The sequence below is a fragment of the Lentzea alba genome (assembly GCF_047445655.1).
GTDB lineage: Bacteria > Actinomycetota > Actinomycetes > Mycobacteriales > Pseudonocardiaceae > Lentzea > Lentzea alba_A.
In genome coordinates, this window is the sequence record NZ_JAJAEG010000001.1 from 1 (window position 1) to 114997 (window position 114997).

Here is a 114997-nt window from a genome sequence, read left to right on the forward strand (position 1 = left end):
CGTGCTGGTGCTCGACAAGGACAACATCCAGCCCGGCGAGGACCTCACCGCGACCGGTTCCGGATGTCCCAAGGGCGCTGCGGTGACGCTGAAGTCGCTCGGTCAGGACGTCGGCAAGGCGGTAGCGGACGACGACGGCAAGTTCACGTCGCCGGTGAAGTTCGCGAGCATCGAGCCCGGCCGGCACAAGGTGCGCGCCGAATGCGGCATCACCCTCGTCGGCAACGTCGACGTGACGCTCTCCAGCTCGTCCGGAGGCACCACCAGCACGCTCGTCGTGCTGCTGTTCTTCCTGCTGATCGGTGCCGCGATGCTGCGCCGCCAGTTCACCGGGCTGCGCCGCTAGTCCTCAGTGCTCGATCAGGCCGCCGACCGGGACGGGAGCCACGTGACCGGTCGGCGGGAGGGTGCGAGCCAGCGCGAGACCGATGTCGACCAGCGATGACCGGCGAAGGCGAGCGACGTCGGGGATCGGCGTCCAGGCCGGCTCGCCGGTCTTGCCGTTCGGCTCGGGCTGCGGCGTGCCGCTCGTGATCCGGACCTGGTAGAAGACGCCGACGTTCTGGTGCGGGGGCGAGCCGGGCACACGGCGTTCGGCGGCCGGGATCACCCTGGAGTCCACCCCCAGCAGACGCTCGGCCACCGCGTCGCAGCCGGTCTCCTCCGCGAACTCGCGGATCACCGCGTCGAACGGGTCCTCGCGTTCGTCGCCGCCGAACTCAACGACCGCCCACGCAAAACGCTCGGCTGGGACACCCCAGCCGAGCGCTTGATCAAGCTCCTGGCCCAAGCCAGTTGATCAGTTGTGTTGCGACGACCCCTGGAATTCGCCCAGTAGAGGGGGCCTTTCGCGGTTGATCCTATTGAGCCAAGACTTACGGCTCTTCACGCTGACGGCGCAGCTTGGCGAGAGCCTCTTCGAGGATCGCCTCACCGTCCGCGTCGGAGCGCCGCTCCTTCACATACGCAAGGTGCGTCTTGTACGGCTCGTTGCGCGGAGGCGCGGGTGGCGTCTGCTCGTCCCGCCCTGCAGGCAGGCCGCAACGCGGGCAGTCCCAGTTCTCCGGCACCTCCGCGTCGACCGCGAAAGAAGGCCGGGACTCGTGACCGTTCGCGCACCAGTACGACACCCGACGGCGGGGCGCGGACTCGCCGCGCTCCGATTCGCCCATCGGGCCTGCGCCGACGCGGGTACCGCGAATCGCGTTACCACCGGACATCGACCGTTACACCCCCACCAAGTGGTTACCCCAAGCCCCGAAGGGCTTCTGCCGCTGAACGGTTGATCAGGCTCCGGGGAGCTTGATCAGCAGCCCGATACCCACGATGGCGATGACCCAGACCGCGCCGACGAAGAGCGTCAGGCGGTCGAGGTTCTTCTCGACGACGGAGGAACCGGACAGACTCGACTGCATACCGCCGCCGAACAGCGAGGACAGGCCGCCACCACGGCCGCGGTGCAGCAGCACGAGCAGCACCAGCAGCACGCTGGAGACGATCAACAGGATCTGCAGGAACAGGATCATTTCTTCCTCGCTGTCAGGCAGCCGACGCCATAGAGTACCTGTTCGACTGCCGAACGTGTGCACCAGTTGGGGTTTGGAGTAGGTGCGGTGGCCACCAACCTTAGCCGTCTCTTTCGGCGCTCAGCAGGGCACCTCGCGGCACCGGCCCCGCGCCCCCATGTGCCCGATATGAGGACGCGGGGCCGGCACCACGATGCACCCGTCTGCCCGTCGAAAGAGCGGGCCAAGGTTGGTGGCCACCACACCTGAGATCGACTTAGGGTAGAGGCCCGCCTGCGGCAAGCGCACACAGCTTGGTGAATTCGTCCGCCTGCAGGCTCGCACCGCCGACCAATGCGCCGTCGATGTCCTTCTGCGCGATCAGCTCACCGATGTTCGACGACTTCACGGAACCGCCGTAAAGCACGCGAACAACAGCCGCGGTCTCCTCGCCGTACTTCTCCGCCACGAAGGAACGGACCAGCGAGCAGACCTCTTGCGCGTCGGCGGAAGATGCCGTGCGACCGGTGCCGATCGCCCAGACCGGCTCGTACGCGAACACGATCTTCGCGACCTGCTCGGCGGTGAAACCGGCCAGCCCGTCCTCCAGCTGCTGGCGGACCAGCTCCAGGTGGCCCTTGGCCTCGCGGACGTCGAGCTTCTCGCCGAAGCAGAAGATCGGGGTGACCTCGTGCTTGAGCGCCGCCTTGACCTTCGCGTTGACGATCGCGTCCGTCTCGCCGTGGTACTCACGGCGCTCGGAGTGCCCGACGACGACGTAGTGGCAGGCCAGCTTCTTCAGCATCGGGCCGGACACCTCACCGGTGTACGCACCGGAGTCGTGCTGCGAGATGTCCTGCGCGCCGTACTTGATGAGGAGCTTGTCGCCGTCGACCAGCGTCTGGATGCTGCGGATGTCGACGAACGGCGGGAGAACGGCCACCTCGACCTTGGCGAAGTACTTCTCCGGCAGGGAGAAGGCGATCTTCTGCACGAGGCCGATCGCTTCGAGGTGGTTGAGGTTCATCTTCCAGTTGCCCGCGATGAGCGGGAGCCGGGCTGCCATCACGCCTCCAAAACGCTGATGCCGGGGAGTTCCTTGCCCTCGAGGAACTCCAGGGACGCACCACCGCCGGTGGAGATGTGCGAGAAACCGTCCTCGGGCAGACCCAGGGCACGCACGGCCGCGGCGGAGTCGCCACCGCCGACGACGGTGAAGGCGTCCGAGTCGACCAACGCCTGGGCGACCGCGCGGGTTCCGCCGGCGTACTCGTCGATCTCGAACACGCCCATCGGACCGTTCCAGAAGACGGTGCGAGCGTCAGCCAGCTTCGACGCGAACAGCTCCTGCGACTTCGGGCCGATGTCCAGGCCCATCTTGTCCGCCGGGATGGCGTCGGAGCCCACGACGTCGTGCTCCGGCTTGCCGAACTCCGACGTGACCAGCACGTCGACCGGCAGCACGAGCTCGACACCGCGCTTCTCGGCCTCGGCGAGGAAGCCGCTGACCTGGTCGAGCTGGTCTTCCTGCAGCAGCGACGTGCCGACCTCGTGGCCCTGGGCCTTGAGGAACGTGTACGCCATGCCGCCGCCGATGAGCAGCCGGTCGACCTTGGTCAGCAGGTTCGCGATGACGCCGAGCTTGTCGGACACCTTCGCGCCGCCGAGCACCACGACGTACGGGCGCTCCAGGTCGTCGGTGAGCTTGCGCAGCACACCGAGCTCGGCGTCGACGAGACCGCCGACGTACGCGGGCAGCTTCTTCGCCACGTCGTAGACCGAGGCCTGCTTGCGGTGCACGACACCGAAACCGTCGGACACGAACGCGTCCGCGAACGAGGCCAGCTCCTCGGCCAGTTCGGCGCGCTCCGCGTCGTCCTTCGAGGTCTCACGGGCGTCGAAGCGCACGTTCTCCAGCATCACGACGCCACCGTCGGTCAGCGCGCCGACCACGGAGGTGGCGGACGGGCCGACGAGGTCAGCGGCCAGCGCGACCTCGGCACCGAGCAGCTCGCCGAGGCGAGCGGCGGCCGGAGCCAGGGAGAACTTGGGGTCCGGCTCGCCCTTGGGGCGGCCGAGGTGAGCGGTGACGATCACGCGGGCGCCCGCGTCGGCGAGCGCCTTGATCGTCGGCACCGACGCGCGCACGCGGCCGTCGTCGGTGATCTTGTCTCCGTCGAGGGGGACGTTCAGGTCGGCGCGCACCAGGACGCGCCGACCCGCGACACCCTCGGCGAGCAGGTCGCTGAGAGTCTTCACTGACTTTTCGCCCCTGCTCAGATCTTCGAGGCGACGAGCTTGACCAGGTCCGCGAGGCGGTTGGAGTAGCCCCACTCGTTGTCGTACCAGCCGACGACCTTGACCTGGTTGCCGATGACCTTGGTCAGCGGCGCGTCGTAGATGCACGAGTGCGGGTCGGTGACGATGTCGGCCGACACGATCGGGTCCGTCGAGTACTTCAGGATGCCGGCCAGCGGGCCCTCGGCGGCGGCCTTGTACGCGGCGTTGACCTCGTCGATCGTGACCTCGCGCTTGAGCGTGACGGTCAGGTCGGTGGCCGAGCCGGTGGGGATCGGCACGCGCAGCGCGTAGCCGTCGAGCTTGCCCTGCAGCTCCGGCAGCACGAGGCCGATGGCCTTCGCGGCGCCCGTGGAGGTCGGGACGATGTTCAGCGCGGCGGCGCGGGCGCGGCGGAGGTCGCCGTGCGGCGCGTCCTGCAGGTTCTGGTCCTGCGTGTACGCGTGGATCGTGGTCATGAGGCCCTGCTCGATGCCGAAGCTGTCGTGCAGCACCTTGGCCAGCGGCGCGAGGCAGTTCGTGGTGCAGGACGCGTTCGAGATGATCGTCTGCGAACCGTCGAACTTGTCCTCGTTCGCGCCGATGACGACGGTGAGGTCCTCGTTCTTGGCCGGCGCGGAGATGATGACCTTCTTGGCGCCGCCCTCGTCCACGTGCGAGCGGGCCTTGGTGGCGTCGGTGAAGAAGCCGGTCGACTCGACGACGACGTCGACGCCGAGGTCCTTCCACGGCAGCTTGCCGGGGTCGCGCTCGGCCAGCGCCTTGATGACCTTGCCGTCTACGGAGATGCCCTCGTCGGTGACCTGCACGTCAGCGTCCAGACGACCGAGAATGCTGTCGTACTTGAGCAGGTGCGCCATGGTGGCGACGTCACCGAGGTCGTTGAACGCGACGATCTCGATGTCGTGGCCGCCGGCACGCACCGCGCGGAAGAAGTTGCGGCCGATCCGGCCGAAACCATTGACACCTACACGAACCGTCACGACGGACTCCTTGCGTTCGACTGGCAGGAACGAGCCCACCCTATCTGTCGAACTGCGCCGCTGGTCACGCGGATAACGAGCATCTCTTGATCGAGCCAGTAAAACTCGCTCTGATTAGGCCGTTCGGCGGCGCAGCGCCCGGAGCATCCAGAGGTACGCGCTCAGCTCCTCCGCAGCCTCGGCGGCGGTCCGGCACGCCTCGGGGCTGTCCTCCTTCGCGTCCCGGCCGACGACGGCCGCGATGCGCGTGAGCCACTCGTCCACCACCTCCCGGTCCTGCGGCGGCACGAGAGGCGTTCTGGTCTGGCGAACCTGTGATGTCATGACCGGACCTCCTGAATCGGTGGCGGCGGCACCGTTCGAGATCATGTCCACGGCTCGAAGGACCGTTCAATACCCCGAAACAGCGGGTGTTACGGACCGTTACACGCCGGTACGGTCATTCCTCATGACGGCCAATGCCGCCTGCGTGACATGTGGAAACCCGCTCACCGACGCGGCCTCCGGTCGTCGTTACTGCTCCAACGCGTGCCGTCAGCGTGCGTACCGTTCGCGTACCTCCGCCCGTGACGAATCCCCTGCCGACTCCGCCCTGCCCGCGCCGCTCGACACCTTCGTGGGCCGCCGCGAGGAGCTGGCCGCGCTGGCGCGGCTCGGCGCGGAGCACCGGCTGGTCTCGCTGGTCGGCCCGGCGGGCGCCGGCAAGACCAGGCTGGCCGTCCAGTACGTCGGCAAACGTGCAGATCAGGTGTGGTGGGCGGTGCTCGCCTCCGCGTCCGACGTCGTCCAGGCGATCTACCACGCGGTGGGCGCCCACCCGTTGCCGAACCGCTCGGTGCGCGACGCCGTCATCGCCGAGGTCGAGCAGCACCGGCGGCCGCTGCTCGTGCTGGACAACTGCGAGCACCTGCTGGCCGACGTCGCCGACGTGGTCTCGGAGCTGCTGGCGTGCTGCCCGCGCCTGCGGGTCCTGGTGACCTCACGTGAGCCGCTGCGCCTCGCCGGCGAGCAGGTCTTCGCGCTCGGCGAGCTGGAGTCGCCGCCGGTGGGATCGGATGTTTCCGAGGCCCTGCGTTACGACGCGGTGCTGCTGTTCCGCGATCGTGCCGTCTCAGTAGACCGCTCGTTCGAGATCGACTCCTCGAACGTCGCCGACGTCGTGGCCGTCTGCCGCTCGCTCGACGGGATGCCGCTGGCGATCGAACTGGCCGCGCGCCGCATCACCGTCCTGTCCCCCGCCGACGTCCTGGCCAGGCTCGGTGATCGCCTGGCGCTGCTGACGGCGGGCCCGCGCGCATCCGACGACCGTCACCGCACTCTGCGCGCCGCGATCGGGTGGAGCTACGACCTGCTGCCCGAGCCAGAGCAGGCGGCTTGCCGTCGTCTCGCCGTGCTGGGCGTGCCGTTCGATCTGGGCGTCGCAAGCGCGGTGTGCGACGTGCCGGACGCGCTGGATTTGCTGACCAGCCTGGAGCAGAAGTCGCTGCTGGTCGTCGACCGGGTGGCCGGCCACACCACGTTCCGTCAGCTGGAGTCGATCCGCCTGTACTGCCGCGAACGCGCGGTCGAGGCCGGCGACGTCTCGTTCGTGGCCGACCGCGTGGTGGACTGGGTGTGTTCGGTCGTGGAGCCGGAGATCTCGTCGTTCTTCCCGTCACCGCGCGTGGTGCTGCGGCTGGACCGCAACATCGGCCTGATCGAGCTGGCCGTGGCGCGCACCGCCGAGGCCGGCGACTGGGCCCGCCACGCGCTCACGGCCGTCGCCACGGCCTGGACCTCGACGCCACGTGGCCCGCGCGGCGCTCCCACCGAGCTCCTGCACCGCGCGCTGTCGCAGCCGATGCCCTCGCCGTACCGCAGTGTGCTCACCGTGCTCGCCGCGATGCACCACCGGATCCGCGGCGGCTGGCACGTGACCAAGCGGTTCGCCCAGGAGTCAGCGGCCATCGAACGCGCCGACGGGGGCCGCCCCGGCACGCTGGCCCGTGCGCTGGAGGTGCTGGCCTCCGCCGAGGCGCACACCGGGAACCCCGCACTGGCCTGGGAGCTCTTCGACCAGGCCGTGGAACTCCTCCGGGCGTCCGACGACAAACTCGCGCGCGGCATGCTGCTGAACTCCTACGGCTGGACGTTGCTGCAGCACGGACACGCGGATCTGGCCGCGCCTCTGGTTCGCGAGGCGCTGACGCTGGTGCGGCTGATGGGCCTGCCGCACATGCTCAACCCGACGCTGCACACCGCGGGCGCCATTGCGTTGGCGCGCAAGAGTTATCCCGAGGCCGTCGCCCTGTTCCGGGAGAGTCTCGAGGTCGGGTCCGAGCATCCGATGGACCAGTTCTACGACCTCGAAGGGCTCGCACTCGGGTTGGTCGGGGTGGGTTCTGACGACGAGCGCGCCTTGTCCTTGCTGACGGCTGCTTCCGTTGTCCGGACTCGGTACGACTTCCGCGCTGAGCCCTACTGGCAGGACTTGCTGGAGGAGGCCCGCCTGGTCTGCCGCGAGCGGATCACGGCCGGGCGGCTGCGTGCCGCGGAGTCGACCGGCGAGCGGATGTCGTTGGCACAGGCCATTTCCTACGCGCTGACGGCTCGCCCGGTCGCCGAGGACGACGACGGGCTGATCTCCGCGCGCGAGCTGCACGTGGCGACGTTGGTGGCGGAGGGGCTGACCAATCGCCAGATCGGGCAACGGCTGGGGATCTCGCCCCACACCGTTGCCCGGCACGTGACGCACGCCCGGACCAAGCTGGGGCTGCGGTCGCGGGCTCAGCTCGCGGTGTGGGCGGGGCGCCACACGCCCTAGGTGCGAAGCCTGCTCAGGTCGTCGAGCAGGGCGAGGCCGGTCCGGTACGGCACGCCGCCCTGGACGAAGTCCCAGAAGACCTCGTCCACGCCGAGGTCTTGGAGTTTCGCCAGGTCTCCCTTGAGCTGCTCCGGTGATCCGGCCAGCACACCGCGGCCGTCCTCGTCGATCGGATCGGCGGTGACGGCGCCGTTCGCGCGGACCACGATCCGGCCCGGGTTTTCGCTCGCCTGGTGGAAGGTGGCGATCTGCTGTTCCAGCGACGCCCAGTCGATCCCGGCGGGGTTGAACCCGAGTCCCAGGCGCCCGGCCCGTTCGACGGAGGCCGTCGCGCCTGGCATGGCCGCGATGATGATCTCCGGACCCGCGGGGTGCACCGGCTTCGGCCCGACCTCCGACTTGGGGATGCGGTAGAAGCGGCCCTCGTAGCTCACCGGGTCCGTGCCCCAGGTGGCGCGCAACGCCTCGATGAACTCCTCGAACCCGGCGCCGCGGCGGCGCATCGGCACGTTCGACGTGGCGAACTCCTCCGCCGACCAGCCCTGGCCCAGCCCGACGATCAGCCTGCCGCCGCTGAACTGGTCGAGTGTCGCGAGCTGGCGGCCCAGCGCGACCGGGACGTGGAAGAGCGCGTCGATGATGCTGGTGCCGAGGCGGATCTTGCTGGTGTGCGCGGCGACGTAGGTCAGCGTTTCCAACGGCGAGTAGACGTTGCCGTAGTAGGACGGCAGTTGCGGTCCCTGCTCGGGTTCCAGTGGGCGCAGCAACCGTTCCAGCACCCAGAGCGAGTCGAAGCCAAGCTCCTCCGCACGTTGCGCGAACTCCACGATCGTCTTCGGATTCGCTTCCGCGCCCAGCTGTGGCAGGGCCAGTCCGAGTTTCACAGCGCACCCCTGTTTCGCAGGTTAGTTGGTCGGCCAACTAAAACGGTACCAGCTTTGTTGGTCGGCCAACTAAGTTAGGCTGACCAGGTGGATTCCGCGGGTGAGCTGATCGACTTCGGCCTGGGTGAGTCAGTCGGGCGTGCGCTGGGCCGTGCCGTCCGGCGGCATCGGCTGGTGGCGGCTGAATTGCTGAAGCCGTTCGGGCTGTTCCCCGGCCAGGAGTTCGTGATGATGCACCTGTGGCGGACAGGCCCGGTCCGCCAGGCCGGCCTGATCCGCGGCCTCGGCGTGGACGCCTCGACCGTGACGAAGATGCTGGCGCGGCTGGAAAAGGCCGGTCAGATCACCCGCACCACGTGCGCGGACGACCGGCGGGCGTTGCTCGTCGAGGCGACGCCCGCCAGCCTGGAGCTCCGGCAGTCGATCGAGAAGGCGTGGGCGGAGCTGGAGGACCGCACCGTCGCCACGTTGAGCGACGAGGAGCAGACGCAGCTCTCCGCGCTGCTGAACAAGGTGGCGGAAGGGCTGCGGCAGTGCCCCTGACCGGTCAGACCTCGGCCTCGAGCATCTCCGCCGTGACCGCCGACTCCGTGTCCGGCAGCCCGAGGTCCTTGGCGCGCTTGTCCGCCATCGCCAGCAGCCTGCGGATCCGGCCGGCCACCGCGTCCTTGGTCATCTGCGGGTCGGACAGCTGGCCGAGCTCCTCCAGCGACGCCTGGCGGTGCGCGAGCCGGAGCTGACCGGCAGCGGCCAGGTGATCCGGTGCCTCCGGGCCGAGGATCTCCAACGCGCGCGCCACCCGTGCGGCCGCAGCGACCGCGGCACGGGCCGAACGGCGGAGGTTCGCGTCGTCGAAGTTCGCGAGGCGGTTCGCCGTCGCCCGGACCTCACGCCGCATCCGGCGCTCTTCCCACGCGAGCACGCTGTCGTGCGCGCCGAGCTTGGTCAGCATCGCCCCGATGGCGTCGCCGTCCCTTATCACCACGCGCTCGGCCCCGCGGACCTCACGCGACTTCGACGAGATGCCCATCCTGCGCGCCGCGCCGACCAGGGCGAGGGCCGCCTCCGGGCCGGGGCAGGTGATCTCCAGCGACGAGCTGCGACCCGGTTCGGTCAGCGAGCCGTGCGCCAGGAAAGCACCGCGCCACGCGGCTTCCGCGTCACAGACACCACCCGACACGACCGGCGCGGGCAGACCGCGCACAGGCCGTCCGCGCGGGTCGAGCAACCCGGTCTGACGCGCCAGACCCTCGCCGTCCTTCACCACGCGCACGACGTACCGGGTGCCCTTGCGCAGCCCGTTCGACTGGATGGTGAAGACCTCGGCGTGGTGGCCGTAAAGCGCCTGGATCTCCTTGAGGAGCCTGCGAGCGGCCGAACCGAGATCGAGCTCGGCTTCAACGACCACCCTGCCGGACACGATGTGCAGGCCACCGGCGAACCTGAGCAGCGACGACACCTCCGCGCGGCGGCAACAGGTCTTGGATACCGCGAGCCTGCTCAGCTCGTCCTTGACCGCCGACGTCATCGCCACGGGCTTGTCCCTCCCACTCCGGTCTCATCGACCACCTGCCTCAGGCAACCGGCCAGTGCCTCCGGATCATGCCGCTCGGCGGCGTCCGGTGCGGCGATCTTGGCCAGATGCGTACGCGCGCCCAGTGCCGAGGCGGCTCGCGTCAACCGGTCCGGGGTGGGGACCGAGTCGACGTCCGCGATCACCGCGTCCACCTTCAGCTCGGGTGCGTGTTCGCAGACTACGTCCAAATGGCGCTCCGGAGAGAAACCAGCAGTTTCGCCCGGTTGGGGGACAAGATTGAGCACCAGGACCTTTTTGGCCCGCGTGTGAGTGAGCGCGTCGAGCAGTTCGGGCACCAGCAGATGCGGCAACACGCTGGTGAACCACGATCCGGGTCCGAGTAGCACGAGATCGGCCCCAAGTACAGCCTGTACTGCTTCCGGGCAGCCGACAGGTCGCCCGTTCGGGGCAGTAAGCCTGATCCGCTGCACCAGCCCCGGCGTGGTCGCGATGGCGACCTGCCCCCGGATGCGCCGCACGTCCTTCTCGTCCTCGTCGAGGCCCATGACGTCCGCCTCGATGTCCAACGGCTCGTTGGACATCGGCAGCACACGACCTTTGACCCCGAGGAGCTTTCCCGCGGTTTCGAGCACCTGCACGGGATCGCCGAGCTGCTCGAGCAGCCCGGCGAGCACCAGATTCCCGACGGCGTGACCGGCCAGCGCACCCGTGCCACCGAACCGGTGCTTGAAGAGGGAGGTCCAGAGCACGCTCTGCTCGTCCTCCCCCGCCAGCGCCGCCATCGCCTTGCGCAGATCACCCGGCGGCAACAGGTCCGAGATCTCCCGCCTGAGGCGTCCCGACGAGCCCCCGTCGTCCGCAACGGTCACCACGGCCGTCACGTCGTCGGTGACTTTCTTCAGCGCACTCAGCGTCGCGTGCAACCCGTGCCCACCGCCCAGAGCAACAGCCTTCAACTTCGTCACTCGCGTCCCAGATCCCTGTGCACAACCTTGACCGCCATGCCGTCTTCACTAGCCAACCGTGCAGAGAGTTCTTCTGACAGGGCCACACTGCGGTGCTTGCCACCGGTGCACCCGATCGCGAGCGTCAGGTAGCGCTTGCCCTCCCTGCGGTAGCCGGCCCCGATGAGCCGGAGCAGCTCGTGGTACCGGTCGAGGAACTCCTCCGCCCCTTCCTGGCTCAGCACGTAGTTGCGCACCTCGCCGTCGAGCCCGGTCTGTTCCCGCAGCTCCGGGATCCAGAACGGGTTGGGCAGGAACCGCACGTCCATGACCAGGTCGGCGTCCATCGGCAGCCCGTACTTGTACCCGAAGCTCAGCACGGTGACCCGCGTCCTGCTGGCCGCCTCGGTGCCGAACGTGTCCTCGATCTTGGCCCGCAACTGGTGGATGCTGAGTGCCGACGTGTCCAGCACCAGGTCGGCTTCCTGCTTGAGCGGCGTCAACAGAATCCGCTCGGCCTCGATGCCGTCGTGCAGCCTCCCGTCACCCTGCATCGGGTGACCCCTCCGCACCGCTTCAAAGCGGCGGATCAGCACGTCGTCCGTGGCCTCCAGGAACAGGACGCGCGGCTTGTACCCGCGCGCGTCCAGGTCCTTGATGATGGACGCCAGGTCCTCGGTGAACGCGCGACTCCGCACGTCCATGACGACCGCGACCCTGGTGATGGCCCCACGCGCCTGCGCGCCGAGCTCGACCATGGTGGCGATGAGTTCCGGGGGCAGGTTGTCGACGACGAACCAGCCGAGGTCCTCCAGGCACTTGGCCGCGGTGCTGCGGCCCGCACCGGACAGCCCGGTCACCACGGCGACTTCGATGCCGGACTTCTCCGCGTTCACGACTACGACTCCGTTACCTGTTCATGAGCGCCTGGCGCTCTCGTTTGGGTCTCGCTGTGTGTCGAGCACAGTGCTCGGGCACAGTGCTCGGGCACTGCGTGTCGAGCGCTGTGTGTTGGGCACGACCCGCGCGCCCTCCCAGAGTCTCCACTGCCTCGGCCCTCGCGCGCGGCAGGTTCGGCAGTTGAGACGCCCGCGCCGTGGCCGCGGTCACGATCCTCGCCCGGCCTTCCTGCCGCGCGCAGGGCGGGTGAGGTTGCCGGGACCGGTGCGCCGAATGAGGCCGTCGTGACCTTCTGGCTGCGGAACGTGCGGGCAGCGGAACGTGCGGGCTGCGGAACGTGCGGGCTGCGGAACGTGCGGGCTGGTGCGCACATCGAACCTGACGCGATCCGGTCCAGCTCGTCGCCAAACGTCATGAGCACCTCCCACCGCGTCCGCCCGGCAGCCGAACACCACAGCCTGGTGATGCGACGAGACCCCGGCCGTCGACCTGCAGACCGGACATCCCCGTACCTCGGACGGGTGAACCTCGTCCGGATCCACGCTTGCGGCCGTCTGTCTGATGTCCGGAAACCATGGTCATCTTCCTCCCCGCAGGAGGAAGGGGCGGGCGGGCGCGGACAGGACGGAGGCACGACGCGGCACGACGACACGACGACACGACGGCACCACGGCACGACGGCACGACGGCACGACGGCACGACGGCACGGACAACGAAGCCGGACACGAACCGACCCAACCAGCGAAGGCGCCGACGATGGGGCCGATGGATCATGCGACATCACGCTCACGCCAGCATGGACGGCTCGGCGGGCGCGGACCGGACGGACGGGAGGCACGAACAACGAGGCCGGACGCGAGCCGGCCCAACCGGAGAAAGGCACCGGCGATGGAACCGTTGAGGGGTGCGGAATCACGCCCACGCCGCCATCAGACGACTCGGCAGGCGACGTCGCGCACGCGCGGCAAGCCACGGCCTCAGGGCTTCCCCTCGGCGGAGGCCAGGGTGGCGACCACGGCCTCGGCGGTGCGGCGACCCACCCCCGGCACCTCGCTCACCTCGTCCACAGTGGCCTGTCGCAGCTTCCGCACCGACCCGAAGTGCTTGAGCAGCGCGGCTTTCCGCGTCTCCCCCAACCCAGGCACATCATCGAGCTCGGACGCGATCATGCGCTTCGAACGCTTCTGCCGGTGGTACGCGATGGCGAACCGGTGCGCCTCGTCGCGCACCCGCTGCAGCAGGTACAGGGCATCGCTGGTCCGCGGCAGGATCACCGGGTCCACCTCGCCCGGCACCCAAACCTCCTCCAGCCGCTTGGCCAACCCGACCACGGCCACGTCGGTGATGCCCAGCTCGGCCAGCACGTCGGCCGCGGCGGCGGCTTGCGGTGCGGCGCCGTCGACCACCAGGAGATTGGGCGGGTAGGCGAACTTGCGGGGCTTGCCGGTGTCCGGGTCGATGCCCGGATTCGGGCCGCCGGACGCCGTTTCGCGCAGCATCGCCTGGAAGCGGCGGCGGACCACCTCGGCGATCGAGGCCACGTCGCCTTCGGTGGCGGCCTCGCGGATGGCGAAGCGGCGGTACTCGGACTTGCGGGCCAGGCCGTCCTCGAAGACGACCAGGGAGGCGACGACGTCGGTGCCCTGGACGTGGCTGATGTCGATGCACTCGATGCGCAAGGGGGCGGTGTCGAGGGCCAGGGCCTCTTGCAGTTCGCCCAGAGCGGCGGAGCGGGCGGTCAGGTCGCCGGCTCGGCGGAGCTTGTGCTGGGCGAAGGCTTCGGAAGCGTTGCGCGCCACGGTTTCCATCAGGGCTCGCTTGTCGCCGCGCTGAGGAACGCGCAGCGCGACTCGGGAGCCGCGTTGTTCGGAGAGCAGGTCCTCCAGCGCAGCAGCGTCGTCAGGTAGCACGGGCACGAGGACCTCGCGCGGGGTGCTTTCGGTGTTGTCGCCGTAGAACTGCATGATGAACTGGTCGACCAGGCCCGCGTCGTCGAGGGCTTCCACCTTGTCGAGCACCCAGCCGCGCTGGCCGCGCACCCGGCCGCCGCGGACGTGGAAGACCTGGACCGAGACTTCGAGCTCGTCCTGCGCGAACGCCATCACGTCCGCGTCCGTGCCGTCGCCCAGCACCACCGCCTGCTTTTCCATCGCGCGGCGCAGGGCACCCAGGTCGTCGCGCAGACGGGCCGCGCGTTCGAACTCCAGCTCCTCGGCGGCAGCAGCCATCTCGCGTTCGAGGCGACGGATCATGTTGTCCGTCTTGCCCGCCAGGAAGTCGCAGAAGTCGAGCACGATCGCGCGGTGCTCGTCCGCGGAAACCTTGCCCACGCAAGGCGCCGAGCACTTGTCGATGTAGCCGAGCAGGCACGGGCGCCCGATCTGCCCATGACGCTTGAAAACCCCGGCAGAACAAGTGCGCGCCGGGAACACGCGCAGCAGCAGGTCCAAAGTCTCGCGGATCGCCCACGCGTGCGCGAACGGTCCGAAGTAACGCACGCCCTTCTTGCGCGGACCGCGATACACGTGCAACCGCGGATAGTCCTCGTGAAGAGTCACCGCCAGCACCGGGTACGACTTGTCGTCGCGGTAGCGGACGTTGAAGCGCGGGTCGAACTCCTTGATCCAGTTGTATTCGAGCTGCAGCGCCTCGACCTCGGTGGCGACCACCGTCCACTCGACGGAGGCCGCCGTCGTCACCATCTGACGGGTGCGCGGGTGCAGGCCGGCCAGATCCGCGAAGTACGAGTTCAGCCTGCCGCGCAAGCTCTTCGCCTTGCCGACGTACACGACCCGGCCACCGGCGTCGCGGAACTTGTAGACGCCGGGAGCCTCGGGAATCGTGCCCACAGCGGGGCGATACGTCGCGGGATCTGCCACGCCGTCAAGACTAACGACGCGGTCTGACAAAAACCGAAAGGGTCACGTCAGGACGACCTGGTCGCCCTCCACTCGAACTCCGACCGCACGCAACGCCGAAGTCGCGGGCCCCTTCTTCACGGAGCCGTCGGCCACACCGAACTCGCTGCCGTGCGAAGGACAAGTGATGGTTCCGCCGGAAGGCTCGGCCACGGTGGAGCCCTGGTGCGTGCACGTCGCGTCGTAGGCCTTCACCTCAGTGGCCGAGATCCGCGCGACGACGATCTTCTTGCCACCGGGACCGTCGACCAGCGCACCGCCGCCCTCAGGCACGTCGGCCAACGCGACCAGCGCGGTACCGGGCGTACCCGCGGAACCCGTGGAGCCTGTGGAACCCGTGGGCGCCGAACCCTGAGTCGGAGCAGAAGAAGAACCAGAACTGCACGCGGTCACGAGCCCGCTGGGCACGGCGAGGGCGACCACGATTCCGCAAAGCGCCGCCCGCCTGCTGACCAGGCTTTCGCTGTTCACGACCGTTCCTCCGGAGTGGTGGTGGGTGTTCGGGGTCACACCACAGCATTACGCGAACCGGTCAGCGAGAGTTCAGTCAGAGGCCCAATGCACAGCAACCTCACAGGTCTCAGGCAAGCACCAAATCCTCACCCGAGACCACAAGAGCGACCTCAGTCAGCCCGGAAGTCGCAGGTCCTTTGCGGACCGCACCAGAAACGGGGTCGAAAGCGCTCCCGTGCAACGGGCACGTGATGACGCCACCGGCAGGAGGGTTCACCAAAGAGCCCACGTGCGGGCAGGCGGGGTTGAAAGCGCGGAATTCACCCGATCGAGGCTGCACGAGCAACAGCTGGGCGTTGCCGGGCATGTCCACCAGCACGCCGCTGCCAACAGGGACAGAAGCAGCAGAAGCCACCCGATCCCCGGGCCGGGCGGTGCCGACACCGCCCGTCTTGCGAGGAGCGGGCTCGCCACAGGCGCTCAGAGCGGCAGCGAGCCCACACAACAACAGAGAACGTCGATCCAGAGACACGAACAGGAATTATCGGCGCTGGTCCTCAGCGGCAGCCGTCCGGGCCAGTGCGAGCACGGCGGTGAACGGCGGGAACCAGTGCCGCGAGTGCGACGGCGGGTTCGCCCACCGCAGCGATCCGTACCTGGTCATCGTGGGTGGCAGCGCGATCCGGTGCGGCGAGCGCACGAACTGGACCTCGGGCGGCGCCTTGAGGTGCGTCGGCAGCAACGCCACCAGCTCGGCCAGGAAGATCCAGTGCTCGCGGGGGCCGGGGATGACGGTGACGGGACCGGCGAGCATGCGCGACTTCAGGTCCGCCAGCACGCGCGACCCGATGCGCGCCGGCATCGCCAGAGCTGTCGTGGCAGGTCCTAGAGGTAGGAACACACCCTGCTCGGTGACGCTCACCTGCCAGCCGAGCAACCGGTAACCGGCGACGGCCTCGCCGATCGCTCGATCGTGTCCCCTGTTCTGAGGGATCCCGGCACTCCCTGTACCGGTCTCCGCGGTCGTGAGGCTCATCGGCGGTCGTCCTCCCCGTTCGTGGGTCAGGCACTGCCAAAACCGCGGGGATCGGCCCGCGACCTGACGTTGTGCAGGGTGCGTCGCCGTGAGCGCTAACACCACTCGGCCGTTGCATGGGCTTCATGCAGCGGACGTATGAAGGTCATCCGCCACACGGGGGTACCGGGACTGCGACACGCGAATCCATTACGTCTTATGCATGAGATGGATGGACTGACGATCACAGCTCCGTACACTTGGGAAACGCTCAGTGACGGGGGCGATGCCGATGGATACCGCGAGACCCAAATCCAGGCGCGCTTGCCCGTGTGGAGCGTTCATCGCCGCTGACAACACCGATCGGCTGTGTCACCGCTGCCGCCGCAACGCTCGTTCCGACGTGCACGGACCCCCTGCCGTCCCGGATGACTTCTGGGACCACCCCGCGGTCACGGCCGCCTGCGCCGACCGCGACATGGGTGCGCTGATCTCCGCGTACCGGCATCACCCGCAGCACCTGAGCCGGGTCAGCCAGGACCGCATGGCGGGCTGGCTCGGCATCAGCCAGGCGCAGTTGTCGCGCTACGAGTCCGGTGAGAACCAGATCGACCGCCTCGACCGGCTGCGCCACTTCGCGCTCGTGCTCGGTGTACCGGGCGAACGACTGTGGTTCGACCGAGTCGTCATCCCAGCTCAGGTGGGCTCCCCCGACACGGGCCCGCCAGATGTGCTCGCCGCCCCCTGGGAGGCGACGAGCATTGCCCGTTCGGTCGAGGAGACGGCGAGGAGCGACTTGGCGATCAGCAGACGAGCGGCGCTCACGGGGGCGGCCGCGGTGACGGTGGGATCCGCACTGGTCGAGCCTCTGCAGCGGTGGTTGCACCCCTTGCAGAACCTGTCGAAGTGGTCGTCGCACTCGGCGATCAGCGAGGAGGAGCTCCTCGCCCTGCAGCGCGTCGCGGACGGGTTGCGGGGCTGGGGCGGCCGGGGCGGATACGGACTGGCGCGCAAGGCCGTGCTGGGTCAGCTGGACGAGCTGGCCGAACGACTCGGCCGCGCGCCATCAGGCCCGACGACGGAACGCGCGTTCTTCATCGGCGCCGAGCTGTCCAAGGTGGCGGCGAGCATGTCGTTCGACGCGGGGCTGCACAACGCGGCCCAGCGCTACTACGTGCTGGCCATCCGGATGGCGAAGGCGGGCCACAACGACGGCTTCGCGGCCCTGTGCCTCGCGGCGATGGCGCGGCAGATGTTCGACCTCGGCCGGCCCGAGGACGGACTCGAGCTGGTCCAGCTCGGCCAGTACGGCACCCGCCGCACCGGCACACCAACGCTCAAGGCGCTGCTCCTCACGCGTGAGGCGTGGGCGTACGCGCAGATGGGCAAGACCCGCGAGTTCCACCAGGCCGTGGGCCTCGCACAGGACAGCTTTGCGCAGCGCAACGCGGACAACGAACCGCGCTACCTGCACAGCTTCGACGAGGCCGAGCTGGAGGGCGTGATCGGGGCGCGGTGCCGCGACCTGGCCATGCACGACCCGGCTCAGGCCGTGTTCGCCGAGCAACACATTCGGCGGGCACTGGAGCTGCGAGACCCGTCGAAGGTGCGCAACCGCGCGTTCGACGTGATCGGACTGGCGCGCACCAAGATGGTCGCGGGAGACCCGGAGGCGGCGTGCGGGTTGATCAACGAGGTCCTGCCGACAGCGGCGAAGCTCTCCTCGGGGCGCGTGCTCCGGAAACTGGAGGACTTCGCCAAGGAAGCGGCCACGCACCGCCACATCCGCGCAGTTCAGGAGACACGCGACGCGATCAGAGCGATCCGGACGGCCTGATGCGGGTCGGCGTCACCGGTCACATGAACCTGGTGCCTGAGTGCGTCCCGGCCGTGCAAGCCGCGATCACCGAGGTGCTGGAACGGCTCGGGCAACCCGTGGTCGGCGTGACGTGCCTCGCGCCGGGCGCCGACACGGTGTTCGCGCGGGCGGTGCTGGGCCTCGGCGGGCAGGTCGAGGTCGTGCTGCCGGCGCTGGACTACCGGGACAAGCTCAAACCGCACCAGGTCGCCGAGTACGACGAGCTGCGCGCGGCCGCCACGGTCGTCAGCGTGCTGCCGCACATGTCGTCCGGGCGGCTCGCGTACGTCGCCGCCAACGAGCGCATTCTCGCGTCCGTCGAGCTGCTGGTGGCGGTGTGGGACGGGGTGCCGCAGCAGGGCAAGGGCGGGACGGCGGACGTGGTGGAGCAGGCACGGGCGGAGGGCGTGCCGATCGAGGTCGTGTGGCCTGAGGGGGCGCGCCGGAAGTCCTAACGCGCGAACGTCATCATCGCGGTGTTGCCGCCGATGATCTCGCCGCGCACAGGCTCCAGCGCCTCCCTCGCAGCCGCAGCAAGCACCTCGTCCTCGATCTCGTCCGCGATGCGCGCGGTGATCGCCCACAGCACGTCGTAGAGGTGATCAGCGCGCGGCACGGGCAGGTCCACAACCGCCCGGCGAGCCGCCGCGACGTCGCCGTCAGCGAGGTGCAGCAGCGGCTCGGCCCAAGCCCGATACGGCCCCCAGTCGAGCGTGGGATCGGGTGGAAGCCCCATCGACAGCAACGCCAGCGGCAGAAACCCGGCCTCCACTCCGGGCATGCCCGACAGGTCCAACGCGCGGTACCCGGCTTCGTCCGGCGCCCGCATCAACCGGAAGCCCGACGTGAACACCTTCACCAACTGCGTCTCGTGGATGTCGGCCAGCCGCTCGACCGCCGCCGCATGACGCGACGCCGCCTCGAACTCCCCCACCGCCGAGTACGCCTGCATCGCCACGAGGTGCCCGAGGATCTCGTACGCGGGCAGGTCGTGCCGGGCAGCCACCTCGATCAGCTCCAAAGCGATCCCACGCCGTTCCGAAGACCGCCCAGGCCGCTGGAACGACTGCATGAACCGCGCGTTCAAAGCCACCACGAGCACTGAAGAATCCCCGAGCTCACGGGCAAGCCGTTCAGCCTCAAGAGCCGCTTCAAGTGCCCAAGCATCCCGCGTCCCCCGGTGCTCCAACGCGATGACGGCGAGCAACCGCGCCCGCAACGCGACAGGAGCGTCCGAGGGCAGGTCCCGCAACGTCCGCCGAGCCACCGAGACCAACGACGCCGCCTGCACGGGGTCGTCGCTCACGGTCCAGTTCGTCGGCACGTCGTAGGCCGTCAGAACGCGAGCAGTGAGCAGGGGATTGCCCAACCGGCCGGCCTCGACGACCGCGGCAAGGCGATCAGCCTGTGCCAGCGCCAAACCGCCCGTCAACGCGGCCTCCCCCGCGACCACGCTCGCGGACCGCAACCCGGCGTACCCACCGGTCCGGGCAACGGCATGACGAAGGATGTCGGACTCCGCACGATCCAGCTCAGGCACCGCATCCAGCCCGAACCGCGAGACCAGCCGATCACGAGCCGAGCGCAGCACTCGAAGCGCTTCGACCTGCCGTCCGTCCTGGTAGAGCGCGTGCGCCAGCAGAACCTGGGCCTTCTCCCGCCACGGATGCGCCTCAGCGAAAGACGAAAGTTCAGCGACCAACGACGCCCCACGGCCCTCGTCGAGCAGAGCGCGCGCACGCAGCTCCAACAGCCGTGCGCGCTCAGCCAACACCCACGGCGACGGATCGAGATCGGCGTAAGGCTCACCCCAGCTGACCGACAAAGGCGCTTCCTCGAACCGCCAGACGTCCACATCGGAAACCCGCAGCGCGTAGCCACGCCCAACGGTCTCGATCGCGCCAGACCCCAGAGCGCCACGCAGCTCCGACACGAACGTCCGCACCGCCCCCACCGCACCGGGGGGCGGGTCGTCCCAGAGGTCGGAGATCAGCGCCTCAACCGACACGACCCGGCCACGAGCGGCCACGAGACGACCGAGCACCTCACGACGACGTTTGCTGCCAACGACCACAACACGACCATCGGTGCCGACGACCACAACCGGCCCAAGCACCCTGATCTGCACAAACCCGATGCTAATCCGCTGCTGATCGGCCCGCCTGATCCTGGTTCCCATGAACACCCAGAAGATCCAGGTCGCCGACGGCATCGAGCTCAACACCGCCATCAGCGGCGAGGGCAGCCCGATCATCCTGTTGCACGGCTTCCCGCAGACCCACCTGATGTGGCGGCACGTGGCCCCGAAGCTCGCCGAGCACCACACCGTCATCTGCCCCGACCTGCGCGGCTACGGCGCCAGCAGCAAGCCGGAAGACGGCTACGACAAGCGGACGATGGCCAACGACATCATCGGCCTCGCCGACGCACTGCAGCTCGACGAGTTCGCGCTGATCGGCCACGACCGAGGGGTCCACGTGGCGATCCGCGCCGGCCTGGACCACCCGGATCGGATCAGCCACGTCGGCCTGCTCGACAGCCTCCCGGTCCTCGACACGTGGAACGTGCTGCACGGACGCGAGGCAGCAGTGGCGTTCCACCTCTTTCTGATGGCCCAGCCGGGGAACCTGCCCGAAACCATGATCGCCAACAGCGCCGACGCGTTCTTCGGCCACTTCCTCGACGCGTGGTCGAACAGGCCCTTCCCCGTCGACGTGAGGGCCGCATACCTCACGGCCTGCCGCGAGTCGGTGCCGTCGATCGTGGCCGACTTCAAAGCACTCGCGACCATCGACGTCGACCACGACCGCGCCGACCTCGAAGCAGGCAACAAACTGACCATGCCCGTCGCCGTGCTGCAGCAGGACTGGGGCAGCCAACTGGGGTTCGACGCGACCGCGATCTGGCGCCCGTGGGTCACCGATCTGCGGTTCTCGACCACGACCGCCGGGCACTTCATGGCCGAGGAGGCACCGGACGAGGTCGTCTCACTCATTCGAGACCTCGTTGGTCCAGTTGAGGGAAGTTCGTCGGCAACCGGACCAACTCAGGCGACAGGTCTGGCGGCCCACGGGGTGTGTTGATCACGATTTCGGGGCATGGCAGCCGATCCGTTCGCCCGCTTGGCCGACCGCCAGCACGCGCTGCGAACAGCACTACGCGCATTACAGGCAGCAGGACCCGGCAGCCCCGACTTCCCCGCGCTCTTAGCTGACACCGACAAAGAGGTCGAGGCCGTGATGCAGGCCCGCCGCGACGTCGAGGCGGCCCGGTTGACGGTGCCGAACCGGGCGATCGCCGCGGGCACGGCGGTCGCGGCCCTGATCGTGGTCATCGGCTGGTTCGACGGCTGGTCGCTGCTGTCGGTCGTGCTCGCGCTCGCCGTCGCGGCCGCGGTCCTCGTGGACCCGGTCGGCCGCAAGGTCTGGGAACCGCGCGCCAGGACAGCGGCGATCGCGGCGGCTCTCCTGGCCGTCTTGCTGACACCATTGGCGAACGGCTGGGCGGCGCTGGCCGTGCTGGCGGGCGTCGCGTGGTGGGCCTGGAGGACGTTGCGATGATGAACATCGACCCGGTGAAGGCACTCGACGACAAGGTCGAGCGGCTCAAGAAGGACATCAAGTCGCTGGGCAGCCGCATCGACAACGCGCAGACCGACGCCGCGCAACAACAACTCAGCACGACCAACGCGCTCCGCGACACCACCCGCAAGATCACCAAGACCAACGATCGCGTCACCGAGCTCGCCGAAAGCGTGCACCGGCTCGAACGGCTTCTCGTTGCCCTCAACCGGAAAGTGCGGGCCGGCGAGACGCAGAAGGCGGACTTCGACACCTGGCCGGAGATCGGCAAGCCGCTCATCGCCAGGATCCTCGCGGGCCAGGAAGCCTACGCGCGCAAGACGTTCACGCCGCAGGAAGCCAAGGACACCCGCAAGGCCATCGCCGAGTTCGACCGCAAGGCGCACGAGGCGATCGACGCCGCCGAAGCCCTCACGAACCTGCCACCCAACGCGGAATCGTTGTGGCGCAAGAAGTACAAGCAGTGGCGGACGATCACGCAACAAGAACGCCCGGAGGCACCGAACGACGAATCGCACGCCAAGGACACCGCTGCCAAGTCAGCGGGCAATGAAGCCGTCGCGGAGGCACGCGAACTGATCCGCGCCCGGATCGAGGACGCGGTCGCACGCGATCTGCTGTTCCCGGCGTGGTTCGAGAACATGCTCGGACCGGCCGCACCGCCCGGCAAAGCGGACGATTGGCTTTACACCGCAACGGATGTCGTGTTGTACCGGCTGTTGCACGACGTCACGAGTCCGGCGGACGCGCTCGGTCCGGCGCCCCAGGAACAGGGGCACCGCAGAAACCTGCACGACCGCCTCATCGTGGAGTGCGCGGACTACCGGAAGCCGTGACGAACTCGGGCAGGGCGCCTCTGCCCGAGTGATCACGTGTTAGGCCAGCTCAAGGCTGAACCGCTGCTGCTCCGCGTCCACCGCGAGCACCTTGACCTGCACCGAAGCACCTACCTCGGCCTGCTGGCCGTGCAGGAGCCCGTGTGCACCGGCGGGGTGTTCGACGAACGAACCGAACGGGACGGTCGAGACGACCTTCCCGGAGAAGACATCACCAACGTTGGGAAGCATTGCGCATCACCTCCTCTCCCAAGCGCGTTGTCCCAGAGGAAACGCGCGGGCTGGAGGGGCCCTGATCAAGTCAGGGCCGGGCAACCGTTCCGCTCACGGCACAAGGCCGACCCGGCAGTCATGACGCAACCCTAGCCAGCGCAGGCCGTTGTCCGCAATGGAATCTAAACTTCGTCACATGCTGGAGACGTCCGCACGGCTGCTGAAACTCCTCTCCCTGCTGCAGGTGCGGCGCGACTGGACGGGTCCCGAGCTCGCCGATCGACTGAGCGTCGACGTCCGCACGATCCGCCGCGACGTCGACAAGCTCCGCAGCCTCGGCTACCCCGTGACGTCACTGCCCGGCGCGACCGGCGGCTACCAGCTCGGCGCGGGCGCGGAACTCCCGCCGCTGCTGCTCGACGACGACGAAGCCGTTGCCGTGGCGGTGGGGCTCCGGACCGCCGCGAACGGCACGATCGCCGGCATCGAGGAGACGTCGGTCCGCGCGCTCACGAAGCTGGAACAGATCCTGCCGACCCGTCTACGCCGACGGGTCCAGGCACTCCAGGCCCACACCACTCCGTTGACCGCTGCCGGCCCGACCGTCGACCCGGAGACGCTGACGATCATCGCGGCCGCCTGTCGTGACCACCAGCAGCTGCGCTTCACCTACGCCCCAACGCAAGGCGAGCCGGCGAAACGACTCGTGGAGCCGCAAGGTCTCGTGCACACCGGGCGCCGCTGGTACCTCGTCGCGTGGGACGTGTCCAAAGAGGACTGGCGGACGTTCCGCGTCGACCGGATCACCACCGAACCCACGCTCGCCGCCCGCTTCACACCGCGCGAGCCACCGGCCGAGTCGCTGGCCGAGTTCGTCTCACGCCAGGTCGCGTCCAACGTCTACACCTACCAGGCGGTGCTGACGATCCACGCCCCGCTGCGCGAGGTCGCCGAACGCACGTCGCCGATGTCCGTGTCGCTCGAACCGATCGACGACAACTCCTGCCTGATGCGCACCGGCGCGGAGTCACTCGACCGGATGGTGTTCTACCTGCTGTTCATCGGGATCGACTTCGAGGTGCACGAGCCCCAGGAATTGTCAGACCACATCGGTACGCTCGTGACCAGGCTGCAGAAAGCGATCGGAGCACAGGCGTGACCGTGGACTTCGCGACCGCGGCGGACCCGTTCCGCCGCGAGTTGCTCGCGCACTGCTACCGGATGCTCGGCTCGTTACACGACGCCGAGGACCTGGTGCAGGAGACGTACCTGCGCGCGTGGAAGGCGTACGGCCAGTTCGAGGGCCGTTCGTCGGTGCGCACGTGGCTGTACCGCATCGCGACGAACGTCTGCCTCACCGCGCTCGACACCCGCTCCCGCCGGCCGTTGCCGTTCGGCCTGTCGACGAGCTCTTCGCAGGACGACCCGCTGACCCAGAACCACGAGATCCCGTGGCTGGAGCCGTTCCCGACCGATCCGGCTGCGATCGTCACCGAACGCGAGTCGACGCGGCTGGCGTTCGTCGCGGCGCTCCAGCACCTGCCGCCACGGCAACGCGCGGTGCTGATCCTGCGCGACGTCCTACGGCTGTCCGCCGCCGAGACCGCCGACCAGCTCGACATGACCGTCGCGGCCGTGAACAGCGCCCTGCAACGGGCGCACGCGCAGCTCAAGGACCTCACCGAGGAGTCGGTCACCGAGCCCGCGGAGGCGAAGGAACTGCTCGACCGGTGGGTGAAGGCGTTCGTGGCCAAGGACATCCCGGCGATCATCGGGATGTTCACCGAGGACGTCGTCTGGGAGATGCCGCCGTACCCGCAGTGGTACCACGGCCCGGACCTGGTGGCGTGGCACCTCGTCAACCAGTGCCCGGCCGTCCCGCACCGCGCCCGCATGCTCGCCGTGGAGGCGAACGGCCAGCCAGCGTACGGCCTGTACCTGCAGGACGGCGACGAGTTCCGGCCGTTCAACCTCCAGGTGCTGGAGATCAGGAACGACCGGATCGCGCGCGTCTCGTCGTTCTTCGACCTCAGTCTGTTCCAGCGGTTCGGGCTGCCTTCGACCGCATGAACTCGGAGCGGTCCAGCGGCCGGTTCACGACCCGCATGTCGCCGATCCAGCCGTGCAACGACTTCTCCACGATCTTGTTGTACGCGTAGGCCCCGACGAGCCACGGGTCACCGGCCGTGGAGATGCCCCGCGCGGGCGTGGAAGGGTTGCGCAGCAAGGGAGATCCATCGACATACATCGTTGTGTGGACGCCGTCGTTGACCACCGCGACGTGCCACCAGGTCTCGAAGTCCATCTCGTGACCCCAGTTCGTGGACAGCCCCGGCAGGTTGCGCGGGAACACCGCCCACTGCAGCCCGCCGCCACCCGCGAGGTTCAGCGTGGCGATCGGCTCGCTCGGGTCGTCCCCGGTCTTGCCGGCCGCACTACCGGGCGCGAGCTTGGTGAACAGGCCACACCACGGGTGGTTGAAGTCCTTGGGCAGCTTGAGGAACATCTCGATCGTGTACCCGCGCTCGAACGTCTGCCTGTTGATCGGCGCACTGTCCACAGTGGTCAGATAGCCGTTCTTGCCGAAGTACAGGCTGCGGTGTGATGGCGCGAACCTGGCGTGGTCGTCGGACGGTTCCAGCGCGCCGGTCTGCGTGAGGTCGTTCCCGTTGCCCGACAGGTCCTTCAGCCCCTCACCGAGCCGCCAGTACGCGACGGTTCCCCTGAGCAGGACATCCTTGACCGGCTGCGGGGGCGGCAGGACCGGCGGGTCGAAGCGCGCGAACCGCTGCTCGAAGTCGATCGGCACACTGAACCGGTCGACCGGCCCGGTCAGCTCGATCTCCTTGCGCTCCAACGGGTTTAGGGACCGCTTGCCGAGCAGCCACGGCGACAGCGTCCGCACGTCGATCGTCTTGCGATCGAGGTCGAAGTGGTAGAGCCGGATCATCGCGCCGCCACCGTAGTAGCGGTCCTGGTAGTTCGTGATGTGCACGTGCACGTCGTTACCCACGGCGTTGCGCATTGTCGCGCGCGCCGGCGGCCAGAAGTGCCCGTTCAACGTCAGGAAGATCTGGTCGTTGTCCTTGATCAGCTCGTCCCACAGCTTGCGCCCGTAGTCCGACATCGCCGCATTGCCATCGCCACCGTCATACACGAGCTCATGCGTCGTGAGGATGACCGGCAACTTCGCGTGCTGCTTCAGGATTGTGCGCGCCCACTCGAAACCCTTGGCGGACATGCGCCAGTCGAGCGCCAGGACCAGCCACTCCTTGCCGGCGGCCTTGAACACGTGGAACGAGTTGTACCCGTCCTGACTGGCTCCGCGGAACGTCGGCGAGTTGCGGAACCGCTGCGGCCCGAACTTGTCGAGGTACGGCGTGCGCCCACGCTGGTCGTCAGTGCGCGAGTCCGGCAGATCATGGTTGCCCGCGAGCACGCTGTACCCGACCCGCCACCGGTCAAGCACCTCGAACCGCTCGCTGATGTCGTCGATCTCGCTCTTCCGCGCGTTCTCGACGAGGTCACCGAGGTGACTGATGAAGACGATGTTCTCGGACTTCTGATGGTCGAGCAGGTACTGCAGCGTCGCCTTCAACGGCGCCGAGTCGCCGCGGTCGAGATCGAACATGTACTGCGTGTCCGGGATCACAGCAAGCGTGAACCTGCGCTTGTCAGCGTCCGGCCTGTGGCTGCCGACAACGATGTCAGCGCTTGCGTTCGCGGGCGTGACCAGGGCAGCAGCGGCAGCGGTCGCACCGGTGCCCAGCAGGAAAGAACGGCGGGACGCAGTCATGGCGCGGATCGTAAGTGCGCTTTACCAACACCAGGCGAACACCGAACGAAACCTGGTCGAGCCGCCCACCCATTAGCATCGCTAACTATGTCGTGGGGGTTGGTGGCCGCAGCCGGTTTCGTCGTAGCGCTGGGAGGCCTGCTGCAGGGCCTGATCGGCTTCGGCCTGGCCCTAGTCGCCGTGCCACTACTAGCACTGCTAGACCCAGCACTCCTACCGGTCCCCGTCCTGATGGTCGCCACCGCGCACGCCTCGATGTCCCTCGCACGCGAGTTCGGCCACGTCGACTGGCGCGGCGTCGGCTGGGCGATGCTGGGCCGCCTGCCAGGCACCGTCGTAGGCATCCTGATCGTCGACGCCCTGGACCCACGCGGCTTCGGCCTGGTGGTCGGCGGCTCGGTACTGGCGTGCGTACTGCTGTCGATCACCGCCTGGCGCCCGGAACCCCGCCCGAAGTCACTGGTGACCGCCGGCTTCGCAAGCGGATCGTTCGGCACGGCAACCGCGGTGGGTGGCCCGATGGTGGCGCTGCTCTACCAGAACCAGGCCGGCCCGCAGGTCAGGGCAACGCTGGCGGCGTTCTTCGTACTCGGCTCCGGCGCGTCGATCATCGGACTGCTCACGGCCGGCCAGGTCACGTCACACCAGCTGTGGACAGGACTCGCCCTCGTCCCGTTCCTGATCGCCGGGTTCCTCGCGTCCGGACCTTTGCGCAAGAAGTTCGACGCGCGCGGGATCCGGACCCCTATGTTGATCGTGGCGGGGGCAAGCGCGGTGGTGTTGATCGTCAGGAGCGCGTTGCTGTGACGCGGGCGGTGGCGGCACTCCAGGAGCACCGCCACCGAACCGACTAGGCGAACGGCTGCACGTTCGGCTGGAACACCGAGCCGTCAACCGGCGCCGTGAGGTCCAGCAGGTACTTCGCCACCACCGCGTCGGTGCCGGCCGAGCGGCCCAGGATGCAGTGGCCGAACGAGTCAACGCTCACCAGTCGCGCGTTGCCGAGTTGCTTGGCCATGCGCTGCGAGAACAGGTACTGCGTCGCCGGGTCGTAGTAGTTGCCCACCACGACGATCGGGTTCGCGGTCTTGCGGTTCCACGGGCCGATCCAGCGGTCCGGGTTGCGGGTCGGCCAGGTCGGGCACGTCAGCAGGTCGGAGCCCGCCTGGTAGCGGCCGAAGGTGGGCGACTCCTTCTCCCACTTGTTGGCCGTCCGCTCCCAGAAGCGGTTGGTGCGCAGGAACGGCTTGTCGGTGCAGTTGACGCCGAAGTACGAGTCGTCCGCGGTGTAAGGGGTTTCCGGCAGCGCGCCAGATTCCAGGGGATCGACGTCGAGGCGGCCGTTCTGGTTCGGCAGCGGTGCCGGGAGGTCCACAGTGGACTGAACACCGAAAGCGGCGGCAGACGGGTTCAGAGCCCCGTAGACGCTCTGCATCCATGCCACCAAAGTGCCGAAGCGCGGCACCGAGTACAGGTCACCGGCGACGCGGCCGATCAGAGTGTCGAGCCCGACCTTGCTGCCGTCGGGCAGCGTGACCGGTCCCGCGGCCAGCGCCTTCTTCATGGACTCGAACTTGGAGCGCGCGTCCCCGGCGAACGCGCACTTCGCCACACCCGCGCTGTCGCAACGCTTGAGCATCGCGTCGAGAGCGATCTCGAAGCCGCGAGCGCGCTGGCGGTCGTACTCCGCGCCGTTGGTCAGGCGCAGCTGCGGGTCGACGTTGCCGTCGATCACCATCGCGCGCACCCGAGACGGGAAGATGTTCGCGTAGGTCGAGCCGATCAGCGTGCCGTAGGAGAAGCCGACGAAGTTGAGCTGCTTGTCGCCGACGGACTCGCGCATGATGTCGAGGTCGCGCACAACGGCCTCGGTCGACATGTGGTTGAGCAGCGGGCCGGCGTTGATCTTGCAGTAGTCGGTGTAGACCTTGGACTGCCGGATCGAGCTGGAAATCTCTTCGCGAGTCCGCGGCAGGGCGTACCAGCCCTGGTTCACCGCGTCGGCCTCTTCCTTGGTGCGGAAGCAGCGCAACGGGTTGCTGCGGGCGACGCCGCGCGGGTCGAAGCCGATGACGTCGAACCGGTCCAGCACAGCGGCCGGGAAGTAGTTCTTGGCGACGGCGCCGCGCAGCAGGCCGGAGCCGCCGGGGCCGCCGGGGTTGAGGAAGATCGAGCCGATCTTGCGCGCCGGGTCGTTCGCCGGGCGCTTCATCATGGCGATGCCCGTCTTCTCGCCGCGCGGGCGCGAGTGGTCGACGGGCACTTCCTGGACGGCGCAGGTGAGGCGCGCCCTTTCCTCGGGCGTCACCGAGGCGGGGAGACCGGCGAGAACGTCAGCCGCGCACTGCCCCCAGGCAGCGGGTCTGGTGGACTCGGTCTGGGCGGCTGCGGTGCCCAGACCGGAAACGATGGTGCCGAGCACGAGTGCGCCGGAAAGCGCGACTCGCACGAGCACGGATGCAGGTGATGACGTCACGCGTGCAGCCCATCACCGACCGTGCAGCGTTTGTACCCGCCTATCGGAGGGTCCCTTACACAGCTTGCGCCAATGAGACGGCAAAACGCCCCAGAGAGTCGGTCCACCAGCGGTGCAAGGAGAATCCGCCCTCTTCGAGCTCCGCACGCACGCCGTCCTCGCGGAACTTCGCCGACACCTCGGTCCGCAGTTCTTCACCTTCGCGGAACTCAACGGTCAACCCGAGCGCAGCGAGCGATACGCGCATGTCTCGCTTGGCGCGCAAGCGCATCTCGATCCATGCCTGCTCGGCGTTCCACAACGCCACGTGCTCGAACGCGTCGACGTCGAAGTCTCCGCCGACCTCGCGGTTCAGCACGTTCAGGACGTTCAGGTTGAACTCCGCCGTCACGCCCTGCGAGTCGTCGTACGCCCGCACCAGCACATCAGGGTCCTTCACCAGGTCCGTCCCGAGCAGCAGCCACTCCCCCGGCTGCAGCACGTCGCGCACCGTCCGGAAGAACTTCTCGCGCTCCTCCGGGATCAGGTTGCCGATCGTCCCGCCCAGGAACGCCACCACCCGCGGTGACTCGCCGGGCAGCAGCGACAGGTGCTGGGTGAAGTCGCCGACCACGCCGTGCACCCGCAGGCCCGGGTAGTCCGCCATGATCGCGTGCGCGGCTTCGGTCAAAGCCGACACCGAGACGTCCTGCGGCACGAACTCCCGAAGCGTGCCGTGCTCGCGCAGTGCGCTCAACAGCAGCCTGGTCTTCTCCGACGAGCCGGAACCCAGCTCCACCAACGAATGCGCGCCGGTGGTCGCGGCGATCTCAGCAGCTCGGTCGGAGAGCACCTCACGTTCGGCGCGGGTCGGGTAGTACTCCGGCAGCCGCGTGATGTCCTCGAACAACTCGCTGCCCACGGCGTCGTAGAACCACTTCGGCGAGACCCATTTCGGGTTCGCGGTCAGCCCGGCGCGGACGTCGGCGCGTAACGCGTGCGCGGCGTCCTCGGGCTTGAGATGAACGTCCAGCACCGGCTCGGTCATATCGGTCGAACCTCCACAGTGGATGGAACGGCGGTGACCACGTGCCGGTCGGGGATCTCCCACCAGCCAGGGTCGTCGTCAAGCGGTTCGGACGCGAGCGTCACGCTCTGTCCTCTTTCGAGCACCCACAGGGCATGGGTCCACGTGGTGCCCGCGAGCACCTTTCCGTTGGTCAGCAAGAAGTTCAGGCGCGACTTCGGAGCCGCGTCCGCCATCTCTCGCACGAGTTCAACAAGCGCCTCAGCCGGGTTCTTCCCGGTTTCCAGCCTGCGCCGGAGAACGGCCCACAGCAGCGCCGAGTCCGTCGGCGCGTCCATGGTCAGCAGATCCGTGACGTCCAAGGTCTTCGCCAACGAGGCCACGCTCCCAGGCCAGCCGTCGACACGCCCGTTGTGACTGAACAACCACGTGCCGTCGGTGAACGGCGCGCACGCCGCGTCGGCCACCGGCATACCGACAGTGGCCGAGCGGACCGCGGCCAGAAAAGCCGTCGACGACACGGAAGCCAGCTGACGCAGGTTCGCGTCGCTCCACAACGTGCCGGCGCGCCGGTACCGGACCGGGCCGGGGAACCAGCCGACGCCGTAGCCGTCGACGTTCACGGTTCCACCGGCCCGCATGTCCGCGGGCGCGTACGACTGGTGCTCCAACGAGTGCGGTGCGTCGTAGAGCAGGCTGGCCAAGGGCACGGCGGGGCCCAGGTAAGCCAGGTGGCGGCACATCGGTCAGGCGTCCCTGGCGCAGCGGAAGCCGGCGAAGATCTGCCTTCTGATCGGATAGTCCCAGTTGCGGAACGTCGCGCGGATCGCCGACTTGTCGGTGCCGAACGAACCACCGCGCAGCACCTTGTAGTCCGGCCCGAAGAAGACCTTCGAGTACTCGGGGTACGGGAAGACCTCGAAGCCCGGATAGCCGTGGAAGTCCGTCGACGTCCACTCCCACACGTCACCGATCAGCTGGTGCACACCGGCGGGCGAAGCACCCTTCGGATACGCACCGACCGGCGCCGGACGCAGGTGGCGCTGGCCGAGGTTGGCGTGGATCTCGGCCGGATCCTCGTCACCCCACGGATAACGCCTGGTCGTACCGGTCTCCGCGTCGTAGCGGGCGGCCTTCTCCCACTCCTGCTCGGTCGGCAGCCGCTTGCCCGCCCACGTCGCGTACGCCTGAGCCTCGTGGAAGCACACGTGCACAACGGGTTCGTCCGGCACAATCGGCTCCGTGACGCCGAACGCCGTGCGGCTGAACGATGTCCCATCGCGGTGCCAGAACCGGGGAGCGCTGAGCTTGGCGGAAGTCCGGTGCTGCCAGCCCTCCTCCGTCCACAGGCGACGGTCGTCGTACCCACCGGCCAGCACGAACTCCGCGTACTCGCCGTTCGTGACCGGTGTGGTGTCCATGAAGAACGAGTCGACGTGGACGGTGTGCGCGGGCCGTTCGTTGTCCAACGCCCACGGTTCGTCCGATGTGCCCATTTCGAACGGACCGCCCGGAATGAACGCTTCCGTTGCGGGCACGAGGTTTCCAGTAGGCGGCGGTGGTGCGTGCAGCACCGGTTCGCCCGTGCGCAGCTGGTGCGTCGCGAGCATCGTCTCGTCGTGCTGCTGCTCGTGCTGCACGATCATGCCGAACGCGAAGGCGTTCTCGACGAGCTTGCGGCCCTCCAGCGGGACCTTCTCCAGCACGTCGAACACCTTGCCGCGCACGTCCCCTACGTACTGTCGCGTCTCCACCGGGTTCAACAGCGGTAACTCGGGGCGGACGCTTCGAGAGAACTTGAACGCGTCGTAGTACTCGTCGATGTCACTGCGGACCGGTTCGCGACCGCCGACGTCGCGAACGAGCCAGAGCTCCTCCTGGTTGCCGATGTGCGCCAGATCCCAGACCAGCGGCGACATCAGTTTCGAGTGCTGCCGGACGAGATCGTGCTCGTCGACGGCATCGGTCAAGGCAGTGGAACGCGCGCGCGAACGCAACAGTTCCTCCGCCACGTGCTCGCGGAGTTCTTCCGTCACAGCTTCCCCTCAAGCTCCCGGCTGATGGCGCTGATCTGATCATGAGAAAGACCGGTGCGGTGCAACGCCTCAACGCCAAGGGCCACAACGTCGTGCGCCGCTCTGGCAATGCGTTCGTCCGCCATCCCGTGCCGTGCGGCGACGAGCCACCGCCCGGCCGCCCGTTCCGTCGCCGCCAGCACACCGTCCACAACGGACGGATCGCTGAACAGCGCGACGAGCAGCGCACTCGGCGCGATCCACCCGCCAGGCGCGGGTGTGTCCAGATATCTGATCTCGATGTAGCCGCGCGGTCGCACCGGCGGGAACATCGTCGTCAGGTGGTAGTCGAGGTCGTCACTGGTGGGGCTGCGGTCGAGTGCCCCGTTCAGCCAGTCGGCAAACGTCAGTCTTCGCGGCGGAATCCAACTAGGACTCGGGCCGCGGACAACGATCACCGGTGTGTCGACGACACGTCTTGCATAAGCCTGGGCCGGATCGGCACACACAGCGCTTGGCCTGGTGCGCACGGGATCCGTGCCGTAGAGCGTCCGCATGCGGGCCGACGCCCAGTCGTTGTGCATCCCGCCGATGCTCGGCGAGTTCGCGAACAACGCGATGAGCACCGGCCCGAGCTGGTGCACGGCGGCCCACCGGTCTCTGAGGTGCTTCTCCTCGCCGAAGTCCAGACACACCTGCAATCCGGCGGTGTTGCACATCATCGCGATGCCGTCGCCACCGACGTCGCTGAACGCGTGCTCCATCGCGGCGTACCTGGGCACCTGCAACATGCGCGTGGGAGGGCGGTGCACGTCGGCGCCGCGGTCGCCGAGCACGAGACCGTGGTCCGCCAACATGGCTGTGAGCTGGGAGATGTCTTCGGCGACCGTCCGGAAGAGGTCCGGGAGGCTGGTGCAGGGAGGAGTGGAGATCTCGACCTGCCCGCCCGGTTCGACGGTCAACGGTGTGCCGCTCGGTAGCGGCCTCTGGGGGCTGTCCGGTACGAGGGTAGGTGGTGCGTGCTCACCGAGCGCCGCTGCCAACCTGGCCTTGTCAAGCGTCTGACCTGGGTCTTCCGCGTGGTGCACGGTCCATTCGAGCTCCACGCCGAACAGCCTCGGAGGCCCGTGCTTGAAACAGACCGAGGCCACGTAAGCCTCGGCCTCGGCGCGGTCAGCGAACCTCGCCGGCGCCCGTTTGTTACGCAACGCAGTCACGCTGCCACACTCCCCGTGATCGTCTGGCGCAGTCGACGCTACACGCGGGGTCTGACAGTTGCAGCCCTCAAATCCTTACGGATCAAGGATGTGCCCGTGTGCACGCGTGCACACGGGCACGTTCTCACCTCGTGGCGCTACGGCTTCGCGGTCGAGAAGCCGACCAGCTTCGCCTGACCGGAGGCAGCCTTCTTGGCAGCGGCCTCCACGTCGGCGACCTTCGAGTTCTTGTTGATGCCCGGCAGGTTCTTCACCTTCAACGCATAGAGCGTGAACTCGTACTTGTGCTTCGAGCGCGGGCACGGGCCGAAGAACTGCTCGTTCACCGAAGCGTTGCCCATCGCGCGCTGGTGAGCGCCCTTCAGGTCGGGCTCCACGACGTCGTAGCCCTTCTTCAGCCCTTCGGGCAAACCGGTCGCCGTGGCAGGAATGTCCCAGGCGGCCCAGTGCTTCCCGCCGTTCGCGGTGTCGATGAACACGAGCGCGTAGGACTGGGCGGGCACGTCGCCGCCGGTCCAGGCCAGGGGCGGGGAGATGTCGTTGCCGGCCTTGTGGTCGAAGGCGCAGGAGTACTTGTCCGGGATGTTGCCGTTGTTCTTGTACGCCGTGCTGGTCAGCGTCAACGGAGCCGGAGCGGCCACCGCGGGCGTGGTCACCAAGAAGCCGGCGGCCAATGAGAGCGCGACCATTGCGATTTTCCGCACGAAAGAACCTCCAGGTAAAGGGCGGCGGAGGTTTCTGACAACACCATCCGACCACATATAGGTGACCGATGCAATACGGCGAGTGAGTACCTGTGTACTACTCTCCGCGATGAGTTCGCGTATCCGCCGCGTGAGCACACGTTTTGAGACGCGTTCACAAGGGAGAACAATGCGGAAATTCCGGCTCGGGCTGGCCGCGGCGGTTGCACTAACGTGTATGACGACCCCTGCGCAAGCCGCTGAAGACACCTATGTCGTGGTCCTCAGGGAGCACATCCTCACCGCGAACGTCACATCTCAATACGACGTGAGCGTTCGTCACACGTATTCATCGGCGCTGAACGGATTCAGCGCGAACATGACCGCCCAAAAAGCCGCGGACCTCGCAAAGGACCCGGCTGTCGAACGAGTCCAGCGCAACGTCGTCCACCGGGTCAGCGACGAGCAGACCAACGTGCCGACGTGGGGCCTGGACCGGATCGACCAGCGCACACCGCCGTTGGACCAGACCTACTTCTACTCGGCTGACGCGGCGAACGTGCACGCGTACGTGATCGACACCGGCATCCGCGCCACGCACCAGACGTTCGAGGGCAGGGTCGGCGACGGCTTCGACTCGATCGACAACGACAAGGACCCGCAGGACTGCCACGGCCACGGCACGCACGTGTCGGGCACGGTCGGCGGCGACAAGTACGGCGTCGCCAAGAAGGTCAAGCTGCACGGCGTGCGAGTGCTGGCCTGCAACGGAGGCGGCACAACGGAATCCGTCGTCGCGGGCGTCGACTGGGTGACGAAGAACGCCGTGAAACCCGCTGTGGCCAACATGTCGCTGGGCGGCGGACCGGACGCGGTGCTGGACGCGGCGGTCGAGAAGTCGATCCAGTCGGGCGTCACCTACGCCATCGCGGCCGGCAACTCCAACCGGGACGCCTGCGGCCACTCACCCGCCAGCGCACCGAGCGCGATCACGGTCGCGGCCACGAACCGCGACGACAGCCGGTCGAGCTTCTCCAACCACGGCAAGTGCGTCGACATCTTCGCGCCGGGCGCGGGCATCCTGTCGGCGTTCAACACGTCCGACACCGCAACGCAAACGGCGTCCGGCACGTCGATGGCCTCGCCGCACGTCGCGGGTGCCGCGGCCCTCTACCTGGCCAAGAACCCGCAGGCCACGCCGCAGCAGGTCACCGCGGCACTCGCGCAGGCAGCGACGCCCGACAAGGTGACCAACCCCGGCCCCGGGTCACCGAACAAGCTGCTGTTCACCGACCACGGCATCACCCCGCCGGCACCCGCGCCCGGTTGCGGCCGGAAGGTCAACGACGTCGACATCGACATCCCCGACGCGGGCGAGTACGTCGGCACGGCGATCCGGTACGCGGGCTGCAAGGGCAGCGCCCCCAAGGACACCAAGGTCGAGGTCAAGATCCAGCACACCGCGCAGAGCGACGTGCGGATCGAGCTCGTCGGCCCGAGCGGGAAGTCGTACCTGCTGAAGGCACACGGCGCGGGCACCAAGTTCCAGCCCTACTACACCGTCGACCTCTCCACGGAGACCAAGAACGGCACCTGGCAGATCCTGATCCGCGACCGCGCGGAAGGTGACGTCGGCAAGCTCGACTCCTGGGCCATCACCCTGCCCAAGAAGTAGCCACAAAAAGAGCGGGGCCTCCCGAAAAGGAGGCCCCGCTCATCCTGCTGCTAAATCAGCTGCTGGCGTTCGAACGTCCGCGCAACACGGTGTTGGCCGTGGACGCGTTCTTGATGGCCGTTTCGATCTGGGCCATCGTGGACGAGGACGTGATTCCGGGAACCGTCGCGGTGTTCAACGCGTACAACGTGAACGTGTACGGGTTGGTGGAACCACCGGGACATGGTCCGAAGAACTTCTGCGAATTCGCACCGGAGCCCATCGCCTTCTGCTTCGCCCCACCCTGGCCGGGCACGTTGAAACCGGCTCCGAGATTCTCCGGCAACGAGGACGCCGACGCCGGAATGTCCCAGATCGCCCAGTGCAGCTTGTTGCCGTTGTTCACCCGGTCGGCGAACACGATGGCATAAGCCTGCGCACCGCTGGAAGCACCCCACGCGAACGGCGGCGACGGGTCCTGGCCCGGCGAGCCGTCACCGGCGCACGTGTACTTGGCCGGGATCATCGCGTTGTCCGCGAAGGCAGACGACGTCAGCGCGAACCCTCCGCCGCCACCGCCCTCGTAGACGATGTCGATGTGCATGATCCGGTCGTTGTTCGCCGTGCCGTCCTTGTCGGTCGACGTGGTCAGCCAGATGTCGCCTTCCTTGTCGACCTCGACCGTGCGGAGACGGCCGTAGGTGCCCTGGAAGTACCTCTGCTGGTCCACGAGGTTCGACGAGGCGTCGATCCGCAGCCGGTAGACGCTCTGGCCGACGGTCGTCGCGACGAACACGTAGTCGTTGATGATCGTCAGACCCGACGGCGAGGCCTGTGAGGTCGACCAGGTCTTCTTCGGCAGGATCGTGCCGCCGCAGGAACCGGAGGTGCCCTCGCACTGCGGCCAGCCGAAGTTGCCGCCCTTCTGGATCAGGTTGACCTCGTCCTGCGACGAGTTGCCGAACTCCGAGGCCCACAGGCGACCCTGCGAGTCGAAGTCGAGGCCCTGCACGTTGCGGTGGCCGTAGCTCCAGATCGCCTTGCCCGAGAACGGGTTGTCGGCGGGGATGGAGCCATCGGGGTTGATCCTCAGGATCTTGCCCGCGTTGTTGTTCATGTTCTGCGCGTTCGCACTGTTCTGCGCGTCGCCGGTGGAGATGAACAGGTGCCGGCCGTCGGGGCTGAAGCGCAGGCGGCCACCGTTGTGGAACCGGTTCTTCGGCACACCGTCGAGCAACGTGGTCCAGTTGGACAGCTGGGCGCCGTCGAACTGCGCCCTGACCAGCCGGTTTCCGCCGCTGTAGGTGTGGTAGACGTAGATGAACCGGTCAGACGCCCAGTTCGGCGAGATCTCGATGCCGAGCGCGCCACCCTCACCGCCGGTGCCGACGGCGCCGGGGATCTTGCCGATCGTGGTCTTCGAGCCGGCCTCGGTGACGCGCAGGATGTTGAACGACTCCCGCTCGGTCACCAGCGCCGAGCCGTCGGGCAGGAACGCGACGCCCCACGGCACGTCGACGCCACCGACGATCTGCTTGACCGTGCCGGGGTTCGGCACGCCGGCCGGCCCACCGGTGGTCGGCTTCACGGAGATCTCGTTGGAGAACGCCGAGAAGTTGTTCTGCGCGTCCTTCGCCCGGACCTTGACCCGGTACGTCTGGTCCTTGGTCAGACCGGCGATGGTCGCCGTCGTCGCGGAGCCGTCAGCGGTCTGCTTCAACGCACCGTCGACGTGGATCTCGTAGCCGGTGACGCCCACGTTGTCGACCGAGGCGTTCCACGCGATCGACGCGCTGGTCTCGGTCACGCCGGTGCCGCGCAGGTTGCCGGGAACCGAGGGCGCCTCGACGTCCGGCGGGGCCGGCTTGGTGCGACCCGGAACGTTGTTCGAGGCCTGGGAAACGTTGCCCGCGCGGTCCTTCGCGAACACCGTCCAGTCGTACTCGGTGTCGGCGCGCAGGCCCGTCGCGGTGGCCTCCAGGACGTTGCCGACGCTCGTGACGAGCTGGCCGTGCTGGTAGATGTCGTAGCCCACCACGCCGACGTTGTCCGAGGCCGCTTCCCACTTCAGCGACACGGAGTTGTGCGTGGAGGACACGAACTGCAGGTTGCGCGGCGGCGTCGGCGCCTCGTTGTCCGGCGGGCCGACCAGCACCGCGGTCAGCTTGTCCGCGTTCGGGCCGCCGTTCGCGGTCGTCGCGGTCGCCCGGATCTTGTTCGGACCGGCCTTGAGCGTGACCTTCGCGGTCCGCGTCTGCCACGTCGTCCACGCGCCGGTACCGGGGAAGGAGACCGTCTGCGCGGACGCGCCGTCCACCGTCACCGAGACCGGGCGGTCGACCGTCGTTCCGTTGGCGTAGCGGAAGGTGAGGTCGTGTTCGCCACCCGCTTCGGCGTTGATCGTGTACTCGACGTACGAGCCGGCGACGTTGTTGTAGTTGACGAATCCGGTGCCGGAGAAGCCGGCGTGGTTGGACTCGACGACGCCCTGGCCGATGCTCGCGTTCTCCGCTTCCTGCTCGAGAGCGGGAACGGCGTCGGTCTGCTCGACCTCGATGTAGTCGAGGTTCGGGCCGCCGGTGGCACCCGTGGCGGTGAGGCGGATCGTGTTCGCACCCGCGTTGAGCTGGACGGTGTTCGTCACCGACGTCCACGTGGTCCACGCGCCGGTGCCCGCGAACGCGCGCTCGTCGACGGCCAGGCCACCGTTGACGTTGACGTCGACCGCGCGGTTGTCGGTGGTTCCGTTGGCATAGCGGAAGGTCAGCGTCGCCTCGCCCGCCTTCGACGCGTTCACGGTGAACTCGACCGAGCTCCCCGCGACGTTGTCGTAGTTGACGAAGCCGGTTCCGGAGAACCCGGCGTGGTTCGACTCCACCACGCCCTGGGAGATCGTCGCGCTCTCCGCTTCGTACCTGACCGGCGCCGCGAAGGCGGACTCAGGTACCGACATCACTGCGATGGTTGTCGCGAACGCAACACCCATTGTGCCGAGCGCGCGTAACGCCCGACCTCTGCTCGGTGCCACTGTTGTGCCTCCCACAAGACGGGTAAGGGGATTCACTCAACGCGGCGGCGGATTCAGTTATTGGATAGAAACTTTCCTATCTGTAGCGCAGATCACACCACCCATGACAACAGGAGTCAACCCCTTCCCAGAACTGCGGGAAAGCGCTTACCCGAGCCGTGACGCAGTCCGTTACAGGTCCCGGTTCTGGGCCAGTGCGGCGATGAGATCCACGACCGTGCGGCTCACCAGCAGATCGACCACGTGGACGCCTGTGGACTCACGCCGCTGCCACCCGAGGCGCTCGGCGAGCGCCGACAGCTTGATGATCTCCTGCGTCTCCATGACGCGGCAGCATATGGGCGGCGCCGCACTCGTCTTCGCAGGCCCGCCCAGTGATCCACTCGAAAGGATCACTGCAGAAGATCACACAGATGGAGCCGTCCAATCCGTACGTACGGATTGGATTTCCCGCCCTCCCCCTGCGACCATCTACCGGTGCCCAGGGTGAGCCAGGACCACCTCGACGCCCGCCGCCGTCAGATCCTCGACGGTGCGCGTGCCTGCTTCGCGCGCCACGGCTACGAGGGTGCCACGGTACGCCGTCTCGAAGAGGCGACGGGACTCTCCCGCGGTGCGATCTTCCACCACTTCCGCGACAAGGAGTCGCTGTTCCTCGCGCTCGCGGAGGACGACGCGCTGCGAATGGCCGACGTGGTCGCCGAACAGGGCCTCGTGCAGGTGATGCGCGACCTTCTCGACGAACCGGAGAAAAGGGACGAAGAGCACGCCGCCGACTGGCTCGGGACGCGCCTCGAAGTCTCGCGCAGGCTCCGCACGGACCCGGACTTCCGCGCCCGGTGGGCAGAACGCAGCGAACAGCTGACCGCCGCCACCAGGCAGCGCCTCATCCGCCAGCGCGAAGCCGGCAACCTCCGCGACGACGTCGACGTGAGCGTCCTGACGAGCTTCCTGGAGCTCGTGCTGGAGGGCCTGGTGTCGCACCTCGCGATGGGCCTGCCCGCGGACGACATGGAGCCCGTGCTCGACCTGGTCGAAGAAACCGTGCGAAGGCACCGCCGGAGCTCTTGAAGCTTCTTCACGTACCACTCACTGTGGAGGCATGCCGTCCACGCTGAAGACCGCCGCCCAGTTCTTCGCACTCCGCTCGCTGGTTCGCGGCTACGCACTGCTCGGTGACCCGTACGCGGCCGTGATCGCCTCGCCGCCGAACCGCGACCCGTACCCGATGTACGAGAAGGTGCGCGCGAAGGGCGACATGGTCCGCAGCCGCATGGGCGCGTACGTCACGCCGTCGCGCGAGATCTGCGACTCGGTGCTGCGGGACGGCAGGTTCCTCACCGCGACGTTCGACGAGAGCTCCCCCGTCCCGATCACGCTGGTCGAGGACGGCGAGAAGATCGTCAACCCGGTGCAGGACTCGTTCCTGATGATGAACCCGCCCAACCACGGCCGGCTGCGCAAGATCGTGCAGCCGTTCTTCACCCCGCGGGCGTTGAAGGACCGCACCGAGTCGATCCAGAAGATCGTCCGCACGTACCTGGACCGCCTGGACGGCAGGTTCGACGTCATCGAGGAGTTCGCCTCGCAGGTGCCGATCCAGGTCATCGCGGACCTGCTCGGCGTGCCGGACTCGGAGAAGGACCTCTTCGCCCGTTGGGGCAGTTCGCTCGCCGAGACGCTCGACGGCGTGTGGTCGTACAAGCAGCTGAAGGCCTTGCACGCCACCATCATCGAGTACAACGACTTCATCGACGGCCTGATGGACCAGCGCCGCCGCAACCCGCAGGACGACATCGTCAGCCACCTCGTCACGCGGCACGACGACCTCAGCCGCGAGGATCTCGTTGCCACCACGGGGTTGTTGCTCTTCGCCGGGTTCGAGACGACGGTCAACCTGATCGGCAACGGCGTGCTGAAGGCGTTCGAGAACCCGCACACCGTCGCGCCGCTGGGGCAGAGCCCGGAGTACGCCGAGGGGTTCGTCGAAGAGGTGCTGCGACTCGACCCGCCCGTGCAGTACACGATCCGGTTCCCGAAGGAACGCCTTGAGCTGGCGGGAGTTTCGCTGCCGAAGGGAATGCCGGTGATGTTGATGCTGGCGGCGGCGAACCGCGATCCGCGCGTGTTCAAGGACCCGTTGAAGTTCGACCCGACGCGGTCCAACGCGCGCGAGCACCTCGCGTTCAGCGCGGGCATCCACTACTGCATCGGTGCGGGGCTCAGCCGCATCGAGGGCGCGCTGGCGTTGCACGAGCTTTTCAAGCGCTTCCCAGACCTCGCTCCGGACGGCCCGGTGGCGCGCAGGAAGTCGAAGCTCATCCGCGGCGCGTTGCGACTTCCGGTTCGAGCAAACGAAACCAAACGGTCACTGGCGGTGAAGAACTCCTGACGTGGGGCGAAATTCGTCGCGATACGTGCTCGACTTCACCCGCCTGGAGCAATGTTCGTGCCCCAATGACACATCTCCGTAGTGCATCCTTGATGGCGAGAGGGAGACCCGCCGCACCGCCGCCGCGACGGGCCTCCCTCTCGCCCTTTTGTGACCATGAGGGTGACCTTCATGGACCTCAGGTCCATGAAGGTCACCCTCATGGTCACTCGACGCCCGCCATCAGCTTGCGGATCGCGGGTGCCGCCACGGCCAGGGCGAGACCAAGCACGATGGCCGCACCGCCCAGCGTGAAGAAGTACGCCGACGGGCTCGTCGTGTAGAACTTCACGAGCTGCGCGGCCACACCGGTACCGGCCGAGACCGCGAGGAACCACAGGCTCATCGTCTGCGACGCGAACGCCTTGGGCGCCAGCTTCGTCGTGACCGACAGGCCGACCGGCGACAGCATGAGCTCACCGCAGGTCATGATCAGGAACATCAGCACCAGCCACAGCGGCGTGACCTTGCCGGACTCCGCCGAGTTGCTCGCGAAGTACATGAGCACGAACGACAGACCGACCAGCACGAGCGCGCCGGCGAACTTGCGCGGGGTGCCGGGCGCGCGGTCGGCGAGCTTCAGCCACAGCCACGCGAACACCGGCGCCAGCACGATGATCATGATCGGGTTGATCGACTGGAACCACGCGACCGGGAACTCCCAGCCGAACACGTGGTTGTCGACGTGCGAGTCGGCGAACTCCGCGATGACCGACGCGCTCTGCTCGAAGATCAGCCAGAACATGGCGGCCGCGATGAACAGCGGGATGTAGGCCAGGACCCGCGGCTTCTCCTCCGGCAGCGTCTTCTTGCTGCGGTACATCACGGTGAAGTACGTGATCGGCAGGACGATCGACATGATGCTGATCATCAGGATGACGCCCTCGACGCCACCGAGCAGGTACGAGACCGCTCCCAGCGCGCCGATCGCGACCGCGATGACGGCGATGAGGCCGTAGACGCGGCCCTTCTCCTGCGCGGGCAGCGGGTTCGGCGCCACAGCAGCAGAACCGCGCAGGTTCTTGCGGCCGATGCGGTACTGGATCAGGCCGAGCGCCATGCCGACCGCGGCGACCGCGAAGCCGGCGTGGAAGCCGACGCCGTCCGCGAGCGCGCCGGTGATCAGCGGCGACACGAAGCCACCGATGTTGATCGCCATGTAGAAGATCGTGAAGCCGGCGTCACGACGCGTGTCGTGCTGCTCGTAGAGGCCGCCGACGACAGTCGAGATGTTCGGCTTGAGCAGGCCCGTGCCGAAGACGATGAAGATCAGGCCGAGGTACACGCCCACGATGCCGATCGGCAGCGCCAGCGCGATGTGACCGCACATGATCAGCACGCCGCCGTAGAAGGTGGCGCGCTGGCCGCCCCAGACGCGGTCCGCGAGCCAGCCGCCCGCGACACCGGACATGTAGACGGCGGTGCCGTAGATGGCGACGACGGACAGGGCGAGCGCCTTGTCGACGCCGAGACCGCCCTCGGCCACGGCTGTCCACAGGTAGAGGCCGAGGATGGCCTTCATCCCGTAGAAGGAGAACCGTTCCCAGAGTTCGGTGAAGAACAGCGTGGACAGGCCTCGGGGGTGCCCGAAGAAACCTTTGTCCTGCTCGGAGATGCTGGCGCTAGGGGCGCTCACGGCCATCGTCCTCTCGTGTCAACGATGTCACGGCGGATCGGTGCACATTACGCCGAACGCTCGTACGGTTAGAAATCAGGGTTGCGTCCGAGTGGCCCAACTCTCACGCCGGGGTGCGTAGTTGAGCGGGATTTGATGCACTGCTGGGGTGGACTTGATCCAGGCGCACGGATTGGCGATTACGGAGTTCGACCGTCGGGTGCGGGAGATCGCGCCCGACCAGTGGGTGCTGGGCACCCCCTGCCGGGAGTGGTCGGTCAGAGATCTGGTCGGTCACCTGGTCTACGAGCAGCTCTGGGCACCGGAACTGCTGGCCGGGTGCACCGTGGCGCAGGTCGGTGACCGGTTCGACCACGACAACCTCGGCGACGACCCGCTGGTGTCCTGGGTGGTCGCGGCCGCGGCGGCGCGCGAGGCGTGGCTGGAGCCGTCCGCGCTGGAAAAACCGGTGAGCGTGTCGTCGGGGACGATCGACGCCGCCGAGTACTGCTGGCAGATGACGACGGACCTCGCCGTGCACGCGTGGGATCTGGCGCGGTCGATCGGCGCGGACGAGCGGCTCGATCCTGAGCTCGCCTCGACTGTGCTGCGTTATGTGGAGCGGAACATCGAGGAGTGGGGCGAAACTTCGATGTTCGACTCACCGGTTCCGGTCGCGCCGGACGCCGACGACCAAACACGACTGATAGGACTTCTAGGACGTAAGCCCTAGTGCCTTGACACCCGTAACTTAAGTAGCGCACGGTAGTCGCACCGCCGCTTTCAGTCAGGAAACTTACCTGTCGAAAGAGGTGGCAATGCGCAAGCTCGCCCCAGGGCTTTTCGCCGTGGCCGCGCTCGTGGCCTCCGTCCTGGTCTCCCCCGCCGCCCAGGCCGCCGGTCCCAGCGCGGCGCAGCTGCTCGCCAAGCTGACGTCCTGCCAGCAGATCTCGAACGGCAAGTACGCCACCGACTCCGGTGGCGCGAAGACGGTTCCGGTCTGCGGCAAGACCGGCGCCGTCTGGTACAAGGCCGACATGGACATCGACTGCGACGGTCAGCCGACGCCGCGGTGCAACAAGAACACCGACCCGTGGTTCCAGCCGCAGACGGCGTTCCAGGACTCCAAGGGCAAGCACCTGATCGCCGACCAGCTGCCGTACACGGTCGTGCCGAGCGCCTCCGGCACGTTCGACTACCGCAAACACGGCATCCAGGGCGGCGGCGTCGTCGCGGTCATCTTCAACAACCGCGTCGAGTACACCGTCGTCGGTGACACGGGACCGGCGGACATCATCGGCGAGTCCTCCTACGCGGCCGCGGTGAACCTGGGCATCAACCCGAACCCGAAGACCGGCGGGACCGCGGGTCCCGTCCACTACCTCTACTTCAAGGGCTCGAAGGTGGCCCCGATCGAGGACCACGGGAAGGCCGTCTCGTCAGGAGAGGCCCTCGCCCAGAAGTTCCTCAACGAGAACTGAAGTTCATGAAGCTGTCTTGAAGCGCCCCGCCCCGCATCCCCCTTGCCTGCCTCCTGCGCGGCGGGGCGCTCCTCCCCCGATCACAGCCCGGGTGATCCCCCTGATCCCCTGCTGCCCCGTCTTTCTACAGCTAGTTCGTTGTCCGGTGTCGGAGCGTGATGACTGGACAACGTCCTCCGTACAACGTTTTTGTCCCGGACACGGCCTTTTCGGTCCGGACACAGCGCTGCCCCCGGCGCCGGATGCGCCGGGGGCAGCGGGTGCCGGACGGATCAGCCGACGTGTGATCGACGTCCGCACCGGTGGTTGGTCATGGGTGGACCGCCTCAGGACCATGCCAGGCTCGCATGACTTGGCTCTGAACGTCAGATGACCTTCTGCTCCAGAGTGACGCACCTGATACCGACGGCGTCGATCCGCTCGCCGGCGCGGACGAACCCGGCGCTCTCGTAGAACCTGAGGTTCTCGTCGCTCTCGGCGCCGGTGAAGAGCCAGACGACCCGGACGTCCAACGGCGCGTGCGCGGTGATCGCCTGGAGCAGCCGCCGCCCGATGCCTGCGCCCTGCACGTCGGGTGCGACGGCCAGCCGGGAGACCTCCATCCGATCGCCTTCGACGCGGCTGCGCACCGAGCCGATGAGCCTCTGCCCGTAGAACGCGCCGAGCGCGGGCGTGCTTTCTTCGAGGTGCGCCTTGATCTCGTCGAAGGTCTCCTTGAGCGGCGGCAGGTCCCAGGCGCCGTACCTCCTGGCCTCGTCGAGGTACGCGGCGCGCTGGATCGTCAGGACCTCGCCGGCGTGCATGGGGTGCAGTGGTCCGATGTGGACGTTCACGGTCCGGTGACCCCCGGCGTCCAGCTCTCCGGCACACCGCTCTCGGTGAGGATCAGCTGGTGCTCGTGGAACCCTTCGGGCGCGCTCGGCTGCCACGGCCAATGCCCGTGCGGCGTGGGCACGATGATCTGCACCGCCGCGAACTCCGAACCGTCGTAGAGCAGGTACGCGCTGCCGAAGAACTCGGGGTAGAAGCCCTTGTAGACGCGTTCGAACGTGACCGGCACGCCCTGGAAGAAGTCGTGGTAAAGCTGGCCGGGCTGGAACCGCTCGCCCTTGCTCGCGCGCTTGACGTACATGTTGATCAGGTTCTCGCCCATGCTCTCGGGCAGCCCGATCACGACGGCCTCGGCCACGCCGAACCTCCGCCAGGCGCCGACCGAGAACACGTACCCGGCACCCTCGTTGTCCGGCGGCACCGTCACGGTCGTGTGACCGTGCAGGTCCGCTTGGGAGAGCAGGCGGGCCCGCAACTCGAAATCCTCGTCCGAAAGCACGTAACCACCATACTTAGAGCTCCTCCAACGCTCCCACCTTCAGGCATTTTTGAGTGGAAACGATGGAGCGGAAGGGCATTGCACTTCTAGCGGTCCCACATGCCCAAGAGATCGTCAAGCGTGGTGGGGCGCGAGTTCGGCAACGGCGTCCGGGTGGCCGTCGAACGCACCGGCCTGACCCAGCGCAGACTGGCCGAGCTGCTCGGCTGGCACGAAGCCAAGATTTCAGACTTGTTGGCAGGTGAGGGAGGCGTGGACGAACTGGAGGTCGCCACTCTGCTCGCGTACTGCCGCACGCCCCTCGTTGAGCGGGAACACCTGCTCGCGTTGTTCCGCGAGTCAGGAAGTGTCTGGCTGCAGATTCCCGAAGACGGCGTGCCGGACCAGGTCCGCACATTGATCGAGCAGGAGCGCGCGGCCAACGAGATCATCTGCTGGTCGATGGTCCTCGTGCCCGGCCTGCTCCAGATACCCGAGTACATCGACGTGGTCACCAAGGCCGCACCGATCGAGGCCGAGGACGTTCCGGCAGTTGTGGCCGCGCGGGTCGCACGCGCGAAGATCCTGTTTGCTGAGGTTGTCCGTACGGCGCTACATCAGCATCCGGATCGTCCCCACGTCGATCGGCATGCACGCGGGCACGTCGGGCGACTTCCGGTTGATGAAGTTCCCGAAGTTCCCTCCGGTCGTCTACATCGAGAGCGTCAAGTGCTGCCTGTTCTTCGATGACAAGGAAACCGTCGACGTCTACGCGAACATCCTGAAGGCCCTCGCTGCTGTCGCCCTCGATGAGGAACAATCGAGGGCGGTGATCAACAGCGTTTTTGGAGGGCCTCCAATGACCGTCTGGCGCAAGAGCAGCTTTAGCGGCACCGGCGACAACTGCGTTGAGATCGGCACCGACGTTGGCATCCGCGACAGCAAGGCGCCGACCACGCACCTGCCCGTCTCGGCAGCCGCCTGGAACGCGTTCCTCAACGACCTCCTGGCTCGACACCGGTGAGTTCGACGCTCCTCGCCCACACGCGAGCAGCGAGCGCGCGGTCTGCCAGCTGACCGCGCACGGGTTCGACGCGGGGTTCGCCGCGCAGCCCCAGCACCCGTGGCCCCAGCATCTGGCCGCCGCGCACACTCGGGTCGAGAACGGCCCTGACCGCGGGCCATGCGCCGGCGTGCTTGCCCTGCAACAAGAGACCCGCGGGCAGGCTCAGCAACCGTCGGGGCGGCGTGAGGGAGTCGAGTGCGCCGCCGGGGTGGTTGACCACGCTCAGCACGGCGGACTGGCGGCGGTCGAGCTCGAAGGCGAACAGCATCTGTGCCTGCTTCGACCTGGCGTAGGCGTCTTTGGGATTCTTGGCCACGAAGCTGCCGGTGGTGACGACCCGGCCTTCCGGTGCGGCCGTGAGCAGCGGCATGAGCCAGGAGACCAGCGCGAAGTGTCCGAGGTGGTTGGTGGCGTACATCAGCTCGGGGTCGTCGATCATGACACCGGCGTTGCACACGACCGCGTCGAGGTTCTCCAGGGAGTTCGCCGCGTCCTTCACCGAGGCCAGGTCGGCGAGATCCAATTGTAGGTGACGCACACGCGCATCGGGCACGGCACCGCGGATGGACGCCATCGCCGCGCCTGCCTTCGTAGCGCTTCGACTGCCCACGACGACCGTGGCGCCGGTGGTGGCGAGCTGCTCGGCGACGAAGTACCCGATACCCGCGTTGGCGCCCGTGACCAGGAAGGTCTTCCCCTCGGCGCGCGGCAGCCGGTGAACGTTCCACTGTGAGGACATGATCTCACGATAGCCGGAGTCACTCCGACTTTGGAGTGACTCCGGATAGACTTGGGGTGTGACCGGACGACGTGAACGCAAGAAGGCCGCCACCAGAGAAGCTCTGGCCACGGCGGCACGCAGGCTGTTCCTGGAGCGCGGGTTCGACCAGGTCACCGTCGCCGAGATCGCGGCGGAAGCGGACACGGCGCTGTCGACGCTGTTCGTGCACTTCCCCGGTGGGAAGGAGGCGCTGGTCCTCGGCGACGGCCGCGAACGCGAACAGGCGCTGACCACCGCGGTGAGACACCGGCCGGAAGGGGTCTCGATCCTCCAGGCGCTGCACGACTTCCTCGCGACGCGCGGCCCGTTCGATCCCGAGCCCAGCCCCCAGGCTCGACGAGTGGCCGACCTCGTGATCGCGACCCCGGCCCTGCGCACCTACGCCAGGGCGCTGTGGACGGGCTGCGAGACCGCGCTCGCCGAGGTCATCGCCGAGGAGACCGGGCGCCCGGTCGACTTCTCGCTGCGGCAACTCGCCAGGTACGTGCTGGAGATCCCCGACCTGGCCGGCACCGACGCCGCCCCGCCCGCCGCGCTGACCGCCGCCTTCACCCGCCTCCAGCGCGCGTGGCCCGACCTCTGAAAACGCGAGAACGCCGGCCACGCGTACGTGACCGGCGTTCTCGGGAAGTGGTCAGCCGACCTCGGCCATGACCTCGTCCGACACGTCGAAGTTCGCGAAGACGTTCTGCACGTCGTCGCAGTCCTCCAGCGCGTCGATCAGCTTGAAGATCTTCTTCGCGCCCTCGACCTCCAGCTGCACGGAGACCGACGGCAGGAAGCTCGACTCGGCCGACTCGTAGTCGATGCCGGAGTCCTGCAGCGCCTTGCGGACCGGGATCAGGTCGCCGGCCTCGGACACGACCTCGAAGGCCTCGCCCAGGTCGTTGACCTCCTCGGCACCGGCCTCCAGCACCGCCATCATCACGTCGTCCTCGGACGTGCCCGCCTTCGGCACGATCACGACGCCCTTGCGGCTGAACATGTACGACACCGAGCCGGGGTCGGCCATCGAGCCGCCGTTGCGGGTCATCGCCGTGCGGACCTCGGTGGCGGCGCGGTTGCGGTTGTCGGTGAGGCACTCGATGAGCACCGCGACACCGTTGGGCCCGTAGCCCTCGTACATGATCGTCTGCCAGTCGGCGCCGCCGGCTTCCTCGCCACCGCCGCGCTTGCGGGCGCGCTCGATGTTGTCCAGCGGCACCGAGTTCTTGCGGGCCTTCTGGATCGCGTCGAACAGCGTCGGGTTGCCGTCCGGGTCCCCGCCACCGGTGCGGGCGGCCACCTCGATGTTCTTGATCAGCCGCGCGAAGAGCTTGCCGCGCTTGGCGTCAATAGCGGCCTTCTTGTGCTTGGTGGTCGCCCACTTGGAGTGGCCGCTCATTTCTCCTCCGAACCAGTCAAACCACGAACCATGTCCACGAACAGGCGGTGGACGCGCTCGTCCCCGGTGAGCTCCGGGTGAAACGCCGTGGCCAGCACGTTGCCCTGCCTGACCGCGACGATCCTACCGGCGGCGTCGCCCGCCTCAGCCGTAACGGGCACCGTAGCGAGAACCTCGACCTCCCCGCTCACCGCCTCCACCCACGGCGCACGGATGAACACGGCGTGCACCGTCTCACCAGCCAGATCGAGATCCGTCTCGAACGAGTCGATCTGCCTGCCGAACGCGTTCCTGCGCACCGTGACGTCGAGGCCGCCGAGCTGGTGCTGGTCGTCGCGCCCGTCGAGCACGTTGTTGGCCAGCAGGATCATGCCCGCGCACGACCCGTAGGCCGGGAATCCGGCCTTGATCTTGGCTTTCAGCGGCTCCAGCAGCCCGAAGTTGTCGAGCAGCTTGCTGATGGTCGTCGACTCACCACCCGGGATCACGATCCCGTCCAGCTCGTCCAGCTCCTCTGGCCGGCGGACGGGACGCGCGGTGACGTCGCACTTGGCGAGTGAGATCAAGTGCTCCTGGACGTCTCCCTGCAGAGCGAGCACGCCGATGACGGGTGGGGCAGCGACAACCATGCCCACCAGCATAAAGTCGCGCGGATGGGGGATGTGCGGCTGGGCCGTGAGTTCGGCTGGCTCTGGGCGGCGTACGCGGTCAGCACAGCCGGCACCTGGCTCGCTTTCGACGCGTTTCCGCTGATCGCGATCCTGGTCCTGGACGCTTCGGCCACTGAGGTGTCGATGCTGGCCGCGGCCGGTCTGGCGGCGGGTGCGGCGCTGGCGATCCCGCTCGGGCCGTGGGTGGAGTTCCGCCGCAAACGGCCGGTGATGATCGCGATGGACCTGGGCCGGTTCGCTGTGTTGCTGACCGTGCCGCTGGCTTTTGCTCTGGGCCGGCTGACGTATGCCCAGCTCGTGGTGGTGACGGTGGTGGTGACGGCGGCCGGCATCACCTACACGGCGGCGGCTGGGGCTCATTTGAAGGCGCTCGTGCGGCCGGACCACCTGCTCATCGCGAACGGCCGTTTCGAGTCGACGATGTGGACGGCGACTGTGCTCGGGCCGCCGCTGGGTGGGGCTGCGATCGGGCTGTTCGGGCCGGTGTTGACGGTGGTGGCTGACGCGTTCAGCTACCTGCTGTCGGCTTTGGGGCTCCGGGCGATCGGGGGTGGTGAGCCGAGGCCTCAGCGGGTGGCTCGCTCCGCGAGTCTGGGTGACGTCGTCGAAGGTTGGCGCCACATCCTGCGCTCCCCCGCGCTGCGGCCGTTGTTCTTCAACCAGGCGCTGGTCGGCGCGCTCATCATGGCGACCACCCCGCTGCTCGCCGTCCTGATGCTCGGCGACCTCGGCTTCGCCCCGTGGCAGTACGGCCTGGCGTTCGCCCTCCCGTGCGTCGGCGGCATCATCGGGGCGCGGTTGGCTCCCCGCCTGGTCACCCGGTTCGGTCAGCGGCGAGTCCTGGTGGTGTCAGGGACATTGCGCGCGTGCTGGTCGGTCGGCCTGGCGTTCGTCGGCCCCGGAGTCGCCGGCCTGGTACTGGTGCTGGCGGTCCAGTTCGGGTTGTTGGTGAGCATGGGCGTGTTCAACCCGGTGTTCGCCACCTACCGCCTCGAACAGACCGCGCCCGACAAGATCGTGCGCACGCTCTCCGCATGGTCGGTCTCCACGAAGGTCACCACCGCGAGCACGACCGCGTTGTGGGGCCTGCTGGCGGCGCTGACCGGACCGCGGCCGGCGATCGGGATCGCCGGCCTGCTCATGCTGGCGACGCCGTTCTTCCTGCGCCGCGCAAAACCCTGAGCGCCCGCAACGTGTTCCACCGAGCCTGGTCCACCTCGAACCACACTTTGCCGGGATGCGGGGCCGTCGCCTTCCACCGGCCATCACGCTCGCGCTTCTCCAGCTCCCCCAACGCATCCGACAGCCGTTCGTCATCGAGCGCGTCCGCAGCCCAGAAGTGGTCCAACGCGCGCAAGGTGTCGTACCGCCAACGCGGCGGAAACACCGGCCGCAGGAACTCCGGCTTCACGACCTCGCCCGTCCGATGCGAGCGGAACAGCCGATGCTGCAACAGGAACTCGCGACCACGTTCGGCCGCCGCGAGGTCGGGGAGGCCGTCCAGCACGTTGATCGTGGTGTGGAACGAGCTGTGCCGCGCGGGCACGCAGTTCCACCCGCCGTCCTCCAGCTGCCCGGCCAGCACGAACTGGAGCACCTCGTCGTGCGGCAACCCGGCCCAGGACAGGAGCGCGAGGGCGAACCCGGCGATGCACATGTCCTTGCGCCAGATGTCGTCGGTCAGAAACAGCGCACACGAGTCGCGGACGACCTCGCCGGGCAGCCCGTACTGCCGCAGCTCCAGGAGCGAGTACGTCGTGGAAATCCACTTCTCGCCGTAGATCTTCGGGGTCCACCGCCCGCTCGCGTCCCGGTGGGACAGCAGCTCCGCGCCCCAACCCTCAACAGCGACCCGAGCGCGTTCCGCCTCCCACTCCGCCGCGGGCGCGTCGCACAGGTCGCGCAACACCTGCCACCGAATCGCTGGATCCGAGTCCAGCAACCAGGAAAGGGCCTCCTCGTCCACCGTCGGAACGGTAGTCGAGGAGGCCCCGGAAAGCAGAGCGATCAGTCGACGGAGACGAGCTGCTCCCGCTCCGGCCCGACCGGCTGACGCGACTTCACGAAGCGCCACCCGAGGAACAGCACCAGAGCCAGCCCCGGAATCGACCAGAACGCGATCTTCTCCGCGTGCCCGCCGAACGCCATCTGTCCGATCACCAGCGCGAGGAACGCCAGCGTTCCGTACGAGGTGTAGGGCGCGCCGGGCATCCGGTACGACGGCCGTTCCAGCTCACCCGCCATCGCCTTCTTCCGCAGCCGCAGCTGGCAGATGATCAGCGTGGCCCACGTCGACACGACACCCAGCGACGCCACCGCGATCGCGATGTCGAACGCCTCCTTGGGCACGATGTAGTTGAGCACCACGCCGAACAGGTAGGCCGCACCGGTGAACAGGATGCCGCCGTACGGCACGTGCCGGGAGTTCATCTTGCCGGTGATCGCCGGGGCCTCACCCTTCTGCGCCAGCGAGCGCAGGATGCGGCCGGTGGAGTACAGACCGGAGTTGCAGGAGGACAGCGCGGCCGTCAGGACCACCGCGTTCATGATGTCGCCGACGGCCGGGATGCCCAGTGCCGAGAACACGGTGACGAACGGCGACTCGGTGCCGGTGAAGTGGTGCCACGGCAGGAGCATCGTCAGCAGCAGCACGGAACCGACGTAGAAGATCGCGATGCGGTAGACCACGCCGTTGATGGCGCGGGGCATGATCTTCTCGGGGTCCTTGGTCTCGCCCGCCGCGATACCGACGAGCTCGATGGCCGCGTAGGCGAAGATGACGGCCTGCAACGTCATCAGCGCGACGCCGAAGCCGGCCGGGAAGAGGCCGCCGTGGCCGAGCGTGTTCGAGACCGAGGCCGTGGTGCCGCCGATGTCCGCGTTGCCGATGACCAGGCTGGTACCGACCACCAGGAAGACCACGATCGCGGTCACCTTGATGACGGAGAACCAGAACTCCAGCTCGCCGAAGAGCTTGACGGACAACATGTTGATGGCGATCAGCACCACCAGCGCCACCAGCGCGGTGATCCACTGCGGCAGGTCGGGGAACCACTTGTGCATGTAGATCGCGACCGCGGTGATCTCAGCGATGCCGGTCATCGCCCAGTTCAGCCAGTACAGCCAGCCCGACGTGAAGCCGGCCCACGGGCCGATGAACTCGCGGGCGTACTCGACGAAGCTGCCGGACACGGGCCGGTGCAGCACCAGCTCGCCCAGCGCCCGCATGACGAAGAACGCCGCGAGGCCGCACACCGCGTACGACAGGATCAGCGACGGCCCCGCCGTGGCGAGGCGTCCGCCCGCACCCAGGAAGAGGCCGACGCCGATCGCACCACCGATTGCGATCATCTGCACCTGACGCTTGCTCAGCGCCTTGGTGTAGCCGTCCGCATCAGTTTCCACAGAACTCACGAGGAAGTTCCTTCCGAAACGAAAAATTGCTCGCATCGGAACCTCCCGCGCCCCGATGCGCTGATGCGGGGGACCTTAGTGAGTGGCGGTCATCACCAAGTAATCACCTGGGGAAGGCTTAACGTAAGCGACGTCACAGAGAGCCGCATTCAGGTCGTTCCAAATGTCCTCGACGTGCTCGAGTCCCACGGAAATGCGCAGCAAATTCTCCGGAACGCCCGATGCACGCAGTTCTTCGCCGGGTACCAGGCGATGGGTGAGCGCCCACGGGTGCTCGATCAGGGTGTCGACCGAGCCCAGCGACACGGCCGGCGTGATCAGCCGCAGCCGCCGCACGACGTCCGTCGGGTCGCCGTGCACGCCGAACGCGATCATCGCGCCGGTTCCGCGCATCTGCAGAGACACGGACGGGTAGCGCACGAACTCAACAGCGTCGTGCTCTGCCAGCCGCGAGGCCAGCACCGCGGCGGAGCGTGAAGCCGCCTCGACGCGCAACGGCAACGTCGCCAGCCCGCGGTGCAGCAGGTAGCCGCCCAACGGGTGCAGCACGGCACCCGTGATGATCCTGACCTGCCGCAACGCCGCAGCCAGAGCGTCCGAGCAAGCCACGACACCGCCGAGCACGTCGCCGTGCCCGCCGAGGTACTTGGTGCCGGAGTGCAGGACGTAGGAGGCGCCGTGCAGTGCCGGGTTCTGCAGGATCGGGGTCGCGAAGGTGTTGTCGACCATCACCGGCACCGAACCGGCCTGGCGCACGACGTGGTCGATGTCGACCAGGTCCAGGTTCGGGTTCGCCGGCGTCTCGACGACGATCAACCCGGTGTCCGGCCGGATCGCGGAGGACACCAGGCCTGCTTCGACATAGGTGGTTCGGACGCCCAGGAGACCGGACGACAGCAGGTGGTCCGTGCCGCCGTAGAGCGGCCGCACCGCCACGACGTGCGGTTTTCCGGCCATCACGCACGCGGCCTGGATCACCGCCGTCACCGCGGCCATGCCACTGCCGAACGCGACCGCGGCCTCCGTGTGTTCAAGGGAGGCCAGCGCCTGCTCGAACCGCGCCACGGTCGGGTTGTGCAGCCGCGCGTACACGGGCGACGAAGCCCGTGCAGCGCCCGTCGCCCACTCACCCAGTGCTTCCCCGCCGAGTGCCTGGTCAGGCACGGGGTAGGTGGTGGACAGGTCGATCGGGGGTGCGTGCACGCCGAGCTCCGCAAGGTCGTCGCGGCCGCCGTGCACTGCGATGGTCTCGATGCGCGTCATGGCCGGAATGGTGGAGACTTCCTCGTCAGGACGGGTTTGGAACCGCAGGAGATTCGGCAGAACGGAGAAGAGCCGTGCTGGATTCGATCGACGAGGCCATCGTGCGGGAGCTGCGGAAGGACGCGCGGCTGCAGAACAAGGACCTGGCCGAACGCGTGAACGTCGCGCAGTCCACCGCGGTCGTGCGGCACCGGGCGTTGCGGGAGCGCGGGGTGATCACCGGCTACCACGCCGAGGTCGACCTCGGTGCGGTCGGGCGGCACGTCCAGGCGATGCTCGCGGTGAAGATCCGGCCGCACACCAAGGAGATCGTCGACCCGTTCATGGCGTATGTTCTGTCCTTGCCCGAAACTCTTGCACTCTCACATGTGACCGGGCCGGAAGATTTCCTGGTGCACGTCGCGGTATCGGATGTCGGCCACCTGCAGCGACTAGTGCTGGACAAATTCACCAGTCGCCGCGAAGTGACAGAAGTGCACACAAATCTGCTCTTTTCGCACGTTCGGAAGCACTAGTGGTGTGGCTCGGAAGGTTGCCGGGGGAATTCGCGGTCAGACGGGTGCATCGTGGTGCCGCCCCCACGTCCTCGTACTGGTTGTACGGGGGCGTGGGGGCGGTGCCGCGAGGTGCCCTGCTGAGCGTGGATCACCTCGCCAACGTTCCGAGACGCGCCACTAGCTCGCGAGCCTTAAAGCGGGTGCGAGCTGGTCGCGCCCGTCAATGCCGAGCTTGCGATAAACCTTCGTCAGATGGATCTCGACGGTCCGCAGCTGCACGAACAGCGCGGCCGCGATCTCGCGGTTCATCTTGCCCTCGGCGGCCAGCGCGGCGACCCGCCGTTCGGACTCGGTCAGCCCCGCCGGCCCGGCCGCCAGCTCCTGCCGGATCTCCTCGGCCAGCTCCTCGACCCCGCAGTCGTCAGCGAGATCCACTGCTGTCCGCAGCTCCGCCCGTGCCGGTTTGACCCGCCCCGCCAGGTGCAGCGCCCGCCCCAGCGCGAAGTGGCTGCGCGCCCGTTCCAGCAACGCACCCGTTCCGGCCAGCAGGTCGACCGATTCCTGAAGCAGCGCAACGCCTTCCACACCTTTGAGCACGCCTTGTTCACGCAACGCCGCCGCCAGCGGCAGCACCGCACTCGTCGCGCGCGCCAAAAGCTCCTCCGCTGCGAGGTGCTCTCCTCCGAGAGGCAGCCGCCACGACGTGCTGTCGTAACCGCGCGCACGGAGTCGTTCGCCGCAGTCGAGCAAATCGCGCACACCGTCCTTGCGCCGCTCGGCCGCGATCCGCACCCGTCCTCGGGCGGCGAGGAGTCTTGGCGCCCCGAACAGATCCGGCACCTCCCCCGGCACCACGTCGAACACCCCCGACGCCATCTCGACGTCACCCATCTCCAGCAGTGCCAACGCAAGCTCGGTCAACGCCGCGAAGATCGGCGTCGACACCCGTGCCGCGCCGCAGCTCTCCAACGTCGCCAACGCCTCCCGCGCATCCGCCTCGGCCCCCGCCAGCCGCCCGAGGTCCCTCAGGCACGCTGAACGCACCGTGAGCGCCGCCGCCACGCACGGCCGGTGCTGCCACCTCCGCGCAATGGTCAGCGCACGGTCCGCGCGGGCGTACGCAGCCGTAAGTTCGCCACGCTGCCTTAAGAGACTGATCGCGCGCAGGTACGGCTCGAAATCCACGGGCGTGGCCGGCACGACGTCCGGGTCACCGATGGCGTCCGGCTCGAACTCCGGCTCCTCGCCGAGGTGCGCCAGCAACCCAGGCAGCGCGGGATGCGCCGGATCCGCCTCGCCAAGATGATCCACAGCCGCCGCAACATCCACATAGGACTCAACTTCACCGAGTTCCGCCAGCAGCACACCGGATCCCGGCTCGTCCATCGCCCGCCGCAGGTACCGAACCGCGTCGACCACCCGGTTACGCGCACGGGCCCGTCCGGCAGCCGACACCAGCACCTCGGTCGCCCACTCCTCATTCAGCGGCCGCGTCTCGACCAGGTGCTCGGCCACCGCCTCGGCCGACGCACCCGTCTCGGTCAGCAACCGAGCCGCGGCGGAGTGCAGGTCCTGACGCTCGGTGATGGTCAACTCTTCGCGAAGTGTGTTACGCACCAACGGATGCACCAACGCCCCGTCCGCCGACAGCAGGCCCATCCGGTGCAGCGCGGCAATCGTGCCGGCGAGCTCGCACGGTTCGGTGCCGATCAGCTCAGCCACGCGCGGCAACGTGACCTCGCCTCCCAACACCGCCAACGCGTGCAGCGCATCGGGTGCGTGCGGGGCGAGGCGACGCAGCCGTACGTTCACCGTGGGCAGCAACGCCGGTGCGGTGAGCCCTACGACGTGATCGCTGTACGCCCGCAAGAGGCTGAGCAGCAGCAACGGGTTGCCACCCGCCTCCGCACGGCAGAGCGCTACGAACTCGTCGTTGACCTGCTGCCCCAGCTCGTTCTCGATCAACGCGCGCGAGGCCGCGAACTCCAGCTCGTCGAGCCGTATCTCCTTGGCGGCGGCCGCGAGGAGTTCCTCCAACGTCTGCGGCCCGGTGCACACCTCTCCGGCGCCGATCCCCGCCACGGCGAGGACGGGCAGGTGCTCAATGCGGTGCGGCAGCGTGCTCAACCACTGCAGCGACGGCTGATCGGCCCACTGCGCGTCGTCGACGACCACGGCGACCGGCCGTTGGGCAGCCATCCGCGCCAACGCCCGATGCAACACGTGCAACTCGGGCAACGTCACCGGCCCCGGCTCGGCCAGCGAGTCGGACTGCCCCAACGCCGCGGCGATACGCGGCAGGTGCTGAACGTCCTCCCCCGGCTGCACACACACGAACAGCCTGCTGACCACCCCGAACGGCAACTCGCGCTCGAGATAACTCCCCCGCGCCGCCAGCACCGTGAACCCCTGCCGCGCGGCCAGCTCCCGCGCGGTGGTGAGCAGCGCCGTCTTACCGGCCCCAAGTCCCCCGGTGGCCACCACGAGGTGCCCATCGCCGTTCGCCGCCGACGTCAGCGCACCGGCCAGCTGAGTCGTCTCCCGGTCCCGCCCGACCAGTCCAGGTTTCGCAGCCATGGGTCCATCTGAGGCCCCACCCCCATCAGCCCCCTATCGCGGAGGCATTACCCACCCCTATGCCACGCCGATGAGCCTCAACCCGGCCGTGGTCGCCGCGGCCAGCACGATCACCGCGACGAACGGCAGCTTCCGCCACGCCGCCACCCCACCGACGACCACGCCGAGCGCGAGCGCCCACCCGCCGAACTGCTTGCCGTTCGTCAGCGCCGAGACCGCCACCAGCGCCAGCAGCAGCACCGTTGCCGAAGCCGTCATCAGCTCCTGGACCTTCTCCGGCAGCGTGACGCGGTCGCGCAGCAGCGGGCCGGCGAACCGGATCGCGAAGGTGCCTGCTGCGAGGATCAGGACTGCGGCGACGGGCACTTTGCGTCCTCCTTCTTCGTCTTGAACACGAACAGTCCGGCCAGCGCGAGCAGCACGGGCACGCCAGCAGGCAGGAACGGCGTCGTCGCGAGCGCTATCGCCGCACCCACCAGGGCCGCGTTGCGCGTCGTCGCGTCCTTCAGCGCCGGAAGTGTCAGCGCGAGCATGGCCGCGGGGAACGCCGCGTCCAGCCCGAACGTCGCCGGGTCGCCGATCGCCTGCCCCGCCAAAGCCCCGACGAGCACGCCCACGTTCCAGCTGAAGAACAGCGACACGCCGCACGCCCAGTAGGCCGCCCGCGCGCGAGCGGGATCCTTCTGCGACATCGCGAACGCCGTCGACTCGTCGATCAACAGATGGCTGCCGACGATCCGAGCCAACGGGCTTTTGCCCAGCACGTCCCCGATCGCCAGCCCGAACGGCAGGTGCCGCGCGTTGAGCACCAGCCCGGCCAGCACCGCGGCGGCAGGGCTGCCACCAGCGGCGACGATCCCGACCGCCATGAACTGCGAGCCGCCCGCGAAGATCACCAGCGACATCAGCACCGGCATCCACCAGGGCAGCCCCGACCCGACCGAGATCGCCCCGAAGGAGGCACCGGTGACCGCTGCCCCCAGTGCGACTGCGGCCACGTCACGCAGAAGCACAGCATCAAGAGTTCGCCATATCGAACGCATCACCCATTACGATGAACACCAGAACGGGTGTTCGTCAAGCCGAACGGATGGACTTCTGTGTCGAACGCACCACTCGACCTCATCGCGGCCAACCTCCGCCGCGAGCGCGACCGCACCGGCATGTCCCTGAGCGAGGTCGCGAAGAAGGCCGGCGTCGCGAAGTCGACGCTCTCCCAGCTGGAGTCCGGCAGCGGCAACCCCAGCGTGGAAACGCTGTGGGCACTCGGCGTGGCGCTCGGCGTCCCGTTCAGCCGCCTGGTCGAACCCGCCGTGCCGCGCGTCCAGGTCATCCGCGCCGGCGAGGGCCCGGTCATCCACTCCGAACGCGCGCACTACTCCGCCACGCTGCTGGCCGCGTGCCGTCCGGGGACCAAGCACGACATCTACTGGCTGGCTCTCGAACCCGGAGGCGCTCGCGAGTCGGAGCCGCACGTGCCGGGCAGCGTCGAGCACATGATCGTGGCGAGCGGGCGGTGCCTGGCGGGGCTCGCCGAGGACCCGATCGAGCTCGGACCTGGGGACTACATCGTTTACCCCGGCGATCTGCCGCACATCTGCAAGGCGCTGGAGCCGGGTACGACCGCGATGATGGTCATGGAGCACACCGTCTAGGCGGACAGCTGACGGAACAACGTCCGCAGCCACGGTTCGGCGAGCGCCGGTTCACCGTCGATCGCCCGCGCGATCCTGCGCCGGACCTCCTTGCTCCGCCCCAGTTCCACCAGCCGCACCGCCTCGGCCAGCGCTTTCCGCGTCCGCTCGTCGCGCCGGATCTCGTCCGGCTCGGCCAGCCACTTCGGCGGCGGGAACGATCTCGTCAGCTTGGGCTGGAAGTCGCCGAAGTACGACCAGGCGTACGGGTCCAACGACACGTTCACCACGGAGGCGGCCGGCAGGCGGCGGGTCCAGTCGCGGTGCTGCTGCCAGCGGAACTTGTTCGGCGTGGTCCTGCCCTGACTCGTGACGCCGACGAACCGGAGCTTGCGGCGGATCACGGGCCAGGTCTCGCGCTCCTCGGCGATCCAGTCGTCGAGCAGCGTGAAGAGCCGGGTGAACGTCCCGCCCGAGGACACGACGTCGACGAACGTCACCGGGCGGGTGCGGCGAGCCAGTGCCGCGGGCGTGATGCCGAGACCGGCCGCCACCTCGCGGGCCCGCAGGGTCTGGGCGCGGGTGTAGTCGCCCCGGCTCCAGAACGAGAGCGGCAGCCGGGCGACGGTGTGTCCGGTCCCTTCGAGGGCGCCGCCGAGCAGGTCGTGCATCGAGTCGAGCGAGCGGCCGACGAACACCAGGTCGCCGTTGCCGCTGCGGGCCAGCACCTTGCCCGCGCACTCCGCCAGTGCGGCGAGGTGCTCCAGCTCGGGAGGCGTGACGTCGTCGAGCAGCGACCCGAGTTGGTCGGACGTCACGAGATCCCAGCGGAACGGCACGTTCACGACCTCAATGATCCACCACGAGTCCATTCCCGCCGATCACGCCACCGCATGCGAACAGGGTGGTCGTGGCCCAAGAGCCACAACCACCCTGTTGGCCGCCTCAGTGAGAAGCAGGCCGGAAGCCGCTCCACCCCGAACCGACCTGCACCGCCGTGGCCAGGGTTCCGTCGCCCTCGCCACTCCAGCGCCACAGCGTCGCGTCACTGGTGCGCACGGCCACGATGTCGGCCTTCGCGTCACCGTTCACGTCGAGCGCGTTGAGCCCCGAGAACCCGGACCACCCTGCGCCGACCTTGCGGCCGCTGGAGAACGTGCCGTTGCCGTTGCCCTCCCAGAAGTACAGCTCACCGTCGGCGTTCACGCCCCACAGGTCGCCGTCGCCGTCGCCGTCCGCGTCGCCGCCGACGAAGCGCGGGAACGACGCCCAGCCCTCGCCGATGAAGATGCGTGCGGAGAACTTGCCGGAACCCTCGCCGGGGTACCAGTACAGGCGGCCACCGTCGCGGCCCACGATGTCGGCGCGGTTGTCGCCGTTGACGTCTAGCACCGCGAACCATTCGAGGGTGTTCCAACCGGTGCCGGAGTTGGCCAGCTTCGTGAACGTGCCGCGGCCGGAGTTGTGCCAGTAGTGCAGCGAGCCGTCGGTGGAAGTGGCGAGGATGTCGGCGAAGCCGTCGGCGTTCGTGTCACCCACCCCGATGCGGTTGAAAGACGCGGACCAGCCCGGCCCGACCTCGGACGAGGTGCCGAACGCGCCGCCTGAGGTGCCGGGGTACAGGCGCATCGTGTTGTCCGGGCTGACCGCGAGCAGGTCGTCGTAGCGGTCGCCGTTCACGCTCTCCGCGGACAGGCTGCGCGCGGCGGTCCACCACGTCGTCTGCTTGCGGGCGCCGGCCCAGCTGAAGCTGAAGTGGATGTGGTCGGTGTGCGGGCTCTCGCCGCTGTAGGACTGCCAGCCCGACGACGCCTCGTAGGCCTTCCAGATCTTGTGGTCCCAGATCATGTACATGATGCCCAGGCGCCGGGCCAGCGCGTGCTTGTTGCCGTGCTGGTCGGTGGCCAGCAGCCAGTTGATCACGTCCTGGGCCTGCGCCGCCTGCGTGGAGTTGAAGGCGTTGAACGGGTAGTCGAGCGCGCGGCCCTCCTTGTGCTCGCTCTGGCCGCCGGTGCCGCACGCGCGGGTCATGCCCAGGTCGGCGCGGCCGTACTCGGCCTTGAGCAGGTCTCTGAACCCGACCACGCCCGGTTTGGCGTCCGGGTCGCAGGTCGTCTGGCCGACGTACTTGGCGTAGGCGTCGATCGCCGGGCCGAACGCTGGCGTCGGCGGTGCGGCCTGAGCAGGCGACAGCACCACCAACGACATCACTGCAGCGCTGAGCGCTACGAGCATCCTCTTCACGGTTGGTCTCCCCTGTCGTGTGGTTGGCGCTCACACTGGGGACGCCGGCTACACGGCACCTACATGCGCTCCACACGTCTCGTGTGGCTCCCCTTTCACTCCTGGCCCGGCCGTTCATCGGGGCGCTATACACCGAGCGTGACCCTGCCACCTGCCGTGTCCGGTGCCCGGCCGTTCTTCGGGCACACCTGGGAGTTCCTGCGCGACCCCGGTGAACTGGTGCGGCGCGGGCACGCCGAACACGGCCGGGTGTTCTCACTGCGGCTGCCGGGCGGGCCGGGGATCGTGTTGCTGGGGCAGGAGAACGCCAAGTTCTTCCACGCCGAGTCGGACGCGCTGCGGTTGTCGATCCGCGAGGCGTACGGGTTCTTCCGGCACATGTTCGGCGCCAACACGTTCTGGCGCGCGCCGCACGAGGAGTACCTGCGGCAGCGGGCGGTGCTGGCGCCGCGGTTCTCCGGCGCACGGGTCGCGGACCACATCCCCGAGATGGACCGCAAGACCACGGCACTCATCGACGCGCTGCCGGACACCGGCACGTTCGAACTGACCGAGCTGCTCGGGCCGTTGGTGATCGACATCGCCGCGTCGCTCTTCCTCGGTGAGGACGCGGCGTCGCGGTTCCGCAGGCTGCTGTCCGAGTTCCGGGCGTTCGCGGACGGCATGGACCCGCTGCTGCCGGGCTGGGTGCCCGCACCGCACCTGCGGCGCAGTCACCGGGCGCGCGACCGGTTGCGCAGGATCACGTCCGCGCTGGTGGCCGAGCGACGCGCGATTCCCATGGAGGAACCGGACTTCCTGGAGGTCATGGCGAACGCGCCGCTGCCGGACGACGTCCTGGTGGACCTCGTGATCATGATGGTGTGGGTGGGCCACGAGACCACGACCGGGCACCTGTGCTGGGCGTTGATCGACCTGATGCGGCATCCCGAAGAGCTGGCGCGCGTCCGGGAGGAACTGTCCGACAGTTTCCAGGGAGCACACCTCAGCCGGGCGTTGCTGGAGTCCGAACGACTGCACCCGGTGACCCCGGTACTAGCCCGAAAGGCCACAGTGGACATTCCACATGAGACGTTCACGATCCCGCGCGGCGCGACCGTGATGCTGCAACCCGGTGCGTCACACCGGGATCCGGACGTCTTCACCGAACCGGACAGCTACCGGCCCGACCGGTTCCTGACCGAGCCGGCGTCGGCGCTGCAGGCGTTCGGCGGTGGCGTCCACCGGTGTCTCGGCGAGCACTTCGCGCTGCTGGAGATGAAGATCGTGCTGACCAGGCTGCTGCAACGGCTGGAGATGCGGCTGCTCGACCCCGACCCGGTCGCGGTGAAGGGCCACCGCAGCCACTGGCCGCGCAAACCGTGCCGGGTCGCCTACGCCAAGAAACAGTGATAGGCGCCGAAGAGGTTGCCGCATGACCTCTTCGGCGCCCGCGGGGCCCGCCCGTCAGGAGATGATCTTCTCGATCTCCTGACTCACCCGCTGGTCGACGAGCACCGCACGCGTGGAGCGCGGCGTCGTCCTGTCGTCAACCGGTCCGGCGACCGGGTGCACCGCCGTCTCCAGCGGGAGCGGCAGGCTCGCGCACACCGTGCGCTCCGCCGGGGCCACGCCGTCGACCAGGTAGGCGTTCACCAGGTCGTCGACGCAGGAGTTGCCGCGCAGGCCGTAGAGGCCGTGGGTTCCGTTGTCCTGCACCGAGATCAGCCGTGCGCCCTGGAACTGGGCGGTGTTGCGCGCGACGTTCTCGTAGGCGGTGGCCGGGTCGAGCTCCGACTGCACCATCACGACCGGCCCGAGGTCCCGCGGCGACGGGTTGGGCAGCCGCTGCGCAGGCAACGTCCAGTGGGCGCAGACCTCCTGCGGGATCGAGTAACCCGCGAGCGGGAACGAGGAACCGAACTGCCGCTGGTAGTTCTCCCACCACGACGGGCTGTGCCACTGGCCGCCGTCACCGCACCGGACCGAGTAGAAGACACCGTTGAGCGGCAAGGTCTCGCCGGTCGCCTGACGGGCCGCGGCGAACGCGTCCGCGACGACGTCCTGCTTGCCCGCCCGCACCCCGGCCGGGTCCTGCAGCAACGCCGTGACCTGCTGCGTGGAGGCGGCCGAAGCCGTCGGCAGGTTCGCGTTGACGTCGTTGACGTAGGCGAAGATGCAAAGCGTGACACCGAGCTGCGACCAGTCCTGATTGTCCACGATGCACGCCTTCAGCGCGCCGAGGTTCACCGCGGCGGTGAAGAGGTTCGCGTCGGTGTACATCCACGTGCGCACAAGACCGTCGAGGTTCGCGCCGGCGCCCGGCAGACCCGTGTAGCGCAGGTAGGTGGCCCGGACGGCCTCGTAGCTGGCCCTCACCTCGTCGGCTGTCTTGCCGAGGTACTTCGAGAAGAGCCCGCGGCTGATCCAGGGCGCGAACTGGTCGTCGAACCGGCGCTGGAACGCCATCGGCATCAGCTGCCACGACCCGGCGAGGTCGTCCGCCCACGACGTGTTGGAGTCCAGAACCACCTTGCCGGTGCTGGACGGGAACAACGCGGCGTACTTCGCACCCAGCCAGGTGCCGTAGGAGTAGCCCACGTAGTTCAGCTTCTGCTCGCCGAGCAGCACGCGGATCAGGTCCATGTCGTGCGCGGTCTGCCAGGTGTTGACGTACGGCGTCAGCGGGTTGGCCGCGCACCCGTCGGCGATCGCCTTGGTGGCGGCGGTGCGGGCGGCGACAGCGTTGTCGGACATGTCGCGCGAGTCGTAGTTGGACGCGACCAGCAGTGGGTCGACAGCGATGTCGCAGTTCAGCTGGGTGCTGCCGCCGACACCGCGCGGGTCCATGCCGATCACGTCGTACCGGGAGGCGAGCTTCGGCTGGGCCGAGCCCAACGACCACGACAGCGTGATGCCGGAACTGCTGGGGCCACCGGGGTTGGTGAACACGACGCCGGCGCGCTGGGCGGGGTTCGTGGCCTTGGTGCGACTGATCGCGATCTTCAGCGTGTGGCCGTCACCGGGCGATCTCCAGTCGCGCGGCACGGTGATCGTCGCGCACTCGGGGGTCAGCCCGCCGAAGACGGGTGAGTACCACGCACACGACCCCCAGTTCACCTGTTGCCCGGCGAACGACGTGGGTTCGGCCGCTGCCGGGCCCACGCCGCTGACGAGTGCGCCGGCCACGACGGCGGCCGACAGGAAGGCCACCCGGCGCGGACCGGTTCGGCAGGCGCTGCGAAACGAGCTCATGGACAGGTCTCCTTCAGGGAAACACCGCGGAGGGTGTGACAGGGAGCGACCGGCTCGTGACGCGGACGTTCCCGCAGCTCAGGGGCCTGCGACCGGCCCTTGCTCGACGCTGGGGATCGTGACACGGTCACCGTGGTTGCGGGAATGCGAACGGCACTGCGGATATGCGCCGATGCGGTTTCGCGCACCGTGAGGAGTGGACTGTGCTGGAACCTTTCGAGCTGGACGCGCGCGAGGAGGCCGTCTACCTCGCGCTGGTCGACGCGGGCAGCCTCACCGCCGCCGAACTCGGCGAGGACGTGCTGCCGTTGCTGGGCAGGCTGGAGGCGATGGGCCTGATCGCCCGGCTGCCCGGGACGCCGTGCCAGTGGTGCGCGATCGAGCCGGGCATCGGGTTCGCGACACTGGTCGAGCTGCGGGAACAGCGGGTGCGCCGGGCGGAGGACGACGTGCGGCAGGCGCGGGCCGCGGTGCAGCAGCTCGCGGAACGGTTCCGGCTGCGCGGTGACCGGCACCCCCTGGACCTCATCGACGTCGCCGTCGGACCCGAAGAGGTGAAACGGCGCGCGTACCAGCTGGAGCGCGGCGCCCGCACGCAGCTGCGCGGCATCGACATGCCGCCGTACCTCATGACGGAGAACGACGTCGAGCTGGAGATGATCACCGGCGGCGTGCGGAGCCGGTGGCTCTACGACCGCTCGGTCCTCGACCTCCCCGGCAAGCTCGACTACATCGCCGCGATGCGGGAGGCCGGCGAGGAGGCGCGGGTCATCATCGGCGCGCCGTTCAAGATGCTGATCGCGGACGAGGACCAGGCGATGATCGCGCTGACCGACGAGTCGCGCGGCACCGCGAGCGCGTTGATGGTCGGTCCCTCGATCCTGCTCGACGGCCTGTCGCGGGTGTTCGAGGGGATGTGGCGGTTCGCGGTTGCGCTGCAGCCCACGGACCCGGAGCCGGGCGCCGACCGGCCGTCGGAGGCCGAGAGCCTGTTGCTGGCGATGCTGGCCTCGGGGGCAACCGACAAGACGATCGCGCGCCGCATGGGCATCGGTCTGCGGACCGTGCAGAAGCGGGTTCAGCAGCTGATGGAGCGGCTGGAGGTCGACACGCGGTTCCAGGCCGGGGTGAGCGCGAAGGCACGAGGGTGGCTGTGATCTCTTCCCACTCAACCGTATAGCAGACAGGGGGCCTTGCCACAAGACCCCGTCCGTCCCGCACACTCATCGCCTCATGCCAGAACAGAGGCGCACTGGGGAGCACGTGGGGTACGAAGAAGAACTGCAGTCCGAACGCGACTACGTGGCCGGTCTTTACGCACGGCTCGACGCCGAACGCGCGCGCGTGAAGGCGGCTTACCAGGCGGCGCTGGGTGGCACCGGCGAGACCGTCATGGATCGCGACAACGAGGTGCGGGCCCGGCACCGTGAGATGAAGCGGCTGAACGTGGCCGACTACGGGCTGTGCTTCGGCCGGTTGGACAGCGTCGACGGTGACGTGTCCTACATCGGCAGGATCGGCCTGTTCGACGAGTTCGACGACTTCGAGCCGGTGCTGCTCGACTGGCGCGCGCCGGCCGCGCGGCCGTTCTACACCGCCACCGGCGCCAACGCCGAGGGCATGCGCCGCCGCCGTCAGTTCCTCACGCGCCGCCGGGCCGTGACCTCGTTCACCGACGAGGTGTTCGGCAAGCTCGGCGAGGAACAGGGCGACGCGGCGTTGCTGGAGGCGTTGAACGCGCCGCGCGGCGAGGGCATGCGCGACATCGTGGCGACCATCCAGTCCGAGCAGGACGCGATCATCCGGCTCGACCACCCCGGCGTGCTGGTGATCGAGGGTGGCCCCGGCACCGGCAAGACCGTCGTGGCGCTGCACCGCGTCGCGTACCTCATGTACACGCAACGCGAGCGCATGGAACGGCACGGCGTGCTCGTCGTCGGCCCGAACCCGGCCTTCTTGAACCACATCAGCCGGGTGCTGCCGTCGCTGGGCGAGTCCGACGTCGTGTTCTCGACCGCGGGCAGCCTGTTGCCGGGCCTGAACGCGGTCCTGGAGGACACGCCGGAGGTCGCGCGCCTCAAGGGCTCGCTGAAGATGGTGGACGTGCTGAAGGCGGCCGTGGCGGACCGTCAGCGCCTTCCGGAGTCGCCCATTCCGATCACGATGAAGGACGTGGTCGTCCAGATCACCGCCGACGTCGCCGAGTGGGCACGGCAGGAGGCGCGCGACAGCGGCCTGCCGCACAACGAGGCCCGCAAGGTGTTCCGCGAGATCATCACGTACGTCCTGACCGAACGGGCGCTCGGCCGCATCGGCAAGGGCTGGCTGTCCCGTTCGGACAAGCAGGGCTGGGAGGACATGCGGTCCGGCCTGGTCAAGGAGCTGGCCGACGACGAGAACTTCGCCGCGGCGCTGGACTCGATGTGGCCTGTCGTGTCGCCGTCGGACCTGCTGGGTTCGCTGTACACGTCGGTCGAACGGCTGGCTGCCGCGGGTGCTTCGGAGTCGCTGCACCGCGTCGACGGCGAGGCGTGGACCGTGTCGGACGTGCCGTTGCTGGACGAGTTGCACGACCTGCTGGGCCGTGACGGCAGCGAGCAGGCTGCCGACCAGGCTCTTTCGGCCGAACGTCAGGCCGAGGCCCGGTACGCCGCCGAGGTGCTGGACAGCATGATCAACCGCGCGGACCACATGGACGACGAGGACCACCTCTTCGCCACGGACATGATGGAAGCCGAGGAGCTGGCCGAACGCTTCGAGCAGCACGACCAGCGCACGCTCGTCGAACGCGCGATGGCCGACCGCGGCTGGACGTACCGGCACGTGGTGGTCGACGAGGCCCAGGAACTGTCCGAAATGGACTGGCGCGTGCTGATGCGCCGCTGCCCCGGTCGTTCCTTCACGGTCGTGGGCGACCTGGCGCAGCGTCGTTCACCTGCGGGCGCAACGTCGTGGGGCTCCATGCTCGACCCCTACGTGCCGGGCCGCTGGGAGTACCGCTCGCTGACGGTCAACTACCGCACGCCGGCCGAGATCATGGCCGTCGCCGCCCAGGTGCTGGCCGAGTTCGCGCCGGACGTGACGGCGCCGGAATCGGTGCGCGCCAACGGAGTTCAGCCGTGGGCCCGGCAGGTGACCTTGGAATCGCTGCCTGCCGAGATCGCGTCGTTCGAACGCACGGAGGCCGGTCTCGAAGGCACCAGCGTGGTGATCGGTCCTCATGGTCTGCCCGGGGTCGTGCTCGCGGCCGAGACCAAGGGCCTGGAGTACGACTCGGTGCTCGTCGTTGCGCCGGAACGAATCCTGGCCGAGGGACCGCGCGGCGCGGCCGAGCTCTACGTGGCGCTGACCCGTGCCACGCAACGGCTCGGCGTGCTGCACCTGGAACCGCTGCCCGCCGCCTTGTCCGGTCTCGCTGAGACCGTGCGCACATGATTTCCATTCGGCCTGTGCGGAGTGCCTCGCTGCCTTAGGGTCCGCGCGTGAGCACTCCGCCCAGCCAGCCCCACGACCCGGCCAACCCGTGGGCCAACGCGCCCGCGGGTCCGGCGCCGTACCCGCAAGTTCCGGGCCAGTACCCGCAGTACCCGGCCCAGTACCCGGCTCCCGGCCAACCCCCGGTTCCTGGGCAGTACCCGTATCCCGGCCCCAATCCCGGGCAGCAGTACCCCGGTTATCCGAACCCGGAGCCGCCGCGGAAGTCGTCCTCCGGGAAGGCGCTGCTGATCGTGGCCGGCCTGGTCGTGCTCGCGGTGGCGCTGAGCGCGGCCGTGTTCCTGCGCGGAGGCGGCAAGGACGACAAGGCGGCCGCGGCGTCGTCGGCCGCACCCACGACGACCACGACCACCACCACCAAGCCGAAGGCGTTCGCGGAGATCGGCGACTGCGTGAGCATGACCGGCGGCTCGTTCAACCCGACCTACAAGAAGGTCGAGTGCACCGCGAACCAGCACAACTACACGGTCAGCAAGGTGCCGGCTTCTTCCAGCGAGAAGTGCGGCACGACCGACGAGGGCTACATCAAGTACACCAAGGGTTCCAGCGTCACGGTGTGCCTGATCCCGGTGTTCGCCGAGGGTGAGTGCTACGACTTCACGCTCGCCTCGCTGAACGCCGAGTACCCCAAGAAGGCGTGCGGCGGCTACATGGTGGTGAAGGCGAAGGTGATCGCCGGGACCGCGGACAAGGCGGCGTGCGGGACGGACGAACGGCTGGCGCTGGCGCTGGCGTACCCGGAGATCAAGACCACGTACTGCCTGACCCACACCTTCACGATCGGCTGACGCACGCAGAACCTCCCGAAAACCGAGCAGAACTTTCTTTCCCGCGCATTCGGTGAAGATTGCTCCATCAGGCGGTGTATTGCCGATCACACTGACCGGCACGATCGAGATGCGTTCGAACGCGTTGTAGGCCTGGGGAAGCCCGTTCGAAGGTATTGGGGGCAATACGTGAAGTTCAGCAAATCCATTGCGGTCGTGGCCGGTGCGCTGGCAGTGATGTCGACTGTCGCGTTCACCGCCACGGCCTCGGAGTCCACGGACAAGGCCGGCCCGCGCCCGCTCTCGGAGGTGTCGGCGAACGCCGAGTACGCGATGTTCTCGGCACCGCGGGGCGACACCTACCGCGTCGGCACGATCAGCGGTAGCGACTCGGTGTGGGCGTACGAGTGCGTCGGAGGCTGGCGGCACATCCGCACCGCCGCGGGTCGCGCGGGTTCGCACCACGCCAACTCCGTCGCCTGGGTCAACATCGGCTGCTAACGCGGTCGAGGTTCACCCGAATTCGCTGTAAATGATTGTGGGGAGCTTTGCCGACCGGTCGGCAAANGGTGTCGCGTGGTCTGGGTGAGGCCATGGTCGGCATCAACGTCGACGACATCCCCGAGCCGCACCGGCTGGCCGAACGCGGCTGGTAATTGATTGCTCGATTGTGGGGAGCTTTGCCGACCGGTCGGCAAAGCTCCCCACAATCGAGCAATCAATTACCAGCCGCGTTCGGCCAGCCGGTGCGGCTCGGGGATGTCGTCGACGTTGATGCCGACCATGGCCTCACCCAGACCACGCGACACCTTGGCGATCACGTCGGGGTCGTCGTGGAACGTGGTGGCCTTCACGATGGCCTCGGCGCGCTGCGCCGGGTTGCCGGACTTGAAGATGCCGGAACCGACGAACACACCCTCAGCGCCGAGCTGCATCATCATCGCGGCGTCGGCCGGGGTGGCGATGCCACCAGCGGTGAACAGCACGACAGGAAGCTTGCCGTTCTGGGCGACTTCCTTCACGAGCTCGTACGGCGCCTGAAGCTCCTTGGCCGCCACGTACAGCTCGTCCTCGGGCAGGTTCTGCAGGCGGCGGATCTCCTGGCGGATCTTGCGCATGTGCGTGGTGGCGTTCGAGACGTCACCCGTGCCGGCCTCGCCCTTGGAGCGGATCATGGCCGCGCCCTCGGTGATGCGGCGCAGGGCCTCGCCGAGGTTCGTCGCGCCACAGACGAAGGGAACCGTGAACGCCCACTTGTCGATGTGGTTCGCGTAGTCGGCGGGGGTCAGCACCTCGGACTCGTCGATGTAGTCGACGCCCAGCGAGGCGAGGACCTGGGCCTCGACGAAGTGGCCGATGCGGGCCTTGGCCATCACGGGGATCGAGACGGCCTCGATGATCCCGTCGATCAGGTCGGGGTCGCTCATGCGGGCGACGCCGCCCTGGGCGCGGATGTCGGCGGGCACGCGCTCGAGCGCCATGACGGCGACGGCGCCCGCGTCCTCCGCGATCTTCGCCTGGGTTGCGTCGACCACGTCCATGATCACGCCACCCTTGAGCATCTCGGCCATGCCGCGCTTGACGCGGGCGGTGCCAGTGACCTGATCAGTGCTCACGGGGCAACCTTTCACGAGGGGAAGCTCTGGATGAACTCATCCTACGTCTGACGTGGCCACCTCACCCAAGCCACTGGCGCGCAGAATCAGAAGGCCACTTCGCGATCAACCGCAGGTCGTGGCTGTGTCCGAGGCCACTCCTGCGGAGATGGCGGCTCGGTCGTCGAGGAGTCGGCCGTCCGGCCGAATCGCTCGCACCGAATTGGGCTTCGCCGAATTCGGCACGAACGGTTGACCGGACGACCGACACGACCTCGCGTGACGTGCCCGCTCCCGGCACGGGCCAAGTAGGCATCCAGTCGGGTTCCCGGACTTGTAACAACCGGTGAACGGGTGTGAGATCGAACACTACGACTTGACGGAGGTCGCCATGGGAAGCAAGAACTCCGACAACGGGACACCGGCAGGCGCGGTCGCTGTGAACGACCCGGCCAAGGTCCGCAACGTCGTGCTAGTCGGTCCGTCCGGCGCCGGCAAGACCACGCTCACCGAGGCCCTGCTCGCCGCCACCGGCGTGCTGACCCGCGCGGGGTCGGTCACCGAGGGCACGACCGTCTGCGATCACGATCCGGCGGCGGTGCGACAACAACGATCGGTAGGCCTCGCTGTAGCCCCGATCCAGCACGGGGACATCAAGATCAATCTGATCGACACCCCGGGATACGTCGACTTCGTGGGTGAGCTCAGGGCAGGACTACGGGCCGCGGATGCGGCCCTTTTTGTTGTCAACGCTTTCGAAGGCGTCGACGCGGCCACCATCACGCTGTGGCAGGAGTGTGCCGCCGTAGGCATGCCGCGTGCCGTCGTCATCGCACGCACCGACCACCACCGTGCGAACTACGGCAACGAGGTCATCGAGTGCCAGGCGGCGTTCGGCGCGGGCGTCGTGCCGTTGTACATGCAGGAGGGCGACCAGCTCGTCGGGTTGCTGACCCAGGGGGACAACTACCCGGACGAACGTGCCGCGCTCATCGAGGGCATCATCGCCGAGAGCGAGGACGAGACCCTCATGGACCGCTACCTGGCGGGCGAGGAGATCGACCAGGACACCCTCATCACCGACCTGGAGACCGCCGTCGCACGAGGTTCCTTCCACCCCGTGATGCCCGTGTGCGCCGCAACAGGCATGGGCCTCAACGAGCTGATGGACGGCATTGCGCGCGCGTTCCCGTCACCGCTGGAGCACACGGTCCCCGACGTGACGTCGATCGACGGCATCCCCCATCCCCGCATGGCCGCCGACCCGGACGGGCCGCTCGTCGCCGAGGTCGTCCGCACCGCCGTGGACTCCTACGTCGGCCGTGTGTCGCTGGTCCGCGTCTTCTCGGGCACGCTGCGCCCCGAACGCCCCGTGCACGTCTCCGGCCACGGAATGGCCGACCGGGGTCACGAGGACCACGACGCCGACGAACGCGTGGCCCACATCTACTCACCGCTGGGCGCGACGCTCCGCGAGGTCCCGTACTGCGTCGCCGGCGACCTGTGCGCGTTGACCAAGCTGACCACCGCCGAGACCGGCGACACCGTGTCCGCCCCGGAGAAGCCGCTGCTGATGGCGCCGTGGGACATGCCGGAACCACTGCTGCCCGTCGCGGTCGTGCCGCGCACCCGCAGCGACGAGGACAACCTCGCCCGCAACCTGAACCGCCTGGTCGCCAGCGACCCGACGCTGCGGCTGGACCGCAACGCCGAGACGCACCAGATGGTGCTGTGGTGCATGGGCGAGGCGCACGCGGACGTGGTGCTGGCGCGCCTGCGAGCAGGCGGCGCGGAGATCGACACCGAACCGGTGCGCGTCCCGTTGCGCGAAACCTTCGCATCCCAAGCCAAAGGCCACGGCCGGCACGTGAAGCAATCTGGAGGTCACGGCCAGTACGCGGTGTGCGACATCGTCGTCGAACCGCTCCCCCGCGGCTCCGGCTTCGAGTTCGTCGACAAGATCGTCGGAGGCGCGATCCCGAACCAGTTCATCCCGTCCGTCGAGAAGGGCGTGCGCGCCCAGCTGGAGAAGGGCCTGCACGACGGCACCCCGGTCGTCGACGTCCGGGTGACTCTCGTTGACGGCAAAGCACATTCGGTCGACTCGTCGGACGCGGCGTTCCAGACCGCGGGCTCCATGGCGCTGAAGGAGGCCGCCGCCAACGGACGCACCCAGCTGCTCGAACCGATGGACGAGCTCGCGATCCGGCTGCCCGACGAACACCTCGGCACCGTGCTGGGCGACCTGTCCGGACGGCGCGGGCGCGTGCTCGGCACCGAAGCCGACGAAGGCGGCCGCACGGTCATCCGCGCGGAGGTGCCGTCGAGCGAGCTCCTGAGGTACGCGATCGAGCTGCGGGCGCTCACGTCGGGTACCGGCACGTTCACCCGCCGTTTTTCGCGCTACGACCCGCTTCCCGAGGCTTTGGCGGCACGCTCGGGCAAGTAGACTCCGCCCGGTCCGGCGCCTGTCCTGGTGCCGGACCGGAGATCGGGGTTCTGGGGGAATCTTGAAGCGCACAGGTGTCTTCGTCGTGCTGTTGGCCGCCTCGCTGATCACGGCACCGCAAGCGTCCGCAGCAGACTGCACGTGGACCGCACAGGACCTGCCGGTCCCGGCCGGCGCGCAGTACGCGGAAGCGCATGGCAGCAGTCCGAACAACACTCTCATCACCGGATCGGCGTCGTTCAACAAACCGCGCGGTGTCGTCTGGGAGAACGGTGTCCTGCGCCAGATGGCCGAGCCCGCCCAGCCGGAGACCTACGTCAACCCGAGAGCGGTCAACAACAGCGGGACCGTCGTCGGCAGTCAGCTCGTCTACACCGACGGCAAGTTCCTCAACCGCGCCTTCCGCTACGAGAACGGCCGGTACGAGATGCTCGCCACCGAGCAGAACGAGGAGACGCGGGCGATCGGTGTCAACGAGGCGGGTGACGTCATCGGCGAGGTGTCGCTCGTGTCGTCGCCCGGTACGCCGTGGGTCGCGATGTGGCCGAAGGGGCAGCCTCGTCGCCTCTACTCCAAGGGGTTCGCCGTCGGCATCGGCAACGAGCGGCAGGTGGTGCTGCGGACGCCCGACACGGCGTGGGTGATCGACGGCAACAACGGGCGTTGGACCCAGATCACCGGCGGCCGCTACCCGATCGTGCTAGACAACGAACGGGTGCTGCACTACGCGTACGACGGCAACGGCAGCTCACGGGTGTGGGACTGGGCCCTGGACGGTCGGTCGAGCGTCGGCTACGTCGGAGCCGAAACCCCGTTCGGCAAGAACTCCGGTGGCGCGTTGTTCGCCTCGCTGACCGGGGGCGGCGCCGCGGTGTGGCGGGACGGCGGCCGGACCGGCGTCGTGGCCGACAAGATGCCCCAGTCCACCTCCTACGGCGACATCACCGATGACGGCGTGCTGATCGGCAGCTACCTGGGCGCGGACGGCAACGATCACGCCGCGCGGTGGTTCTGCGCCTGATCCGTCCTGCCCAATCCGCGGATTCAGGATGCGCATCGCGGGTGTGATCGAACCCGTTGGCACGCCGGGGAGTGTCCTCTCGGCCGTCGCGGCACGACACATCCGAGGAGCGACATGTCCAGTGGGATCCAACGAGTTCTGGCCACCGCGATCGCGTTCGGCACCGTCATCGCCTTCGCGCCGGCGGCGAGCGCCGCGAAGCTGAGAGTCGAGGTGGAGGTCACCAACAAGGCGCGGTACACGGCCTCGCTGTGCGGCCTCGACTGGCTGGGCGGCTACTGCCACGAGGCGAAGCCCGGTGAGACCAAGGACTTCACCGTGTACCCGCGGCACGCGGACGACCCGATCGAGATCCGCGTGGTCGTGCGCAAGGGCGGTTCGGCGTACTTCGACACCTCGACCGGCGGCAAGAAGTCCTGTTACGAGGCCGGCGGTACGGCCAAGAAGCCGACGGTGACGCAGGTCGACTGCGCCTAGCCACGAAGGGTGACCGGAGCGGGCACGCTCCGGTCACCTCGTTGACAGCGCAATTCCTCACTGCAACCATTTCGAGACGCTCTGCAACCAACCCGCCGCCGCAGGAGGGTTGTGTTGATGTACAGGGAAATCGAAGCGGAGATCCCGACCGACCCCGAGGCGCTGATCCCCGCCTCGCTGTGGGCTTCGTGGGAGGTCCGGCAGGCGGTGCTGCACTCGTCGCCGGGTTCGGTGATCGCGATCGCCCGCCGGGCGCGGGGGCTGCGGCAGGACCAGCTCGGTGACCTGGCGGGGTTCTCGCAGTCCGCGATCTCCCGGCTGGAGTCGGGTGGCAACCTCGCCTACGACGTCCGGGTGCTGCGGATCTTCCAACGCCTGCTGAGCATTCCGGCGCACCTGCTCGGGCTCACCGACTCCGACGCCGGGATGCGACCGGCCAGGCCCGCGGGCGTCACGGTCCTGGACGGTGCGCTCGACGGCCACGCGCTCCTCATCGCCTGTGCCCCAGCGGCTTTCTACGCGGGCCGCGGTCAGCACCGGAACCCGATCGACGAAGAGGTCATCCGCCAGCTCCTGGTGCTGCGCAGGGTCATCAACGACGCCGACAGCTGGTGCGCGTCGGCCTCACTGCTGCCGAGCGTCCGGCAGCTCTACGAGTTCGTCGACCGCCTGCGGCCGCTCGCCCGCGGCCACCACCGGGCGCAGATCCTCGACGTGGCAGCGCTTTTCGCCGAGTTCTGCGGCTGGCTGCACCTGCAGCAGGGCGACCTCACGGGCGCGAGCTGGTGGACCGAACGCGCGATGCAGCAGGCGTTGGCCGCCGAAGATCCCGGGCTCGTCGCGTACTGCTACCGCCGGCTCAGCATGATCGCGGAGTTCGAGGACGACGACGACCGCGTGATCGGACTGGCGCGCGCCGCGGTCCGCGAACCCGGCGTCGGCCCGCAGATCAAAGCCATGGCGCTGCAACAACAAGCGCAAGGCCACGCACGGGTCGGCGACGAACGGGCGTGCCTCAACGCGTTGGACGAAGCCCAGCAGCTCGTCGACGGGATCCAGACCGAACGCACGACGGAGTACCGGCTGGGCAACTGGTTTCGCACCAGGCACATCGAGCTGCAACGGGCGGCCGTGTGCGTCGAACTCGGCCGCACCGCGGAAGCCCAGGGCCACTACCAAGCGCTGCTCAGCAACGGCCGCCCCACGTGCCGGTGGCTGCTCGGCATGCACCTCGCGAAGCTCGCCTACGCGTACGCGAGCGGAGGCGAGATGGAGCAGGCGAGCATCGCCGGGTCCGAGGCGCTGGCGCTCGCTTCCAGCAGCGGCTCGGTGCTGATCACCCGCGAGCTCCGCAAGCTCCGGCCGTGGTCACGCGTGCCCTCGGTGGCCGGAATTTTCCACGCGATAGGCAATTAGACGCGGCTAGATCATATGCGGCATGCGGGTTGAACATTCCGCACCCACAACGCAGATCATCACTTCCATTCCACTCAAACGCGCCAGCACACTTCTATCCGTCTCAGATGGACAAACTCCGCCGCCGCCCATCGTGAACGTCCTGGGTAGGAGGCTGGAGAAGTGCTGCACGCACGCGTTCAACCGGTTTCACAAACTCTCGTCAATTCCGCGCTGCGCCACCTGATCTTCGTGGTCGCCGGCGCCTCGCCCGTGCTCGCGATCGCGGCACACGCCTTCGGCTTCCTCAAGATGGAGGACGCGGCCCCGTTCATCGTGGTCCCGGCCGTGATCGCGGCGACCGTGATGATCATCGCCAGGGTCCCGGAGACACCGGGTGCCGTCCGCGGGCTGCTCGGCGGGTTGCTCGGAGTCGCCGCTTACGACGCCGTCCGGATTCCTTTCGTCATCGCTGGCATCTGGCCGGATTTCATCCCGCAGATGGGCGCGTGGATCTACGGAGGTGAAGGTGAGAATCTGCTGCTCGGTTACTTCTGGCGGTGGCTGGGCGACGGCGGCGGAATGGGCATCATCTTCGGTCTCGCGTGTGCTTTGACGAACTGGCGCAAGCGGCTGACCCTCACCGGAGTCGGGTACGGCATTTTCATCTGGTCCGGTCTCATCGGCACCATCGCGTTGTCCGCGTACGGCTCGACGGTGCTGTTCCCGATCACGCCGCTCAACTTCGTGGCGTCGCTCGTCGGCCACCTCGTCTACGGCTCCGTGCTCGGCTGGACCTACGCTCGCCTGCTGAACCGCGAGACGCAGCGGTGATCGCTCTGGCGACCCTGCTCGGCAGCAATCTCGTGGTGGTGACGTGGTTGTACGTCACCGCCGGGCCATCGGCGAACGCGCTGCTGAGCCTGGGGCGGCTGACCGGGCTCTACGGTGCGCTGCTGCTGGTCTTCCAGCTGCTGCTGATCGCGCGTGTGCCGTGGCTGGACCGCAGGCTCGGCCCCGGCGTGCTGACCTCGCTGCACCGCTGGAACGGTGTCGCGCTGGTCTGGCTGCTCGTGGCCCACGCCGTGTTCGTCGTCGCCGGGCTGCTCGACCGGATGACGCCCTGGACCCTCGCCTTGGGCGTCACCGGCGTGCTGCGGGCCTTCGCCGCGCTAGTCCTGATCATCGGCGTCGGCGTGGTGTCGGCGCGGTGGGCACGGCGCAAGCTCGCCTACGAGACGTGGCACTTCCTGCACCTGTACGCGTACATGGCGGTGGTGCTCGCGTTCAGCCACCAGATCGCGGTCGGCCAGTCGTTCAACGATGGGATCGCCCGCTTCTACTGGTGGACGATCTGGGGTCTCGCGCTCGGCGCCGTCGTCGGGTTCCGCGTGCTGGTTCCGTTGTGGCGCAACTGGAAACACCAGCTGAAGGTGGAAGCGGTCGTACCGGAGTCCGAGGACGTGGTCTCCCTCTACGTCACCGGCAGACGGCTCGACGAGTTGCCGGTGCGAGCGGGCCAGTTCTTCCTGTGGCGGTTCCTCGTGCCGGGCCGGTGGTGGAAGGCCAACCCGTTCTCGCTCTCCGTGGCGCCCAACGGTTTCTACCTCCGGCTCACCGCGAAGGCACTCGGCGACGGCAGCGCTGGGCTGAGACAGCTCAAAGTCGGCGCCCGAGTGTTCGTGGAAGGCCCGTACGGCGCGTTCACCGCTTCAAGGCAACGACATCCGGGCGTGCTGCTCATCGCGGGCGGAGTCGGGGTGACACCGATCCGGGCGCTCCTGGAGGAGCTGAACGGCGACGTCGTGATGCTCTACCGGGTCAACCGGCTGGAAGACGCGGTGCTGCTCAACGAGCTGCTCGACGTGGCCTACCAGCGGGGCGCCGAGGTGCGGCTGCTGTGCGGCCCACCCGACGCGGCCAACTCGAACGGCCTGCTGCTCGGCCCGCGCAACCTCGACGCGCTGGTCCCGGACGCGCGTGACCGCGACGTCTTCCTGTGCGGCCCGCCGCCGATGGTGCGGGCGGTTCTCGAATCGCTGAAGGAGCTCGACGTTCCGCCACAGCAGGTGCACACCGAACGGTTCAGCCTGGCGAGTTAGGAGAGGGTCATGCACCGCGCGATTCCCGCGATGTTGTTGTCCGTCAGCGGGTTCGTCATCGTGTGGCAGTTCGAGCCGTCGATCGTGGCCACCGGGTCCGGCGCCGCGATCGCGGGCGAGGCGGTGAACACCAAACGCGGCACCGTGCAGGTGGAGGTCGTGTTCGCCGGGGATCGCATCGCCGACGTGCGGGTGCTGCAGGCGCCGGACAGCGCGCCCACCCGCATGGCCTTGCCGATCCTGCGGGAGGAGGCCTTGCTGGCGCAGAGCGCGGACATCGACACCGTGTCCGGCGCGACCCTGACCAGCGAGGCCTACTCCCGTTCACTCCAGTACGCGATCGACCACCGTTAAGTGTTCTGCGGGAAACCCAGGTTCACGCCACCGTGCGACGGATCGAGCCACCGGGAGGTGATCACCTTCGAGCGCGTGAAGAAGTGCACGCCGTGCGGCCCGTACGCGTGTGCGTCGCCGAACAGCGATTCCTTCCACCCTCCGAACGAGTAGTAGGCCACCGGCACGGGGATCGGCACGTTCACGCCGACCATGCCGACCTCGATCTCGTTCTGGAACCGGCGCGCGGCGCCGCCGTCGTTGGTGAAGATGGCGGTGCCGTTGCCGTACCGGTTGGTGTTCACCATCTCGACGGCTTCTTCATAGGTGTCGCAGCGGACCACCGACAGCACCGGCCCGAAGATCTCGTCGGTGTAGATCGACATGTCCGTGCCGACGTGGTCGAACAGCGTGGGCCCGAGCCAGAACCCGCTCGCGTCACCGTCGATCGGGTGGTCGCGGCCGTCCACGACCAGCGACGCACCGGCCTGCACGCCGGCGTCCAAATAGGACGTCACCTTGTCCCGGTGCACGCCGGTGACCAGCGGCCCCATCTCGCACGACGGCCCGGACCCGACCTTCACGTCGGCGATCCGCGACTTGATCTTGGAGACCAGCTCGTCGCCGGAGGAACCCACCGCCACGACCACGGAGATGGCCATGCACCGCTCCCCCGCCGAGCCGAACCCGGCGGACACCGCGGCGTCCGCGGCCAGGTCGAGGTCGGCGTCGGGCAGGACGACCATGTGGTTCTTGGCGCCGCCCAACGCCTGCACGCGCTTGCCGTGCGACGTACCGGTCTCGTAGACGTACCGCGCGATCGGCGTGGAGCCGACGAACGAGATCGCCTTGACCGCGGGATGTTCGAGCAGCCGGTCGACGGCCACCTTGTCGCCGTGCACGACGTTCAGCACGCCGTCCGGCAGCCCGGCCTCGGCGAACAGTTCGGCGATGAACAGCGACGCAGACGGGTCCTTCTCCGAGGGCTTGAGCACAACCGTGTTGCCGCAAGCGATTGCCGTCGGCACGAACCACAGCGGCACCATCGCCGGGAAGTTGAACGGCGAGATCACGCCGACCACGCCCACCGGCTGCTGGATCGAGTAGACGTCGACGCGCGTCGAGGCGTTCTCGCTGAACCCGCCCTTGAGCAGCGTCGGGATCCCGCACGCGTACTCGACGGACTCCAGCGCCCGCTGGATCTCGCCGCCCGCGTCCGACACCACCTTGCCGTGCTCCGCGGAGACGATCTGCGCGAGCTCACCCTTGCGGTCGTTGAGCAGCTCACGGAACTTGAACATCACCGTCGAGCGCTGCGCCAGCGAGGCGTTGCGCCAAGACGCAAACGCTTCCGCGGCCGCGTTGACCGCAGCGTCCACTTCAGACACCGCGGCGAACGCGACCTGGTTCGCCACCTTGCCGGTCGACGGGTCGTAGACGTCGCCGGACCGTTCAGGCGCCGCTTCCCAGTTCTTGCCGTTGATCCAGTGCTTGATCACGCCTTCTCCACCGCCTGCGCGAGAATTCCCAGTGCTTCTTCGAGCTCGTCCTCGGTCAGCGTCATCGGCGGCGCCAGCCGGATCACGTTGCCGTAGAGGCCGCCCTTGCCGACCAGAAGCCCGCGTGCCTTGGCCTCGTTGAGCACCGTGGCCGCGGCGCCGCCGTTGGGCTCGCCCTCGGGCCCGACGAACTCGACGCCGACCATCAGGCCCTTGCCGCGCACGTCACCGATGACCGGGTGCTTCTCCGCGAGCTCGCGCAGGCCGCCGAGCAGCCGCGAACCGAGCTTGGCCGCGTTGGCCTGCAGGTCGTGGTCGAGCAGGTAGTTCAACGTCGCCAGCGCGCCGGCGGTGGAGACCGGGTTGCCGCCGAACGTGGAGATCGAGTTGGCGTTGATCGTGTCCATCAGGTCGCCGCGCGCCACCACGCCACCGATCGCGAGGCCGTTGCCGAGGCCCTTGGCGAACGTCATCGCGTCCGGCACGACGTCGTGCGCCTGGATGCCCCAGAAGTGCTCGCCGGTGCGGCCCCAGCCGGTCTGCACCTCGTCGGAGATGAACAGGATGCCGTACTCGTCCAGGACGTCCTTGAACGCCCGGAACAGGCCGTCAGGCGGTGACGTGAAGCCGCCGACGCCCTGGATCGGCTCGGCGATCATGCACGCGACGTCGCCCGCGGTCGTGGTCTCGATGATCTCGCGCAGGTCGTCGACGCAGGCCTTGATGTAGTCCTTGTCGTCGAGCGCCTTGAACGGGCTGCGGAAGCGGTAGCCGCCGTGCACCCAGCTGACCTTGATCGGCGAGAGCGCACTGGCCGACCAGCCGCGGTTGCCCGTGATGGCGACAGTGGCGAACGCCCGGCCGTGGTAGCTGTTGCGCAGGGCCAGGACCTGCTCGCTGCGGCGCGCCGTGGTGGCGAGCATCAGCGCGGTCTCGTTGGCCTCGGTGCCGGAGTTGGTGAAGAAGACCTTGGCGTCCGGGATGCCGCTCAGCTCGGCGATCTTCTCGGCCAACTCGACCTGCGACTTGATCAGGTAGAGCGTGCTGCTGTGCAGGACGCCCGTGTCGACCTGGCGGCGGATGGCGTCGCTGATCTCGGCGACGTCGTAGCCGATGGCGTTGGTCAGGATGCCCGCGAAGAAGTCGAGGTAGGTCGTGCCCTCGGAATCGGTCACCCGGCGCCCGCTGGCGCTCGCGATCTCGATGGGCTCGTCGTAGTAGAGGGCCAGCCACTTCGGCATCACCGTGCGGTGTCGTGCGAGCAGCTCCTTGTGGGCCATCACGTCCTCCAGAGGGTTCTCCTACCCTCGGAGTCTGCTGGCGCTCAAGGTGCGCCGCCATGCACAACCTGTACCCGGATCGGCTGGTTGGCATTACGTTGTGTCCATGTACCCGACCGTGGCCGAAGTCGTCGCTCTCCCGGTGATCCGGCAGGGAAAGCCGCGTTTGGTGGCCGGCTCGGCCGGTCTCAGCCGCCGGGTCCGATGGGTGCATGTGGCGGAGATCGCAGACATCGCTCCGCTGCTGCGCGGCGGCGAGCTGGTGCTCACGACCGGCGTGATGCTGCCCGAGCTGGGACTCGCCCGATACGTCGAGGAGCTGGCCGCGGTCGGGTGCGCCGGGCTCGTCGTCGAGCTGGGGCGGCGGTGGCGCGACGACGTGCCGGCCGCGCTGGTCACCGAGGCCGAGCGGCACGGGTTACCGCTGGTCACGCTGTCCGAGGAGACGAAGTACGTCGCCGTGACCGAGGCGGTCGTGGGGCTGATCGTGGACGCCCAGCTGGCCGAGCTGCGGGCCGCGGAGCAGGTGCACGAGACCTTCACGGCGTTGACGGTCGCCGGGGCCGAACCCGCCGAGGTGCTGCGCGAGGTGGCGCGGACGTCCGGGCTGCCGGTGGTGCTGGAGACGCTCGGGCACGACGTGCTCGCCTACGACGCGGCCGGGCACGACCCCGTGACGCTGCTGGACGACTGGGCGGCACGGTCGCGAGCGGTCACGGTGACCGAGCGGACCGCGTACCACCAGGAGTCCGGCTGGCTGATCACGATCGTCGGCGCGCGGGGTGCGGACTGGGGCCGGCTGGTCATGGTCTCCCCGGAGCCGCCGCCGCACCGGCACGTGGTGGTCGCGGAACGGGCTGCGTCGGCGTTGGCCGTGCATCGGCTCGTGGCGCGCGATCGGGAGTCGTTGGAACGGCAGACGCACCGGACGCTGCTCGCTCAGTTGCTCGGCCAGTCCCCTCAGGCGCCTGATCTGGGGGCGCGGGCGGCGGCGTTGGGCGTGCCGTTGGAACGTCGTCAGCTGATCGGGGTGGCGATCCGGCCGGTGTCCGTGCTGCACGGGCAAACGCTTGCCACGCAGGAGGTTCTGCGCGACCTGGCCGAGGCCACGGCGTTGGCAGGGCGGCGGGTGACGGTCGCGGCGCTGGTCGGCGTCGTGGACGACACGTCGGTGCGAGCGCTGCTGTCGGTGCCGCTGACCATTGGCGTGGAAGGGGTTCTGCGCAAGGTCGCGCGCGAGATCCACCGGACGGCGGCCTCGACCGTCGTGATCGCCGTAGGGACCACGGTCACGTCCACAACGGACGTTCGGCGGTCGCTGGGCGAGGCCGCGCACGTGGCCGGTGCGGCGTTGCGGGCGCCGGGATCCCAGCTCTACCACCGGTTGGACGACGTGCGGCTGCGCGGGCTGCTGCACCTGCTGCGCGAGGACGAGCGGGTGCGGGCGTTCGCGGACCGCGAGCTGGGGCCGTTGCTCGCGCGGGACTCCGTGCAGGGCTCACGGCTCGTCGAACTGCTGCGGTGCCTGTGCGAGAACGGCGGCAACAAGTCGGCGGCCGCCGGTGCCGCGCACCTGTCGCGCACGGCCTACTACCAACAGCTCGCGCGGATCGAGCAGGTCCTCGGGGTGTCGTTGGAGGACCCGGAGTCCGTGCTCTCGCTGTACGTCGCGCTCCTGGTGCACGAAATGGGCCCGTGATTCACCACGGGCCCATTTTCAGCGTGTCACTCAGCCGTTGATCGTCGGCAGGGTGCCCGACAGCACGGTCGGGTTCGGCACGACGCCGTTGGTCGGCAGGTCGGACAGGCTCGGGGCCTTCAGGCCACCGACGTTCGCGTCGCCGGCCAGCGCCTCCGCGTTCGGCAGGGCCGGCAGCGTGCCGAGCTCGGACGCGATCGGGTTCGGCACGGTGCGCTCCTGCGCGACCGGCGCCGCCGGGGCGTCCACGTCGCCGAGAACCGGCGCCTTGACCTCGCCGAGCTTGAGCGCGCCCGCCGACTCCAGCGGGTTCACGTGCTGGGTGGCGTCGGTGACGATCTCGCCCGCGCCGCCGACGTTGGGCAGCTGCGGGGCCTCGACCGCGTTGGCCGAGCCCGCGAGCAGCGGGGCGGCACCGACGGTCAACAGGGCGGCAGCACGGAAGAGTCCGGAACGAGACACAGTTTTCCTCAATCTGGTTTGGGGACCGATCTTCGTTTTCATCGGCTCAAACGGTTCGCACATTTATCCGCTCGATCGTGTGATCAGGGGGTTGAACCTCACGCGACGGGAGGTCCTACGGTCGTCGTGTGACCCGTTGGAGCATCGGTGACCTGGCCAAAGCGAGCGGACTGACAGTCCGCACGCTCTACCACTACGACGAGATCGGACTGGTCACCGCTTCCGAGCGGACGACATCCGGTCACCGTCGGTACACATCGGACGACGTTCGCCGCCTCTATCAGGTGAGGTCGCTGCGTCAGCTCGGACTTTCGCTGGAGGAGGTCCGAGCGGCGCTGTCCTCATCGGACTCGCTGCGGCCGTTGTTCGAGGCTCAGCTGGCCGCGCTGACCGCGCAGGCCCGGCAGGTGGAGACGCTCCGGTCGCGGATCGCCGCGCTGCTCGACGGGCACACCACCGGGTCCCTTCTGTCCACTTTGGAGTTGATGTCCTTGTACGAGAGCTACTTCACCGCCGACCAGCTGGCGGATCTGCGCACGCGGGCCGCCTCCCTGGGCCCGGAGGCCGTGGAGGCGTTGAAGGCGTCGTGGCTGGAGCTGGTGCGTTCGTTGCGCCGGCACATGGCCGACGGCACGCCCGCCACCGATCCGCGAGTCGTCGAGCTGGCGCGGCAGTGGGACGCGCTGGCCGCGAAGTTCCACAACGACGACCCGGCGATCAAGGCCGCGGCCGCCCGTTCGTGGGAGGAGAACAAGGCCTCGATCAGCACTCAGATCGGGTGGCCGGCCGACGACGGCCTGGTCGACTACATCGGTCAGGCGCGCGCCGCCCGGTGACGTTGCCGTTTCGGCAAATTCCTCGGTGGGCCCGGCGGTGGGTCGGTAGAACTCTCGTCATGTCCGCCGATGACGACACTCGCCGCCTGCAAGCCGCCAACCCGACCGGATGGTTCGAGGATCTCTACGCGGAGGCCGACGCCGGCACGGCTTCCGTCCCGTGGGACCAGCCCCATCCGCAACCGCACCTCGTCGAGTGGGCCTCCGGCGTGGACGGCACCGGTCGCAGCGCGCTGGTCGTGGGCTGCGGTTACGGCCGTGACTCCGAGTTCCTCGCCACGCTCGGGTTCGACGTGGTCGCGTTCGACATCTCCCCCACCGGCATCGCCGCCGTCCAGGCCCGCTATCCCGATTCCAAGGTCTCGTACGTGGTCGCCGACCTGCTCGACCCGCCCGCCTCGTGGCACCACGCCTTCGACCTGGTCGTGGAGAACATGACCGTGCAGGCGCTGCCCGTCGACCTGCACGCTCTGGCCAGCTCTCGGGTGGCTTGGCTGACCGGGTCGACGTTGCTGGTGCTCGCCGTGGCCCGCGACGAAGGACCCGTGCCCGACGGCCCGCCTTGGCCGTTGACGCCGTCCGAGATCTCGGCGTTCGGTGTCGACGGCCTGACCGCGCGCTCTGTGCGGCGCGAGGGTGGCCGCTGGGTCGCGGAGTTCGGACGCTAACTGGCCATGAACTGGCCACTTATGCCGGAGTTCAGCCGCTTAGCGTGAATCATGCTCGTTCGTCGGCTGGCCGCCCGATTGCTCGACTGGCTTCTCGTGCTGGTCGTGGCGTGGCCGTTGGTCCACGAACCCGTGCTCGTGGTGCTCTGTGCGGCCGTGTACGACGCACTGCTGCTGCGCCTGAACACCCTGGGCAAGGTCCTCACCGGCCTGCGGGTCGTGGGCCCCGCCTCGGGCCTCGGCTGGCGACGCGTGCTGACCCGGACCCTGATCACCACCGCGATGCCCGGCGCGGGGGCGGTCCTGGTGCTGACAGGTCTGGGTTGGCGCGAGCCGGCGTTGATGGCGGGGCTGGGCTGGCAGCAGCCGTGGGTCGTGATCGGCGAACACGTGGCGGTGCCCTCCGCGGGCTGGCTCGGGTCGCTGCTGCTCGTGGGCGGACTGGTGCTGCTCGTGCTGTCCGCCGTGGAGTCCCTGGACCTGCGCGGCACCCGCACGTGGCACGACCGGCGCGCCGGTACCGCGGTGGTGCGCCCGAAGGTGCCCCGGTCCTGACGCCGCTTCCGGCCTCACCCGAACGCATCGGATCGGAACACAATGTGCGCCGATCATGACAAGCGTGGACACTCTGACACTGCCAGACCCGCGAGCCCGGACCCAGGATTCTCCGATGGAACCGACCGCGTTCGCGTTGTTTCAGCAGCGTAACAGGGGGTTGAACGATGGCGATTGAGTCCCAGCCGCCCCAGGTCACACCCGATGGCCGCGTCGAACTGAGCGACGTGGGTCCCATCAAGGACAGCAGGTTCTTCAACCCCGAGCTCGCGCCCGTGCCGATCGAGCAGCGGACGTGGACGACCTACAACTTCTTCGCGCTGTGGATGGGCATGGCGCACAACATCCCCAGCTACACGCTCGCCGCATCGCTGATCGCGCTGGGCATGGACTGGGTGCAGGCGTTCCTCACGATCACCCTCGGCAACCTGATCGTGCTGATCCCGATGCTCCTCAACAGCCACGCCGGCACGAAGTACGGCATCCCGTTCCCGGTGTTCGCCCGCGCGTTCTACGGCATCCGCGGCGCGAACCTGGTGGCGTTGCTGCGCGCGTTCATCGCGTGTGCCTGGTTCGGCATCCAGACGTGGGTGGGTGCCAAGGCGCTGCACGTGATCATCGGCCGGCTGGCCGGTGACGGGTGGACCAAAGCGTCCGAAGTGGGCGGTCAGCCGTGGACGTTGTGGTTGTGCTTCTTCGGGTTCTGGGTCGTGCAGATGCTGATCATCTGGCGCGGCATGGAGGCGATCCGGCGGTTCGAGAACTGGACGGCGCCGCTGGTCAGCGTCGGGTTCCTGATCCTGCTGGGCTACGTGCTGGTGAAGGCGGGCGGCTTCGGGCCGATCCTGCACACCGGCAGCAAGCTCGGCTGGGGCCCGGACTTCTGGAAGCTCTTCTTCCCCGCGCTGATGGGCATGATCGCGTTCTGGTCGACGCTGTCGTTGAACATGCCGGACTTCACCAGGTTCGGCGGGTCGCAGCGCAAGCAGGTCACCGGACAGATCCTCGGTCTGCCGACCACGATGTCGTTCATCGCGATCGTCGCGATCCTGACGACGTCCGGCGCGCAGGCGTTGTACGGCGAGGCGATCTGGGACCCGGCGGACCTCGCGTCCCGCTTCGACAGCACGATCCTGGTGATCATCGCGCTCGTGTCGCTGGTCCTGGCGACGATCTCGGCGAACCTCGCGGCGAACGTCGTCAGCCCGTCCTACGACTTCTCGAACGCGTTCCCGAAGCGCATCACGTTCGCGGTCGGCGGCCTGATCACCGGCGTGGTCGGCATCCTGATCCAGCCGTGGCGGCTGATCTCCGACCCGAACATCTACATCTTCGCGTGGCTCGGGTTCTACGGCGGTCTGCTGGCGTCGGTGGCCGGTGTGTTCGTCGCGGGCTACTGGGTGATCAAGAAGACCCACCTCGAACTCGGCGACCTCTACCTCGACGGACGGGGCGCGTACTGGTTCAACGGCGGCTGGAACTGGCGTGCTGTCGTGGCGACGCTCGTGGGCTCCGTGCTCGCGGTCGGTGGCGCCTACGGTGGACCGTTCCCGGCGGATGGCTTGATTCCTTTCCTCAAGCCGCTCTACGACTACAACTGGGTCATCGGCTTCGCGGCCGGTTTCCTGGTTTTCCTCGCTCTCAGGGACAACACAGCGAACACGAGTCAGGAGAAGACCAGGTGAGCAACATCATCCGAGCTGCGCTCGTCCAGCAGAAGTGGACGGGCGACAAGGAGTCGATGATCGCGAACGCGGTCGAGCACATCCGAGCCGCGGCCTCACAGGGCGCGCAGGTGCTGTGCCTCCAGGAGCTGTTCTACGGCCCGTACTTCTGCCAGGTGCAGGACGCGGACTACTACTCCTACACAGAGGAGATCCCAGACGGTCCGACGACGCGGCTGATGCAGGAAGTGGCCGCGCAGAACAACATCGTGCTGATCGTGCCGATGTACGAGGTGGAACAGCCCGGCGTGTACTACAACACCGCGGCCGTGATCGACGCGGACGGCACCTATCTCGGCAAATACCGCAAGAACCACATCCCGCAGGTGAAGGGCTTCTGGGAGAAGTTCTACTTCAAGCCCGGAAACCTCGGTTACCCCGTGTTCGACACCGCGGTCGGCCGCATCGGGGTCTACATCTGCTACGAACGCCACTTCCCGGAGGGCTGGCGCGCGCTCGGCCTGGCCGGCGCGAAGATCGTGTTCAACCCGTCGGCGACTTCCCGCTCGCTGTCGGAGTACCTGTGGCGGCTGGAGCAGCCCGCCGCGGCCGTCGCGAACGAGTACTTCGTCGGCGCGATCAACCGCGTCGGCGTGGAACCGTTGGGCGACAACGAGTTCTACGGCCAGACGTACTTCGTCTCGCCGCGCGGCCAGCTCGTCGGTGATGCCGCGTCCGACACCGAGGAAGAGCTCGTGGTGCGCGACCTCGACCTGGACCTGCTGACCGAGGTCCGCGACACGTGGGCGTTCTACCGCGACCGCCGCCCCGACACCTACGAGGGCCTGGTGACGCCATGAGCGTGTTGATCCGCAACGGCCTGGTCATCAACGCGACCGGCTCGCACGCCGCCGACGTGCTGATCGACGGCGAGCACATCGCCGCCCTGGTGACGCCGGGGTTCGAGGTGCAGGCCGACGAAGTCATCGACGCGGCGGGAAAGTACGTCATCCCCGGCGGCATCGACGTGCACACCCACATGGAGATGCCGTTCGGCGGCACCCAGTCCGCGGACACGTTCGAGACCGGCACGACCGCGGCGGCGTGGGGAGGCACCACCACGATCGTCGACTTCGCCGTGCAGCCCAAGGGTTCGTCTCTGCTGTCCACTCTGGACAAGTGGCACAGCAAGGCCGACGGCAACTGCGCCGTCGACTACGGCTTCCACATGATCATCTCCGACGTGAACGACGCGTCCCTGAAAGAGATGGAGTCGTGCATCGCGGCCGGTGTGAACAGCTTCAAGATGTTCATGGCCTACCCCGGCGTCTTCTACGCGACGGACGGCGAGATCCTGCGCGCCATGCAGAAGGCCCGCGAGACCGGCGCCACGATCATGATGCACGCCGAGAACGGCATCGCGATCGACCAGCTCGTCGCGCAGGCGCTGGCCAACGGCCTGGGCGACCCGGTGCAGCACGGCCTGACCCGCCCGCCGGAGCTGGAGGGCGAGGCCACCTCGCGCGCCATCCAGCTGGCGAAGGTCACCGGTTCTCCGTTGTACATCGTGCACTTGTCTGCCGCGCAAGCACTTGACGCGGTGACGGCCGCACGTGACACGGGCCAGAACGTGTTCGCCGAGACGTGCCCGCAGTACCTCTATCTTTCTTTGGAGGACCTGGCGCGTCCGGGCTTCGAAGGCGCGAAGTACGTGGCGTCGCCTCCGTTGCGCCCCAAGGAACACCAGTCGTCGCTGTGGCGCGGGTTGCGCACGAACGACCTCTCGGTCGTGAGCACCGACCACTGCCCGTTCTGCTTCAAGGACCAGAAACAGCTGGGGCAGGGCGACTTCTCCAAGATCCCCAACGGCATGCCGGGCGTCGAGCACCGCGTCGACCTGCTGCACCAGGGCGTGGTGAAGGGCGAGATCACCCGCGAACGCTGGGTGGAGATCGCCGCCACGACCCCGGCCCGCATGTTCGGCATGTACCCGCGCAAGGGCGTGATCGCTCCCGGCGCCGACGCCGACGTGGTGATCTACGACCCGTCCGCCACGCAGACGATCTCTGCGGAGACCCACCACATGGCCGTGGACTACTCGGCCTACGAGGGCTTCGAGCTGACGGGTCGCGTCGACACCGTGTTCTCCCGCGGTCGCAAGGTGATCGCCGACGGCGCGTACCACGGCTCGACGGGCCACGGCCGCTTCGTGTCCCGTGATCTGAACCAGTACCTGGTCTAGGAAAGGGCGTTACCCGTGGACTTCGGCATAGTGCTGCAGACCGACCCGCCGGCGCGGGACGTGGTGGAAGGCCTCCGCGCGGCCGAGGACTGCGGCTTCCGCTACGGCTGGACGTTCGACTCCTGCGTGCTGTGGCAGGAACCGTTCGTCATCTACTCCCAGGTGCTGGCCGCCACCCGCGACCTGGTCATCGGCCCGATGGTCACCAACCCGTCCACTCGCGACTGGTCGGTGACGGCGTCGTTGTTCGCCACCCTGAACGACATGTTCGGCAACCGCACGGTCTGCGGCATCGGCCGTGGCGACTCGGCCCGCCGCGTGATCGGCCAGAAGCCCGCGTCCCTGGCCACACTGGGTGAGGCCATGCACGTGATCAAGGAGCTGGCGGAGGGGCGTGAGGTCGAACACCACGGCACGCCCGTCCAGATCCCGTGGGTGCGCAACGGAAAGCTCGAAATCTGGATGGCCGCCTACGGCCCGCGCGCCCTGAAGATGGTCGGCGAACAGGCCGACGGCTTCATCCTCCAAACCGCCGACGTCGACATCGCCCGGTGGACGATCGGCTCGGTCCGGGAAGCCGCGGTCGCCGCCGGCCGGGATCCTTCTTCCATCACTATGTGCGTGGCGGCACCCGCTTATGTCGGCACGGATCTGGCGCACCAGCGCGAACAGTTGCGCTGGTTCGGTGGAATGGTCGGCAACCACGTCGCGGACCTCGTCGCGCGGTACGGGGATTCGGGCGCCGTTCCGAAAGCCCTGACCGACTACATCAAGGACCGCGAAGGCTACGACTACTCCCACCACGGAAAGGCCGGGAACCGCTCCACCGATTTCGTGCCGGATTCGATCGTGGACCGGTTCTGTCTGGTGGGACCGGAGTCGGCGCACATCGAGCGGTTGCAGGAGTTGAAGGAGATCGGCGTCGACAACTTCGCGTTGTACTTGATGCACGACGAGAAGGACAAGACGCGCGACGCCTACGGTTCCTCGATCATCTCCGCCGTCTAGGGCCGCCGAGAATTGTCGGTGCCCGTCGGTAACGTGCCGGGCATGACGAATTCTCTGGGGGTTGTGTACTGCGAGGGCTGGGACCCCGAACGGCGGGTGATCTCAGGCCGCTTGCCGGTAGCGGTCGCGCGGGAGCGTGACCGCACCGGCGAGCAGTACGCGTTCTGCCTCGTCGACGTCGACCGAGTCGTGCGCGTCTGCGAGATCGCATGGGCCGCCCGCTTCGCCCGCACGTGGCACCTCGACGAACACGGCAGACGCACCAAGAAGTCCGAATACCGCGTCCTGGACGGAAGACTGTTCCTCCTCCGCTCCCACGAGTGGACCTACCCCGACGCGGAGCAGCCCGAGTTCGACGAGAAGGTGTCGGGCTCTCTGGAGATCCGCAACAGCCCGGACGGCACCTCCCGCCGGCACGAGGCACCGCAGGGCTACGCCGGCTACTCGACCGAGCGGACGCTCAAGGTCGACGCCACCTCCTTCTTCCGCGACGTGCCCCAGTTCTCCGACTGGGCCGCGTTCGCCGAGATCGACGCCGACCTGGTGGAGCAGGACGAGGTCCACCAGCCCGCCGAGCCACCGTGGCGTCCCGCCGTGCCGATGCGCCCGGACGGCATGGACTCCGCGTTCCGGCCCGGCCTGCGCTGGCAGCTCCCGGACACGACAGCGGTGGTCGAGGTAGTGGAAGCGGGCACGGTCCGCCTGCCGACCGGCCGCCTGGTCGCCTCCGACCCGGCGTGGCTGGACGCCGACCTCGCGCCGTTCACCACCACCCTCCCTCCCGGCGACTACCGCGTGGAACTGTCGGTGCTGCGCTTCGACGACCACCCGAACCACGAACGCGTAGCGGCAGCAAAACTGATCGTCTCGCCCGACACGGTGGTGTCGTGGGAGCTGGCTCTGGAGCCCGGCCAGGACACCCTGTTACTGGGCGACGACCAGTTCTACGGCTTCGGCGTAGACGCCGGCATGGGCTGCTTCGTCGACGCCGCGGCGTGCGGCGCCCTGGAGGAGATGATCAGCGAAGCCATGGACGAGAACCGCGACCTCCTGGAAGCCGTGGCGGAAACGCACTCGACCGTGCTCACCGAACCGACGTCCGGCACAACCCTGGTCGCCTACTCGTCCGGCTGGGGCGACGGCTCGTACCCGACCTGGATCGGCCGCACCGCGAGCGGCGAGGTCGCCTGCTTCGTCTCGGACATGCTGATACTCCGCTACGGCACCGCTCTCGACCAGGAGGTGGTGCACTAGTCCGTCCGGGGCATCTCGGCGTTGCACGCGCCAGCAACCACAACCGACGAACTGATAATGGTTCGATGCCGCACGACGACCACCTGCCCCCACCCGCCGTGGACAACTCGATCGACGGCGACGTGTCAGGCAAGGTCGTCCAGATCGGCTCCATCAGCCACCATCACCACCACGCGACACCTCAAGGCCCACAGCTACCACTGCGGGTCGGCCTGGTCCCGCTGCGCGCGGCCTCCTTCCAGCAACGCGGCCCCGGCGCCGACCTGGCCAGAGCGTTGGACGGCGGCGACACGGCGGTCCTGGTCGCGGACACCGCCACCGCCACGGTGCTGTCCGGCATGGGCGGCGTCGGCAAGACCCAACTGGCCGCCGACCACGCCGAACGAGCCTGGGCGAACGGCGAAGTGCAGCTCCTGGTGTGGGTGACCGCGACCTCGCGCGAAGCGATCGTCTCCGGCTACGCCGACGCCGCGGCCAGGCTCACCGGCCTGACCAACCTCGACCCGGAGCACGGCGCCCGCACGCTGCTGGAATGGCTGGCGGCCAACAAGTCGTGGCTCGTGGTGCTGGACGACCTGCAGACCCCGGCCGATCTCGCGAGGTTGTGGCCACCCACGACCGGCCAGACCGTGGTCACGACCCGGCGCCGGGACGCGGCGCTGAGAGGACACCGCCGTCAGCTCGTCGAGGTGGGTGTGTTCAACGAGCCCGAAGCGTTGGCGTACATGCGAACCGTGCTCGCCGACCAGCCGAGGTTGCTCGACGGCGCCGAAGAGCTGGTGCGAGATCTGGGCTTTCTGCCGGTGGCGTTGGCGCAGGCGGGCGCCTACATGGTCGACAAGCACCTGTCATGTGCTGAGTACCGGGCCCGCTTCGCCGAACGCCGCCTGGCGCAGGTGGTGCCGGATCTCGACGGCCTGCCCGACGAACACCGGACCACGGTCGCCGCGACCTGGTCCCTGTCGGTGGAACAGGCCGACCGGCTGGCACCCGAGGGTGTCGCGCGTCCGTTGCTCGAGCTCGCCAGCGTCCTGGACTCCAACGGGGTGCCGGTCAGCGTGTTCACCGCGGCCGCCACGCTGAAGATGGTGCGCGCGGCGACAGGGCGAGAGGTCGACGCGTCCGAGGCACGAGACGGGCTCGGCTGCCTGCACCGGCTGAACCTGATCACGCTGAACACCGACTCGGTGTCACGAGAGGTCCGGGTGCACGCCCTCGTACAACGCGCGACCCGGGACGCGTGGCCGGACGACCGAACGAGCTCCGTGGTGTACGCCGCCGCCGAGGCGTTGTACGAGGTGTGGCCGGACATCGAGCGTGACACGGTCCTGGGGCAGGTCCTGCGCACGAACGTCGACGCACTCGCCGAGGTCGATCGCGAGGAGCTGTGGCGGCCACGCTGCCACGCCGTGCTGCTCCGGGCAGGAAGGAGCCGCGGCGCGACGGGACTGGTGGCGGAAGCCATCGACTACCTCGACGCTCTGAGCGAGACCGCGATCCGGCTCCTGGGCGACGACCACCACGACACCCTGCTCATCCGGAACAACCTTGCGCACTGGCGAGCCGAGGCGGGCGACGTGAAGGGAGCGATCGCCGCCTTCGAAGCGCTCCTCGCCGACCGGACCCGCATCCTCGGACCCGACCACCGCAGCACGCTGATCACCCGCAGCAACCTCGCGTCCGTACAGGGCGACCAGGGCGATCACGCGGCGGCAGCGGCCGCCTACGAACAGCTGCTCGCCGACCGGATCCGCATCCTCGGGCCTGACCATCCAGACACTCTGCTCACCCGCAACAACCTGGCGTCCGAAAGGGGTGAACTTGGCGACGACGCCGGAGCGTTGGCTGCCTACGAACAACTTCTCCTCGATCACCTCCGCATCCTCGGACCCGACCACCCCAGCACGTTGCTCACCCGCAACAACCTGGCCCGGCGACGGTCCGCGACCGGTGACATCGCCGGCGCGATCGCCGCCTACGAACAACTGCTCACCGACCGGACCCGCGTCCTCGGACCCGACCACCCGGACACCCTCCTCACCCGCAGCAACCTCATTTCAGCCCGGCGTACCGCAGGCGACCGCGCCGACGCGATCGCCGTCTACGAACAGCTGCTCGCAGACCGAACTCGCGTCCTCGGACCCGACCATCCCGACACACTCGTCACCCGAGGCAGCCTCGCATCAGCACGCATGGACGCAGGCGACCGCGCCGGCGCGACCGCTGCCTACGAACAGCTGCTCGCAGACCGAACTCGCGTCCTCGGACCCGACCATCCCGACCCACTCGTCACCCGAGGCAGCCTCGCATCAGCACGCATGGACGCAGGCGACCGCGCCGGCGCGACCGCTGCCTACGAACAGCTGCTCGCAGACCGAACTCGCGTCCTCGGACCCGACCATCCCGACACGTTCGTCACCCGCAGCAACCTCGCAAGTGCGCAAGGCCGCTCCGGCGACCCTGCCGGGGCAGTGGCCGCTAACGAGCAGCTTCTCGCCGACCGGACGCGCGTCCTCGGACCCGACCATCCGAGCACCGTGCTCACCCGCGACAACCTCGCGTACTGGAAAGAGCGAACAGAAGATCCGTCGAAGTGAGGCTCAGCGGACGGTTCGGGTGTTGCCGTCCCACTCGGCGGCAAGCGAAGGCAACAGCTCAGCCAGCTGCACCGGGTACACCGTGTCCTCGGTGGCTTCCAGCTCGGCCGCGCTCCACCACCGGTAGCCGGACACGCTGGCGTTCTCGACGGCGTTGAACCCGGACGTGTCAACGGAAACGGAGTCGACCGAGGCGTAGAAGAACCACTCCTCCGCGTCGAACGTCTCGCCGTCGAAGCTGAACACCGCGCGCCGCCGCCACACCGGTCCGATCAACGACGAAGGCTCCAGCTTCACGCCGGTCTCTTCGAAGGCCTCGCGCACGGCGGTGTCACGCAGCTCTTCGCCGTCCTCCACGCCACCGCCGACGGTGAACCAGAACAGCTCCTGCGGCCGCGCCGGGTCGAAGCCCTGGAACAGCAGCACGCGGCCAGAAGAATCCGTCAGCACCACCCGTGCGGACGGACGAGGCGTCAGCATCATGGCGTCGGAAGGCGCGGTCGGCTCGGCGATCTCGAAGTACGAAGGCTGCGGCGCGGTGCCGGACAGGCGCAGCCACCGCGCGAGACGGCGGCGGCGTTGCAGCAGCGTGTCGCGCACGGCGTCGTTGTGCACGCGCCGGGCCAGCACGACCCGTTCCTCCGCGTCGGCCAGCTCGTAAGCCAGCGCTGGAGCCAAAGAAGAACGGTCCAGCGCGCCCAGCAGGCCGGAGAGTTCGTTCTCGGCGAGCTCACGGTCCGCGCGAGAAGCCGACTCGGCGCGGGAAGCGGCAGCGGACAGAGCCGGATCGAGCAACGCACGCGTCACCACGGCACGGCGGGCAAGAGCCGCGTCGAGTGCGGCCCAGGCCGCGTCCGTGCGGACGTGCAGGCGGTCCAGGCGGTTCGCGATCGACAGGATCCACGCGGCCAGGAGCAGGGCACAGACAACGACGACGAGCGCGGTGGTCATGCCTCGCTCACCCGGCGCGGGTCGGCGGCGATGGCCGTTTCGTAGACGCGCAGGACCTGCGAGGCGACCACGGACCAGTCGAAGGCCTGAACGCGGGTCGAAGCCAGGTCGACGTACTCGGCGCGCAGAGCGGAATCCAGGAGCACCGAACGCAACGCCGAAGCCAGCGCGGCAGCGTCGCCGACGGGGAACAGCACGCCGGCCTTGCCGTCGTCCAGAACGCGGCGGAAGGCGTCCAAATCGCTGGCAACCACCGCGGTACCGGCGGACATGGCCTCGGTCAGGATGATGCCGAACGACTCGCCGCCGGTGTTCGGCGCGACGTAGACGTCGACCGAACGCAGCATCCGGGCCTTCTCGACGTCGTCGACCTGGCCCAGCAGGTCCACGCGGTCGGAATACGGCCCGTCGAAGGTGTTCTCGCCGCGACCCACGACGAGCAGGCGCAGGTCCGGGAACTCGTCGGCGATCAACCCGAAGGCTTCCCAGAGGATCGGCATGCCCTTGCGGGGCTCGTCGTAACGGCCGACGAAACCGATGGTGCCGCCGGGCCGCGGGTAGCCGTCCAAAGTGGACGCGGACGCGAAGAAGTCGACGTCCACGCCGTTGGGGATCTCCACCGCGTCGCCGCCGAGGTGCTCGACCTGCACCCGCCGGGCCAGCGCGGAGACCGCGATGCGCGCGGTCACCTTCTCCATGAACGGCTGCAGAAAGCCCTGGAACGCCGACAGCATCTTGGAGCGCGGGGTCGAGGTGTGGAAGGTGACGACGATGGGACCGTCCGCGACCATCAACGCCAGGAAGGACAACGACGGCGCGGTGGGTTCGTGCAGGTGCAGGACGTCGAACTCGTGATCGTCGATCCACCGGCGCACGCGCGCGTACGACACCGGGCCGAAGGACAGCCGCGCCACCGAGCCGTTGTACGGGATGCCGACCGCGCGACCTGCCGACGTCACGAACGGCGGCAGCGACTGCTCGTCGTCGGCGGGGGCCAGGACGTTCACCGTGTGGCCGAGCGAGATCAACGCGCGGGCGAGGTCGACGACGTGCGCCTGCACTCCCCCTGGCACGTCGAAGGAGTACGGGCAGACGATCCCCACCTTCACCGCGAGAGCCTCCTGGCCAGCGCTTCCCGGCGCTTGGCCGGCAGGTCGGCCAGCCAGAGCTTCTGCAGCATGTGCCAGTCGGCCGGGTGGGCGGCGATGTCGGCGGCGAACACGTCCGCCACGGCCTGGGTCGCGGCCTGGACCGTGCTCACCTTGATCGGCGGGTGGATGCGGAAGTGCCAGCCGTCCTCGGTGAACCAGCAGCCGACCGGGAGCAGCGCGGCACCCGTGGTCGCGGCCAGATGTGCAGGACCGGCGGGCATCAGGGTCTGTTCGCCGAAGAACGTCACGGGCACACCGGACGAGGTCAGGTCGCGGTCGGCCAGCAGGCACACGACCTTGTTCGCCCGCAGCCGCTCGGCCAGCACCGTCGCAGGTGGACGGTCACCGCCGTTCAACGGCAGGACCTCGAAGCCCAGGGTCTCGCGGAACTCCACGAACTTGCGGTACAGCGACTCGGGCTTCAACCGCTCGGCCACCGTCGTGAACGTGCCGGAGTGACCGACCAGCCACACACCCGCCATGTCCCAGTTGCCGCTGTGCGGAAGGGCGACGACAGCCCCGGTGCCCTCGCTCAGCGCCGCGTCGAGGTTCTCGACGCCGGACACCTGCGAGTCGCACTTCTCGTACGCGGCACGCAGATCCATCGACGGAAGCCGGAACGCCTCACACCAGTACCGCGCGTAAGACCGCAACGAGTCGCGCACGAGCTCGTCCAGCTCCTCCTGGCCCGCCTGGGGAACGACCCGCCGCAGGTTCGTCCGCAGCTGCTCAACGCCCTCGCCACCGCGCTTGGCCGCGTAGTCCGCGCCGACGCGGAACAGCCCACGAGCCCACGACTGCGGCAACAGGCGGATCAGCCGCCACCCGGCGGTGTACCCGAGGGTCGCGAGGTTCACGCGGCCTCCCGCGCGGACTTCGCCACGGCCAGCACGCGCTGCAGCACCGTCGCGACCGTCATGACCGCGAGCAGCCACAACGCCACGTCCAACAGGTGCGGCACGCCCAGCCCCTGCACCCCGGCACCGACCAGCGCGACGATGAACCGCTCGGCACGCTCGGCCAGCCCGCCGTCAGCACTGAGACCCGACGCCTCGGCGCGAGCCTTCACGTACGAGATGACCTGCGAGGCGACCAGGCAGATGAACCCGGCCACCGCAGTCCACCGCGAGCCGGTGTCGAACGCGTACCAGGTGAGCGCGGCGAACAGGGCACCGTCGGCAATGCGGTCGCAGGTGGCGTCGAGAACCGCGCCGAACTTCGTGGGCCCCTGAGCACGGGCCATCGCACCGTCGATCAGGTCGAGCAGCACGAAGAACGTCACCAGCACACTGCCGAGGAACAGCTGCCCGCGGGGGATGAACCACACCGCACTGACGACAGCGCCGACCGTGCCGACCACCGTGACGGCGTTGGGCGTGAGGCCACGCGCCAGCAGCCACGCCCCGATCGGATCGGTGACGCGCGAGACGGACGCGCGAGCGAAGATGTTCAGCATGGCGTGTCGCAGCCTAGCTGGACTGGTGAAACGCGCTGCTCGCGGGTGAGGCGGCACGTGGGCGGAGCCGGCCACGCCCAAGCCCGAACGTGGGATCGAAGCGGTTCGCCACGCCCGAAAACGCGTCCGAACCCGCGACCTGAGCGTGCTGCTCGCAGGCGAGACGAAGGTGATCGAACGGAGCCAGGCGAGGTGGCACACGCCGCGCGATGCGAGCGGAGGGACCACGCCAGACGCGGTGACTGCGGCGCGCGAGACGAGCCAGCCGCACCCAAACCCGAACGTGGGATCGAAGCGGTTCGCCACGCCCGAACCTGCGCCGGAACCCGCGTCCGAACCCGCGACCTGAAACGCGCTGCTCGCGGGTGAGGCGGCACCCGCGACAATCCCCCTGCGAACCCTGCGACCCCTGGGTCGAGCCGCAAGAGCCTGCCCCCGAGCGCCGTCCGGTGATTGACGGGCACCCGCGAGCGAACCCCCGCTAGCTGAGCCGGCGGTGGTCCTCGGCGATCTTCTTCAGCAGACCCTGCAACTCCTCCCCCCGCACCGCCAGCCGCTCCAGCCGCCCGAACAACGCGAGGTACTCGCGCACGTCCAGCGGGTCGGTGATGGTGGCGTTGCCGGTCAAGACGCTGACCGTCACGACGCGTTCGTCGTAGATGTGGAAGCCGTGCAGCGCCACGACGTTCGCGTCCGCGGACCACGGCACGACGCCCAGGCGGACGTTCGGGCGGCGCTGGATCGCGGCCAGGTGCTCGACCTGTTCCGCCATCAGTTCCGGCGAGCCCATCCGCCAGCGCAGTGCGCCCTCGGACAACAGGAACACGAACTGCTTGGCCAGGTCGTCCATCCGGGAACGCCGGATGCGCAGGGCCGCCACCGCGGCCTCCTGCTCCGACTGAGGCATCGTCCCCAGCACGATCCGCAGGTAGGGATCGGACTGCAACAACTGAGGCACCAGATTGACCTGGAAGAACCTCGATGTCGCCGCCCGCGCCTCCACGCGGCTGATCGTCTGCTGGTGGCGGTGCGCCCCTCGGTGCAGCACGACGCGACGCGTTTCCGCCTCGGCGTGCAGCGACCTGGCGAGTTCGACCAGTTCGATGCGCGTCTCTCTCGTCGCGGCCAATTCCGCCACGAGACGCTCCACGTCCGTTACGGACGGGAGCAGCATGCCGTTCTCGATCTTCGACAGCTTTGACTGGCTCATCCCGGTGGCACGGGCGGTGGCCGTGCCGGTCATCTTCGCCTCGGTGCGCAACCGGCGTAACTCACGCGAAAGCCGTTCTCTCGCTAATCGCGAACGCTCAGGTGCGGTCATGTTCGCACCGTAACCATCTGTGCACGCTCAGACGATCGGCCATCGGCGGGGACTTGACTCGCAGTTGACACCTCCAGGTGGGTGATCTCACCTACCTGGAATCGTTTTGTGCAGCTGTTACGTCTCGATCGGCTGACCAGAAACACCCGAAAGTTGCAACGCAATCTATTCCGTGCGAGGTGGAAACACGACGGATTGTCCCGTCCGGACAACGGGGGTGGTTTTTGTCACTTTTTTGTCCAGGAAATGGTACGGATTTCAATCATGCGAGACCTGGCTAAACGCGCGGTTTAGTCATGCGGACTTACGTCCGCGCAATACCGTGCGCACCCCGAACCCGAGCGAACCGAGGATCAGCACGAAGCCGATGAGCCCCAGGCCGGGCGCGTCGTCGTAGTCGGCGTACATGATCGCGCCAACCCCGAGCGCGACGACGAGCACACAGCCCACCAGGGGCAGCAGCATCTTAGGCATAGATCGACTATCGCTCGCCATCTATCGAAAGTCAACAGATAGCAAACGCGAATCAGTCGACGGCCTTCCAGCCGTCCGCCAGCAGCTGACGGGTCTCGCCCAGCAGCTGCGGCAGCACCTTGGTGTGCCCGATGACCGGCATGAAGTTCGCGTCCCCACCCCACCGCGGCACGACGTGCTGGTGCAGGTGAGCCGCGATCCCGGCGCCGGCGACGACGCCCTGGTTCATACCCACGTTGAACCCGTGCGGCGCCGCCACGTGCCGCGCGACCCGCATGGCCTTCTGGGTGAAGGCGGCGAACTCCGAGGTCTCCGACACCGTCAGGTCCGTGTAGTCCGGCACGTGCCGGTACGGCAGCACCATCAGGTGGCCGGGGTTGTACGGGTACAGGTTCAGCACCGCGAAGACCTCGGCCCCGCGCGCGATGATCAGGCCGTCCTCGTCGGACAACGTGACCACGCGGCAGAACGGGCAGCCCTCCGGCTCATCGCCGAGCGCCTTGCCCTCGCCCTTCACGTAGGAAAGGCGGTGCGGGGTCCACAGCCGCTGCAACGCGTCGTGGACCCCGACTCCGTCCTGCTGCTCGAAATCCGACGTCACGAGAGCAGTTCCGCCGTGGGCGAGGCGTTCTCGCGGCGCTGCACCCAGTCGACGATCTGCTCGACGGCCTTCTCCACCGGCACACCGTTGATCTGCGTGCCGTCGCGGAACCGGAACGACACCGCGTTCGCCTCCACGTCCTTGGCGCCGGCCAGGAGCATGAACGGCACCTTCTGCAGGGTGTGGTTGCGGATCTTCTTCTGCATCCGGTCGTCGGACGCGTCGATGTCGACCCGGATGCCCTTCTTGCGCAGCACCTCGCGCACCGCGAACAGGTGGTCGGCGTTCTCGGAGGTGACCGGGATGCCGACGACCTGGACCGGCGCGAGCCACGCCGGGAACGCGCCCGCGTAGTGCTCGGTCAGCACGCCGAAGAACCGCTCGACCGAGCCGAACAGCGCGCGGTGGATCATGACGGGGCGCTGGCGGGAGCCGTCCGGGCCGGTGTACTCGAGCTCGAACCGCTCCGGCAGGTTGAAGTCGAGCTGGATGGTCGACATCTGCCAGGTGCGGCCGAGCGCGTCACGGCACTGCACCGAGATCTTCGGGCCGTAGAACGCGGCGCCACCCGGATCCGGCACGAGCTCCAGGCCGGACTCCTCCGCGACGGAGGCCAGCGTCTGGGTCGCCTCGTCCCAGATCTCGTCGTCACCCACGTACTTCTCGGGGTTCTTGGTCGAGAGCTCCAGGTAGAAGTCGTCCAGGCCGTAGTCGCGCAGCAGGTCGAGCACGAACTTCAGCAGCGAGGCCAGCTCATCGCGGATCTGGTCCTTGGTGCAGAAGATGTGCGCGTCGTCCTGCGTCATGCCGCGCACGCGGGTCAGGCCGTGCACCACGCCGGACTTCTCGTAGCGGTACACGCCACCGAACTCGAACATGCGCAGCGGCAGCTCGCGGTACGACCGCCCGCGCGACCGGAAGATCAGGTCGTGGAACGGGCAGTTCATCGGCTTCAGGTAGTAGTCCTGGCCGGGCTTGCGGACCGTGCCGTCCTCGTTGAGCTCGGCGTCGAGGTGCATCGCCGGGTACATGCCGTCGCGGTACCAGTCGAGGTGACCGGAGACCTCGAACAGGTTCCCCTTGGTGATGTGCGGCGAATAGACGAACTCGTAGCCCTCTTCGGTGTGCCGCTGGCGGGAGTAGTCCTCCATCGCCTTGCGGATGATGCCGCCCTTGGGGTGGAACACCGCGAGGCCGGAGCCGATCTCGTCCGGGAACGAGAACAGGTCCAGCTCGACACCCAGCTTGCGGTGGTCGCGACGCTCGGCCTCGGCCAGCCGCTCCAGGTACGCGTCCTGCGCCTCGGCCGACTCCCACGCGGTGCCGTAGATGCGCTGCAGCTGCGGGTTGTTCTCGTTGCCGCGCCAGTACGCCGCCGCCACGCGGGTCAGCTTGAACGCCGGGATGTGCTTGGTCGTCGGCACGTGCGGGCCGCGGCACAGGTCGCCCCACACCTGCTCGCCGCTGCGCGGGTCGAGGTTGTCGTAGATCGTCAGCTCACCGCCGCCGACCTCCATGATCTCGCTGGTGTCGACGTCGCTCTTGATGTCGACGAGCTCCAGCTTGAACGGCTCCTCGGCGAGCTCGTTCTTGGCTGCGTCGATCGACTCGACGACACGGCGCGAGAACCGCTGCGCCCCCTTGATGATCGCCTTCATGCGCTTCTCCAGCGCCTGCAGGTCCTCCGGGGTGAACGGCTTCTCGACCTGGAAGTCGTAGTAGAAACCGTCCTTCACGGGCGGGCCGATGCCGAGCTTGGCCTCGGGGAACTGCTGCTGCACCGCCTGCGCCAGCACGTGCGCGGCGGAGTGGCGGATGACGCTGCGGCCGTCCTCGGTGTCCGCGGCGACGGCCTCGACCTCGACCTCGACCTGCGGGGTCCACGACAGGTCGCGCAGGTGACCCTCGGCGTCCTTCACGACGACGATCGCGTCGGAACCCTTGCCGGGCAGACCGGCCTCGCGCACGGCCGTGCCCGCCGTCGTCCCAGCCGGAACCACCACGCGCGGCGGGTTCTGGGCGACTGCTGGGCGCGACTCGGACACGGTGACTCCTAGATCAAAGGTTGGTTGATGCGGTTCAGATGTTATCGGTGCTCAACACGGGCGCGACGATCGCGTCCTCGGTCCTATCGAACCTGGTGCGGGCAAGTGGTTTCTGCTTAGCGTGACGTGATGCGGCTTCTGTTGGTCCTGGCAACGGTGCTGGGCGTTCTCTCCGCGCCCGCGGTCTCGGCGGCCCCTGCCGGCCCCCGAGACGTGATAGTTCAGCTCTTCGAGTGGAATTGGCGGTCCGTCGCCGCCGAGTGCCCACGGCTCGCGAACTACGGATATGTGCAGGTCTCGCCACCGCAGGAACACGTGACGGGCCCCCAGTGGTGGACGCAGTACCAGCCGGTCTCCTACCAGGTCGACTCACGGCTGGGCACGCGCGCCGAGTTCGCCTCGATGGTCACGGCGTGCCACAACGCGGGCGTGAAGGTGCTGGTCGACGCGGTGATCAACCACACCACCGGAGGGTCGGGCACGGGCTGGGCCGGCTCCCGGTTCACGCACTACGACTATCCCGGCACGTACCAGACGCAGGACTTCCACCACTGCGGGCGCAACGGCAACGACGACATCGCGAACTACGGCGACCGGTGGGAGGTCCAGAACTGCGAGCTCGTGAACCTCGCGGACCTGGCCACCGAGACCGACCACGTGCGCGGCCGGATCGCGGCCTACCTGAACGACCTGTTGTCGCTGGGTGTCGACGGGTTCCGGATGGACGCCTCGAAGCACATGCCGGCGGCGGACATCGCGGCGATCAAGGCGCGGCTGTCGCGGCCGGCGTACATCGTGCAGGAGGTCATCTACGGCGCGGGCGAGCCCATCGGGCCCGGTGAGTACACCGGCAACGGCGACGTGCACGAGTTCCGTTACGCGCGCGACCTGAAGCGGGTCTTCAACAACGAGAAGCTCGCCTACCTGCGCAACTACGGCGAGGGCTGGGGCTACCTGCCGTCCTCGCAGGCCGTGGTGTTCGTCGACAACCACGACACGCAACGCGACAACTCGACGCTGTCCTACCGCGACGGCCGCCGGTACACGACGGCGAACACGTTCATGCTCGCGTGGCCGTACGGGACGCCGGCGCTGATGTCCGGGTTCGCCTACTCCTCGAACGACCAGGGCCCGCCGCTGGAGGCGAACGGCCGCGTCTCGGACGTCAGCTGCGGGTCGGCGTGGCTGTGCGAGCACCGCCAGTTCGAAGGAATGGTCGGTTTCCGGAACGCGACGCGCGGCACGAGCGTCACAGGCTGGTGGGACGACGGGAACGACGTGATCGCGTTCGGCCGCGGCAACCGCGGTTACGTGGTCGTCAACGACTCGGACCAGGCCGTGAACAGGTCTTTCCAGACGTCGATGCCGGCGGGGAACTACTGCGACGTGTCGGGGTTCGGCGGCTGCGCGGCCGTTAACTCGTCCGGGTGGTTCACGTTCACCGTGCAGCCGCACTCCTCGTTCGCGATTCATACGTAGACGGTTCTGAGTGGTTTTTCGGATGCGTCTCGGTGGGTCGGGCGAGCACTCTGTGCACTCCGGCCCACCGTTAGGAGCACCGACATGTACGACCAGGTGGTCGAATGCCCGGTCCGCCTCACTGAGACGAATCGGGACGAGCTGCGCCTTTTGTACGCCGACCTGCGCGACCACTACGCACGCCGCGATGCCCGCGACGGCACGCGCACGACGCTGCATTTCGTGTGGTCCGGCGAGTTCGATCCTGAGTTGTTCGGCGCGACGTTCGCCGACCAGCGGCACGTCTTCACCGCCACCCGGCCGGTCATGAATTCCGTGAAGGGCGCTGACCTGCGTGAATCGGTGCGGTACGGGGTCTGCACGGCCTGATCGCCCGGCTTCAGGAAACGAACAGGCGGCTGTCAGGCTGTTATCAGCCGAACGGCGCATCGTTGAAGACATGAGCGAGCAGGGACCGACGCCTCCGCCGCAGGAGCCGTCGCAGGATCGGGCGCAGAACGAACCGCAGGCAGCCCAGCCTGCACCGGACCAGGCCACCACCCCGCTGCCCGCCGACGCATCGGCCACGCCTGGTCAGCAGCCCGCCCCGGAGCAGCCCGCCCCGGAGCAGCCGGCGGCGACAGCAGCAGAAGCACCGGCCGCGACAGCGGCAGAAGCACCGGCCACCGCGGCGACAGCCGCAGAGCCGCCACCCGCAGCCGCCCCGGTCCCTCCAGCTGCGCCGGTCGGCCCTGGCCGGGTGAGGCGCTTCGCCGGGCACCGCGCCACCCAGCTCGTGGCCGTGGGCCTGCTGGGCCTCGTCCTCGGCGGCGGCATCGTGGGAGCGATCGCCGCTAACCGCTTCGACGACCGACCCGGCCACGTGCGCATGTACGACCGTGGCGACCGCGGGCCCGACCGCGGTGATCGGGGTGACCGCGGCGGCGATCGCTTTGAGCAGCGCGGCCCGTTCAACGACCGCGGCGACCGCTTCGAGCGGTAACTCCGACCGAGCGCACGACCTGCGTTCTGCCCGAGTCCCCGACGGCGCAGGTCGTGCGCTCACCTATGCCAGGGACGCGCGCCACGGCTGGATAAACCCCCTCGTTCTGCCGTGGCGTGCGTTCCGCCCTAGTCCTAGTTCGAGTGCGGCTGCGGCCCGAGCCGGATGGCCAGCAGCTGACGCCGCAGCACCTTCCCGGTCGCGTTGCGCGGCAGCTTCGGCACGACCACGACCTCGCGCGGAACCTTGTGCCGCGCCAACCGGGTCCGCACGAACTCCCGCAGCTCGCGCACGTCGATCCGCGTGCCCGCCACCGGCACCACGAACGCGCGCAACCGCTGCCCGTACTCGGGATCCGGCACGCCGAGCACCGCCGCGTCGCGCACCCGGTAGTGCGTCATCAGCAGGTTCTCCACCTCGACCGGGTACACGTTCTCGCCGCCGGACACGATCATGTCGTCCTCGCGGCCGTCGAAGTACAACCGGCCGCTCGGGTCGAAGTGGCCGAGGTCGCCGGTCGCGACCAGCCCGTCGATCATCTCCTTCTGCGACCCGTCGGTGTACCAGTCAACGGTCAGCGAGCCCCGCACGAAGATCCGGCCCGTCACGAACGACCGAGTAACGCGCGCACCGTTCTCGTCGTAGATCCGCACGATACAGTTGTGCGGCGGCATCCCCACGCTCGACGGCGCGGCCTCCAGGTCCTCCGGCGTGGCCACGGTGGCGACCGCGACCTCCGTCGAGCCGTAGAGGTTGTAGAGCACCGGCCCCAGCACGGCCTGGGTGCGGTGCACGAGGTCCGGCGACAGGGTCGAGCCCGAGCAGAACACGACCCGCAGGTGGCTGAGGTCGAACGAGTCCAGCACGGACCGGTCCAGCTCCATGATCCGCTGCAGCATCGTCGGCACCATCACGATCGTCGTGCAGCGCTGGCCCTGCACCGACCACAGCGTCTTGCGCGGGTCGAACCGGCGCTGCAGCACCGCGCGGGAGCCCAGTGACATCGCGAGCGTCAGGTGCGAGTAGCCGACCGAGTGGAAGATCGGCGCGGCGATGAACGTCGACTCGCCGGAGTGCATCGGGATGCGGTCCAGGAAGTCGGACGCGGTGAGCACCGACTTGATCTCGCGCGGCGTTCCCTTCGGCACCCCCGTGGTCCCGGAGGTCAGCTGGATGACGACGCCCGGCTCGCGCGGCGGTTCGAGCTCGCCGCGGGGGGCTTTCGCCACCAGCTGGTCGAGTGTCGGTGTGCGACGGTCCAGTCCGTCGCGTGACCACGCGAGCCACCGCGGCACCGACGGCGGCAGCTGGTGGAACAGCGGGGTGAACTCCTCGTCGTGAATCACGAGCGACACGCGTTCACGTTGAAAGAGGTCCAACAGGACCGGCGCACCGAATCCGGTGTTCACCAGCAACACCCGGACGCCGAGCTTCGCGCACGCCAGCAGCGACTCGACCATTCCGCGGTGGTTGCGGCACATCAACGCGACGATGTGCGTGTGCTGCACACCTAACGAGCGCAAACCCTGCGCGATCGCGTTGGAACGCCGGTCGAGTTGTCTGTAGGTCATCGAACCGCGTTCGTCGACAACCGCGACACCGTCCGGATTCAGCCGGACGGAACGGCGCAGCGCCGTGACGTTCGGCCCCCAGATCTTGACCTCTTTCAGCGCCTGCACGGACATCTTGAAGTTCGTGAGACTCACCATGCCCGCGGCGGACAAGACACGGAGTGAGTGCACCCGGCCCATGGCGTCGCGAAACACCTTGCGCAACCCTGGCATCAACAGCTCCTCGCGCTGCAAGTCCCCGAGGTATTCGGACGGTAACTGTCCGCAAGCCCTACGCCAAGGGCTGTTCCATGCGGAATGTGCATGACAACTGGACAATCAGAACTGTAAACGTTTTCACGTTGTCCCGTTGGTGCCCGGATCGTCCCGAACCGGTCCCGCGGCGTGAGTCTGACCGGTCAGACCAAGAAGCCGCGCAGCAACGAGGCGGTTCCGTCGAGGTGCTCGGCCATCGCGAGCCTCGCCCCCGCCGGGTCTCCGTCCAAAATGGAGGCGATGATGCGCTCGTGCTGCGCGTTGGAGTGCGCCAGGTTCGGTTCGAGCAGCGGAATGGTGTCCAGCAGCTCGTTGACCCGCATCCGGGAGTCGGCGACGGAGGCCGTCAGGGACGCGGATCCGGTCGCTTCGGCGATCGCGAGGTGCAAACGCGAGTCCTTGCGCCGATATTCGGCGAGCGACGCGGTGGACGCCTCCTCCAGCCGCGCCCGCAGTCCACGGCGTTCCGCAGGGCCCAGCGAACGGCCCGCAGCGGTCTCCGCGGCACCCGTCTCCAGCACCTTCCGCAACGTCAGCGCGTCGTGGATGTCGCCGAACTCCTTGCCGGGTGCGGACTTCGGAATTTCGTCGTTGACGAACGTGCCGCCGTACCGGCCGCGCCGGGACTCCACGTAGTTGTTCTCCTGCAAGGATCTGATGGCCTCGCGCACGGTCACCCGGCTCACACCGAGCCGGGTGGCCAGATCCCGTTCGGACGGCAGCCGCTCACCCGGCGCGACGACGCCGAGCCGGATGGCCTGCATGAGCCGTTCGACGGTCTCCTCGAAGGCGTTGCCCGCCCGCACGGGGCGGAACAACGCCTCCTGCGCGTGTTCCATCATCGTTCTACAGCGGTGTCACATAGGCGCCGGCGATGCCGCCGTCCACGAGGAAGTTCGACGCCGTCATGAACGACGAGTCGTCGGACGCCAGAAACGCGACCGCTGCGGCGATTTCCTCAGGTTCCGCGAACCGACCGAGCGGTACGTGCACCAGACGCCGTGCCGCGCGCTCCGGGTCCTTCGCGAACAGTTCCTGCAGCAACGGGGTGTTGACCGGTCCAGGGGACAACGCGTTGACGCGGATGCCCTCGCGCGCGAACTGCACACCGAGCTCACGCGACATCGCGAGCACGCCGCCCTTCGACGCCGTGTAGGAGATCTGCGACGTCGCCGCGCCCATCGTCGCCACGAACGACGCCGTGTTGATGATGGAACCCTTGCCGTTGGCCTGCATGTGCGGGATGGCGTACTTGCAACACAAATAAACCGACGTGAGGTTCACCTTCTGCACGCGGTCCCACGCCTCGATGCCCGTCGTCAGGATCGAGTCGTCGTCGGGCGGCGAAATACCGGCGTTGTTGAACGCGATGTCAAGCTTGCCGTAAGTGTCCACAGTGGTCTGGAAGAGCGCCTTGACCTGCTCCTCGTCGGTCACGTCGACCTGGACGAACAGTCCGCCCACCTCGTCCGCGGCGGCCTTTCCGGTCGCGGGGTCGAGGTCGGCGACGACGACCTTCGCGCCCTCGCTCGCAAACCTGCGCACGGTCGCGAGGCCGATGCCGCTCGCGCCACCCGTCACGACGGCCACGCGGCCCTCGAGTCGCTGCACCATCTCGTTGTTCTCCTCAGGTTGCCCAGATCAGGTTGCGATGAAGACGTTCTTGACTTCGGTGAAGCTGTCGAGCGCGTCGGGTCCGAGCTCACGGCCGAGACCGGACTGCTTGACGCCGCCGAAAGGTGTCGAGTAGCGAACAGAAGAATGTGAGTTCACAGACAGATTCCCCGCTTCGACAGCACGGGAGACCCGGATCGCGCGGCCGACGTCGTTCGTCCAGATCGAACCGGACAGGCCGTACTCGGAGTCGTTCGCGATCCTGATGGCGTCTGCTTCGTCGGTGAACGGCAGCACGACGACGACCGGTCCGAAGATCTCCTCGGTGACCGTCACGTGGTCGTAGGCAGGAGTCAGCACCGTCGGCGGGAACCAGAATCCCGGTCCGTCCGGCGCACTTCCCCGGAACGCCACGGGAGCGTCGTCTGGTACGTAAGACGCGACCTTGCTGAGGTGCGACGCGGAGATGAGCGGCCCCATCTCGGTCGCCTCGTCGCCGGGCTCGCCGACCTTGACGCCCTTGACCGCAGGCTCCAGCAGCTCCATGAACCGGTCGTAGACGCTGGCCTGCACGAGGATCCGCGAACGCGCGCAGCAGTCCTGACCGGCGTTGTCGAACACCCCGTACGGCGCGGTCGCGGCGGCCTTCTCCAGGTCGGAGTCCGCGAAGACGATGTTCGCCGACTTGCCGCCCAGCTCCAGCGTCACGCGCTTCACCTGGTCCGCGCAGCCGGCCATGATCTGCTTGCCGACCTCGGTCGAGCCGGTGAAAACGACCTTGCGCACCAACGGATGCGTGACGAACCGGTTGCCCACGACGCTGCCCTTGCCCGGCAGCACCTGGAACACGCCCTCCGGGATGCCCGCCTCCAGCGCGAGCTCGCCGAGCCGGATCGCGGTCAGCGGCGTGACTTCGGCGGGCTTCAGCACCACCGTGTTGCCGGCCGCCAGCGCGGGCGCAAACCCCCAACCCGCGATCGGCATCGGGAAGTTCCACGGCACGATCACGCCGACGACGCCGAGCGGTTCGTGGAACGTGACGTCCAGGCCCCCGGCGACCGGGATCTGCTTGCCGAACAACCGTTCCGGCGCGGCCGAGTAGTACTGCAGGACGTCGCGGACGTTCCCCGCCTCCCACCGCGCGTTGCCGATGGTGTGGCCGGAGTTCTCGACCTCCAGCTGCGCCAGCTCTTCGTTGTGCGCGTCGACGATCTCCGCGAACTTCCGCAGCAGCCGGGCACGATCGCCGGGAGCGACGGTTCGCCAGGTCTCGAACGCCTTCTGCGCCCGGACGATTGCCGCGTCCGTCTCTTCGAGAGAGGTGTGCGGTACGGACCGCACGACCTTCTCGGTAGCCGGGTTGATGACGTCGAAGGTCACGCTTTTCTCCTTGAAACCTCTACGAGAGCTTCGAACAGCCTCAGGTCTTCGATGTCCTGCTCGGGGTGCGACTGCACGCCGACGACGAACCGCGCGCCTTCGAGTTCAACCGCTTCGACGGTCCCGTCGGGCGCCTGGGCCGTGACGCGAAGGCCGTCCGCGATCCGGTCCAGCGACTGGTGGTGATGGCACTGCACGGTCGTGTGGTCGCCCAGGATCTGGTGCAGCAGGCTGTCCCGCGCCACCTCGATCTCGGTGTGCTCGAACACCGCGGGCGCCGGGTTGTGGCCCTCGATGTGCTGGTGCAGCGTGCCGCCCAGCGCCACGTTGAGCACCTGCATGCCCCGGCACACGCCGAGCACCGGCAGGTCGAGCTTCAACGCGGCCTCGACCAGCGCGAGCTCGGCGTCGTCGCGGTCCCGGCGCGGCTCGCCGGTCATCTCGTGCTTCTCGGCACCGTAGGCGGCGGGGTCGATGTCCGCGCCGCCCGCGATCACCAGACCGTCCAGGAACCCGATGGTCTCGGCGGTCCACGTGCCGACCGGCGGCAGCATCACCGGGTTGCCGCCGGCCTGGACCACGCAGTCGAGGTAGCCGCGGTAGAGCACCGCGGCCTCCACGTCCCAGTGCCCGAAGCGCGTGCGCTCCAGGTAGGTGCTGATGCCGATGAGCGGCCGCATGATCGACTCAGAGGCGTTCAAACCCGCGTACCTTCTCCCAGTCCGTGACCGCCGCCTCGAACGCGTCGAGCTCGACCTTCGCCGCGTTCAGGTAGTGGTCGACGACCTCCTTGCCGAACGCCTGTTGCGCGATCTCACTGGCGGCGAACAGATCCGCAGCCTCGCGCAGCGTCGTCGGCACGTTCGGCCGGTCCGAGGCGTAGGCGTTGCCGACGAACTCGTCCTCCAGCTCCAGCTTCTGCTCGACGCCGTGCAGGCCGGCCGCGATCAACGCCGCCACGGCGAGATACGGGTTCACGTCACCGCCGGGCACCCGGTTCTCGAACCGCAGCGACTGCCCGTGGCCGACGACCCGCAGCGCGCACGTGCGGTTGTCGCGGCCCCACGCCACCGCGGTCGGCGCGAACGAACCCTTCACGAAACGCTTGTAGGAGTTGATGTTCGGCGCGAGGAAGTAGGTGAACTCGCGCAGCGCCGCGAGCTGTCCCGCGAGGAAGTGCTTCATCATCTCGGACATGCCGTGGCCCTCGGCGAACACGGGCTCGCCGTCCTTGGAGCGCAGGCTGAGGTGGATGTGGCAGGAGTTGCCCTCGCGTTCGTTGTACTTCGCCATGAACGTGAGCGACTTGCCCTGCTGGGAAGCGATCTCCTTGGAGCCGTTCTTGTAGATGGCGTGCTGGTCGCACGTCCGCAGCGCCGTCGTGTACCGGAACGCGATCTCGTGCTGGCCGGGGTTGCACTCGCCCTTGGCCGACTCGACGACCATGCCCGCGCCCGTCATGCCGTTGCGGATGGCCCGGAGAAGCGGTTCGACACGTGCGGTGCCGAGCAGCGAGTAGTCGACGTTGTACTGGTTCGACGGCGTGAGGTTGCGGTACCCGGCGTTCCAGGCCTGCTCGTACGTGTCGTCGAAAACGATGAACTCCAGCTCGGTGCCGACGTAGCACTCCAGGCCGAGCGCTTCGAGCCGGTCGAGCTGCTTGCGCAGGATCTGGCGCGGTGACGCGACGACGGGGTCGCCGTTCTCCCAGACGAGGTCGCACATGATGAGCGCGGTGCCCTCCTGCCACGGGACCCTGCGAAGCGTTTCGACGTCCGGCTTCATCACGAAGTCGCCGTACCCGCGGTCCCAGCTGGACATCTCGAAGCCGCTGACGGGGTTCATCTCGACGTCGACGGCGAGCAGGTAGTTGCAGCCTTCGGCGGAGTGCCCGAGCACCTCGTCGAGGAAGTACCGGGCCGCGCACCGCTTGCCCTGCAGGCGGCCCTGCATGTCCACGATCGCGACCAGGACGGTGTCGATCTCACCGGTGTCCACGGCCTCGCGCAACTCCTCGACGGTCAGCATCCCGCGTTCCTCCAAAGGTATGTCAGCGAGCCATTGGCCGCACCATCTTGACACCTGTGGGTGACGGGCGCCACCCTCAACCACCGGTTAAAGGACTATTAGGAGTCCATATGGCCAAGCACGTCGAGTACGAGAAGGTCGGCGACGAGTACCTGGAGCACCGTCAGCTCAAACGTGGTGCGGCGGGCTGGGTCCTGCTCGCCGGGCTGGGTGTCTCGTACGTTATCTCCGGCGACTTCGCCGGGTGGAACTTCGGCCTCGCCCAGGGCGGGTGGGGCGGGTTGCTGGTCGCCACGGTCCTGATGGCGACGATGTACACGTGCATGGTGTTCGGTCTCGCCGAACTGGCCTCCGCACTGCCTGTCGCGGGTGCGGGCTACGGTTTCGCGAGGCGCGCGCTCGGCCCGTTGGGCGGGTACGCGACAGGTATCGCGATCCTCATCGAGTACGCCATCGCTCCTGCGGCGATCTCGGTGTTCATCGGCGACTACGTCAAGGCTTTGGGGCTCTTGGACGCCACCTGGCCGGTGTACCTGGCGTGCTACGTGATCTTCGTCGGCATCCACCTGTGGGGCGTGGGCGAGGCGCTGCGGCTGATGTTCGTCATCACCGGTGTAGCCGTGGTGGCGCTGGTCGCGTTCGTCGCGGGCATGATCCCGAAGTTCGACTCTTCCAAGCTGTTCGACATCGGCGACGGCTCGTTCCTGCCGATGGGCGTCACCGGGGCGTGGGGCGCGATCGTGTTCGCGATCTGGTTCTTCCTCGCGGTCGAAGGCGTGCCGCTGGCCGCCGAGGAAGCCCGGGATCCCAAGCGCGACATGCCACGCGGCATCATCGCCGCGATGGTGACGCTGCTGGTGTTCGCGGCCGCGATCCTGCTCGTGGCACCGGGCGGCGCTGGCTCGAAGGTGCTGGAGGCGTCCGGAAACCCGCTGCCCGAGGCGGTCCGCGCGGCCTACGGCGGCGACACCTTCCTGGCGCAGCTGGTGAACTACGTGGGCCTGGCCGGCCTGGTCGCGTCGTTCTTCTCGATCATCTACGCCTACTCGCGGCAGCTGTTCGCGTTGTCCCGCGCGGGCTATCTGCCGCGCTGGCTGTCGAAGACCGGCAAGCGCAAGACGCCGTACCTGGCCCTGATCGTGCCGGGCACCATCGGTTTCGCGTTGGCCACCATCATGAAGACGGTCGACCCGGTGACGGGCGGCGCGCGCCTCATCAACATCGCCGTGTTCGGCGCGGCTCTCTCGTACGTGTTGATGATGGTGTCGCACATCGTTCTGCGTAAGACCGCACCCGACCTGCCGCGGCCGTACCGCACTCCTGGCGGTGTGGTCACCACGGGCGTTGCGCTGGTGCTGGCTGTTGCCGCTGTCATCGCGACGTTCTTCGTGGACGAGATCGCGGCAGCGGTGACGGCGGGCATCGTCGTGATCGCAGTTGCCTACTACTGGTTCTACAGCCGTCATCACCTGGTCGCGAACGCTCCGGAGGAGGAGTTCGCGGCGATCGCGAAGGCAGAAGCAGAGTTGGATTAAAGCCAGCCTCGGCGTGCGGCCTGCAGTCCCGCCTGGAACCGCGTCCGCACGCCGAGCTCGGACATGAGCCCCCGCACCCTTCGTTGCACGGTCCGCAGATGCCACCCGAACTGGCGGGCGATCGCGGCGTCCGTCATCCCCGCGGCGAGCAGCGTCAGCAACCGCTCGGTGTCGGCTTCCCCGGCATCGGTCCCGAACGGCACTGCAGCCGCCCAGATCCGTTCGAACAGCGTCCGCAGCACCGCCAGCAACGACGACGAGTGCACCACCAGTGCGGCGTCGATCGTGTCCGGGTGCAGTGCCAGCAGGCCGATCCGGTCGTCCGCCAGCAGCGCCTTCACCGGCACCGCGCCGATCCGCACCTGCTCGCCCCTGCGTGCGAACTCCGCGATCCCGTCGAGCTTGCCGGGCAGCTCCAGCACCGAGTGGTCGTAGATCGCGCGGTAGCCGACGCCGGCCGCGAGCCTGTCCTCCTCGTCCGGGTTGCTGCTCGTGAGGAACGGCGGCCGGGTCAGGCCCAGCAGCTCCGCCCGTGCCGCGCGGTGGATCTGGCGCCACCACCGCAGAACGGCCTCCTCGCCGTGCACCACCTCGACGAGCCGGCCCTGCCGATGCCGGTCGGCGATCTCCCGGGTGAGCAGTCTGGCCTGCCGCAGCTGTTGTTCGCGGGCCAGGAAGAGTTGTTCGAGAGCCGCGCCGAGCTCGTCGACCCAGAGCGCTTCTTCAGCGGACATCGCTCTCCTGCCGGGTTTACGTCATTGCCGCATTTGCCCAGCTCGTCAGTCTTCCGATGACGATCTCCCTCCGGAAGCGTTGGTCCATACCAATATCCCGGAACCTGGGAGGTGCGCACGATGCGCAGACTCTTACCCCTCGCCGTATCGGCATTGCTCTTGTTGCCGGTGTGGCCTGCCACGGCGGTGGTGGCAGATCCACCGGTCAGCAGCACAGGAGAAGTCCACACGGTCACGTTGATCACCGGCGACCAGGTGCAGCTGTCGAAGAGGTCCGACGGCACGCACGAGACGATTTTCGTTCCGGCAAAAGGACGTGAGCACATCGGCCATGTGCAGACCGGCGACTCGGACAACGTTGTCGTCATCCCCCGTGACGCCGAAATCCCTCTGGCAGAAGGAAAACTCGACCCGCGGCTGTTCGACGTCACCGGCCTGGTGAAGCAGGGGGTCTCCACCGAACTGCCGCTGATCGTCGACAGGTCCGCCCAGAAGGTGACCAGCGTTGGCGCGCAGGAGATCTGGCGATCTCTCAGTGACGTCACCAAGATCTGGCTCGACGGCAAGCGCCAGGTCCTCGACGACGTCAGCAACAAGCAGATCGGCGTGCCCGCCGCGTGGGAGTCGGGCTTCAAGGGCAACGGCGTCAAGGTCGCGGTGATCGACACCGGCGTCGACGTCAACCATCCCGACCTCGCCGGAAAGGTGGTCGCCACCAAGGACTTCACCGGCACCGGCTTCGCGGACAACCACGGCCACGGCACCCACGTGGCCGGCATCGTCGCCGGTACCGGCCAGGCGTCCGGCGGCCAGTACGCCGGGGTGGCACCGGAAGCGACGCTGATCGCGGCCAAGGTGTGCCCGACCGGCAGCTGCTCGGAGTCGGCGATCGTGGCAGGCATGGAGTGGGCGGCCGAGCAGGGTGCCGACATCGCGAACGTCAGCCTCGGCGGCCCCGACTCCCCCGGCATCGATCCGATGGAGGACGCGGTCAACCGCCTCCCCGGCACGTTGTTCGTGATCGCCGCGGGCAACGACGGTCCCGGCGACCGGACCGTGTCCAGCCCTTCCACCGCCGACGCGGCGCTGAGCGTGGCCTCGGTCAACGCCTCCGACGCGGTGAGCAGGTTCTCCAGCCGCGGCCCGCGGGCGGGTGACTCCGCGGTGAAGCCCGAGATCGCGGCGCCCGGAGAGAACATCGCCGCGCCACGGGCGTCCGGCACGGGCATGGGCACGCCGATCGACGCCAACTACACGCGGGCGAGCGGCACGTCGATGGCGACACCGCACGTCGCGGGTGCCGCGGCGTTGCTCGCCCAGGCCCGGCCCTCATTGACCTCCGCGCAGCTCAAGGCCGCGTTGGCGAGCACGGCTCTACCGCTCGGCGGCTCGGTGAACGCGCAGGGCGCCGGACGTGTCGACGTGGCACGCGCGGTGACGCAGACCGTGTACGCGACGCCCGCCACGACGTTCGGCCTGCTGCGCTACCCGAGCTCGACCGCGCCGGAGCAGACGAAGCCGGTGACGTTCACCAACGCCGGCGACACGGACGTGACGCTCGATCTCACCGTGTCGGCCACCGGGCCGTCCGGGACTGATGGGCTGTTCACGTTGAGCTCCAACCAGGTCGTCGTTCCCGCGCGAGGCAGTGCCGAGGTCGGCGTCACCGTGCACCCGTCGCTCGTGCCCGCGACGGCGTTCGGCGCCTACACCGGCCGGATCACCGCCACAGACGGCAAGAACGTCACTCAGACGGTGTTCTCGGTTGCCACAGAAGAAGAGTCCTACAACGTCGACATCAACCTGATCGACCGCTC

The 114997-nt window shown here is 68.2% G+C and carries 108 protein-coding genes and 1 pseudogene (1 of these 109 cut by a window edge); 49 read left to right on the forward strand and 60 right to left on the reverse strand.

Translation table 11 applies throughout. The annotated features are described in order from the left end of the window. A partial coding sequence (locus LFM09_RS00005) for a hypothetical protein (protein ID WP_414094105.1) occupies positions 1-346 on the forward strand: 346 nt, incomplete at its 5' end. A gap of 3 nt (positions 347-349) precedes the next feature. Here the strand turns inward: LFM09_RS00005 and LFM09_RS00010 are convergent. From LFM09_RS00010 to LFM09_RS00040, 7 genes are all read right to left on the reverse strand, one after another. Beyond that, positions 350-682 (reverse strand): NUDIX hydrolase, encoded by a 333-nt coding sequence (locus LFM09_RS00010; protein ID WP_414094106.1) that lies wholly within the window; start codon positions 680-682, stop codon positions 350-352. A 193-nt stretch (positions 683-875) separates the two neighbouring features. Then, positions 876-1220 carry an RNA polymerase-binding protein RbpA gene (locus tag LFM09_RS00015; protein ID WP_030470277.1) on the reverse strand — a complete coding sequence of 115 codons (345 nt, stop codon included), beginning with the start codon at positions 1218-1220 and terminating at the stop codon, positions 876-878. 66 nt (positions 1221-1286) lie between these two features. Continuing rightward, the gene (gene secG, locus LFM09_RS00020; protein WP_089958273.1) at positions 1287-1526 is read right to left on the reverse strand and encodes a preprotein translocase subunit SecG; all 240 of its coding nucleotides are present in this window, start codon (positions 1524-1526) and stop codon (positions 1287-1289) included. Between the two features lie 256 nt (positions 1527-1782). Continuing rightward, entirely contained in the window at positions 1783-2571 is a 789-nt protein-coding gene (gene tpiA / locus LFM09_RS00025; protein ID WP_414094107.1) for a triose-phosphate isomerase, read from the reverse strand. Further along, positions 2571-3764, reverse strand: a complete 1194-nt coding sequence (locus tag LFM09_RS00030) for a phosphoglycerate kinase (RefSeq protein WP_414094108.1) — start codon at positions 3762-3764, stop codon at positions 2571-2573. The genes tpiA and LFM09_RS00030 overlap by 1 nt, the downstream gene beginning before the upstream one ends. Before the next feature lie 17 nt (positions 3765-3781). Further along, a complete protein-coding gene (gene gap / locus LFM09_RS00035) occupies positions 3782-4786 on the reverse strand; it encodes a type I glyceraldehyde-3-phosphate dehydrogenase (RefSeq protein ID WP_414094109.1) in 1005 nt (334 codons plus the stop codon). A 114-nt stretch (positions 4787-4900) separates the two neighbouring features. After that, positions 4901-5110 (reverse strand): hypothetical protein, encoded by a 210-nt coding sequence (locus LFM09_RS00040; protein WP_414094110.1) that lies wholly within the window; start codon positions 5108-5110, stop codon positions 4901-4903. A 124-nt stretch (positions 5111-5234) separates the two neighbouring features. Between LFM09_RS00040 and LFM09_RS00045 the strand changes: the two genes are divergently transcribed. Further along, positions 5235-7589: an ATP-binding protein gene (locus LFM09_RS00045; protein ID WP_414094111.1), complete on the forward strand. Its 2355-nt coding sequence runs from the start codon at positions 5235-5237 to the stop codon at positions 7587-7589. Here LFM09_RS00045 and LFM09_RS00050 read toward each other — a convergent pair. Beyond that, a complete protein-coding gene (locus tag LFM09_RS00050; protein WP_414094112.1) occupies positions 7586-8473 on the reverse strand; it encodes an LLM class flavin-dependent oxidoreductase in 888 nt (295 codons plus the stop codon). The two genes, LFM09_RS00045 and LFM09_RS00050, sit on opposite strands and share 4 nt — an antisense overlap. 87 nt (positions 8474-8560) lie before the next feature. On the opposite strand from LFM09_RS00050, the gene LFM09_RS00055 reads away from it, so the two are divergent. After that, positions 8561-9016, forward strand: a complete 456-nt coding sequence (locus LFM09_RS00055; RefSeq protein WP_414094113.1) for a MarR family winged helix-turn-helix transcriptional regulator — start codon at positions 8561-8563, stop codon at positions 9014-9016. A 4-nt stretch (positions 9017-9020) separates the two neighbouring features. On the opposite strand, the gene whiA is transcribed toward LFM09_RS00055, so the two are convergent. From whiA to LFM09_RS00090, 7 genes are all read right to left on the reverse strand, one after another. Continuing rightward, positions 9021-10007 (reverse strand): DNA-binding protein WhiA, encoded by a 987-nt coding sequence (whiA, locus tag LFM09_RS00060; protein WP_109637858.1) that lies wholly within the window; start codon positions 10005-10007, stop codon positions 9021-9023. After that, the gene (locus LFM09_RS00065; protein ID WP_414094655.1) at positions 9998-10966 is read right to left on the reverse strand and encodes a gluconeogenesis factor YvcK family protein; all 969 of its coding nucleotides are present in this window, start codon (positions 10964-10966) and stop codon (positions 9998-10000) included. Before LFM09_RS00065 ends, whiA begins: the two co-directional genes overlap by 10 nt. Positions 10967-10971: 5 nt before the next feature. Continuing rightward, entirely contained in the window at positions 10972-11829 is an 858-nt protein-coding gene (rapZ, locus tag LFM09_RS00070) for an RNase adapter RapZ (RefSeq protein WP_414094656.1), read from the reverse strand. Positions 11830-12832: 1003 nt separating this feature from the next. Then, positions 12833-14734 (reverse strand): excinuclease ABC subunit UvrC, encoded by a 1902-nt coding sequence (gene uvrC, locus LFM09_RS00075; protein WP_414094114.1) that lies wholly within the window; start codon positions 14732-14734, stop codon positions 12833-12835. 42 nt (positions 14735-14776) lie between these two features. After that, entirely contained in the window at positions 14777-15244 is a 468-nt protein-coding gene (locus LFM09_RS00080; protein ID WP_414094115.1) for a Rieske (2Fe-2S) protein, read from the reverse strand. Between the two features lie 109 nt (positions 15245-15353). Then, positions 15354-15593: a Rieske (2Fe-2S) protein gene (locus tag LFM09_RS00085; RefSeq protein ID WP_414094657.1), complete on the reverse strand. Its 240-nt coding sequence runs from the start codon at positions 15591-15593 to the stop codon at positions 15354-15356. A 174-nt stretch (positions 15594-15767) separates the two neighbouring features. Next, the gene (locus LFM09_RS00090; protein ID WP_414094116.1) at positions 15768-16262 is read right to left on the reverse strand and encodes a hypothetical protein; all 495 of its coding nucleotides are present in this window, start codon (positions 16260-16262) and stop codon (positions 15768-15770) included. 382 nt (positions 16263-16644) lie between these two features. Between LFM09_RS00090 and LFM09_RS00095 the strand changes: the two genes are divergently transcribed. Together LFM09_RS00095 and LFM09_RS00100 are read left to right on the forward strand one after the other, a co-directional pair. Next, positions 16645-18078, forward strand: a complete 1434-nt coding sequence (locus LFM09_RS00095; protein WP_414094117.1) for a helix-turn-helix domain-containing protein — start codon at positions 16645-16647, stop codon at positions 18076-18078. Then, positions 18078-18554 (forward strand): hypothetical protein, encoded by a 477-nt coding sequence (locus LFM09_RS00100; RefSeq protein WP_414094118.1) that lies wholly within the window; start codon positions 18078-18080, stop codon positions 18552-18554. Before LFM09_RS00095 ends, LFM09_RS00100 begins: the two co-directional genes overlap by 1 nt. Here LFM09_RS00100 and LFM09_RS00105 read toward each other — a convergent pair. Beyond that, complete coding sequence (locus tag LFM09_RS00105) at positions 18551-20227, reverse strand: AfsR/SARP family transcriptional regulator (protein WP_414094119.1); 1677 nt, start codon at positions 20225-20227, stop codon at positions 18551-18553. The genes LFM09_RS00100 and LFM09_RS00105 overlap by 4 nt on opposite strands. 49 nt (positions 20228-20276) lie before the next feature. On the opposite strand from LFM09_RS00105, the gene LFM09_RS00110 reads away from it, so the two are divergent. The 3 genes from LFM09_RS00110 to LFM09_RS00120 are packed head-to-tail and all read left to right on the forward strand — an operon-like array spanning position 20277 to position 22516. Continuing rightward, positions 20277-21182: an alpha/beta fold hydrolase gene (locus tag LFM09_RS00110; protein ID WP_414094120.1), complete on the forward strand. Its 906-nt coding sequence runs from the start codon at positions 20277-20279 to the stop codon at positions 21180-21182. A 15-nt stretch (positions 21183-21197) separates the two neighbouring features. Next, positions 21198-21659: a hypothetical protein gene (locus LFM09_RS00115; RefSeq protein ID WP_414094121.1), complete on the forward strand. Its 462-nt coding sequence runs from the start codon at positions 21198-21200 to the stop codon at positions 21657-21659. Then, positions 21656-22516 (forward strand): hypothetical protein, encoded by an 861-nt coding sequence (locus tag LFM09_RS00120; RefSeq protein ID WP_414094122.1) that lies wholly within the window; start codon positions 21656-21658, stop codon positions 22514-22516. The genes LFM09_RS00115 and LFM09_RS00120 overlap by 4 nt, the downstream gene beginning before the upstream one ends. A gap of 39 nt (positions 22517-22555) precedes the next feature. Here LFM09_RS00120 and LFM09_RS00125 read toward each other — a convergent pair whose 3' ends face one another. Next, positions 22556-22747 (reverse strand): S1 RNA-binding domain-containing protein, encoded by a 192-nt coding sequence (locus LFM09_RS00125; RefSeq protein ID WP_414094123.1) that lies wholly within the window; start codon positions 22745-22747, stop codon positions 22556-22558. A gap of 178 nt (positions 22748-22925) precedes the next feature. On the opposite strand from LFM09_RS00125, the gene LFM09_RS00130 reads away from it, so the two are divergent. After that, positions 22926-23888, forward strand: a complete 963-nt coding sequence (locus LFM09_RS00130; protein WP_414094124.1) for a helix-turn-helix transcriptional regulator — start codon at positions 22926-22928, stop codon at positions 23886-23888. Continuing rightward, entirely contained in the window at positions 23885-24799 is a 915-nt protein-coding gene (locus LFM09_RS00135) for a sigma-70 family RNA polymerase sigma factor (RefSeq protein ID WP_414094125.1), read from the forward strand. Before LFM09_RS00130 ends, LFM09_RS00135 begins: the two co-directional genes overlap by 4 nt. Here LFM09_RS00135 and LFM09_RS00140 read toward each other — a convergent pair. Further along, complete coding sequence (locus LFM09_RS00140) at positions 24759-26525, reverse strand: LamG-like jellyroll fold domain-containing protein (RefSeq protein ID WP_414094126.1); 1767 nt, start codon at positions 26523-26525, stop codon at positions 24759-24761. The two genes, LFM09_RS00135 and LFM09_RS00140, sit on opposite strands and share 41 nt — an antisense overlap. An 87-nt stretch (positions 26526-26612) precedes the next feature. Here LFM09_RS00140 and LFM09_RS00145 point away from each other — a divergent pair, with 87 nt between their 5' ends. After that, the gene (locus LFM09_RS00145) at positions 26613-27332 is read left to right on the forward strand and encodes a TSUP family transporter (RefSeq protein ID WP_414094127.1); all 720 of its coding nucleotides are present in this window, start codon (positions 26613-26615) and stop codon (positions 27330-27332) included. Positions 27333-27375: 43 nt separating this feature from the next. On the opposite strand, the gene LFM09_RS00150 is transcribed toward LFM09_RS00145, so the two are convergent. From LFM09_RS00150 to LFM09_RS00175, 6 genes are all read right to left on the reverse strand, one after another. Beyond that, entirely contained in the window at positions 27376-28980 is a 1605-nt protein-coding gene (locus LFM09_RS00150; RefSeq protein WP_414094128.1) for an alpha/beta hydrolase, read from the reverse strand. Between the two features lie 76 nt (positions 28981-29056). Beyond that, entirely contained in the window at positions 29057-30028 is a 972-nt protein-coding gene (egtD, locus tag LFM09_RS00155; RefSeq protein WP_414094129.1) for an L-histidine N(alpha)-methyltransferase, read from the reverse strand. Then, positions 30025-30750 carry an ergothioneine biosynthesis protein EgtC gene (gene egtC / locus LFM09_RS00160; protein WP_414094130.1) on the reverse strand — a complete coding sequence of 242 codons (726 nt, stop codon included), beginning with the start codon at positions 30748-30750 and terminating at the stop codon, positions 30025-30027. Before egtC ends, egtD begins: the two co-directional genes overlap by 4 nt. A 3-nt stretch (positions 30751-30753) precedes the next feature. Continuing rightward, on the reverse strand, positions 30754-32043 hold the full coding sequence (gene egtB, locus LFM09_RS00165) for an ergothioneine biosynthesis protein EgtB (RefSeq protein ID WP_414094131.1): 1290 nt from the start codon (positions 32041-32043) through the stop codon (positions 30754-30756). Continuing rightward, positions 32040-33239, reverse strand: a complete 1200-nt coding sequence (locus tag LFM09_RS00170) for a glutamate-cysteine ligase family protein (RefSeq protein WP_414094132.1) — start codon at positions 33237-33239, stop codon at positions 32040-32042. Before LFM09_RS00170 ends, egtB begins: the two co-directional genes overlap by 4 nt. Positions 33240-33376: 137 nt before the next feature. Then, the gene (locus tag LFM09_RS00175) at positions 33377-33943 is read right to left on the reverse strand and encodes a YbhB/YbcL family Raf kinase inhibitor-like protein (protein WP_414094133.1); all 567 of its coding nucleotides are present in this window, start codon (positions 33941-33943) and stop codon (positions 33377-33379) included. A 217-nt stretch (positions 33944-34160) separates the two neighbouring features. Between LFM09_RS00175 and LFM09_RS00180 the strand changes: the two genes are divergently transcribed. Next, on the forward strand, positions 34161-35597 hold the full coding sequence (locus LFM09_RS00180; protein WP_414094134.1) for a S8 family serine peptidase: 1437 nt from the start codon (positions 34161-34163) through the stop codon (positions 35595-35597). A gap of 55 nt (positions 35598-35652) precedes the next feature. Here LFM09_RS00180 and LFM09_RS00185 read toward each other — a convergent pair whose 3' ends face one another. Both LFM09_RS00185 and LFM09_RS00190 read right to left on the reverse strand, forming a co-directional pair. Further along, positions 35653-38529, reverse strand: coding sequence for a PQQ-dependent sugar dehydrogenase (locus tag LFM09_RS00185; RefSeq protein ID WP_414094135.1), 2877 nt, complete (start codon positions 38527-38529; stop codon positions 35653-35655). A gap of 246 nt (positions 38530-38775) precedes the next feature. Further along, the gene (locus tag LFM09_RS00190; RefSeq protein ID WP_414094136.1) at positions 38776-38928 is read right to left on the reverse strand and encodes a hypothetical protein; all 153 of its coding nucleotides are present in this window, start codon (positions 38926-38928) and stop codon (positions 38776-38778) included. 153 nt (positions 38929-39081) lie between these two features. Here LFM09_RS00190 and LFM09_RS00195 point away from each other — a divergent pair, with 153 nt between their 5' ends. After that, on the forward strand, positions 39082-39675 hold the full coding sequence (locus tag LFM09_RS00195) for a helix-turn-helix domain-containing protein (RefSeq protein WP_414094137.1): 594 nt from the start codon (positions 39082-39084) through the stop codon (positions 39673-39675). 31 nt (positions 39676-39706) lie between these two features. Beyond that, the gene (locus LFM09_RS00200) at positions 39707-40996 is read left to right on the forward strand and encodes a cytochrome P450 (RefSeq protein ID WP_414094138.1); all 1290 of its coding nucleotides are present in this window, start codon (positions 39707-39709) and stop codon (positions 40994-40996) included. A 205-nt stretch (positions 40997-41201) separates the two neighbouring features. Here LFM09_RS00200 and LFM09_RS00205 read toward each other — a convergent pair whose 3' ends face one another. Then, a complete protein-coding gene (locus tag LFM09_RS00205) occupies positions 41202-42677 on the reverse strand; it encodes a peptide MFS transporter (RefSeq protein WP_414094139.1) in 1476 nt (491 codons plus the stop codon). A 142-nt stretch (positions 42678-42819) separates the two neighbouring features. Here LFM09_RS00205 and LFM09_RS00210 point away from each other — a divergent pair, with 142 nt between their 5' ends. Further along, positions 42820-43383, forward strand: coding sequence for a TIGR03086 family metal-binding protein (locus tag LFM09_RS00210; RefSeq protein WP_414094140.1), 564 nt, complete (start codon positions 42820-42822; stop codon positions 43381-43383). A gap of 85 nt (positions 43384-43468) precedes the next feature. Further along, positions 43469-44131: a glycoside hydrolase family 75 protein gene (locus LFM09_RS00215; protein WP_414094141.1), complete on the forward strand. Its 663-nt coding sequence runs from the start codon at positions 43469-43471 to the stop codon at positions 44129-44131. A gap of 365 nt (positions 44132-44496) precedes the next feature. Here LFM09_RS00215 and LFM09_RS00220 read toward each other — a convergent pair whose 3' ends face one another. Then, entirely contained in the window at positions 44497-44964 is a 468-nt protein-coding gene (locus LFM09_RS00220) for a GNAT family N-acetyltransferase (RefSeq protein ID WP_414094142.1), read from the reverse strand. Then, on the reverse strand, positions 44961-45461 hold the full coding sequence (locus LFM09_RS00225) for a DUF4262 domain-containing protein (protein ID WP_414094143.1): 501 nt from the start codon (positions 45459-45461) through the stop codon (positions 44961-44963). Before LFM09_RS00225 ends, LFM09_RS00220 begins: the two co-directional genes overlap by 4 nt. A gap of 99 nt (positions 45462-45560) precedes the next feature. On the opposite strand from LFM09_RS00225, the pseudogene LFM09_RS00230 reads away from it, so the two are divergent. Continuing rightward, a pseudogene (locus tag LFM09_RS00230) lies at positions 45561-46218 on the forward strand (Scr1 family TA system antitoxin-like transcriptional regulator); the annotation flags it as partial. Positions 46219-46299: 81 nt separating this feature from the next. Beyond that, on the forward strand, positions 46300-46464 hold the full coding sequence (locus LFM09_RS00235) for a DUF397 domain-containing protein (RefSeq protein WP_414094658.1): 165 nt from the start codon (positions 46300-46302) through the stop codon (positions 46462-46464). Here LFM09_RS00235 and LFM09_RS00240 read toward each other — a convergent pair. Next, positions 46436-47245: an SDR family NAD(P)-dependent oxidoreductase gene (locus LFM09_RS00240; RefSeq protein ID WP_414094144.1), complete on the reverse strand. Its 810-nt coding sequence runs from the start codon at positions 47243-47245 to the stop codon at positions 46436-46438. The genes LFM09_RS00235 and LFM09_RS00240 overlap by 29 nt on opposite strands. Before the next feature lie 58 nt (positions 47246-47303). On the opposite strand from LFM09_RS00240, the gene LFM09_RS00245 reads away from it, so the two are divergent. Continuing rightward, a complete protein-coding gene (locus tag LFM09_RS00245) occupies positions 47304-47870 on the forward strand; it encodes a TetR/AcrR family transcriptional regulator (RefSeq protein ID WP_414094145.1) in 567 nt (188 codons plus the stop codon). Between the two features lie 51 nt (positions 47871-47921). Here LFM09_RS00245 and LFM09_RS00250 read toward each other — a convergent pair whose 3' ends face one another. After that, positions 47922-48671, reverse strand: a complete 750-nt coding sequence (locus LFM09_RS00250) for a YebC/PmpR family DNA-binding transcriptional regulator (protein ID WP_414094146.1) — start codon at positions 48669-48671, stop codon at positions 47922-47924. Beyond that, a complete protein-coding gene (gene pdxT / locus LFM09_RS00255; protein ID WP_414094147.1) occupies positions 48668-49300 on the reverse strand; it encodes a pyridoxal 5'-phosphate synthase glutaminase subunit PdxT in 633 nt (210 codons plus the stop codon). Before pdxT ends, LFM09_RS00250 begins: the two co-directional genes overlap by 4 nt. Before the next feature lie 24 nt (positions 49301-49324). Here pdxT and LFM09_RS00260 point away from each other — a divergent pair, with 24 nt between their 5' ends. Next, positions 49325-50524, forward strand: coding sequence for an MFS transporter (locus LFM09_RS00260; protein WP_414094148.1), 1200 nt, complete (start codon positions 49325-49327; stop codon positions 50522-50524). Here the strand turns inward: LFM09_RS00260 and LFM09_RS00265 are convergent. The 3 genes from LFM09_RS00265 to LFM09_RS00275 all read right to left on the reverse strand — a co-directional run bounded on the left by LFM09_RS00265 (position 50481) and on the right by LFM09_RS00275 (position 54019). Continuing rightward, on the reverse strand, positions 50481-51308 hold the full coding sequence (locus LFM09_RS00265) for a hypothetical protein (RefSeq protein ID WP_414094149.1): 828 nt from the start codon (positions 51306-51308) through the stop codon (positions 50481-50483). The genes LFM09_RS00260 and LFM09_RS00265 overlap by 44 nt on opposite strands. Positions 51309-51349: 41 nt before the next feature. Beyond that, positions 51350-52693 (reverse strand): amino acid permease, encoded by a 1344-nt coding sequence (locus LFM09_RS00270; protein ID WP_414094659.1) that lies wholly within the window; start codon positions 52691-52693, stop codon positions 51350-51352. A 138-nt stretch (positions 52694-52831) separates the two neighbouring features. Beyond that, the gene (locus LFM09_RS00275; RefSeq protein ID WP_414094150.1) at positions 52832-54019 is read right to left on the reverse strand and encodes a trans-sulfuration enzyme family protein; all 1188 of its coding nucleotides are present in this window, start codon (positions 54017-54019) and stop codon (positions 52832-52834) included. Positions 54020-54093: 74 nt separating this feature from the next. On the opposite strand from LFM09_RS00275, the gene LFM09_RS00280 reads away from it, so the two are divergent. Next, a complete protein-coding gene (locus LFM09_RS00280) occupies positions 54094-54534 on the forward strand; it encodes an Lrp/AsnC family transcriptional regulator (RefSeq protein WP_414094151.1) in 441 nt (146 codons plus the stop codon). A gap of 159 nt (positions 54535-54693) precedes the next feature. Here LFM09_RS00280 and LFM09_RS00285 read toward each other — a convergent pair whose 3' ends face one another. Genes LFM09_RS00285 through LFM09_RS00295 form a run of 3 tightly spaced genes read right to left on the reverse strand, consistent with a single transcriptional unit; the run spans position 54694 to position 58136 of the window. After that, entirely contained in the window at positions 54694-57093 is a 2400-nt protein-coding gene (locus LFM09_RS00285) for a BREX system ATP-binding domain-containing protein (RefSeq protein ID WP_414094152.1), read from the reverse strand. Between the two features lie 57 nt (positions 57094-57150). Further along, the gene (locus tag LFM09_RS00290; RefSeq protein ID WP_414094153.1) at positions 57151-57459 is read right to left on the reverse strand and encodes an AzlD domain-containing protein; all 309 of its coding nucleotides are present in this window, start codon (positions 57457-57459) and stop codon (positions 57151-57153) included. After that, positions 57438-58136 (reverse strand): AzlC family ABC transporter permease, encoded by a 699-nt coding sequence (locus LFM09_RS00295; protein ID WP_414094154.1) that lies wholly within the window; start codon positions 58134-58136, stop codon positions 57438-57440. The genes LFM09_RS00290 and LFM09_RS00295 overlap by 22 nt, the downstream gene beginning before the upstream one ends. A 57-nt stretch (positions 58137-58193) precedes the next feature. On the opposite strand from LFM09_RS00295, the gene LFM09_RS00300 reads away from it, so the two are divergent. Next, entirely contained in the window at positions 58194-58748 is a 555-nt protein-coding gene (locus LFM09_RS00300) for a helix-turn-helix domain-containing protein (protein ID WP_414094155.1), read from the forward strand. Here LFM09_RS00300 and LFM09_RS00305 read toward each other — a convergent pair. Together LFM09_RS00305 and LFM09_RS00310 are read right to left on the reverse strand one after the other, a co-directional pair. Further along, positions 58745-59572: a hypothetical protein gene (locus LFM09_RS00305; RefSeq protein ID WP_414094156.1), complete on the reverse strand. Its 828-nt coding sequence runs from the start codon at positions 59570-59572 to the stop codon at positions 58745-58747. The two genes, LFM09_RS00300 and LFM09_RS00305, sit on opposite strands and share 4 nt — an antisense overlap. Positions 59573-59672: 100 nt before the next feature. Continuing rightward, positions 59673-60962 (reverse strand): FG-GAP repeat domain-containing protein, encoded by a 1290-nt coding sequence (locus LFM09_RS00310; RefSeq protein WP_414094660.1) that lies wholly within the window; start codon positions 60960-60962, stop codon positions 59673-59675. A gap of 147 nt (positions 60963-61109) precedes the next feature. Here LFM09_RS00310 and LFM09_RS00315 point away from each other — a divergent pair, with 147 nt between their 5' ends. Beyond that, the gene (locus LFM09_RS00315; RefSeq protein ID WP_414094157.1) at positions 61110-62363 is read left to right on the forward strand and encodes a cytochrome P450; all 1254 of its coding nucleotides are present in this window, start codon (positions 61110-61112) and stop codon (positions 62361-62363) included. Between the two features lie 54 nt (positions 62364-62417). On the opposite strand, the gene LFM09_RS00320 is transcribed toward LFM09_RS00315, so the two are convergent. Next, on the reverse strand, positions 62418-64205 hold the full coding sequence (locus tag LFM09_RS00320) for an alpha/beta hydrolase (protein ID WP_414094158.1): 1788 nt from the start codon (positions 64203-64205) through the stop codon (positions 62418-62420). Between the two features lie 203 nt (positions 64206-64408). Between LFM09_RS00320 and LFM09_RS00325 the strand changes: the two genes are divergently transcribed. From LFM09_RS00325 to LFM09_RS00340, 4 genes are all read left to right on the forward strand, one after another. Next, positions 64409-65362: a LuxR C-terminal-related transcriptional regulator gene (locus tag LFM09_RS00325; RefSeq protein ID WP_414094159.1), complete on the forward strand. Its 954-nt coding sequence runs from the start codon at positions 64409-64411 to the stop codon at positions 65360-65362. 76 nt (positions 65363-65438) lie between these two features. Further along, on the forward strand, positions 65439-67640 hold the full coding sequence (helR, locus tag LFM09_RS00330) for an RNA polymerase recycling motor ATPase HelR (protein ID WP_414094160.1): 2202 nt from the start codon (positions 65439-65441) through the stop codon (positions 67638-67640). Between the two features lie 47 nt (positions 67641-67687). Then, on the forward strand, positions 67688-68488 hold the full coding sequence (locus LFM09_RS00335) for a hypothetical protein (protein ID WP_414094161.1): 801 nt from the start codon (positions 67688-67690) through the stop codon (positions 68486-68488). 168 nt (positions 68489-68656) lie between these two features. After that, on the forward strand, positions 68657-68968 hold the full coding sequence (locus LFM09_RS00340; RefSeq protein WP_414094162.1) for a hypothetical protein: 312 nt from the start codon (positions 68657-68659) through the stop codon (positions 68966-68968). 221 nt (positions 68969-69189) lie between these two features. Here the strand turns inward: LFM09_RS00340 and pdxS are convergent, their stop codons facing one another. Beyond that, entirely contained in the window at positions 69190-70083 is an 894-nt protein-coding gene (pdxS, locus tag LFM09_RS00345; protein WP_414094163.1) for a pyridoxal 5'-phosphate synthase lyase subunit PdxS, read from the reverse strand. A gap of 370 nt (positions 70084-70453) precedes the next feature. Here pdxS and LFM09_RS00350 point away from each other — a divergent pair, with 370 nt between their 5' ends. From LFM09_RS00350 to LFM09_RS00380, 7 genes are all read left to right on the forward strand, one after another. Beyond that, positions 70454-72511 (forward strand): elongation factor G-like protein EF-G2, encoded by a 2058-nt coding sequence (locus LFM09_RS00350; protein WP_414094164.1) that lies wholly within the window; start codon positions 70454-70456, stop codon positions 72509-72511. Between the two features lie 61 nt (positions 72512-72572). Beyond that, entirely contained in the window at positions 72573-73532 is a 960-nt protein-coding gene (locus LFM09_RS00355; protein WP_414094165.1) for a hypothetical protein, read from the forward strand. Between the two features lie 114 nt (positions 73533-73646). Continuing rightward, positions 73647-74009 carry a hypothetical protein gene (locus LFM09_RS00360; protein ID WP_414094166.1) on the forward strand — a complete coding sequence of 121 codons (363 nt, stop codon included), beginning with the start codon at positions 73647-73649 and terminating at the stop codon, positions 74007-74009. A 117-nt stretch (positions 74010-74126) separates the two neighbouring features. Next, on the forward strand, positions 74127-75425 hold the full coding sequence (locus tag LFM09_RS00365; RefSeq protein ID WP_414094167.1) for a helix-turn-helix domain-containing protein: 1299 nt from the start codon (positions 74127-74129) through the stop codon (positions 75423-75425). A gap of 162 nt (positions 75426-75587) precedes the next feature. Continuing rightward, the gene (locus LFM09_RS00370; protein ID WP_414094168.1) at positions 75588-76238 is read left to right on the forward strand and encodes a DUF6789 family protein; all 651 of its coding nucleotides are present in this window, start codon (positions 75588-75590) and stop codon (positions 76236-76238) included. After that, complete coding sequence (locus LFM09_RS00375) at positions 76235-77506, forward strand: ferric reductase-like transmembrane domain-containing protein (RefSeq protein WP_414094169.1); 1272 nt, start codon at positions 76235-76237, stop codon at positions 77504-77506. Before LFM09_RS00370 ends, LFM09_RS00375 begins: the two co-directional genes overlap by 4 nt. A gap of 9 nt (positions 77507-77515) precedes the next feature. Further along, positions 77516-77860: an FMN-binding protein gene (locus tag LFM09_RS00380; protein WP_414094170.1), complete on the forward strand. Its 345-nt coding sequence runs from the start codon at positions 77516-77518 to the stop codon at positions 77858-77860. Here the strand turns inward: LFM09_RS00380 and LFM09_RS00385 are convergent. Together LFM09_RS00385 and LFM09_RS00390 are read right to left on the reverse strand one after the other, a co-directional pair. Then, positions 77857-79338: a CoA-acylating methylmalonate-semialdehyde dehydrogenase gene (locus tag LFM09_RS00385; RefSeq protein ID WP_414094171.1), complete on the reverse strand. Its 1482-nt coding sequence runs from the start codon at positions 79336-79338 to the stop codon at positions 77857-77859. The genes LFM09_RS00380 and LFM09_RS00385 overlap by 4 nt on opposite strands. Beyond that, positions 79335-80618, reverse strand: coding sequence for an aspartate aminotransferase family protein (locus LFM09_RS00390; protein ID WP_414094172.1), 1284 nt, complete (start codon positions 80616-80618; stop codon positions 79335-79337). Before LFM09_RS00390 ends, LFM09_RS00385 begins: the two co-directional genes overlap by 4 nt. A 106-nt stretch (positions 80619-80724) precedes the next feature. Between LFM09_RS00390 and LFM09_RS00395 the strand changes: the two genes are divergently transcribed. Beyond that, on the forward strand, positions 80725-82317 hold the full coding sequence (locus LFM09_RS00395; RefSeq protein WP_414094173.1) for a PucR family transcriptional regulator: 1593 nt from the start codon (positions 80725-80727) through the stop codon (positions 82315-82317). A 30-nt stretch (positions 82318-82347) separates the two neighbouring features. On the opposite strand, the gene LFM09_RS00400 is transcribed toward LFM09_RS00395, so the two are convergent. Further along, positions 82348-82779 carry a hypothetical protein gene (locus LFM09_RS00400; RefSeq protein WP_414094174.1) on the reverse strand — a complete coding sequence of 144 codons (432 nt, stop codon included), beginning with the start codon at positions 82777-82779 and terminating at the stop codon, positions 82348-82350. A gap of 128 nt (positions 82780-82907) precedes the next feature. Here LFM09_RS00400 and LFM09_RS00405 point away from each other — a divergent pair, with 128 nt between their 5' ends. From LFM09_RS00405 to LFM09_RS00445, 9 genes are all read left to right on the forward strand, one after another. Beyond that, positions 82908-83615: a MerR family transcriptional regulator gene (locus LFM09_RS00405; RefSeq protein ID WP_414094175.1), complete on the forward strand. Its 708-nt coding sequence runs from the start codon at positions 82908-82910 to the stop codon at positions 83613-83615. A 59-nt stretch (positions 83616-83674) separates the two neighbouring features. After that, positions 83675-84283, forward strand: a complete 609-nt coding sequence (locus LFM09_RS00410; protein WP_414094176.1) for a class I SAM-dependent methyltransferase — start codon at positions 83675-83677, stop codon at positions 84281-84283. A 51-nt stretch (positions 84284-84334) separates the two neighbouring features. Continuing rightward, complete coding sequence (locus LFM09_RS00415; protein WP_414094177.1) at positions 84335-84838, forward strand: hypothetical protein; 504 nt, start codon at positions 84335-84337, stop codon at positions 84836-84838. A gap of 167 nt (positions 84839-85005) precedes the next feature. Beyond that, entirely contained in the window at positions 85006-86523 is a 1518-nt protein-coding gene (locus tag LFM09_RS00420) for an NCS1 family nucleobase:cation symporter-1 (protein WP_414094178.1), read from the forward strand. Continuing rightward, positions 86520-87362, forward strand: coding sequence for a nitrilase-related carbon-nitrogen hydrolase (locus tag LFM09_RS00425; RefSeq protein WP_414094179.1), 843 nt, complete (start codon positions 86520-86522; stop codon positions 87360-87362). The genes LFM09_RS00420 and LFM09_RS00425 overlap by 4 nt, the downstream gene beginning before the upstream one ends. Further along, positions 87359-88744, forward strand: a complete 1386-nt coding sequence (gene hydA / locus LFM09_RS00430; protein ID WP_414094180.1) for a dihydropyrimidinase — start codon at positions 87359-87361, stop codon at positions 88742-88744. Before LFM09_RS00425 ends, hydA begins: the two co-directional genes overlap by 4 nt. A 15-nt stretch (positions 88745-88759) precedes the next feature. Continuing rightward, complete coding sequence (locus LFM09_RS00435; protein WP_414094181.1) at positions 88760-89752, forward strand: TIGR03842 family LLM class F420-dependent oxidoreductase; 993 nt, start codon at positions 88760-88762, stop codon at positions 89750-89752. Between the two features lie 42 nt (positions 89753-89794). After that, a complete protein-coding gene (locus LFM09_RS00440) occupies positions 89795-91006 on the forward strand; it encodes a DUF4241 domain-containing protein (RefSeq protein ID WP_414094182.1) in 1212 nt (403 codons plus the stop codon). A gap of 65 nt (positions 91007-91071) precedes the next feature. Continuing rightward, positions 91072-93603: a tetratricopeptide repeat protein gene (locus tag LFM09_RS00445; protein ID WP_414094183.1), complete on the forward strand. Its 2532-nt coding sequence runs from the start codon at positions 91072-91074 to the stop codon at positions 93601-93603. A 3-nt stretch (positions 93604-93606) separates the two neighbouring features. On the opposite strand, the gene LFM09_RS00450 is transcribed toward LFM09_RS00445, so the two are convergent. The 8 genes from LFM09_RS00450 to thrS all read right to left on the reverse strand — a co-directional run bounded on the left by LFM09_RS00450 (position 93607) and on the right by thrS (position 101602). Continuing rightward, on the reverse strand, positions 93607-94554 hold the full coding sequence (locus tag LFM09_RS00450) for an NUDIX hydrolase (protein ID WP_414094184.1): 948 nt from the start codon (positions 94552-94554) through the stop codon (positions 93607-93609). Further along, positions 94551-95663, reverse strand: a complete 1113-nt coding sequence (locus tag LFM09_RS00455; protein ID WP_414094185.1) for a glycosyltransferase family 4 protein — start codon at positions 95661-95663, stop codon at positions 94551-94553. The genes LFM09_RS00450 and LFM09_RS00455 overlap by 4 nt, the downstream gene beginning before the upstream one ends. Beyond that, positions 95660-96562, reverse strand: a complete 903-nt coding sequence (locus tag LFM09_RS00460) for a phosphatidylinositol mannoside acyltransferase (RefSeq protein ID WP_414094186.1) — start codon at positions 96560-96562, stop codon at positions 95660-95662. The genes LFM09_RS00455 and LFM09_RS00460 overlap by 4 nt, the downstream gene beginning before the upstream one ends. Further along, complete coding sequence (gene pgsA, locus LFM09_RS00465) at positions 96559-97161, reverse strand: phosphatidylinositol phosphate synthase (RefSeq protein WP_414094187.1); 603 nt, start codon at positions 97159-97161, stop codon at positions 96559-96561. The genes LFM09_RS00460 and pgsA overlap by 4 nt, the downstream gene beginning before the upstream one ends. Before the next feature lie 481 nt (positions 97162-97642). Further along, complete coding sequence (locus LFM09_RS00470) at positions 97643-98482, reverse strand: helix-turn-helix domain-containing protein (protein ID WP_414094188.1); 840 nt, start codon at positions 98480-98482, stop codon at positions 97643-97645. 294 nt (positions 98483-98776) lie between these two features. Beyond that, positions 98777-98956 carry a hypothetical protein gene (locus tag LFM09_RS00475; protein ID WP_414094189.1) on the reverse strand — a complete coding sequence of 60 codons (180 nt, stop codon included), beginning with the start codon at positions 98954-98956 and terminating at the stop codon, positions 98777-98779. A gap of 52 nt (positions 98957-99008) precedes the next feature. Beyond that, positions 99009-99557: an HIT family protein gene (locus tag LFM09_RS00480; RefSeq protein ID WP_414094190.1), complete on the reverse strand. Its 549-nt coding sequence runs from the start codon at positions 99555-99557 to the stop codon at positions 99009-99011. Continuing rightward, positions 99554-101602, reverse strand: a complete 2049-nt coding sequence (gene thrS, locus LFM09_RS00485; RefSeq protein WP_414094191.1) for a threonine--tRNA ligase — start codon at positions 101600-101602, stop codon at positions 99554-99556. The genes LFM09_RS00480 and thrS overlap by 4 nt, the downstream gene beginning before the upstream one ends. A 129-nt stretch (positions 101603-101731) precedes the next feature. Here thrS and LFM09_RS00490 point away from each other — a divergent pair, with 129 nt between their 5' ends. The 3 genes from LFM09_RS00490 (at position 101732) to LFM09_RS00500 (ending at position 104063) form a co-directional block, all read left to right on the forward strand. After that, on the forward strand, positions 101732-103081 hold the full coding sequence (locus tag LFM09_RS00490; RefSeq protein ID WP_414094192.1) for an alpha-amylase: 1350 nt from the start codon (positions 101732-101734) through the stop codon (positions 103079-103081). A gap of 84 nt (positions 103082-103165) precedes the next feature. Further along, a complete protein-coding gene (locus tag LFM09_RS00495) occupies positions 103166-103450 on the forward strand; it encodes a hypothetical protein (protein ID WP_414094193.1) in 285 nt (94 codons plus the stop codon). 70 nt (positions 103451-103520) lie between these two features. Beyond that, entirely contained in the window at positions 103521-104063 is a 543-nt protein-coding gene (locus LFM09_RS00500; protein ID WP_414094194.1) for a hypothetical protein, read from the forward strand. 134 nt (positions 104064-104197) lie between these two features. Here LFM09_RS00500 and LFM09_RS00505 read toward each other — a convergent pair whose 3' ends face one another. The 6 genes from LFM09_RS00505 to LFM09_RS00530 all read right to left on the reverse strand — a co-directional run bounded on the left by LFM09_RS00505 (position 104198) and on the right by LFM09_RS00530 (position 110911). After that, a complete protein-coding gene (locus LFM09_RS00505; RefSeq protein WP_414094195.1) occupies positions 104198-105847 on the reverse strand; it encodes an AMP-binding protein in 1650 nt (549 codons plus the stop codon). Between the two features lie 185 nt (positions 105848-106032). Continuing rightward, the gene (locus LFM09_RS00510) at positions 106033-106728 is read right to left on the reverse strand and encodes a FadR/GntR family transcriptional regulator (protein ID WP_414094661.1); all 696 of its coding nucleotides are present in this window, start codon (positions 106726-106728) and stop codon (positions 106033-106035) included. Positions 106729-106735: 7 nt separating this feature from the next. Next, the gene (locus LFM09_RS00515) at positions 106736-107503 is read right to left on the reverse strand and encodes a 3-oxoacyl-ACP reductase (protein WP_414094196.1); all 768 of its coding nucleotides are present in this window, start codon (positions 107501-107503) and stop codon (positions 106736-106738) included. A 27-nt stretch (positions 107504-107530) separates the two neighbouring features. Beyond that, positions 107531-108883 (reverse strand): aldehyde dehydrogenase family protein, encoded by a 1353-nt coding sequence (locus LFM09_RS00520; protein WP_414094197.1) that lies wholly within the window; start codon positions 108881-108883, stop codon positions 107531-107533. Further along, a complete protein-coding gene (locus LFM09_RS00525; RefSeq protein ID WP_414094662.1) occupies positions 108880-109563 on the reverse strand; it encodes a gamma-glutamyl-gamma-aminobutyrate hydrolase family protein in 684 nt (227 codons plus the stop codon). Before LFM09_RS00525 ends, LFM09_RS00520 begins: the two co-directional genes overlap by 4 nt. 7 nt (positions 109564-109570) lie before the next feature. Further along, positions 109571-110911 carry a glutamine synthetase family protein gene (locus LFM09_RS00530; RefSeq protein ID WP_414094198.1) on the reverse strand — a complete coding sequence of 447 codons (1341 nt, stop codon included), beginning with the start codon at positions 110909-110911 and terminating at the stop codon, positions 109571-109573. A gap of 110 nt (positions 110912-111021) precedes the next feature. Here LFM09_RS00530 and eat point away from each other — a divergent pair, with 110 nt between their 5' ends. After that, on the forward strand, positions 111022-112446 hold the full coding sequence (gene eat / locus LFM09_RS00535) for an ethanolamine permease (RefSeq protein WP_414094199.1): 1425 nt from the start codon (positions 111022-111024) through the stop codon (positions 112444-112446). On the opposite strand, the gene LFM09_RS00540 is transcribed toward eat, so the two are convergent. After that, positions 112443-113180, reverse strand: a complete 738-nt coding sequence (locus tag LFM09_RS00540; protein ID WP_414094200.1) for a hypothetical protein — start codon at positions 113178-113180, stop codon at positions 112443-112445. The genes eat and LFM09_RS00540 overlap by 4 nt on opposite strands. A gap of 120 nt (positions 113181-113300) precedes the next feature. On the opposite strand from LFM09_RS00540, the gene LFM09_RS00545 reads away from it, so the two are divergent. After that, a protein-coding gene (locus LFM09_RS00545) for a S8 family peptidase (protein WP_414094201.1) crosses the window boundary here: on the forward strand, positions 113301-114997 show its 5' portion. It continues 1495 nt past the right edge of the window; only the first 1697 of its 3192 coding nucleotides appear in the window; it begins with the start codon at positions 113301-113303; its stop codon lies off the right edge, out of view.

Excerpts from the sequence above, each read along its gene's own strand:
- LFM09_RS00410 (WP_414094176.1), top strand. The coding sequence starts at position 83,675 with ATGTCCGCCGATGACGACACTCGCCGCCTGCAAGCCGCCAACCCGACC.
- LFM09_RS00310 (WP_414094660.1), bottom strand. The coding sequence starts at position 60,962 with ATGCTCGTAGCGCTCAGCGCTGCAGTGATGTCGTTGGTGGTGCTGTCG.
- LFM09_RS00395 (WP_414094173.1), top strand. The coding sequence starts at position 80,725 with ATGTACCCGACCGTGGCCGAAGTCGTCGCTCTCCCGGTGATCCGGCAG.
- LFM09_RS00130 (WP_414094124.1), top strand. The coding sequence starts at position 22,926 with ATGCTGGAGACGTCCGCACGGCTGCTGAAACTCCTCTCCCTGCTGCAG.
- egtC (WP_414094130.1), bottom strand. The coding sequence starts at position 30,750 with ATGTGCCGCCACCTGGCTTACCTGGGCCCCGCCGTGCCCTTGGCCAGC.
- LFM09_RS00365 (WP_414094167.1), top strand. The coding sequence starts at position 74,127 with ATGTACAGGGAAATCGAAGCGGAGATCCCGACCGACCCCGAGGCGCTG.
- LFM09_RS00100 (WP_414094118.1), top strand. The coding sequence starts at position 18,078 with ATGCGGGTCGGCGTCACCGGTCACATGAACCTGGTGCCTGAGTGCGTC.
- pdxT (WP_414094147.1), bottom strand. The coding sequence starts at position 49,300 with ATGGTTGTCGCTGCCCCACCCGTCATCGGCGTGCTCGCTCTGCAGGGA.
- LFM09_RS00450 (WP_414094184.1), bottom strand. The coding sequence starts at position 94,554 with ATGACCACCGCGCTCGTCGTCGTTGTCTGTGCCCTGCTCCTGGCCGCG.
- LFM09_RS00185 (WP_414094135.1), bottom strand. The coding sequence starts at position 38,529 with ATGTCGGTACCTGAGTCCGCCTTCGCGGCGCCGGTCAGGTACGAAGCG.
- LFM09_RS00260 (WP_414094148.1), top strand. The coding sequence starts at position 49,325 with ATGGGGGATGTGCGGCTGGGCCGTGAGTTCGGCTGGCTCTGGGCGGCG.
- helR (WP_414094160.1), top strand. The coding sequence starts at position 65,439 with ATGCCAGAACAGAGGCGCACTGGGGAGCACGTGGGGTACGAAGAAGAA.
- LFM09_RS00285 (WP_414094152.1), bottom strand. The coding sequence starts at position 57,093 with ATGGCTGCGAAACCTGGACTGGTCGGGCGGGACCGGGAGACGACTCAG.
- LFM09_RS00140 (WP_414094126.1), bottom strand. The coding sequence starts at position 26,525 with ATGACTGCGTCCCGCCGTTCTTTCCTGCTGGGCACCGGTGCGACCGCT.
- LFM09_RS00420 (WP_414094178.1), top strand. The coding sequence starts at position 85,006 with ATGGCGATTGAGTCCCAGCCGCCCCAGGTCACACCCGATGGCCGCGTC.
- secG (WP_089958273.1), bottom strand. The coding sequence starts at position 1,526 with ATGATCCTGTTCCTGCAGATCCTGTTGATCGTCTCCAGCGTGCTGCTG.
- LFM09_RS00270 (WP_414094659.1), bottom strand. The coding sequence starts at position 52,693 with ATGATCGCAATCGGTGGTGCGATCGGCGTCGGCCTCTTCCTGGGTGCG.
- LFM09_RS00295 (WP_414094154.1), bottom strand. The coding sequence starts at position 58,136 with ATGCGTTCGATATGGCGAACTCTTGATGCTGTGCTTCTGCGTGACGTG.
- LFM09_RS00470 (WP_414094188.1), bottom strand. The coding sequence starts at position 98,482 with ATGACCGCACCTGAGCGTTCGCGATTAGCGAGAGAACGGCTTTCGCGT.
- LFM09_RS00190 (WP_414094136.1), bottom strand. The coding sequence starts at position 38,928 with ATGGAGACGCAGGAGATCATCAAGCTGTCGGCGCTCGCCGAGCGCCTC.
- LFM09_RS00200 (WP_414094138.1), top strand. The coding sequence starts at position 39,707 with ATGCCGTCCACGCTGAAGACCGCCGCCCAGTTCTTCGCACTCCGCTCG.
- LFM09_RS00040 (WP_414094110.1), bottom strand. The coding sequence starts at position 5,110 with ATGACATCACAGGTTCGCCAGACCAGAACGCCTCTCGTGCCGCCGCAG.
- LFM09_RS00360 (WP_414094166.1), top strand. The coding sequence starts at position 73,647 with ATGTCCAGTGGGATCCAACGAGTTCTGGCCACCGCGATCGCGTTCGGC.
- LFM09_RS00515 (WP_414094196.1), bottom strand. The coding sequence starts at position 107,503 with ATGGTGCAGCGACTCGAGGGCCGCGTGGCCGTCGTGACGGGTGGCGCG.
- LFM09_RS00205 (WP_414094139.1), bottom strand. The coding sequence starts at position 42,677 with ATGGCCGTGAGCGCCCCTAGCGCCAGCATCTCCGAGCAGGACAAAGGT.
- LFM09_RS00525 (WP_414094662.1), bottom strand. The coding sequence starts at position 109,563 with ATGCGGCCGCTCATCGGCATCAGCACCTACCTGGAGCGCACGCGCTTC.
- LFM09_RS00320 (WP_414094158.1), bottom strand. The coding sequence starts at position 64,205 with ATGAGCTCGTTTCGCAGCGCCTGCCGAACCGGTCCGCGCCGGGTGGCC.
- LFM09_RS00250 (WP_414094146.1), bottom strand. The coding sequence starts at position 48,671 with ATGAGCGGCCACTCCAAGTGGGCGACCACCAAGCACAAGAAGGCCGCT.
- LFM09_RS00110 (WP_414094120.1), top strand. The coding sequence starts at position 20,277 with ATGAACACCCAGAAGATCCAGGTCGCCGACGGCATCGAGCTCAACACC.
- LFM09_RS00495 (WP_414094193.1), top strand. The coding sequence starts at position 103,166 with ATGTACGACCAGGTGGTCGAATGCCCGGTCCGCCTCACTGAGACGAAT.
- LFM09_RS00530 (WP_414094198.1), bottom strand. The coding sequence starts at position 110,911 with ATGCTGACCGTCGAGGAGTTGCGCGAGGCCGTGGACACCGGTGAGATC.
- LFM09_RS00505 (WP_414094195.1), bottom strand. The coding sequence starts at position 105,847 with ATGCCAGGGTTGCGCAAGGTGTTTCGCGACGCCATGGGCCGGGTGCAC.
- LFM09_RS00490 (WP_414094192.1), top strand. The coding sequence starts at position 101,732 with ATGCGGCTTCTGTTGGTCCTGGCAACGGTGCTGGGCGTTCTCTCCGCG.
- hydA (WP_414094180.1), top strand. The coding sequence starts at position 87,359 with ATGAGCGTGTTGATCCGCAACGGCCTGGTCATCAACGCGACCGGCTCG.
- LFM09_RS00475 (WP_414094189.1), bottom strand. The coding sequence starts at position 98,956 with ATGCCTAAGATGCTGCTGCCCCTGGTGGGCTGTGTGCTCGTCGTCGCG.
- LFM09_RS00540 (WP_414094200.1), bottom strand. The coding sequence starts at position 113,180 with ATGTCCGCTGAAGAAGCGCTCTGGGTCGACGAGCTCGGCGCGGCTCTC.
- LFM09_RS00440 (WP_414094182.1), top strand. The coding sequence starts at position 89,795 with ATGACGAATTCTCTGGGGGTTGTGTACTGCGAGGGCTGGGACCCCGAA.
- LFM09_RS00445 (WP_414094183.1), top strand. The coding sequence starts at position 91,072 with ATGCCGCACGACGACCACCTGCCCCCACCCGCCGTGGACAACTCGATC.
- LFM09_RS00090 (WP_414094116.1), bottom strand. The coding sequence starts at position 16,262 with ATGAGCCTCACGACCGCGGAGACCGGTACAGGGAGTGCCGGGATCCCT.
- LFM09_RS00275 (WP_414094150.1), bottom strand. The coding sequence starts at position 54,019 with ATGACGCGCATCGAGACCATCGCAGTGCACGGCGGCCGCGACGACCTT.
- LFM09_RS00125 (WP_414094123.1), bottom strand. The coding sequence starts at position 22,747 with ATGCTTCCCAACGTTGGTGATGTCTTCTCCGGGAAGGTCGTCTCGACC.
- LFM09_RS00350 (WP_414094164.1), top strand. The coding sequence starts at position 70,454 with ATGGGAAGCAAGAACTCCGACAACGGGACACCGGCAGGCGCGGTCGCT.
- LFM09_RS00180 (WP_414094134.1), top strand. The coding sequence starts at position 34,161 with ATGACGACCCCTGCGCAAGCCGCTGAAGACACCTATGTCGTGGTCCTC.
- LFM09_RS00115 (WP_414094121.1), top strand. The coding sequence starts at position 21,198 with ATGGCAGCCGATCCGTTCGCCCGCTTGGCCGACCGCCAGCACGCGCTG.
- eat (WP_414094199.1), top strand. The coding sequence starts at position 111,022 with ATGGCCAAGCACGTCGAGTACGAGAAGGTCGGCGACGAGTACCTGGAG.
- pgsA (WP_414094187.1), bottom strand. The coding sequence starts at position 97,161 with ATGCTGAACATCTTCGCTCGCGCGTCCGTCTCGCGCGTCACCGATCCG.
- LFM09_RS00215 (WP_414094141.1), top strand. The coding sequence starts at position 43,469 with ATGCGCAAGCTCGCCCCAGGGCTTTTCGCCGTGGCCGCGCTCGTGGCC.
- egtD (WP_414094129.1), bottom strand. The coding sequence starts at position 30,028 with ATGACCGAGCCGGTGCTGGACGTTCATCTCAAGCCCGAGGACGCCGCG.
- LFM09_RS00390 (WP_414094172.1), bottom strand. The coding sequence starts at position 80,618 with ATGGCCCACAAGGAGCTGCTCGCACGACACCGCACGGTGATGCCGAAG.
- LFM09_RS00015 (WP_030470277.1), bottom strand. The coding sequence starts at position 1,220 with ATGTCCGGTGGTAACGCGATTCGCGGTACCCGCGTCGGCGCAGGCCCG.
- LFM09_RS00380 (WP_414094170.1), top strand. The coding sequence starts at position 77,516 with ATGCACCGCGCGATTCCCGCGATGTTGTTGTCCGTCAGCGGGTTCGTC.
- LFM09_RS00500 (WP_414094194.1), top strand. The coding sequence starts at position 103,521 with ATGAGCGAGCAGGGACCGACGCCTCCGCCGCAGGAGCCGTCGCAGGAT.
- LFM09_RS00510 (WP_414094661.1), bottom strand. The coding sequence starts at position 106,728 with ATGGAACACGCGCAGGAGGCGTTGTTCCGCCCCGTGCGGGCGGGCAAC.
- LFM09_RS00085 (WP_414094657.1), bottom strand. The coding sequence starts at position 15,593 with ATGCCCGGCAACGCCCAGCTGTTGCTCGTGCAGCCTCGATCGGGTGAA.
- LFM09_RS00145 (WP_414094127.1), top strand. The coding sequence starts at position 26,613 with ATGTCGTGGGGGTTGGTGGCCGCAGCCGGTTTCGTCGTAGCGCTGGGA.
- LFM09_RS00120 (WP_414094122.1), top strand. The coding sequence starts at position 21,656 with ATGATGAACATCGACCCGGTGAAGGCACTCGACGACAAGGTCGAGCGG.
- tpiA (WP_414094107.1), bottom strand. The coding sequence starts at position 2,571 with ATGGCAGCCCGGCTCCCGCTCATCGCGGGCAACTGGAAGATGAACCTC.
- LFM09_RS00415 (WP_414094177.1), top strand. The coding sequence starts at position 84,335 with ATGCTCGTTCGTCGGCTGGCCGCCCGATTGCTCGACTGGCTTCTCGTG.
- LFM09_RS00235 (WP_414094658.1), top strand. The coding sequence starts at position 46,300 with ATGACCGTCTGGCGCAAGAGCAGCTTTAGCGGCACCGGCGACAACTGC.
- LFM09_RS00240 (WP_414094144.1), bottom strand. The coding sequence starts at position 47,245 with ATGTCCTCACAGTGGAACGTTCACCGGCTGCCGCGCGCCGAGGGGAAG.
- LFM09_RS00045 (WP_414094111.1), top strand. The coding sequence starts at position 5,235 with ATGACGGCCAATGCCGCCTGCGTGACATGTGGAAACCCGCTCACCGAC.